This window comes from Pseudomonas sp. S2_E02 (assembly GCF_054668355.1).
Genome location: NZ_CP162761.1, coordinates 400,903 through 514,196 on the forward strand (window position 1 = coordinate 400,903; position 113,294 = coordinate 514,196).

Below are 113,294 nucleotides of genomic sequence, written 5' to 3' on the forward strand. Positions count from 1 at the left end.
CGCGCCGATGTCGGGTACGGTTAAATCCCCCCGACGCGAAACAAGGATCGCTTCATGACGTGCTCATTTTCTCGCTCCCTGCTGGCCGCTAGCCTCGGCCTGTCTCTCGCCTTCTCGGCTGCCTACGCCTTTGCCGAACCGCACAAACAAGTGCTCGCTGATGCCGAGCAATACCAGCCAGAAGCGCTGAAATTGCTGGAACGGCTGGTCAATATCGACTCCGGTTCCGGTTACGAGCCAGGCCTCAAGCAAGTCAGCGACATCGCCATCGATGAGTTGAAAAAACTCGGCGCGACCATCGAACTGGTGCCGAACACGCCGGAAAAATCCAACCATGTACTGGCGACGCTGAAAGGCACCGGCAAGGCGAAAATCCTCCTGATGGCGCACATGGACACGGTGTTCAAGGAAGGTTCGGCGGCCGAGCGGCCGTTCCACATCAAGGACGGCCGCGCTTACGGGCCAGGGGTGATGGATGACAAGGGCGGCATCGTCGCTGGGATCTATGCGCTGAAAGTCTTGAAAAGCCTCGACTTCAAGGACTACGCGCAAATCACCTTTCTGCTCGACGCCAGTGAAGAAACCGGTTCGGACGTCGCCACCGATCTGATCAAGAAAACCGCTAAACAGCACGACGTGACCCTCAACCTTGAGCCGGGGCGCCCGGCTGATGGCTTGGTGGTGTGGCGCAAGGGCAGCGCGACGGCGCTGGTCGAGGTCAAGGGCAAAGCCGCGCACGCCGGCGTCGCGCCGGAGCTGGGGCGCAACGCCGCGATGGAGGCCGCGTACCAGATTCTGCAACTGGGCAAACTTGGCGATGAGGCGAAGAAAACCACCATCAACTTCACCGTGCTCAAGGCCGGTGACCGCACCAATGTGATTCCCGATCAAGCCACCGCCAAGGCCGACGTGCGCGCGGCGGTGCCGGAGGAGTTTGACCGGATCGAAAAGGATCTGGCGCGGGTGTCGCAGGACAAGTTGATTGCTGAGACGGAAGTGAAGACTTCATTGCAACGCGGCTTGCCCCCGATGCCGCAAACGCCTGAGTCGGATCGCCTGATGGCGATGGCTCAAGGGATTTATGGCGAGATTGGTCGCAAGTTGACCGAGGAGGGCAGTGGCGGCGCGGCGGATGCGAGTTTGTCTGCCGGGGTTGGCACGCCGACGCTGGATGGTTTCGGGATTGTCGGCGGCAATATCCACACGCCGGAGGAATACGCCGAAGTAGCGAGCGTGGCGCCGCGGATTTATCTGTTGTCGCGGATGATTATGGAGTTGGCCAAACCGCGGTGAGTGGGTTTGTGGTGTGACTGATGCGGGTGGGGTGTCAGGTGCATTTGCCCTGACCCTAACCCTCTCCCAGAGGGAGAGGGGACTGACCACGTTGTTTGTGATTAACACGGCGACCTGAAAGATTAACTTTGAATTCAAAATCGGATTCAGCGCGGTATCACAAGTCGGCGTAGCTCCCAAGCATCCCCCAATCAGTTCCCTCTCCCTCTGGGAGAGGGCTAGGGTGAGGGGCTTTTGTGGGAAAAGTGGAAGTCGCGAACGGCGTACAAAAAATACCGAAAAGTCCGACAGAAGCGCTCATTGCGGCCGTTGAGCGCGGCTCTTATAGTCTCGGCTCGCAGAAAAATCTGCGACGATCTTGGCCGGTCGAATACAGCACCTGACCCCTATTTGGAGTGAACTCTATGACCGACCAAGTAATGCCCCGCTTCCTCCCCATCGACACCTACGACGCCGAATCCCCGGTGCTCTTCCTTAACACCCACTCAGAACTCAGCGACATGGCCGCCTGTGCGATGCACCGGTTTGTGGTCGTGCGCGATCTGGCCGACACCTTTGCCAGTCTCAACCTCAAGGGCATTTCCGATTGTGATCTGACGCGGGTGACCAGCGCGGTGCATCTGTTGATGCGCGAGGGCTGTGCGATTCTGAATGTGATTCAGGCGCGGGCGGTGCAGCGGGAAGAGGCTTACAAGACGCCGGTTTAGCGGTGTAGCGGCGGACGCCTTCGCGAGCAGGCTCGCTCCCACATTTGATCGGTGTCGAACACGAATGTTGTGTTCAACCAAGATCCACTGTGGGAGCGAGCCTGCTCGCGAAAGGGCCGGTGAAGCGTGCGCATCACTCCTTGACGCTCATGTATTCCTTGGCCCAGAGAATGTATTCCTCCGGCTGTGTATAGGTGTGCGTCAACTCGGTCGCGCTCAGGTCGGAGGCCTGGGTGAAGATCTGCCGCTGTTCACGCAAGCTGTCATACGTCGCTTTGATCGCCGCAAAGTAAGCGCCATGGCCATCGATGGTCACGCGTACACCGAGTTCGGCCAGACGTTTGTCGTCGCGCAGCGCCGGGTTGCCGTAGGTCACCAGCATCAGCGGTACGGTCAGGTGTTCGGCGATTTGCTCAAGCTGATCGAAATCCTGAATCCCGACCATGCAGATGCCGTCAGCCCCGGCCGCCTGGTACTGGCGAGTGCGGCTGATGATTTCCTGGTTCGGCAGAATGCCGGCGTTGGTACGGGCGATGATCGCCATTTCCGTATCAACCCGGGCTTCCAGCGCCGCGCGGATCTTGCCGACGCCTTCGGCAACGGTGATCAGGTCGGTGGATTTGCGCCCGAATTGCGCCGGGAGCAAGGTGTCTTCGATAGTCAGGGCGGCGACGCCGGCGCGCTCCAGCTCGACGATGGTGCGCATCACGTTGAGGGCGTTGCCGTAGCCGTGGTCGGCGTCGGCGATCACCGGCAATTGGGCGACGCGGCCGATGCGGGTGGCCTGTTCGGCGAACTCGCTGAGGGTGATCAAGGCAAAGTCCGGGGCACCGAGCACCTGCAACGAGGCCACGGAACCACCGAGAATCCCCACTTCAAAACCGAGGTCAGCGGCAATCCGTGCGGACATCGGATCGAACACCGAAGCCGTGTGATAGCAGGTGTCGGAAGCCAGCAGTTGACGGAAGTTACAGCGCAAATCTTGATGGGAAAGCCTGGTCATACGAGTTCCACCAATACAAAGGAATGGAAGGGCTTGAACAAAGGTGTCAACGCCGAAGAATGAAAAGGCTATCACGCGAATGGGTCAAGGATCATGACGAATTTGCAAGGGACAGGTTGTCGCGGACTCTTTTGCTGAAAGGATTTACCTTTTTGCGGTGGTGACCGTCAGGCCGCCACCGCCTGTTGCTGTTGATTGGGCAGCATCACCGCGCGTACCGAATTGCCCGGTTGCAGTTGCAGGCGCTTGGCGGTGAGGCGGTCGATCACCAGGCTGCTGCCGACCCGGCGGGCGCGAGCGACGGTGATGCGGCAGTTCTCCAGACGGCGGTTGTGAATCAGCCACAGCGGCGCCTGTTCGTCGGGGCTGCCGAGGCTCAGGGCCAGCTCGACGCTCTCGCGCACGGTGCGGATATTGCGCACGGGCGCTTCGATCACCGGGCCGCCGTCGAAGATGTCGATGTAGCCTTTGTGGGTAAACCCTTCGGCCTGGAGGATCTTCAGCGCCGGTTCGGTATTCGGGTGTGCCTGGCCGATCGCCGCCTGGGCCTGTTCGGTGAGCAGGCAGGTGTACAGCGGCTGGCGCGGCATCAGTTCGGCGATGAACGATTTGTTGCCGAGCCCGGACAAGTGGTCGGCATGGCTGAAGTCCATCTGAAAGAAATGCCGACCCAGGCTGTCCCAGAACGGCGAACAACCGTGTTCATCGGCACTGCCGCGCAGTTCGGCAATCATCTTCTCGCCGAACAGGTGCGGGAACTCGGCAACGAACAGCAATCGCCCCAGCGACAACAAGCGGCCATTGCTGCCGTGGCGCTGGTCGTGGCCGAGAAACAGCGAGCACAGCTCCGATTGGCCGGTGAGTTCGTTGTTGAGAAACAGTGTCGGGATCTGCCGTTGAATGCCCAGATCCGGCGCCGAACTGACGGTCAACCCGACCCGATAGTTGTACCACGGCTCACGCAGGCCGACCGCCCCGGCCAGAGCGCTGACGCCGACCACGCGCATGTCGTCGTCTTCGAGCACAAACAGATAGTCTGCGTCGGCTCGTTCCACTTGTTCGGCGAACGCCCGTTGCGCCCAACGGACCCGGTGGGACAGGCGATCTTCGTTGGCCGGCAGGGTGGTGAACCCCGGGCCGGCCTGTTGTACCAGCGCGAGCAAGGCAGGCAGGTCGCTGACTTTGACCGGACGGACAATCATGCTGTAACTCCTTCTGCGCGCCTGTTCGGGCACTGTCGTTGACTGCGCAACCGGGCGGGTTTCACAGGGCAATCAGCCGGATCGGGCTGCCATCGGTCACGTTCAGCGCCGCACACATTGCAGGGGTGAGGGACAGCGGTTGATCGGTCTGGTAATCGAGTTCGGCCATGATCGACCGGAAGCCGTGCAGCGCGTCGTTGCTCAGCAGATAACGACCGCGGGCATCGATTTGGGGTTTTTGCTGCACCGTTGCCGTCTGGCTGCGGGCGATCGAACGAATGTTGCTGGTGCGCGCATACAGGGTCGGGCCGGCGTCGAACAAGTCGATGTAGCTGTTGGTTTCGAAGCCTTCACGCTCGAGGATGTCGAACGCTTCCTGGCCATCCGGGTGGATGCGCCCGATGCAGTCCTGCGCGGCTTGCGGCAGCATCGGCACGTAGATCGGATATTGCGGCATCAGTTCGGCGAGAAACGTGCGGCTCTGCAGCCCGCACAGGCGTTCGGCTTCCGCGTAGGGCAGGTCGAAGAAGTGTTTGCCCAGCGCATCCCAGAACGGCGAATGGCCTTGCTCGTCGCTGTAGCCGACCAGTTCAGTAATCACCGCTTCGGCAAAGCGCCGCGTGTGAGCGGCGATGAACAACAGGCGCGCCCGTGACAACAATTCGGAAAACGGCGTACGCACCAGTTCGGCATTAATGTGAAAACCACGCAGCAATGTGTGGCCGCTGAGGTCATGGCACAGCGACAGCGCCGGCACGCCGTGTTCAATGTTCAGTTCGCGGGATGCACTGGTGAAATGGCGATTGCGCAGGCTGTAGAACGGCTCGTCGAAGCCCGCCGTCGCGAGAATCTCCGAGCAGCCAACCAGACGCTGGTCGTCCAGGTCTTCCAGCACAAAGAAGTAATTCTCCGGGCCGTGGGCCGCCGCTGCGCTAGCGAACGATGCACATGACGCGGCGATTTTTGCGCGCAGGCGTTCGCTGTCGTCCGGCAGGGAAGTGACGCCCACCAGACTGTCGCGGGCCAATTGTTGTAGCTGGGGCAGGTCAGTCTGTTCGACTGGGCGTAAGACCAGCATGGATGTACTCCTGTATCAAAAGGTTCGGCGATGTCGCCAAACCTGACTATCACTGTCGGTGTCCACGCGATAAATCGGCGGTCGCCTGATTTGTTGTCAGACGCCGCTCTTTTTCTTGTCAGCCGTTGCTCGGGTCAGGCAGCGCAGTACTGGCGCCGAGTTTATTCAGGAAGAACAGATACACCAGGCCCAGGGCAATCCAGATCAGGCCGAGCTTCTGCGCATCGACGCCCATGTTGTACATGATGGCCGCGACGATGATGAAGCCGATGACCGGGCAGATCAGGTGACGCACCACCTGGCCGGACTTCTGCCGACGCCAGTAGTAGTTGATCACTGTCAGGTGCAGCAGCATGAAGCCACTGAGCGCGCCGAAGTTGACCAGCGAGGTCAGGGTGTCGACCGAGTTGATGAACAGGTAGCAGATCACCAGCGACAGCACCGCCACCAGATAAATGCTCAGGTACGGCGTGTTGTGTTTCGGGTGCACCTTGGCCAGCACTTTCGGCAACTTGCCGTCGCGGGCCATGCCGAACAGCAGACGCGAGACAGCGGCTTGCGAGGTGATCGCTACAGCCACGCCCCAGGCCAGCGCCGTCGCTACAGCGGTCAGGGTCGCCAGCCAGCTGCCGGCAGCGATTTCGGCGATTTCATAGAACGCAGTGTCAGCGGATTTGAAGCCCATGCCTGCCGCCAGGTCGGTGGCGATCCAGGTTTGTGCAACGAAAATCACCCCCATGACTACCAGCGTGATCAGCGCCGCTTTGCCGACGCTCTTGCCCGGATCGCCCTTGATTTCTTCAGCGAGTGTCGAGATCGCATCGAAGCCAAGGAACGACAGCACCGCAATCGACACCGCTTGCATCAGCAGGGCGAAGTTAAAGGTTTCCGCGTGATACAGCGGCGCCAGGGTCAGCTCGCCGTTACCGCCACCGTTGTGCAGGGCATTCCAGGCGTAGAACAGGAAGATCCCCAGCACCACCAGTTGCGCGAGCAGGAAGATGATGTTCATCCGTGCGGTGAAGGTGATGCCGCGCAGGTTGACGAAGGTCGCGCTGACCAGAAACGCCAGAATAAAGCCGACTTTCGGAATGTCCGGGTACAAATGGTTGAGGGCCATCGCCGCGTAGACATAGAGCAGCGGCGGGATCAGCAGGTAATCGAGCAGCATCAGCCAGCCGGCGATAAAGCCAACGTGTTGATTGAGGCCACGCTGCGCGTAGGAATAGACCGAACCGGCAATCGGAAAAGCCTTGGCCATGCTGCCGTAACTCAGCGCGGTGAACAGCATCGCCACCATGCCGATGATGTACGCCAGCGGCACCATCCCCGGTGCCTCGGCGTTGACGTAGCCATACACACCGAACGGGGCGATGGGGATCATGAAGATCATCCCGTATACCACCAGGTCGGTCAGCGTCAGGCTACGTTTCAACTCTTGCTTGTAGCCGAATTCTTCAATTTCCATGAAGCGCAACTCCTTGTCAGCCAGTCGGTCGTTTTAGTTGTTATCGATCCATCGTTTACAGCGTCAGCAGTCTTTCATTCATTACAGCAAAGGCGCGAGGTATCCGGCCCAGCGCGATACGGCTTCGGGGCTGCGCAGCAAATCGTTGCGCACCTCGATCAGCACCGAGTCGAGGCCACGGGCATCGCCGTGCACCGGCACGGTCATGTCGCCCAGCGGATCGATCTTGTACGGCTGATTACCGGCCACTTTCAGCGGATGCTCGCCGAGGCCGTCGAGCAGGCGTTGCGCGTAGGCCTTGGCCTGACCGAACAGCACGCCGGCCTCCAGCGGTCGCGGTTGGCCGTAAAACACCGGGGTGAAACTGTGAATCCCCACCACACGCACCGCTTGGCCCTGAGCAACACGTTCGTCGATCAACGTTTGCAAGCGCGTGTGAAACGGTTTGAACAAGGTCTGGCGGCGGTATTCGCGGGTGGCTTCGTCCAGCTCGCGGTTACCCGGCACCTGATAGATTTCGCTCTGCGCCGGAATACTGTCCGGGGCGTGGCGTGGCCGGTTCAGATCGATCAGCAGGCGTGAATAATTGGCGCTCAACAGGGTTGCGCCGAGCCTTTCCGATAACTGTTCGGCGAGTTGCAGCGCACCAATGTCCCAGGCGATGTGTTCAGCGGCGGCGGCCTCGTCCAGGCCCAGATTGTTCAGGGCCTCGGGGATGTAGCGGCTGGCGTGCTCGCACACCAGAATCAACGGGTGCGTCGAGTCGGCGCGGCTCAGGTTGTAGGCCGGTCGGGTGTACAACCCCAGCTCGGCGGATTCAGTACAGGCGTGCATAGTGCTCACACAAGTCAGCGGGCGAGAGCTGTTCCGTCAGCGCCAGTTCCTCGGTTTTCAGGGCGTAGTAAGTGTCGAGCAGCGGCTTGGGCAGCCATTCGGTGAAGGCGCCACTGTTGCGCAGGCAATCCAGCGCCTGGGCCAGCGAGGCGGGCAGGGCGACGATGCCCCGGGCCTTGCGTTGCTCGTCGTTGAGTGAATCGGGAATTTCGTTGGTGATGGCGTTCAGCGCCAGACGCTGTTCGATGCCCAGACGTCCGGCGATCAGCAGCGCGGCCATGGCCAGATGCGGCGAGGCGGTGGCGTCCATGGCGCGGAATTCGAGGTTGAACTGCTGGGCCACGGATTTGCCACCGAGGCTCACGGTCGGGCAGATGCGCAGCGCCGCTTCGCGGTTCTGTTGGCCCAGACAGGCGTAGGACGCGCTCCAGTGATGTGGCTGCAAGCGCTCGTACGACACCGGCGTCGGCGCGGTGAAGGCACAGAGGGCCGGCAAGTAATGCAGGATCCCCGCCGCCCAATGCTGGCCGAGACTCGACAGACCGTTGCTGGTGCCGGCGTCGTAAAGCATCGGTTGACCGGCCAGATCGAGCAGGCTGACGTGCAGGTGCACGCCGTTGCACACCGCATCGGCGGCAGTTTTTGGCGCGAAGCTCAGGTCGAGGCCCATTTGCCGGGCGATCTCGCGGGTAATCTCGCGCACATTGACGGCGCGATCGGCCGCCGCTACGCCGAGCGTCGGGCGGCAAGTAATTTCGTATTGGTGCTTGCCGTATTCGGGCAGAAACATTTCCGGCTCGACACCGCCGGCGCGCAGGGCGCTGAGCAGCCAGCCACCGAACTCGGCGCCCTGACGCTGGGCTTCGAGGGAAAACGCCAGATGCTCGGCGAAACCGGCGTGCAGGTTGAATTCGTGTTCGAACGCGGCGTTGACCTGCAAGCCTAGTTCATCGCGATAACGCTCGATTTCATCACGCAACAACGTGCGCGGGCAGGCGCCCCACGGGCGGCCATCGGTTTCGCGGATATCGCCGTGGATGAAATCCAGCGCCGGTGCGTCGACGTCCGGACCGTTGCCGACGGTGACGCGGCTGCTCAGATCGGGAATCAACCGCAGATCGCCATATGCACCCCACGGATTGGTCGAGGCAATGATGTCCTGCGGCGTCAACGCGCTGTTGGCCGGCACCCAGCCACACCCGGCGGCTTGATAATGCTCCAGTTCATCAGTGGGAAACGAGCGGCCACGGGTGATGCCGATCAGGTCGGTGGTGACCAGCGTGGTCATCGGCAGTGGCGTCAGGCGCGCGCTCATGGCCGCATCTCCTGCAAGCGAGCGAGCACGGTGTCGGTGTCGGTGATCCAGCAGTAACCCTTGATCGCATTCAGGCAGGCGTGATGGCGTTCGGCGCTGTAGGTGGCGCAGGCGTCTTCGACCAGGGTGACCAGATAACCGCGATCGGCGGCGTCGCGCACGGCCATGTCCACGCACTGGTCGGTGACGATGCCGGCGATGATCAAGTGACGGGTTCCGAGGTTGCGCAGCACGTAGTCGATGTTGGTCGAGTTGAAGACGCCGGACGAGGTCTTCGGCAGGACGATTTCGTTTTCCACCGGGCTCAGGTCTTCAATGATCCGCGCCTGCGCGCTGCCTTTGGGCAGGTGCATGTCCGAGAGTTTGTGGTCGAGCGAGCGGTCACGGCCATCAGCCGTAAGGCTTTCGATAATGGTGTGCAGTACATTCTGCCGCGCTTCGCGAAAGGCACTGAGCAAGCGACGTTGGTTGGGCACCACCTGCATGTGTGCACGGGTCAGGAAATACTCGGCGTCAGGCCCGTTGAGGTGCGCGTCGAACTGCGGTTCGAGCCAGGCACGCTGCATGTCCACCAGCAACAGTGCGGTGTGATCGGTGACAAACGGCAAGTCCCGCGGCGAGCGGTGGGGAAGGCTGAACATCCTTATTTATCCTCCAGCAGGTGGGTGTTGAAGTCATTGCGCAGGGCATCGATGCCTTCCAGGCGATCGGCGAGGTTTTCGGTGCGCAAGGTCAGGCAGGCGATCAGTGCTTCGACCTGAGCCAGCGCTGGCACCATGGTGTCGAACGGCGAAGCCGATTCCACCGGCGCGCTGATGATCAGATCGGCCAGTTCACGCAGCGGCGAGGCATAGATGTCGGTGAACAACACCACGCGCGCGTTGTTGTTTTTTGCCGCGCTGGCGACTCGCAAGGCCTGGGTCTGGTAGCGGCGATAGTCGAACAGCAACACCACATCCTGGCGTTGCAGATCGAACAGGCGATCGGGCAGTTGCGCGTTATCTTCCAGGGCAAAGCAACCGGGGCGCAGCAGGCGCAGGTGATTGAGCAGGTAGGTGGCCATCAGACTGCTGAAGCGCCCGCCGAAGCAATACACCTGATGACGGGCATCGAGCAGCCAGTCGGTGAGAATGCGCACGTCTTCGGGTTGGGTCAGCGATTGGGTTTCGACCAGCAGGCGATGACTGTCGCCCAGATAGTGGCTCCAGGCGTCGTCCCTGTGTTGATGGGCGCGCGGTTGCAACAGCGTGCGCGGCGAGCGCAGGCGGTGATCCATGTCACTGAGCAGGGCATCCTGGAATTCGGCGTAACCACCGAAGCCGAGTTTTTTCACCAGCCGCACAATGGTCGGATCGCTGACGCCGGCATGTTCGGCCAGACGCGCCATCGGCCCCAGACCGTTGCGGGGATACTGATCAAGCAAGGCGCGAACGACTTTGCGCTCCGACGGCGTAAGATCCAGGCCGGGATCGGTGATCAGGTCTCTAAGAGGGGGCATCCGGGCTCCTGCTGGATGAGGGGGTGTTGAATTCGCTTCATAATCCGTCAAAACAGTATTTATGTAACTGACGTTACATGTCTAGTGAATTTTTCAGCGTGTTGAAAAGGCCCCGAAATGGGGCGAGACGCCTGTATAACAAGGGCCACACGGACTTCTACAGGGCTTGTAGTCCATCGCCCACGATAGTGTCAGAGATTGCCGTATTTTTTGCTTTTGTCCGCACTTGCCGGGGCGATGCAACAACCCGGCAGCCCTCGGTTTACGGCACAATTGCCGACAGAACGGCTTTGCGCCGCTGTTTTTCATGAAGGCCCACCGGAGCGATCCCTGTGCAGACCACTCGTTTGACATTGATTTGCCATGCGCGAACCGTCGCACAGAAATTGGCGTGTTTTCCTACGAATGAACCTGTTGAAAATAGCCAGCTGGCATCGTGCGAATTGGCCGAGCGTTTCGACGCCGCGCGACGCTTGATTTGCGCGCCGGAGTTGCGCACGCGCCAGACAGCGGCTTGGTTTGGCACCGACGCGCAGATTGATGAGGCGCTGCGCGATTGTGACTGGGGACGTTGGCATGGCCAGTCGATCAAAGCCCTGCAAGCCTCGGAAGACGCCGCGCTGCAGGCCTGGCTGGACGATCCCCACGCCACTCCGCATGACGGTGAGTCAACGGCGCAGTTGTGCCAGCGCGTGGCGACTTGGCTAGCTAACCTGCAAGGCACGTCGGGACATGTCGTGGCGGTGACGCATCCGTTTGTCATCCGCGCCGCGCTGATCCACGTGCTGCGCGGTTCGGCGTTGCATGACATCGATGTCGAACCGTTGTCGCTGCTCGAACTGCGCTTCACCGGGCGCTGGCGCCTGTGTCTTAAAGGAGCTTTGTGATGAAACAACTGCTGGTGATCGGCATCGGTGCCGGCAATCCCGACTACATCACGATGCAGGCGGTGAAGGCGTTGAATCGGGTCGACGTGTTCTTTCTGATGGATAAAGGCCAGAGCAAGGACAAGCTGATCGACCTGCGCCGCGAGATTTGTGAGCGCTACATCGACAACCCTGACTATCGCTTCGTCGAGGCCCACAGTCCGGAGCGCGAACGCGGCGATGTCGACTACGCCGCCAGTGTTGATGAGCTGAACCGCGCCAAGCAGCAGACCTTCGAACGCCTGATCAATGACCAATTGTCTGACGGTCAGTGCGGCGGTTTCCTGGTGTGGGGCGATCCGGCGCTGTACGACAGCACCGTGCGCATCCTCCAGGCGATTCTGGCCTCGGGCGCGTGCGCCTTCGAGTTTGAGGTGATCCCCGGGATCACTAGCGTTCAGGCGTTGGCGGCGCAGCACAAGGTGCCGTTGAACACCATCGGTCGTTCCATCGAAATCACCACCGGGCGGCGTTTGGCGGCAGGGCAGGTGAGTGATGCGGACAGTCTGGTGGTGATGCTCGATGCCGAGGATTCGTATCAGCGGGTGGCCGATCAGCAGACCCGGATTTATTGGGGCGCCTACTTGGGCACGCCGGATGAGATTCTGATCAGTGGCAGGCTGTCGGATGTTGCGGATGAGATCGAGCGGGTGCGCAAGGCGGCGCGGGCCGAGCATGGGTGGATCATGGATACGTATTTGTTGCGCAAGCCTTAGATTTTCACTGGCCGGTAAGGCCCCTTCGCGAGCAAGCTCGCTCCCACAGGGGAACGCATTTCAAAATGTGGGAGCGAGCTTGCTCGCGAAGGCGCCGGAACATTCAACGCACATTTCGAACAGGCAAAAAAACACCCGGTGCAACGCAAGTTGCACCGGGTTTTTTGTTGCCAGCAAGCGGCGGATGTCGTGGATCCGCCATTCACTGTTGAACTCTGGTTATACGCGTTCCAGCGCCAGCGCCACGCCTTGGCCGCCGCCGATGCACAGGGTCGCCAGACCCTTTTTCGCATCACGCTTGATCATTTCATGCAGCAGGGTCACCAGCACGCGGCAACCCGATGCACCGATCGGATGGCCCAACGCGATGGCGCCGCCGTTGACGTTGACCTTGTCCAGATCCCATTGCAGGTCCTTGGCCACCGCCAGCGATTGCGCAGCGAAGGCTTCGTTGGCCTCGATCAGGTCGAGTTGACCGAGGTTCCAGCCAGCCTTGTCGAGGCAGCGGCGAGTCGCCGAAACCGGGCCGATGCCCATGATTGCAGGATCAACACCTGCGTTGGCGTAGGCAGCTATTTTCGCCAGAACCGGCAGACCGAGGGCTTTGGCTTTCTCGGCGCTCATCAAGATGACCGCAGCGGCGCCGTCATTCAGCGACGAAGCGTTGCCGGCCGTGACGCTGCCGTCCTTTTTAAATGCCGGGCGCAGTTTCGCCAGGGATTCGGCAGTGGTGTCGCCACGCGGCTGTTCATCAACCTTGAAGGCAACCGGATCGCCTTTGCGCTGCGGGATCAGGATCGGGGTGATCTCATCGACAAAGCGACCGGCCTCAATCGCGGCGGCGGCTTTCTGCTGCGAGGCTGCGGCGAAGGCGTCCTGCTGTTCGCGGCTGATCTCGTATTTGTCGACGAGGTTCTCGGCAGTGATGCCCATGTGGTAGTCGTTGAACGCATCCCACAGGCCATCGCTGATCATGGTGTCGACGATTTGCGCGTGGCCCATACGCAGACCGGTGCGTGCGCCCGGCATGACGTAGTTGGACAGGCTCATGTTTTCCTGGCCGCCGGCGATGATTACGTCAGCGTCGCCGCAACGGATCGCTTGCGCACCCAGATGCAGGGCTTTGAGGCCCGAACCGCAAACCTTGTTCAGGGTCATTGCTGGCACGGCATGGGGCAAGCCGGCCTTGATCGCTGCCTGACGCGCCGGGTTCTGGCCGGCGCCAGCGGTCAGCACCTGGCCCATGATCACTTCATCGACCTGCGCACCGTCCAGACCGGTTTGTTCGAGCAACTGGCGGATCACCGCCGCGCCCAGATCAACCGCGGACACGCTGGCCAGGGAGCCCTGGAAACTGCCGATCGCGGTGCGCGTGGCGGCAACAATTACGACGTCTTGCATTTTCGAATTCCTCACTGGGCAGCGAACTGCATTTCCGGTACGTGATCCGGGACGATCAGTTTACCAGCGGTTTTGGCGACGATTTCCTCGACGCTGACGCCAGGTGCGCGTTCCTTGAGGACAAAAGCGCCATTTTCGATCTCCAGGTAGGCGAGGTCGGTCAGCACACGCTTGATGCACCCGGCGCCGGTCAGCGGCAGGCTGCACTTGGATAGCAGTTTCGACTCACCATCCTTGGACGCGTGGGTCATGATCACGATGATGTTGTCGGCGCCGGCCACCAGATCCATCGCACCGCCCATGCCCTTGACCAGTTTGCCGGGGATCATCCACGAGGCGATGTTGCCTTCGACGTCCACTTCGAACGCGCCGAGCACGGTCAGGTCGACATGACCGCCACGGATCATCGCGAATGATTCGGCGGAGTTGAAGATCGACGCGCCGATGCGTGCGGTCACGGTCTGTTTGCCGGCGTTGATCATGTCGGCATCGATGGTGTCTTCAGTCGGAAACGGACCCATGCCGAGCAGGCCGTTTTCCGACTGCAGCATGACTTCCATGCCTTCGGGAATGTAGTTGGCGACCAGGGTCGGAATACCGATGCCGAGGTTCACATAAAAGCCGTCCTGCATTTCGCGGGCGACGCGCTGAGCCATTTGTTCGCGGGTAAGTGCCATGGTTTTATTCTCCGTCAGCCTGAATTATTTGCGGATGGTGCGCTGTTCGATGCGTTTTTCGAACGTGCCGCAAATGACCCGATCGACGTAGATGCCCGGGGTGTGGATCTGCGAGGGGTCGAGTTCGCCGGGTTCGACGATTTCTTCGACTTCAACCACGGTGATCTTGCCGGCGGTAGCCGCCAGCGGGTTGAAGTTCTGCGCGGTGTGACGGTAGATGACGTTACCGAAATGGTCGGCTTTCCAGCCTTTGACAATGGCGAAGTCGCCGGTGATGGATTCTTCCATCAGGTACTTACGACCTTTGAATTCGCGTACTTCCTTGCCTTCGGCGACCGGGGTGCCGACGCCGGTGGCGGTGAAGAAGGCCGGAATGCCGGCGCCGCCTGCGCGCATCTTCTCGGCGAGGGTGCCTTGCGGGGTCAGGATGACTTCGATGTCGCCTTTGAGCAGTTGTTCTTCGAACAGCTTGTTTTCGCCGACGTAGGAGGCGATGACTTTGCTGATCTGACGATCGATGAGCAGCACACCGAGGCCGAAACCGTCGACGCCGCAGTTGTTGGAAACGACGGTGAGGTCGCGGGTGCCTTTGCGTTTGATCTCGGCGATCAGGTTTTCCGGAATGCCGCACAGACCGAAGCCGCCGGCGATAACGGTCATGCCGTCCTCAAGCCCGGCCAGGGCTTCCTCGTAGGAACTCACGCGCTTGTCGAAACCTGCCATATGCACCTCTTTTATTATTTGCGGGCGGCTGGCTAGCCGAATGGTTGGAGTGTCTCGCTGGAGGATATATTTGTTAAGTTTATTTTTAAGGTTGATTGATAGATAAAACTCAATAATCGCGTTATGGCGTGCTGCTTTGATCGTTCCCACGCTCCGCGTGGTAATGCCTCTAGGGACGCTCCGCGTCCAGTGACGCGGAGCGTCACGGGCTGCGTTCCCACGCAGGAGCGTGGGAACGATCATCATGGCTCGCCGCTTAACGCTTGTAGCTTACAACTGGAGCGAAGCGAGTATGACCATCAAACAGATCCGCGCCTTCCTCGCCGTGGCACAGAGCCTGAGCTTCGCCGTGGCCTGCGAGCGTCTGCACCTGTCGCAATCGGCGTTGAGCCTGACCATCAAAGCCTTGGAAGAGGGCCTGGGCGGGCGCCTGTTCAGCCGTAACACACGCAATGTCGCGCTGACTGCGGAAGGTGAATCCTTGCTGCCGCTGGCGCGGCGGCTGATCGCCGACTGGGATAACGCCGAAGACGAAATGCGCCAACGCTTCAGTTTGCAGCGCGGGCGGGTGACGCTGGCGGCGATGCCGTCGTTTGCCGGCAACCTGCTGCCGCCGATCCTCAAGACGTTTCGTGCGCGCTACCCGAACGTCAACGTCACGGTCAATGACGTGATCAATGAGCAAGTGCTGGAAATGGTCCGTGACCGTCAGGTGGAACTGGGCGTGGCGTTCGAGCCGATGCAAAACACTTCGATGACGTTTACGCCGTTGTACGTGGATCGCTTCGTCGCGGTGGTATCGAAGGATTCGCCGCTGGCGCAGCGCGACGAGATCGATTGGCAGACGTTGTTGCAGGAGCCGTTCATCACCTTGCAGCGGCCTTCGACGGTGCGAGTGATGCTCGAAGAGCACCTGCAGGCGCGAGGCATGAAGTTGCCGGTGGAATTTGAAAGCCATCAACTGGCCACGGTCGGGCGGATGGTCGCCAGCGGTCTGGGCGTCAGTGCCGTGCCGGCGTTGTGCGCCGAGCAGATGCAGGAGCTCGGCGCCCACTGCCTGACCCTGGATGACTCGGTGCAGCGGGCCATCGGCGTGCTGACTGAGCCTGGCAATGAACTGTCGGCGGCGGCCCAGGCGTTGTTCGATATTCTCAAGGCTGAAGATCTCGGGCGACTGTGAGATCTACCCCCTCACCCCAACCCTCTCCCCCAGAGGGGGCGAGGGGGAAGGGAGCTGATCGGGGGCATTTCAAAAAATGGGTTCGGCTCGAAATTTTCAGGTCGCAGTATTAAGTCCTGACAACTCGGTCAGTTCCCTCTCCGCTGGCAGAGGGCTAGGGCTAGGGCTAGGGCGAGGGGGAAGGGAGCTGATCGGGGGCATTTCAAAAAATGGGTTCGGCTCGAAATTTTCAGGTCGCAGTATTAAGTCCTGACAACTCGGTCAGTTCCCTCCCCCTGGCAGAGGGCTAGGGCGAGGTGGAAAGGGAGCTGATCGTGGGGTATTCAGCTTGTGGGCTCGACTCAGCATTTTCAGGTCGCCGTATCCAGGCCTGACAACTCGGTCAGTTCCCTCTCCCTTGGGAGAGGGCTAGGGTGAGGGGCTTGGGTCCGGAGTCGAGCACAAAGTGCAGCAACTCACCGATCCAGCACTTCAACCAACAACGGCAAAAGCTGTTCACACGACGCTTCAATCTTCAAATCCAGCAAATCATCCGCGCGGGTCTTGCCCAGATTGATCGCAATCAACGGCTTGCCACGATCGGCAATCACCCGGCACAGGCGAAACGCCGAGTACGCCATCAACGACGAACCCACCACCAACATCCCCGCTGCATTCTCTGCCGCCGCCATCGCCCTTGCCGCCGTGGGCTGCGCGACGTTCTCGCCGAAAAACACCACGTCCGGTTTCATCCGCTCGCCAGCGCAATGCGGGCAGCGCGGCACCTGAAAGCGCGCTTCGAAGGCCGGGTCGAGCAGGGTGTCGCCATCCGGCGCCTGGACGGCATCGATCCCGGCCAGATACGGGTTGTGCATTTCCATCAATTGTTGAATCGAATCGCGCTCACTGCGCTGGCCGCAGTCCAGGCAGAGGACGCGATGCAGGCTGCCGTGCAGTTCGATCACATCGTGACTGCCGGCTTGATCGTGCAGGGTATCGACGTTCTGGGTGATCAAGGCGTGGATCAGCCCATGGCGCTGCAATCCGGCCAACGCTTGGTGCGCGGCATTCGGCTGCGCCTGACGCACCCTCGGCCAACCCAGCATGGCCCGCGCCCAGTAGCGGCGGCGCGACTCGGGGGCGGCGAGGAACTCCTGGTACATCATCGGCTGCCGGCCACGGCGCACACCGTCGCTGTCGCGGTAATCCGGAATGCCCGACGGCGTGCTGATGCCGGCTCCGGTCAGGACGAGGAAGTCGCCATCGGCCATCACCTCTTGCAAGGTGTCGAGGTGTTCGCGGGTCGGGCTGTCGAGCATGGTCAGCGCTCCGAAATGGGCAGTGCCAGCAGGTTAGCACGCGACCCGCGCGGGTTACTTGCGTGCCTCCAGAATCAGGTTGAACGGCGTTTGCGTGGCCCGGCGGAACTGCTTGAAACCGGCCTCGGTAAACACCTTGCGCAAACGCATTTCCCCTGCTTGCGCGCCCAAGCCCAAGCCGACTTCCTGCGACAGCGAGTTTGGTGTGCAGATAAACGTCGAAGCCGCATAGAACAGCCGCCCGACCGGGTTGATGTTGTCGTCCAGCGTGTCGTTGGCGAACGGCTCGACCAGCAACACCGTGCCATCGTCTTTCAGCGAGTCATAGGCGTGACGGGCGGCACCGACCGGATCGCCCATATCGTGCAGGCAGTCGAAATAGCAGATCAGGTCGTAGTCGTCGCCGGGGTAGCTTTTCGCCGAACCCTGAAAGAACTTCGCCCGGCTGCTGACGCCACCTTCCTCGGCGCGCTGGGTAGCGACGGTGATCGAGGGGGCGTGATAGTCATAGCCGACGAAACGCGAGTTGGGAAACGCCTGGGCCATGATCACGGTCGAGGCGCCATGACCGCAGCCGATATCGGCGACTTTCGCGCCTTGCTCAAGCTTGGCTACCACGCCGTCCAGCGCCGGCAGCCATTCGGCGATCAGGTGGCCCTTGTAGCCGGGCCGGAAGAACCGCTCGGTGCCGGTGAACATGCACGGGTGGTGATCGCCCCAGGGCAGGGCACCGTTGCCGCGCATGGCTTTGACCAGTTTGTCCTTGTCGTGGAAAAACGATGCCACCACCCCGAGGCCACCAGCGACATACACCGGGGAATCTTCAACGGCCAGGGCCAGTGCCTGTTCTTCAGGTAAACGGAACTGACCGTCGTGGTGCTCCATGTAGCCGGACGCCGCATGAGCGCTGAGCCATTCGCGCACCAGACGCGGGTTGCAGGTGGTTTTGGCAGCGAGGGCATCGGCACTGATCGGCTGACTGTCGGCCATTGCCCGGTACAGCCCGAGCTCTTCGCCGACGATGACATTGGCCAGCATCGCCGCGCCGCCCATGTCGTTGACCAGTTTGCCCATGAATTGGTTGAGCTTCGCCTCATCCATCATGTGTGCTCCTGAAACAGGATCACGGTCCGGCGGCGTCGAGGGTCGAGGCGTGCGCCACCGGGCGGTGGTCACGGAGTTGGGCAGGGCACGGCTGACGTCCTGCGTCCCCCTCGACTGGGTAATAAAGGAGTCTAGCCCCGGTCCGGGCGTGTCGCTGGATTTGTGAGCAACGAAAACCTGTGGGAGCGAGCCTGCTCGCTCCCACAATATTGATCGGCAGAGAATCTGTATCACTGTGTATCGCCGTGATGGTGGGACACACAGGGCTGCAAATGCCCGGTCATCTGCACACAACCGCAATACATCCGGCGGCTCAAATGTGGCAAACCCACTGCTGAGGTACATCCCATGCATACGCCGCCCTCATCAATGCCACTCAGTGTCGGCCTCGGCCTGCGCCGTGGTCTGCTGAAAGACCTGCAGGCTGCCCGTAGCGGCGCCTTCGACTTTCTCGAAGTCGCCCCGGAAAACTGGATCGGAGTCGGCGGCGCGCACGGTGCGGCGTTACGTGAACTGGCCGAGCGCTATCCGTTGTCCTGTCACGGCTTGTCGCTGTCGCTGGGCGGGCCGGCGCCGCTGGATGTCGGATTCTTGCAGGAGGTCCGGGTGTTTCTCGACCATTACAACGTGCCGCTGTACAGCGAGCACCTGAGTTACTGCAGCGATGACGGGCATCTGTATGACTTGCTGCCGTTGCCGTTCACCGGAGAAGCGGTGCAGCACGTTGCCGCGCGGATCCGTCAGGCTCAGGACATTCTCGGCCGGCGCCTGGCCGTGGAAAACGTCTCCTACTATGCCGCCCCGCGTCAGGACATGGACGAGGTGAGCTTCACCAATGCCGTGTTGCGCGAGGCCGATTGCGACCTGCTGCTGGACGTAAACAATGTCTATGTCAACGCGATCAACCACGGCTTCGATCCGCAAACCTTCCTCGCCGGTATCGAGCCGGACCGGGTGGTCGGGATGCATGTGGCGGGGCATTTCGATGAGTCCGACACGCTGAAAATCGACACCCATGGTGCCTCAGTCAAACCGGTCGTGTGGTCTCTGCTGGCGGAGGCTTATAGGCGGTTTGGCGCGCAGCCGACGTTGCTTGAGCGGGACTTCAATTTCCCGGCATTTTCCGAACTGGTCGCCGAGTTGCAGACCATTCGCCATTTGCAAGCCGGAGGTCGCCCTCGTGGATAACCTGGTACTGCAACAACAGGCACTGACCCGGTATTTGCGCGATCCCGAACATCAATCGCCACCGGCCGACATGAACGTGGCGCGGGTCAACGTTTATCGCGATCTGGTGTTCAACAACGTTTCGCTATTGTTGAGCGGCACGTTTCCGGTGTTGATCCGGATCATCGGGGAACAACGCTGGGGCCTGCTGGTACGAGGCTTTTTGCGCGAGTGGCGGGCGCAGACCCCAAAGTTTGGCGAGATTGCCGAAACGTTTCTCAACTATCTCGCGTCGCCACCGCAGGTGTTGCGCGAGGGCGAGTGGCCGGCGTTTCTGCTGGAGCTGGCGCATTACGAGTGGGTCGAGATGATCTTGCAGCAGTCCGATGCTCAGGCGCTGCCGCCAAGCGATCCGGCGCTGTTGCTGGAGCGTCCGCTGCAGATCTCGGCACTGGCCTGGCCATTGGCGTATGTGTGGCCGGTGCATGCACTTGATCCGAACCATCAGCCCGCCACGCCGCCGGCGCATCCGACCCTGTTGCTGGTGCGGCGCACGGCAGACTGGAATGTGCAGTTTTCCGAGCTGAGCCCGCTGGCCTGGCGCCTGTTACAGCGCATTGAAGCGTTTCCTGACCTTGATGGCCGCCAGCAATTGCAAGATCTGGCAGTAGAAGCAGGGGTGGCCGACACCGAAACGTTCATGGACAGCGGATCGGCGTTGTTGCGGCAGTTTCACCAGGAGGGCGTACTCGCCGGCGTCCTGTAAGTCATGCGGCAGGCAGCCACGACGGCGGGCAGGGATGCAGACGATAGAAGTCGCGCAGGTGCGCCACATCGCGTGCGAATCCTGCGTTCAGCCATTGGCGATATTGCGCCTGCGCCGCTGTTTGCAAGGCCGGTTGACGCAAACCATCCGCTACGGCTTGCGCGGCTTGCATACCGCTCATCAACGCTTTGAGCACGCCGTGGGAGGACGCCGGGTCGAGCCGGCTGGCGGCATCGCCCACCAGAAAATAACCAGCACCGGTGACGGCCGGGGTGATGCGCCAGGTTACATCGGCGCCGCGTATCCGCCCTACGGCTGGCAATGCTTGCAGGGCCTCGGGAAGCCTCGTCGAGCGCCTGTTGTTCTCGAACGTCAGGTGCGTCCAGTGCAGCAACTGCGGCTCGACCTGGGCGATCCAGGTCCATCCGTCAGGATCGGCCAGCAAGTGCGCGGTTGTTGCATAGGTTGCGCTGTGACCTTGCAAGTAGCCGTAACGCGCCACCAGCGGCGGTGAACAGTGGCGAACCGGCAGACCGAGTTGGCGAGCGAGCCAGTCGCAAGCGCCACTGGCATCGATCAGGCAGGTCGCGTAAAGGCGTGCGCTGTCGGTCTCCACGCCGATCACCCGATTGGCCTGAGTCAGCACTCGCCGTGCCCGGCAGGGCTGACTGATCTCCACCCCTAACGTGGCCGCTTGCGCCAGTAACGCCGCGTCCAGTTGCGCCCGCTCCAGATGAAAACCCTGCCAGGCGCCGCGATCATCGGCGCCAAAGACATTGAAGCGCGGCGCACCGTTCCAGTGCACCCAGTGGCCGTCAAAGCGCCGGGCCCCGCGGCCACACAGCTGCTCGGCGACCCCCAGTTGTCGGAGCAGCGGTTCGATGCCCGGATGCAGGCTTTCGCCGGGGCGAAACCGGGGGAACGCCTGCCGTTCGATCAAGGCCACGCGCAGCCCGTGACGGGCGCAACTGATTGCCGTTGCGCAGCCCGCAGGGCCGGCGCCGACGACCACAACATCAAAATGTTTCATGGGCGACCCGCCATGGCAGGGTGTCGCGTTTGATCAGGATTGCATCGGCGCTGAGCAGCAAGATCACCAGCTCTTCGACTTCGACGTGGCGCAACCTGAAATCACTTGCAGGGATCTGCACGGCACCGCGCTTGTACAGCAAAAAGCGCTGCACCCAGCCGTCGAGGAGCTGCCCGGCTTGCGCCTGCGCGCTGTCCAGTTCCGCGTTCGGCCGCTGCACGTCAACGAACGACAACAGTGGCCAGGCATTGCGCAGGGATTTATCGCTGGCGGCGCCGAGCGCACGGTACACGCGATACATCGAACGCACGCGCTGCTGATAGATGGTTTGCGCAGTGTGGCCGGTCGTGCTCAGGGAGAACTGGCCATCGAGGGCCACCTGTGTGTAATCGGCATGGGCGTACGCGTGGTACTGGACGATCAGCCGATCGTCTTGAGTGATCAGTTGCGGGCCGCGCTGATTATCCCAGGCCACGCCGCCCATGCCGATTTCCTCATCGGTCAGGGGAATGATGCTGTGCAGCGTCGAGCGCGGCTCAAAGACCCGTGCCGAATCCGGTGCCACGCCAGGCCAGAAAGAACCTAGCGCTGCGCAGATCTTCGCATCCTCGGGAAACGGGCTGGCCATCTGATAGCCGGCGAGGACGTTGATCCATTCGTCGTCTGCCGTGCGCTGGCGAACCCAGCCGACCTCCCAGCCAGGCCCGAACACCCCGGCGGCGCCGTCGGGCAGCGAGGTCGGCCGCGATGACGGTGGTAGCGGGGCAGTGGATTGCACCGTGTCGGTTTGATCGGCGAGGGCAACGATGGCGCTCACCCCTCGGTCAGTCGGGGAGAACAGTTGATCCTGCAGATCGAGGTTGGCGCAGTAGCGTACGTTGGAGAGCGCTTCAAGTCGGGCGTGCCAGAGACCGGAACTTGGTAACGCTGGTTCGTCGCTGACCCAGTGCAACAGCTTGCGTTGACTGCATAACGGATAGAAGTCCGGAGGGCCGATCAGCGAATAGGCGGCGACGGCCGGCAAATGGTTTTCCAGCATCGGGCAGCGTGGCAACACCCAGCCATCGGCAGTGCCGTCCTGATAATGCAAGGCGCGATAACCGCCCTGACGTACCAACGCCTCGACACCTTCATGCTCGTTCAGGTCTTCGATGCTGCCATCCGCTTCGACCCGGTGACGTCCGTGCACCATGCCGCCGGTATTGGCCGGCAGCACAAAGGACAAGGGCTGCCCCTGATATTCGACGGGCGCCACCAGCCGGGCTCTGGCTTCAGGCACCAGCAGACCGGGGCCGAGATCTACAGTCGAGGCCCAATGCGCAAGATTTTCCGTGACGACGAAGGGTGGCTGGCTGATCTGCGGTTCCTGCCAACCGGTACCGCTGTGGCGCAAATGGACATGCCGCAGTTTTTCGTTGATCTGGTGGTTGCCCAGCGTCACCGTCAGGTTCAGACCCTCCAGGCACTGCGAACCATTGAACAGCTTGTGCACGGGCACCCAGAAATCCAGTCCGGGGTCGAGGTCCACCTGAAAATCCATCGGCCCGAAGCGCTCGGCATCGCCCTTGAGTTGCACGGCAATGTAGGCGCTGTAGCGCACTGGCATCACCCGGATGCCGTGCGGGTCATCGTCGACGAAGGGCAGGAAACTGCGCAGCGTTGCGTCATAGCACGGGGGGCGGTGCCGACACGGGCGATACCGGTACGCGAGAAGCACAGGTCGGCATGCCGGCCATGCACGGTGTCGGCGGCGCAGCGATATTCACTGGCAAACGCGACCACCGCTAACGGCGCGCCCCGGGCTTTGTCGCGCAGGCTGTCGAGCGTGGGCGGACTGACGCTGTAGACATAGTCGAGCACGGTCTCGATCTCGGCGGCAGTGGGGAACAGCTGTAATGTCTGGCCGTTTTCATCGCTGAGCACGTTTGGCGAGGCCAGCGCGTGATACAGGAGGCTGTGCGCCGGTGCGCCAGCCTCGATCGCCCGGCTGCCGGTCGTTGCGAAATCGGTAAATCCGGGTATTGACCGGTCGATTTTCAGGGGCTTGTGCAGTTCCGCCGCCAGCGGTTCAGCCAGCAAGTCCAGGCCGTGGGCGAGCATCAGCGAATGCCAGCCGCCGGGCGCCAGGCGCGTACACACGTGGGTAACGGATTCGAGCAGAGTCATGTTGCGCCTCGACAGGTTGGGCCAATTGTCATGGAACCGTAGCCCGGCGCTGACTTGCTACTGTCAGATCTGACAGTGGCGACCAATGGTGAACAGTGCGAAACGGGCAACACAACCATAAGCGCATCAGCCAAGGCGCACAGTCAGTGGATTCTGATGAAGTTGTAGGCATTGGCGCGGCGGTGTGCAGGCTACCGACCGGTATCGGTCGGTAGCGTTTAAACAGGCGCCGTTAAAGCGTTTATGGATGCAGCGGCAGCTTCAGTTCAGCGCACAGCCCGCCACCCTGGCGATTGCTCAACGTCAGCGAACCACCGAGCGCCATGGCCAGTTGCTGGGCAATCGCCAGTCCCAGCCCGGTGCCGCCGGTATCGCGATTACGCGAGTTTTCCACGCGGTAGAACGGTTGCAGCACCTGCGCCAGTTCGGCGTCGGCGATGCCCGGGCCGCGGTCCATAACGGTGATCGCCAGGTTGCCTTTGTTGGCTTCGACCCAGACTTCGGCGGCGCCGGCGAATTTCAGCGCGTTGTCGGTCAGGTTCACCAGAACCCGGCGCAACGCATGAGGGCGGGTGTCGATGACCGCCGCACTCTTGCCGACCAGTTGCACCTGCTTGCCCATGTCCTGATAGTCGAACACCAGGCTTTCGAGGAAGGAATCCATGTTGGTGCGGCGGCTTTCTTCGGTCGAACCATGGATGCTGCGCGCATACGCCACGCCTTCGCGAACCAGGTGTTCCATCTCGTTGAGGTCATTCCACAGTTTGTCTTTCTCGGCGCAATCGTCCATGAGTTCGGCGCGCAGTTTCATCCGCGTGATCGGCGTTTGCAGGTCATGGGAAATCGCTGCCAGCAGTTGCATGCGTTCCTTGAGATAAGCGGCAATGCGCGCCTGCATCGTGTTGAACGCCCGTGCTGCGTAGACCACTTCGTTCGGGCCGCTTTCGTCGAGGTTGATCGGGTGGGCGTTGGGGTCGAGGGTTTCCACGGCGTTGGCCAGGCGGGTCAGCGGACGGATCGCGATACGCACGGCCAGCCAGGTGCAGGCGATCATCAAGGCCAGTTGGCCGAGCAGAACCGCCGGCAACCAGGGCGATAGCGGGACCATGGCGGGACGCACGTCGATGGTCACCGGGCTGCCGTCGCTCAGGCGCAAATGGCCCTGAAAGTGTTTCTTCGGCCCGGGAATATCGGTGAAGGTCAGCGGATAACGTTCACCGATGGCTTCGGTGATCGAGGTGACCGCCACCGGCACATCACTGGCCTCGATCGGTGTGCCCGGTTCGCCTTCGCTCAACAGGTAGCCATAATTTTTTCGCGCCAGACGCTCGAGCCAGGCAGGGCGCTCTTCGGCAGGCAAGCGATCAAGGATCGCAATCGAGGTCGAGACGTCGGTTTCCAGATTGCCGAGCATGGTGTTCTTGGCGCTTTGGTAACGCTCGTAATACTGCGCACCGAACGACAGCGCCTGAGCGAGCAACAGGCCGATCAGGAAAATCAGCGACAGGCGCGAGGCGAGGGTGCGCGGCCAGTGCAGATTGACGCTCATGCCGGGGCCCCGAGAATCTCGACCGGCAGCGAGAACACGTAACCTTCGCTGCGCACGGTCTTGATGTAGGCCGGCTCGCGCGCATCATCCAGCAGGCGCTGACGCAAACGGCTGACCAGCAAGTCGATCGAGCGGTCAAACAGATCGGCGTCGCGGCCCTGGGTCAGATTGAGCAGTTGGTCGCGGCTGAGCACCCGTTGCGGGTGATCGAGAAAGACCCGCAGCAAGCGATATTCGGCACCGCTGAGGGCGACCATGGTGCCGTCCTTGTCCAGCAGGTGACGGGCCGAGGTGTCCAGTTGCCACCGGCCGAAAGCCAGCAAGCGCCCGGCCTCGGTGACCACCAGATTCGGCGGCAGCATGCGCGTGCGGCGCAGCACAGCGTTGATCCGTGCGAGCAATTCGCGGGCGGCGAACGGTTTGGTCAGGTAATCATCGGCGCCCATTTCAAGGCCGATGATGCGGTCGGTTTCATCGTTGCGCGCGGTCAGCATCAGGACCGGCGTGGCCTTGTGTTTGCCCACCCGCAATTCGCGGCACAACTGCAGGCCATCGTCGCCGGGCATCATGATGTCGAGCACGATCAGGTCGACAGTGTTGGCTTCGAGAAAGCTGCGCATCTGCCGGCCATCGGCGACCACCGTGGTGCGCAGGCCGTTTTTCTTCAGGTAGTTGCCCACCAGTTCACGGATCTCGCGGTCGTCGTCGACGATGAGAATGTGATCGACATGATCCATCGGTGCAAACCTCTATCAAAAGGGACTGCCGTGCAGTGTATCGAGCCTGCGGTGGGCCGCCTGCCTGCCTTTGTATTGCAGTGTATCTGCCGTCACAACGGATACACGGGGACGCAAAAACGCGATTTTTTCAGGGTTTTGTATCGCTGTGTATCCCCCGATGGCAAGGATACACAGCGATTGAAACGCGCCTGTTCCTGACACAGAGGCGATACCTCGCGAGCCTCAAATAGGCTCCATCGAGGCCCACACAGATCGCCTCGGCTCAAACCCCACTGAAGCCTTGAGGAAACGCCATGAACAACAAATCCGTAGTCGCCGCCTGCCTGTTTGCCGCGCTGAACATCTGCACGCTCTCAGCCCGGGCCGAAACCGCTGTTACCGCGCAAACCTACACCTACGGCACCCACCTGGATATCCAGAAAGTCATCTCGCTGAAACAGGACGACTCGGTGTCCTGCGGCATCGTCGAGGCGCGCATGATCTACCTCGATTCTGCCGGCAAAACCCGCGTACTCGATTACAGCAAATTTGCCGACGGCTGCAACAACGACAACTGAGTCACCAACGGGAACCAAGCCATCAACGGCAACCAGGCCAACAAAGGCCACCAAGCCAACTCTTCATAGAAGGAACAACACCATGAACAACGTCGCGCGCTTTTTCACCGCCATTGCTTTCTCCCTGGCCGGCGTCGCCGCCCATGCCAACGCTGCGGTTGAACAGCATAGCTGCCACAGCAGCACCTGCTTCCAACTGACGCCGGTGGCCCAGCAGGGCAGCGCCGGCCTGATTGCAGCGGACGGCTCCAGCCGCACGCCACAAGGGCAGATGTTTGCCGAGAACGGCGCCAGCCGTACGCCGCAGAGCCAATGGCTGGAAAGCCAGAGCGTCTGAACGGCTTGTCACAATCATTGATCAAGGGTGACTCACTATGTACCTCATCGCATTTCTCGGCGGTCTGCTGACCGTGCTCAGCCCCTGCATTCTGCCGGTGGTGCCGTTTCTGTTTGCCGGCGCTCAACGCAGTCGCGCTTCGATACTGTTGACCCTCGGCGGCATGGCCCTGACCTTCGCGCTGATCTCCAGCCTCGCCGTGGTCAGCAGCGAATGGGTGATCCAGGCCAGCAACAGTGGCCGTTACGTCGCGCTGATCGTGATGAGCGTGTTCGCCCTTTCGCTGATCTCGGCGCGCATCGGCGACTGGCTGACACGCCCCTTGGTGATGCTCGGCAATCGTCTGGACCCGGACACCCGGAAAAAGGCCGGGCCGATGGGTTCGATCATGCTCGGCGTGGCCACCGGACTGCTGTGGGCACCGTGCGCGGGACCGATTCTCGGGGTGATTCTTACCGGTGCCATGCTGCAAGGCGCCAACGCGCAGACCAGCCTGTTGCTGCTGGCCTACGGCGCCGGCAGTGCGTTGTCGCTGGGCACGTTGATCTTCACCGGGCGCGGGCTGGTCAACCGTTTGAAACCGTCGATCCCGTTCACCGGTTGGTTGCGTCGTGGTGCCGGGGTTGCGGTACTGGCGACGGCAGCGGTGATTGCCACCGGCGTCGATAAAACCTTGTTGGCCAACACCTCCTCCGAAGGCGTCGCCAGTGTCGAAAAACGCGTGTTGGAAAACGTGCCGAAAGTGGTCGACTACTTCATCAGCAAAGTCCGCGCGGACTCGCCGATGGAGGAGGGCAAAGGCGCGATGCCGTCACTCGCTGGCGCCGTGCAATGGTTGAATTCGCCTGAACTGAACGCAGACGCCCTGCGCGGCAAAGTGGTGCTGGTGGATTTCTGGACCTACGACTGCATCAACTGCCAGCACACCCTGCCGTACGTCAAGGACTGGGCGAAGAAGTACGAGAAGGACGGCCTCGTGGTGATCGGCGTGCACACCCCGGAATACGGCTACGAGCGGATCATCGACAACGTCAAGGACCAGGTGAAAAAGCTCGGCATCACCTACCCGGTGGCCATCGACAACAACTACGCGATCTGGCGTAACTTCGACAACCAGTACTGGCCGGCGCATTACCTGATCGACGCCAAGGGGCAGGTGCGTTACAGCCACTTCGGCGAAGGTCGCTACGAGGCGCAGGAGCAGATGATCCAGCAGTTGCTGGAGGAGGCTAAGGCGCCTGCGGCGTGATCAGCAAACCACTGGCTCAGAGGTCGCGGACCATGAGCCATTGTTCATTGTCCCAGGCGCGAAAACGCTCCAGGACTTGCCAGCCGCGTTTGGCGTAGTAGTCCTGCTTGGTCTGCGTATGCAGATACAAACGCGCAAACCCGCACTCTTTCGCCTCCTGACAAATCCCTTCAACCAAGCGTTCTGCCAGGCCTTGCCCGCGCGCTTCAGGACTGACGAACACGCAGGCCAGCCAAGGACCAAGATCAGGGCGCAGGGCGAGGTCATCGCGTGCCAGCGCCGCGCCGCCGACCAGATGTTCACCGTCCATGGCGATCAGGCAAGACCAGTCGCCATTGCCTTGGCCCTCGGCAAATTCACGCTGCCATTCAGCCAGGGGTTGGTCGATGTATTCGTAGGGGAATTGCTGGTGGATCCATTGAGCATAACGGTCGCTGTGGTGCATGTGATGCGCGAGCCAATCGAGTTTCAGTGACATCGGTAGAGTCCGTTCCAGAAGCGAGCGGGCATCAGAAACCAATCCTCGAACGTTGGCAATCTTCCAGGTGTTCCAGACGCTTTACAGATTTCCACCGCTCATCGGCAAACCCCCGGTTTTACGGGGTTGCCAGACGATTGGCAGGGACGCCGAGCGATCTCGGCGCGATAGTGCCTGAGCAGGGTCACAGCCGGCCTTGCCCCATAACAAGAGCGCGAGGTTGCCATGCCGAAATTCGTGATTGAACGCGAGATTCCAGGGGCCGGGAAGCTGTCCGAAGCCGAACTCAAAAACGTCTCACAAACGTCCTGCCAGGTGTTGCGCGAACTTGGGCCACAGGTGCAGTGGCTACAGAGTTATGTCACTGCCGACAAAATCTATTGCGTGTACATCGCGCCTGACGAAGAGCAGGTACGCGAACACGCCAGGCTTGGAGGATTTCCTGCCAACAGTGTGGCGCGAGTGATGACGGTCATCGATCCGACGACGGCCGAATGATCACCGACCCCACCCGCAGCGGAGTTCACTCTTATGAGTACCCCGATTGATCTGACAGCCCTGAAGGAACGCCAGAAAGTCGCCTGGGCCAGTGGCGACTACGCCTTGATTGGCACGACGTTGCAAATCGTCGGCGAAAACCTTGCCGAAGCCTGTGACCTGCGTTGCGATGAAGAGGTGCTGGATGTCGCTGCCGGCAACGGTAATGCGACGCTGGCGGCGGCGCGCCGTGGCTGCCAGGTCACCTCGACCGACTACATCGCGGCTTTGTTGGAACGCGGCCAGGATCGGGCCCGGGCGGAGCATCTGGACGTGACGTTTCAGGTGGCTGATGCCGAGGCACTGCCGTTCGCCGATGAGAGTTACGACGCGGTGCTGTCGACCTTTGGTGTGATGTTCGCGCCGGATCAGGACACGGCTGCGGCCGAGCTGGGCCGGGTTTGTCGCCGTGGTGGGCGGATAGGTCTGGCCAACTGGACGCCGGAAGGTTTTGTTGGGCAGATGTTCAAGGTTCTGGGCCGGCATCTGCCACCGCCGGCTGGTGCCCAGCCCCCCTCGAATTGGGGCTCCGACGCCTGGCTGCACAAACATTTCGATGACCGTGATTTTCTGCTGCGGGTGACACGGCGCGATTTCAATTTCCGCTATCGTTCGGCGGCGCATTTCATCGACATCTTTCGCCATTGGTATGGGCCGGTGCACAAGGCCTTTGCGGCATTACCGCCGGAGAGCGGGCAGGCGCTGGAGAGTGATCTGGCGGATCTGCTCAATCGGTTGAATCGGGCGGGAGAGGGTTCGCTGGTGGTGCCGAGCGAGTATCTGGAGGTGGTGATTACTAAGCGCTGATTTACCCCCGACTTTCGAATCTATTGCGATCCCTGTAGGAGTGAGCCTGCTCGCGATAGCGGTCTTTCAGTAAAAAAATATTCAGCTGACAGACCGCTATCGCGAGCAGGCTCACTCCTACAATGGATTTGTGTTGGGTTCTGGAGCCTATTTCACCTGCGGCCGATCAAACCACTCCAGCGCCGTGCGCCAGATGCAGATCCCCAGAAAGTACGCCGACATCAGCAACCACAACCCCATCACCAACGGGTTGATTACCGGATGGTTGAGCACCAGCGACAGACTGCATAGCAGCCAGATCGCCGTCACCGCAATGTTGATCGGCATGAACCGGCGTACCCGAAACGGGTGCAGGAACTTCATTCGCGTCACCGTCAGCAACGCCAGGCCGATCACGGTCAGGAAGGTGATCCACGGCCCCGGTCCAATGATGTAAAGGCACAGTGCGACCACATTCCACGCCGCCGGAAAGCCGACAAAGTAGTTGTCCTTGCTCTTCATGTTGACGTTGCAGAAACAGAACAGCGACGACACCAGAATCAGCGACACGGTCAGCAGCAGGGTGTAGTCGGGCAAAGGAATGTAGCGATAGATGAACAGCGCCGGGATGAACACGTATGTCAGGTAATCGATCACCAGATCGAGGATCGAGCCGTCGAAGCTCGGCAGCACCGATTGCACGTTGACCTTGCGCGCCAGTGCGCCGTCGAGGCCGTCGACAATCAGCGCCACGCCCAGCCACATCAGGCAATGGGTCGGCTGGTTTTCCAGCAGGGCGAGGGTGGCCAGGAAGGCTGTGACCACGCCAGTCGCGGTAAAACCATGGGCGCCCCATGCTTTGAGCCTGGCGATGTGTACGGTCGATATCACGGGGGCGTTCTCCAGAAAGTGAAGCAAGCCGGGTATCACCCTTGAGTAGCAGGGCGCCGGCAAACCGGGTCGGGGTTGCAGCTATCGACCGGTCTGGCCGGGATAAGGTTCACCACTGATCAATCTTAGCTGGCCGGCGAAAAAATACGCGGGCGAAATCCGCCGCAGCTTCGAGTCTCAGCCAAACGGTGCTGGCGCAATGGCTGTCGGGGTCTATCGTTGCCAGACGCAGTCACTGCCCTTGCCTGAGGATGACGTCATGAACACCAGCGATTTGCTCGAAAAACTGCTGCAAGGCCAAGCCTCGGCGGGACAACAATCTTCAGCCTCCGCCGGTGATGGTTTGGGCGGCCTCGGTGGCTTACTGGGTGGTCTGCTCGGTGGCGGCTCGGGCGCGGCCAGCGGCGGCGGATCTGCCGGTGGACTTGGCGGCTTGGGTGGCTTGCTCGGTGGTTTGCTCGGCGGCAGTGGTGGACTTGGCGGCGCTTTGGGTGGGGCGCTGGGCGGCGGGGGCAGCACGCAAAATCGTTCCGGCGGGACCAATTATGCGGCGCTCGCGTCGCTGGGCATGATGGCGTTCCAGGCGTATCAGGCGTGGCAACGCAGCCAGGCGAGTTCGGCACCGCAACAAATCCCGCAGACGGCCAATCTGCTTGCCGGCCCGGAAGTCGAGGAGCACAGCCACGCTGTGTTGCGCGCTTTGATTGCGGCGGCCAAGGCTGACGGTGAGATCGACGACCGGGAACAACAGATGATCAGTGGGGAAATCAGCAAACACACCGACGACCCACAATTGCAGCAATGGTTTGAGGACGAAGTCTCGAAACCGCTGGACGCCAACGAAGTCGCGCAGGCGGCCAAAGGCGATCCGGCCATGGCCGCTGAAATGTATCTGGTCAGCGTGATCCTGGTAGATGACCAGCAGGACGCCGAGCGGCGTTATCTGGATGAACTGGTAGCAGCATTGCAGATCGACCCGGGTTTGCAGGTGCATCTGGAACAGCGGGCCAAAGGCCAGGCCTGAAGTAACGGCAAAAAATCATAACCACCCGCAGCTCCGTCAAGGAGCTGCTTCGCCGTCCGTCCGGGCAATTTTCACGTCGATTGAATTTTTCGCAGGCGCCGCCTCTCTGCTGCTGTAGAGGCGTGTGGAACAGCGCCCTGCCAACCGACCGAGAATTTTGCCATGACTGTCCTGACACCTCTGCAAGCCGCGCCTGCCCAACCGCACCTGATGAACGCCGCCGGGAACATGCGGCAGGTCTATGAAGCGTTGTTGCGCGATGACGATTCCCAAGACCTTGCGCAGGCGTTTTTGCAGGAGCAACTGCAACACGCCGCGCAACTTAGCGATTCGTTGCCTGAAGACCCGGCAACGTGGCACGCCTGGGTGGCCGAACATTGCGCCGATGTCGCCCGGCAATACGCCGACTATCTGCAGCAGCGCAAGGCCGGCGGGCCTCGGAAATTCTTCCGTGGCAAGGCGCAGGCGCTGTATTTCCTGCAAGCGGTGGCACCGACCAAACTGGTCGACGGCGCTTGGCTCTATGGTCTGTTGCCGCGCTGGCAGGACCCACGTTTCCAGGGCCTGCTGCGAACCTTTCTGGAAGAGCTGGGCGAAGGCAATCCGGCGCAGAACCACGTGGTGATTTACCAGAAATTGCTCGCCGAGCACGATCTGCAGGACAGCAGCGCCATCGACGATGAACGCTACCTGCAAGGCGCGATACAGCTGGCCCTCGGTGTCTGTGGTGCTGATTATTTGCCCGAGGTGATCGGCTACAACCTCGGCTATGAGCAACTGCCGTTGCACCTGTTGATCAGCAGTTACGAACTCAGTGAGCTAGGCATCGATCCGTACTATTTCACCCTGCACGTGACCATCGACAACGCCAGCACCGGCCATGCGCAAAAAGCCGTGCAGGCGGCGCTTGACCTGCTGCCGCTCGAGGCCGATCGCGCCGAATTTCTGCGTCGGGTAGCGTTGGGTTATCGGCTCAACGATCTGGGGCAGGGCAGCCGCGCAATCATTGAAGGCTTCGACCTTGAGCAGCAATTGCTGGCGATGCTCGAGCGCAAGTGCCCATTCGCCCAACACATGCATTCTGATTACTGCCGTTTCGAAGGGCAGACCGTCAATCAGTGGCTGGCTGCACCCGAGCAATTACCCGGTTTCCTCCAAGCGTTGCAGAACAAGGGCTGGATCAAGCGCCACGAAGACCCGCAGGCCAGCCGTTTTTGGCAACTGATCGCAGGCGACGGTGCGGCGATGTTTGGCGTGTTCAATGCCTACGAAAAACAACTGGTGCACGACTGGATCGCCGGTGACTGGACGCCGTCGGATAAAACGAAACCCGTTCGGCGGCACAGTCAGACCGCAGCGCCCATCGAAGGGCTTGAACAGGACCCCGACGTACAGGCGCTCAACACCGCGCTGCAAGGTCAGGATGCCTCGGCGCAAATGGCGATTCTGATCCCCTGGCTCGCCCCGGCCCGCCATGCACACCCGGCCGGGCTGCTCGCCACCCGGCGTTTTATCGAACTTAAATCCCGCTTGCCTTAAGGACACCGCCGATGAATCAGGAAGAACAACTCTGCCCCAACGACCTCGTGCTGCTGCAATTGGGCCGGCGCTTGTTGGCAGACGGATATCGGTTCACCACGCCGACGCCGTTGACCCATCAACGGGTCAACCAGCGTGACGAGGGCCAGATGGCCGACTCTTTGCGCGATGTGTTCGGCTGGTCGCGTCCTTTCACGCCGGGGTTGTTGTCAGCCGATGAACAGCGGCAACTGCAAGACGCACAGATCATTGATCACTACGAAGGTGAGCTGAAGAGTCGGGTGCGCTGGTCGAGCCTGGATGATTTGCTGTTCGTCCATTCGGCATTTCCCACCGAGGCCGCTGACGCGGTGTTTTTCGGCCCCGACACCTACCGTTTTGCGCAACTGATCCACGCCCACCTGCAGCAGAACTTCGCGCCGATCCATCGCGCGGTGGACATCGGCTGCGGCGCTGGCGTCGGTGCGATTCTGATCGGCCGGGCCCGTCGCGAGGCAGAGGTGCTGGCGCTGGACATCAACCCTGCGGCGTTGCGTCTGACCGCGATCAACGCGGCACTGGCGGAAGTCGCTAACGTCGACGTGCGCGCCAGTGATCTGTTGCAGGGCGTCGACGGCGAGTTCGACCTGATCGTCGCCAACCCGCCGTACATGGCCGACCCGGCGGAACGCGCCTATCGCCACGGTGGCGGGACGCTGGGGGCAGGGCTTTCGCTGCGCATCGTCGAGCAGGCCTTGAATCGATTGGCGCCTGGTGGCTCGCTGCTGCTCTACACCGGTGTGGCGATGGTCGATGGTCGTGATCCGTTTCTCGACACCGTGCTGCCACGCCTCGATGAAAAACGTTTCGGCTGGACGTACCGCGAACTCGACCCGGATGTTTTTGGCGAAGAACTGCTCAACCCCGGCTATCAACGGGTCGACCGCATCGCAGTGGTGGCGCTGACCGTGACCCGAATGGGCTGAAACAAGGCAGGTGCACGATGAACAGGAACCTCGACGACTACAACCGCATGCGCGATTTTTCGGCGACCTCGGAACCGGCTGCCGTCAAGCGCTCGGGACGTAAAACCGCTGCCGAGCATGCTTTGCAGTTTTGCATCCAGAAGCACGACGCTTCACACCTGCATTACGACTTTCGCCTGGAACTCGATGGCGCACTGAAGAGCTGGGCGGTGCCAAAAGGGCCGTCACTCGACCCCAAGGTCAAGCGGCTGGCGGTGCATGTCGAGGATCATCCGCTGGATTACGCAACGTTCGAGGGCAACATTCCCGAAGGACATTACGGCGCCGGTGATGTGATTGTCTGGGATCGTGGCGTGTGGATACCGCTGGAAGATCCGCACAAGGCCTACGCCAAGGGCAAGCTCAAGTTCGAGCTGCAAGGCGAGAAGCTCGGCGGTATCTGGAACCTGGTGCGCACGCACATGCCGGGCAAAAAAGAACAATGGTTTTTGATCAAGCATCAGGACAGCGCCGCGCGGCCGCAGGATGATTACGACGTGTTGGTGGCCGAACCGGACAGTGTGCTGAGCGAACGCACGTTAGTGGGCAAACCCAAACTGGCCGCCGAGCAAAGCAAACCGCTGAAAAAGCCCGCGGCGAAGACACGCAAAGCTGCGACCGGCAAGCTCAACGGTGCGCAAAAAGCCAAACTGCCGGCACAACTGAAACCGGAACTGGCCACGCTGGTCGACAGCGCGCCGGAAGGGCAATGGAGTTACGAGATCAAATTCGATGGCTACCGGATCATGGCGCGCATCGATCATGATCAGGTGCAACTGTTCACTCGCAACGGTCATGACTGGACGCACAAGTTGCCGCAACAGGCCGCCGCCCTGGCCGCGCTGGGATTGGAATCGGCGTGGCTCGACGGCGAAATGATCGTCGCCAACGAACACGGCGTACCGGACTTTCAGGCCCTGCAAAATGCTTTTGAAGCTGGAAGCAGCGGCAACATTCTCTACTACCTGTTCGATCTGCCGTATCTCAACGGTGTCGACCTGCGTGAAGTGCCGGTCGAGGAACGTCGCGCTGCGCTGGCCACGGTGCTCGGCAGTCATGAGCAACCGTTGTTGCGCTTCTCCGAAGCCTTCGACGAAACCCCGGATGCGCTGCTCAATAGCGCCTGCCAGATGCAGATGGAAGGCCTGATCGGCAAACGCCTCGGCTCGCCCTATGTATCGCGGCGCAGCAGTGACTGGATCAAGCTCAAGTGCAAACATCGCCAGGAATTCGTCATCGTCGGCTACACCGATCCGAAAGGTTCGCGCAGTGCTTTCGGCGCGTTGCTGCTGGGGCTGCATGATCGTGACAGCGGCGAGTTGCGCTACGCCGGCAAAGTCGGCACCGGTTTCAACGAGTCGACGTTGAAAAGCATTCTGGCTCAACTCAAACCGTTGCAGGTGAAGAAGGCGGCGGTGGTCAATCCACCCAGCGGCTTCGAGGTCAAAGGCGTGCACTGGCTCAAGCCGAAACTGCTGGCGGAAGTCGCATTCGCCGAAATGACCAAGGACGGTTCAGTGCGCCACGCCGTGTTCCATGGCTTGCGCGATGACAAACCGGCCAAGGGCATCACTGAGGAGCGAGCAAAACCGGTGAAGACTGCAGCGAAGAAATCAGCCACGAAGAAAGCGCCGAAAAAAGCCCCGGCGAGCAGCGCAGAAACCGCGCCGTCGCAGCTCGGACTGGCCAACGGCAAGGTGCGCATCACTCACCCGGATCGCGTGATCGACGCGGTCAGCGGCACCACCAAGATGCAACTGGCCGAGTATTACACCAGCGTTGCCGGATGGATTCTGCCGCAGCTCAAGGATCGTCCGGTGGCATTGGTGCGCGCGCCGGACGGCATCGCCGGTGAGTTGTTTTTCCAGAAGAACGCCGAACGCCTGGCGATCCCCGGCATTACCACGCTGGACAAAGACGTCACCGGGCAACCGGTGATGCTGATCAACAATGCCGAGGCGCTGATCGGCGCGGTACAGATGAGCACCGTCGAACTGCACACCTGGAACGCGACCACGGTCGATCTGGACAAGCCCGATCGCTTCGTTCTTGACCTCGATCCGGATCCGGCACTGCCATGGAAAAGCATGGTCGAAGCGACGGCACTGACATTGACCGTACTTGATGAACTGGGCCTCAAGGCGTTTCTCAAAACCAGCGGCGGCAAGGGTATTCACCTGGTGGTGCCGCTGACCCGCAAACTCGGTTGGGACGAGGTCAAGGACTTCAGCCACGCCATCGTCAGTCATATCGCCAAGCTGTTGCCGGAGCGCTTTTCTGCGGTGTCCGGGCCGAAAAACCGCGTCGGGCGGATCTTTATCGATTACCTGCGCAACGGTCTGGGCGCCACCACTATCTGCGCTTACGCCGCGCGCACCCGCGAAGGCTTGCCGGTGTCGGTGCCGCTGTTTCGCGAAGAGGTCGCCGAGCTCAAGGGCGGCAATCAGTGGAACGTGCACAACGTTCATGAGCGGTTGGCTGAGGTCGGTGACGAGCCGTGGGCCGACATGAAGAAAACCCGCCAGAGCATCACCGCCGAAATGCGCAAACGCCTGGGGCTGAAAAAGTGATCAGGTGTCGCGTAGCAAGTCGTGAGCGTTGAGCAATTCGAAGGCGATTTCCGGGTGGTTTTCCAGTCCGCGGCGAATGGCGGCCGGGATCGCTGCACGTGTCTTGCGGCACAGGCCCGGTAACTCGTCGATTTGAATAGCGATCCCGCGCATGGTGCGCACTTCGTTGAAACCGGGAGCGACGTCGACGCGAATCCCCAATTGCTCGAACATGCGCTGTTGCAGATGTTTGAGGTCATTCAGGTCTTTGAGCATTTCGAGGCGAGCGAGCAGGCGTTTTTCTTCCTCTCGGGTCAGCCGCAGGATGCGCAAATCCGCGCCGGGCGTCTCCAGCAACGGATCGCGCCCGCAAATGCAGGCGCCGGGCGGGCAGGGGGAGCGCAAGGGCACAGAAGTCGTCATGGCCTCCATCATAGAGGCCGTCGGACAGTTTTGCCTATGCGCCTTCAGCAGCCATCCATCGGCTGCGTTTTCCGTGACGGCTACTGATTCAGGCCTTCGTAATGCACCAGAATCGCGTTGGCCAGATCTTCATCACTGGCATTGAGTCCAGGATTTTCCTGGCGAGCCTGTTGCAGCACCGATTCAAGATAAACCCCACGAATGGCCCCGCCACTGGCGACAAATGCAGACAAGTCGTCACGGGCCGGAATCACCATTTTGTGATCCTTGAAGGTCGAGTACAGCGACGCGGAGACACCCGCCGAGGTGGCGACATCACCCGCATCAACGCGGGCCAACGCCGAACCGACCGGCAGGCATAAGAGTAAAGAAGAAACGAGCACTAACTTGCGCATGACGGTGTTCCTCCACAAGCGCGAAGCAAAAAGGGAAGGATTACATAATGTGAGAGGGGCGCGCGCGGCGGGAGTTCCGTGGTGCAGCAAAGTCTGCGTTATTGCAAAACAGACGCGGGCAACGCCATGGCGGGTTGCCCGCTTTCACGCTGGAATGAGTCAGATCACCCCGCAGGCCATGCGATCACCGCCACCGCCCAGTGGCTTGGGCATGTCGGCGTGGTTGTCGCCGCCGGCGTGGATCATCAGGGCGTGACCTTTGATCTCGGATATCTTCTTCAGGCGCGGCGCCAGTACCGGATAGTTGGCGATGCCGTCCGCCGTCACATAAATCGCCGGAAGGTCACCCAAATGGCCGTCGGCGTAAGGGCCGAGGTGCTTGGCGGTTTTTTGCGGATCGAAATGCCCGCCCGCAGCCAGTGCGGCGCCTTTCACGCCATCCTTCATGCCGGCCTCGCAGCTGCCGTTTTCATGCACGTGGAAACCGTGCACGCCGGCCGGCAGCGATTTCAAGTCAGGCGTGAACAACAGGCCATACGCCGTTTCACTGATGGTGACCGAGCCGATCGCCTGCGGCGCGCCGTCAGCGCTGACCAGATTGATCGCGATTTTTTCCGTCGCCGCTTGTGCGGTGCCGATGGCGAAGGTGCCGAGCAGACCCAACCACAATGCGCGTTTCATAGGCGTTTCCTTTGCTGTACGAATATTCAGAGCGACGGACTCAATAGCCTGCCGGCATTAACCGGTGATGAAGGCCGTTTCCGCTGCGTTGCAAAGTGAGACTTGCCGCGCAATCCGAAAGTTTTGCTGCCTTTGGCGAGCACGCCGACACCTGCTGACACGCTCTGGCGCGGCAGACCTGCGCAAATAGGCTTAACTGAAGGCTGACAAGCGTTTACGGGCGTGATGAGTGAGGAAAATCCGGTGTCGATCAAACTGCGTTTAGTGTTGCTGATTGTGACAAGTCTGCTGACAGCCTTGATCGTGAGTCTGGTCAGTTACGTCGGCAATCAGCGGATGGCCTCGGCGGTCAGCGATAACGCGGTCAGCATGAGCGCGCTGCGCAACCACATGGAAGCCGACATGATGCACGACGCCCTGCGCGCCGATGTCTACTCGGCGATGCTGGTCGGGCTGGGCAAAAGCACCAGCACGGCAAGCGAGGTGCGCGATTCGATCAACGAGCATGCCGGGCATTTTCGTGAGGTGCTCGAGGAAAACCTCAAGTTACCGATCAATCCGGCATTGCGCACGGCGCTGGAGCAGATCAAACCGAGCCTCGATACCTACATCAACGCGGGCGAACGGATTGTCGGGCTGGCGCTGGACAACCCTGATGCGGCTCAACAGGAACTGGGCACCTTCAACACGGCGTTTGGCCAGCTTGAAGAACAAATGGCCGCGTTGAGCGAGTTGATCGAGTCCAATACGCGGCAGACCAGCGCTGCAACCGAATCAGCCATCCACAGCGCCAACGTTGCGCTCGGTGTGGTGTTGATCGCCAGTCTTGTGCTGCTGTTGATTCAGGGACGCTGGGTGATTCTGAGCATCATGGGGCCGTTGAAGACCGCCAGTCGCATCGCCGAAAGCATCGCCCACGGCAACCTCAGCGAGCCGATCACCGAGCCGTCCGGCAAGGACGAAGCCAGTGTCTTGATTCGTACGCTGGCGACCATGCAGCGCGACTTGCGCAACATGATCGATGTGGTGCGGCGCAATGCTCACGGTGTCAGTGGCATGAGCGAACAACTCAGTCAGGGTTGCCATCAGGTCGCCGACAGCAGCCAGCAACAAAGCGTCGCCGCCGGCACCATGGCCGCCGCCGCCAGCCAGATGACCGCGAGCATCGAGGAAATCACCCGCCACGCCGAACGTGCCCTGAGCATGGCCAATCAAGCCGAAACTTTGGCAAAAGAGGGCGGCGGAGTTATTCATCAAGTGGTCAGCGACATGGACGATATCGCCCGATCAGCACAACAGTCGGCCCAGGTGATCCGCACGCTGGATCAGGAATCCGAAGCCATTTTCAACATCATTCAGGTGATCAAGAGCATCGCCGACCAGACCAATCTTCTGGCGCTCAACGCCGCCATTGAAGCGGCCCGGGCCGGCGAGCAGGGTCGGGGTTTTGCCGTGGTCGCGGACGAAGTGCGCAGTCTCGCTGCGCGCACCAGCGCTTCCACCCAGGAAATCGCAGCGATGGTCGCGCGCATTCAGCACAGCACCCGGGAGGCAGTCAGCAGCATGGAGGCGGGTGTCGCGCAGGTCGACAAGGGCATGGCGGTGACGGCGGATGTCGAGCGGGCCATCCGCGAAATTCTCGATGCGACGTTGAGCACTACGCAACTGGTCAACGACATCACTCGCACGATTGGCGAGCAAAGCCAGGCCAGTAACGAGATCGCCCATCAGGTGGAAATGATTGCCGGGATGTCCGAAGGCAACAGCCGGGTGATCGGGCAGACGGCGAATACCACGGATGAATTGTCGAGTCTGGCGGGGCAGTTGGCGCAGTCGGTGGATCGGTTTCGGTTGTAGTGGTGAAATCCATCGTATTTGTGTTGGCCGGGCTAGCGCTTTCGCGAGCAAGCTCGCTCCCACAGGTTTCGTGGTGTAAATGCAATATTCGCTGCGCCACCGAACACAGTGGGAGCGAGCTTGCTCGCGAAGAGGTCAATTCAGCCAACACTAATGCTGGATAAATTCACCACAATCAGAACTTGAACGCCTGCCGCCCCACCAGCAACCACTTGCCATGCTGCTTCTGCCAGATCTGAAAGTTCTCGATCTCCGTCGGCACCACCTCGGTCCCCTTCAACGCCTGTGCGGAAAAGTGGTGGCGGACCAGCGCGGTGTCGCCGGACAGGGTGATGGTCTGGTGCTGCATTTCCAGGGTCTTGAACGCGCTCTTGCCGGTTTCGATGTCGGCGATGAACTCCTTCTTATCCTGGATCTTGCCGCTGGAATGGCCATAAGTCAGGTTGGGTGCGGTGAGCGCGTTCAGTTCGGCAATGTCCTTGTGCAGCATCGCCTGGGTCAGATGATCCACCGCTTGGGCAACGTCTTTTTCCGCCGGGGCAGAGGCGGCCATGGCGTAACCGTTGAAGGCACAGAGAAAGCCGATCAGGAGTCGGGTCTTGGTCATTGAGGTTGTTTCCTTGTTGTTATGGGGTTGACGACTGATTTGTCAGTCGTCGTACAACGTAGCAGATAATGCTTGAGCAAGGCACTGCCCAAAAGTGCTCAATGTCTGGGCAACTACACTTGAATGCAGGAAGGTTTGCGTCGACGCACTCATCAGAGGGTCATGTTCAGCGACTGGCGGCCGATAAGTCCCTGAGCGGAAAAAGACTCTCAAGTCGGGAACAGACGCGCGGGTTTGCCCTGACGTGATATTCTTCGCGCCAACTTGGTTTGACCTAATTCAGTTTGCTTGCCTTCGGGCGGGCTGACGGAATCCCTGTCGCTCAAGTAGCTGAAGCCAATAATGATAAGAAGTCAGTTCAGAAGGGACATTAACTGAGGTCGATGCAGCATGTCGGCCTTGTGTGCCCACCCGTCAAAATTGAAGTGTGCCGGAATCTGCGACGCGAGCCTGAGCGTCATCAAAGCGGATCGCATACAGATAACAGCGGCGGGCGGAAGGCGTTTTATCATAGGTGCAACAGATGTTTAAGAAAGTGAACACAGCCCTGCTGGGTCTGGCTTTGGCGATGGGGATGACATCCGCCAATGCTGACGAAGCAAAGAAAGTCGACGTCCTGCTGATCGGCGGCGGCATCATGAGCACCACCCTCGGTGTGTGGATCAATGAGCTGGAGCCAAGCTGGTCGATGGAAATGGTCGAGCGCCTCGACGGCGTCGCCCTGGAAAGCTCCAACGGCTGGAACAACGCCGGTACCGGTCACTCGGCGCTCGCTGAGCTGAACTACACCCCGGAAGACGACAAAGGCAACGTGACGATCCCGAAAGCCGTCGAGATCAACGAAGCGTTCCAGGTCTCCCGTCAGTTCTGGGCCTGGCAGGTTCAGCAAGGCGTTCTGAAGAACCCTCGCTCGTTCATCAACACCACGCCGCACATGAGCTTCGTGTGGGGCGATGACAACATCAAGTTCCTGAAAAAGCGCTACGAAGCCCTGCAAGCGAGCCCGCTGTTCGCCGGCATGCAGTACTCCGAAGACCCGGCTGTGATCAAGAAGTGGGTCCCGCTGATGATGGAAGGGCGTGACCCGAACCAGAAAATCGCGGCCACCTGGAGCCCGGTGGGTACCGACATGAACTTCGGCGAAATCACCCGCCAGTTCGCTGCGTACCTGCAAACCAAGCCTAACTTCGATCTGAAACTGTCGAGCGAAGTCCAGGACATCACCAAGAATGCCGATGGCACTTGGCGCGTCAGCTACAAAAACCTGAAAGACGGCACTAAAACCGAAACCGATGCCAAGTTCGTCTTCATCGGCGCTGGCGGCGGTGCACTGCACCTGCTGCAGAAGTCGGGCATTCCTGAAGCCAAGGAATACGCTGGCTTCCCGGTTGGCGGTTCGTTCCTGGTGACCGATAACCCGGCCATCGCTGAACAGCACCTGGCCAAGGCCTACGGTAAAGCGTCGGTTGGCGCACCACCGATGTCCGTTCCGCACCTGGACACCCGTGTTCTGGACGGCAAGCGCGTCATCCTGTTTGGCCCATTCGCGACCTTCAGCACCAAGTTCCTGAAAGAAGGCTCGTACCTGGATCTGCTGACCAGCACCACCACCCACAACATCTGGCCTATGACCAAGGTCGGCATCAAGGAATACCCGCTGGTCGAGTACCTGGCTGGCCAACTGATGCTGTCGGATGAAGACCGTCTGAACGCGCTGAAGGAATACTTCCCGAACGCCAAAGCCGAAGACTGGCGCCTGTGGCAAGCCGGCCAACGCGTGCAAATCATCAAGCGTGATGAAGCCGCTGGCGGCGTGCTGAAACTGGGCACCGAAATCGTTGCTGCACAAGACGGTTCCATCGCCGGCCTGCTAGGCGCATCGCCAGGCGCGTCGACCGCTGCACCGATCATGCTGAGCGTGCTGCAGAAAGTCTTCAAAGACAAAGTCGCGACCCCAGAGTGGCAAGCCAAGCTGCACCAGATCGTTCCAAGCTACGGCACTCAGCTGAACAACGATCCAGCCAAAGTGGCTGCAGAGTGGGCTTACACCGCCAAGATCCTCGAACTGCCGACACCTCCAGTGATCGGTCAGGCTGCTGCCCCGGCCGCACCTGCAGCTGAAAAGGCTGAAGCTCCGAAGGAAAACGCTGCACGTGACATGGCGCTGTAACTAAACGCCTGACACACAAAGCCCACTGAACCGGCGACGGTCAGTGGGCTTTTTTATGGCAAATAGTTTTGTAGGAGCTGTCGAGTGAAACGAGGCTGCGATCTTTTGATCTTGATCTTGCTTTTGAAAGATCAAGATCAACAGATCGCAGCCTGCGGCAGCTCCTACAGGGCTTTGGCGGACGCCAGATAAGCGCCGAGTCGCCGTCCCATCTCCTCACCCAACGCCTGCAATCCGCTCAACGGGCGAACCATCACCTCGAACTCGACAATCTTCCCGCCCTCATCAAAGCGAATCATATCGATGCCTTTCAGCTCCTTCGAACCCACCTTGGCGCTGAACTCCAGAATCACATTCAAGCCATCGGCAGTCGCCAGCTCACGGTGATAGGTGAAGTCTTCAAACACCTCGAAAACGGTATTGAGGATCATCGATACCACCGGCGCGCCCGGATAAGGCGTGTGGGCCATCGGCGAGCGGAACACGGCTTGCGGGTCGAGCAGGCCGGGCAAGGCGCGGAGGTCGCCGGTGCGGATCATTTCGTGCCATTTGCCCAGCGATGCGGCGACGTTGGGTTGCAGGTTCAGGTCGGTCATGTTCACTCCAGGATTTTTCTTGTTGTTGTCGCGACGGCAATGACTCTAGATCAACCATGCCGAAATTGAATCCTTGTGCCGCGATCTGAATATCAGTCCATGGCCCATGCGGATCAGATGCGCATCTGATCCGTATTTTTTCGCCGGATCTGCCTCTGTTACCAGTTCAGTCATCCGCTCAAAATAGCCCCACGGTTCGGCACTCGCGGTAGTCCTTCATCCCGAAGCGCCCAGTGCACCGCAAGCTCAGCATTGAGGAGAGCAACATGAACAAGATGGCGTTTTTTCTGGGTGGCTTTCTGACACTGACCATTCTGATCGGCCTGCTCGCAACGATTTCTCCGGTCTGAAGCGACCCTTTTCCAGTGACGTCCACGGGTGTGTCGCGCAAAGCATGTTTAAATGCCGCGCCCCCACACCTGTAAATGGACTTCAGTCATGGCCGAACACCGCATTCGCGCGCTCGCACTTTGCGTTTTTCATCACAACGGCAAAATTCTGGTTAACGAATTTCGCGACCCGGGCAGCCAGCAAACCTGCTTTCGGCCTATTGGCGGCGGTATTGAATTTGGCGAGACCAGCGCCGAAGCAATCGTGCGCGAAGTGCAGGAGGAGTTGGGCCTGTCCATGAGTGACGTGCGTCTGCTCGGCACACTCGAAAGCCTCTTCGTCTACAACGGCGAACCGGGTCACGAAATTGTCCAGGTATACGACGCGACGTTCGTCGATCAGGGCGTCTACGACAACGCACAGATCGATGGCCATGAAAGCGACGGCGCGCCCTTCACTGCACGCTGGCATGACAGCTCAAGCTTCAGCGAGCAGGCGCCTTTGGTGCCGAATGGCTTGCAGGAGCTGCTGAAAAGCGCCGGATTGCTCGGATGAATTCACTCACGCTTCCCCCGACCAATACCAAAGCGTATCGCCCCAATTCGAGCCACTGAACCCAGGCATGGTTTCCCCCAAGTCGAAGTAACGTCGGGAGTTTGCCTGTGCAGGGCTGAACCAATAACCCGCGGCGCTACAAGGCTGACCGGCCTCTATTCGTGCTGGAGTTTTCGAATGCGCATCGTCTTGGTCGAATCGCGCGTACCAGCGCGCGGTACTGTCTTGTTCGAAGCAGTTACCGTAGGGTGAATAAGTGTGCAGTTGATCGGGTTTTGGATTACGAAGCTGTTTCAAAACACGGTTCACCGCTACATAGGTGACGGGTAGAGGTTCATGGATAGCGCCCAGTTCGGGTAAAGCGCCGGCGCGAATGATCACTCCGCCCTGATAATCCAGCATCTCGACGTCGCCACGTCCGCTGAAGGCGTGGCGTAATCCGTCTTTGCCTCCCAGTTGCTCGGTAAATCGAGTGCCAACAATGGTGTACCAGTTGACACCTTTGATGTGATCAAGCAGTTCTCGTTTGAAGTTGTGCACCATTGAGTCAACTTCCAGACCGACATATTGCTGCGCCAGTTGAAATTCCATGGGCATGTAACGATCGAAGTCGTAGGGCAGTATGCTCGAAAGTCCGCCGTAGCCATGTTCGGCTTCAACCTGATCGCACAAGTAAACCAGCCATTCTTGAAAGCGCGCGACGCCATCGGGCTCTTTCAGGAAACTCCAGGGCAATGTCATCTTCAGGTATGAGCGTTTTTGATCGCCATGCACCTCGAACGAGTTCAGTGCGGACAGGCTGTACGCAGCAGCTTCGTTCGCGGTTGCGGCGCTGCTGATGTGCCATTCGTATTGTTCGTTCGGCCCTGACTCGCGGATTTTTTCCTGGGTTTTGCTGAATCCGGAATCTGTCAGTTTCTTGTAGCGGTCGTCGAACTGTCCCTTCAGATGCTGGCCGAACTCTTCCTTGAATCGGGTGAAGCACTGCATGACATTGCGCTTGCTTTGCAGCGAGTAGCCTTCCTTGAAGTAGAGGGTTGCGATCAACCCGAGTCGTACAACGGGGGTGTTATCGGGTAGCTCAAACGTCAGGTCTGGAGCTTGTTCGCTCAGTTTTTCCAATGTATTCATAAAGCTCTCTTTTATCAGGCTGTCGCCGCAGCAGTGATAGCAGCGCCGCCCAAAATGGTGACCAGCACGGCCCATGAAAGCTGAGCCAGTCGAACGATAACCAAAATTGCTGCGACGATAGCAGCAGGCACACCGGCAGCAACCAGTGCCGCTCCAATAGCAAAAGCCACCACAACGGTGGCAACGACTGTTCCTACGTCAATCAATACTTGCATCCAGTCGATTTCCTTGAGCTTTTCCAAGGTCAGGTCGGTGAAATGCTGAATTTCCTTCCACGCAGCCCTGAGTTGCTCATCCGTCCAGCGAACGATCTTCGCACCTGTTTCACTGACCCATTCCCAGGCTTTTTGAGACTCACGTCTAATCCATTGACCCTTGATTCCGAGCCACGTAGCGGCGTCTTCGAGGTGTTGTTGCATTTCTTGCGATAGCCTTCGAATGCCCTGAGCACCTTGCTCCAAGAGCCCTTCAACGGCCTCTTGAAGTTGCGTCCAGCTTTCGACCCGCGCCGGTCTGGGTGTCGCTGTTGGGCCGTACGCGGGAACAGGTACCGGAGCGGGTCTTGGGGCTTGCCCCGGGCCTCCGGCCGGGGGCAGCAAAACAGGCCATTGCTGTGGGTTGAACTCACCAGTCGGCTTATGTTGTCTGTTGTATTCGCGGTCGCGTTCACGCTCGCCGTCATCTCGACAATCATTGATTTCGAGTACAGAAAAACGGTTTGGGCCACCTGCTATATCCAGATAAGCCTCTCGCTGTGCCATACCGAGGACGTCCCCGGGAAACTTCACTTCCACTAGCCTCTCCAGATTATCCGGGTGCGCAACACCTTGATGATCCGTTCCAGCTTGTCCCGGCCAACGTAAGCTGCGTGTCTTGACGATGATAACGTCGGGACGCCGTAATAATCCTTTGACTGAACCTTTAGGGAATGGAAAGAGTGAATGGCGTCGCGTGGGATCTGGCTTCACGTCATCGCCCAGCCATGAGGAACTCAGGAATGGTTTGGGGGGAGGGACGACATGTCGAAGCAGACTTCAGCTTTGTAATCCCATTTGAAATCCCAGCGGTATTCATCTGCCCGAATCAATCCACTCATTACCAGCTGTTTAAGCTCCATGCCGGTGAAGTCACCATCTTTGGCTTTTTTTATCGTTAATCTGGGAAACCGCGATGCGTAATTGGCTTTTTCCATCAGATAAGGTTTGTTATCAGGATTGGGCAGCGGTGCTTGTTTGACCGTACCTTCGATACTGGTGTTCGTGCAGCCTTGTGGCGTTTGAGGTGGTTGCATGACCGGCATGATTCAGCCCTCCGAGTTGGCGTTTTTGAAGTCCAGGGTCATTTCCTTGGGTGCGCTTTCCCCGGCCCTGATCAACGGTTCTTCAGGCTCGGGTTTGCGAACAGGTGTCAGCAGTTCGACCTCTGCCGGGCTGCTGCTGAGTGCCTGAAAGGTTTTTCCTTCTTCGTTGGTATAACCGGCAATTCGGGTGCCATCAGCGAGCTTCAACGTATATGGGGTGCCCACCAGAGGTTCACCGGTTTTCTCATCCAGCAACAGGTAGCGCGCCTTGTGACTGCGCGGCGCGCTGTCAGGCAATTGGCCGAATTTATCGGTGTCAACTGCGCCGGGAGTCAACGGCACCAAAATCCCGATGCCGCTGCCCACCCCAGGCGAGCCGCCAGTGTTGACCTTCACCTCGGCGCCGCTGATGGTTACGCCACCAGCGTCGACTTTCACGAAATTGCCGCCAGCCTTGGCCGTGAGCTCCATTGCGCCTTCGACCACAACCTTCTGGCCGGCGTAGTAATGGATTTCTGACCCAGCCTCAACAAACTGCGCAGTCCCCACCTTCAGATGCTGCGTCACACCCACCGTCAGGTGATCATCCGCACGCATTTCGCTAACCCGATCCAGATGCGTAATCCGGTGTTCTTCAACTTTGAACTCACTCAGCGTGTTGGCTTCAACGGTGTCGTGCCGTTCGTTACCGACGCGAATCTTCTGATCGTGCTCGATGTTCTCATCCCAGTCGCGCTGGGCGTGGATGTAGATCTGCTCGACGCCTTTCTTGTCTTCGATGCGGAATTCGTTGTAGCCCTTGCCGCCCGGTGAACTCAGGGTCTTGAAGGTGCTGCGGGTCTTGTTGGCCGGCAGGTCGTAGGGGACGACGTTTTCCTTGTGGTACAGGCAACCGGTGACCAATGGCTGGTCGGGATCGCCTTCGAGGAAGGTGACGAGGACTTCCATGCCAATGCGCGGGATGGCGATGCCGCCGTACGCGGCGCCGGCCCAGCCGCTGGCGACGCGCATCCAGCAGGTGGTTTTGTCGTTGGACTGGCCGTCGCGGTCCCAGTGGAATTGCACTTTGATGCGGCCGTATTGGTCGCAGTGGATTTCTTCGCCTGCCGGGCCGGTGACGACGGCGGTCTGGCTGCCGAGGACTTTCGGTTTCGGGTGCTCGAGGGCAGGGCGGTAGTGCGCGTCCCACGGGGTGGCGAGGAAGCTGTTGCGGTAGCCCTGGTGGAAATCGCTTTTGTGGTCGGTGACGTCGCTGGTGACGTTTTCGCCGAGTACTTGCGGTTGTTTGCCTTCGTGGAAGACTTCCAGCAGCAGCCACAGGTCGTTCCATTCGGCGCGCGGGTGTTCGGCGAGGGTGAGGAAGTGGCCGCTGGTGAGGGTTGGTTCGTCACCTTTGCCTTCGGCGAGTTTGTAGTCGCTGCGATGGCGTTCCAGCGCGCGGGTGGAAAGGAATTTGCCGCGCTCGCGGGTGGTGAAGCGGCCGGGGTAGTCGTAGTCCTCAAGGTCCGGGGCGAACTCGGTTTTGACCGCGCCTTCGGGGAGGATCTTCGGTTTCTCGAAGTCGTAATCGCGGCGGCTGACGCGGGTGGTGCGGGTTTCCAGGCGCAGGTTGAAGCGTTTGATCACCGGTTTGTCGGCGGCCATGCCGGAGTCTTGCTGGTAGCTCACGGCTTTGAGTTTGCGGAACACGGTCTGGTCGTCGCCGAACACCAGTTTGTGGCCGCTGCTGCTGTGCTGGAAGTGGAAGTGAATGCCTTCTTCTTCGCACAGGCGCTGGATGAAATGCAGGTCGGATTCGTCGTACTGCACGCAGTAGTCGCGTTCCGGGTATTCGGCGCCGAGCTGGAAGCTGTAGGCGTCGGCAAGAATGCCGCGATCTTCCAGCACCTGAGCGATGATCTTCGGCACGGTCAGTTGCTGGAAAATCTGCTGATCGTGGTTATGCCGCAGGTAGGCCAGTTGTGGCACCAGGCTGAGGCTGTAACGGGTCAGGGTTTTGCCGGAGTCGCCTTGCTCGATGCGATAGACCAGACCGTGGATCTTGCCTTCGCCGGTCGGACCGAAAGTCAGGACGCCGGGCTTGTGCAGCAGCTCTTCGAGATTGAGGTCGGGGCGGGCGCTGACGAGTTCGAGGTCGAAACGGAACGGTTGGTTGAGGGCTTCGCTACCGGTGAAGCTGAGGACTTGCAGGTCGGCGTTGGCGCCTTCGACAGTGAAGGTAATGTGGCTAGCGTTTGCATCCAGCATGCTCGACTCCATCCATTGGAAAAGCTGTGCCGATGTTGCAACAACTGAAACAGCCGATCAAGCGTCCAAACGCGCCATAATCAGCGATCAGACTCAGCTCACGATTCAGCCACCGAGGGACGGACGAGCCATGGATTCGCTGATCAACGCCGCCGGCCGCGCGCTGTCTGCTGGTGACCCGCTAGGCGCGTTGAACTACGTCGCTCTGCGTGAGCGATCCGCCGGCGCTGGCCCTGCGCGCAATTGCCATGGCTCAGCTCGGTGATCTGCCCCGCGCCAAGGCGTTGTTGCAACGGGCGATAAAGGCGTTCGGCAGCAATGAACCGCTGTCACGGGCGCGTTGTGTGGTCGCCGAGGCCGAGGTGGCGCTGGCAGCGCGGGATCTGGGCTGGCCGGTGAAGGCGCTGGAGGCGGCGCGGCGGGTCTTGCAGGAGCACGGTGACGGCGTGAACGCGGCGCACGCGCGCTATTTGCAGATTCGCCGGTTGCTGTTGATCGGCGAACTGGATGAGGCCGAAACGTTGCTGGGTGAAACTGACCCGGCGCCGTTGCCGCCGGCGCTGCGTACTGCTCATGAGTTGATCGCCGCCGGAATCGCCGTGCGTCGGGTCCAGGCACACAAGGCCAGCGCGGCGCTGGCTCGAGCGCAGGCTGCGGCGCAACAGGCCGGGATCGCCGCACTGAGCGCCGAGGTCGATCACGCCTGTCACATGCTCGCTGCGCCGGCAGCGCGGTTGATCGTTGCCGGTCAGGCGCAACGGGTGAATCTGGCGCAGGTTGAAGCTTTGTTCAACTCGTCGACACTGATCGTCGATGCCTGCCGCTATAGCGTGCGCGGTGCCGGCATGACGGTGGCGCTGGCCACGCGGCCGGTGCTGTTCAATCTCGCACGATTACTCGCGCAAGCCTGGCCGGACGATGTGGCGCGCGAAACGCTGTTCGCCAAGGCTTTTCGTTTGCCCCTCACGGATGAATCGCACCGTGCTCGCCTGCGGGTCGAAATTGGCCGCTTGCGTGCGGCACTGAAGCCGCTGGCGAATATCGCCGCAACACCAAGGGGCTTTGCGCTGGTGGCTGAGGACGTTGCGTTGCTGACGTTGCCGGTTGAAGACAAATACGCGGCGTTGCTGGCCTTGCTTGCCGACGGCGAGGCTTGGTCGAGTTCGGCGTTGGCACTGGCCTTGGGCAATAGTCAGCGCCAGGTGCAGCGGGCATTGGAGGCATTGGCGCAGGCGGACAAGGTGCAGGCCTTCGGCGTGGGCCGGGCGCGGCGCTGGATGACGCCGCCGCTGCCGGGTTTCGCGACGATCTTGTTACTCCCGGTGTCGCTGGGCAATGGCTAGGCTGGACCCACACATCCACGAGGAAGTTGCCATGAAACAAGCAAACGCAGAAATCCTTCGCGAGTACGGTCCTTTTGATGGCATCAAAGGCATTCACGGCGTGACATTCGATGGCCAGCAGGTCTGGTTTGCCAGCGATGGCCAGCTCAATGCACTGGATCCGGCCAGTGGCGAAACCGTGCGCACGATCAAGGTTGGCGCCGACGGCGGCACCGCTTTTGACGGCCAGCACCTGTACCAGATTGCCGACCGCCGCATCCACAAGATCGATCCGGCCACGGGGCGCGTGCTCCACACCATCCCGGCCCCGGGGAATGGCGGCGACTCAGGCATGGCCTGGGCGGATGGCTCGTTATGGGTCGGGCAGTATCGCGAGCGCAAGATTCATCAGATTGATCCGCAGACTGGCGAGATCCTGCGTACGTTGGAGTCGAACCGGTTTGTCACCGGGGTGACCTGGGTGGATGGCGGGTTGTGGCATGGCACTTGGGAGGCGGATGAGAGTGAGCTGCGGCGGATCGATCCGCAGGACGGTGAGGTCATCGAGTCGCTGAAGATGCCCGAGGGACAAGGTGTCTCCGGGCTGGAGGCGGACGGTGCGGATCGATTCTATTGCGGTGGCGGCGACAGTGGGCGGGTGAGGGCGGTGCGTCGGCCTCAATGATCAAGGTATCTGCACCGGCCTCTTCGCGAGCAGGCTCGCTCCCACAGTGATTGCGGATGAACACAAATTTTGTGAGCAACCCTAAACCCTGTGGGAGCGAGCCTGCTCGCGAAAGCGCAGTGTCAGGCACCGCTGTTTCGACGACGTTCAATACCCTCCGGGCCGCCGATGTCCAGCAACCTTCTTTCCACCAGAACATTCTCAAGTGCCTGACGCTCGACCGGCGCCATTTGGTGTTCACGCTTTTTCAGCTCCAGCAGAATCGGGCTGGACCAGGTGCGATAGGTCTGTTCGATGTTGCGACGCGACGTCATCAGTCTCTCCTTGAAAAAGAGCCCTGTATTGCGGGCAGGGGCTCTGTCCGATGAGGTAATAACGTTAGTCGAGAAAGCCGAAAGTCGCGAATGCGACGGCTTTATGTGGGAGCGAGCCTGCTCGCGAAAGCGTTGGATCAGTCAATGTTGCAGTGGCTGACAATATGCCTTCGCGAGCAGGCTCGCTCCCACATTGAAGTTGTGGTGGATTGGAATCAGTCGTCGACGTTCATCAGTTGCTGCACACCTTCCCATGCTTCGGCGCGCATGCGTTCGATGTCCAGGCCCGGAATCACGCCGTTCTCCACGACCACGCGGCCGCCGACCAAACTGTATTTCACCGTAATCGGTTCACCCGCTACCACGGGCGCGACAGCGCTGTCGTGGAAGCCATAGAAGCGTGGATGGTCGAGGCTGTAGATCACCAGATCCGCCGCCTGACCGACTTCAAGTGTGCCAACGGCGCCGAGGCCCAGCACTTGCGCGCCGCCCGCCGTGCCCCAGTGAATGACATCTTCCACCGTGGTCGCCGAGGCGCCTTGTTCTGCGCGGTGGATCAGCCATGCAGTGTTGGCTTCGCCAACCATGCTTCCGGACTCGTTCGAGGCTACGCCATCCACTCCCAGGGAAATCGGCACGCCGGCCTCATACATCTGCGGCACAGGCGCCACGCCGCTGCCCAGCCGAGCGTTACTCACCGGGCAGTGGGAGACGCCGGTGCCGGTCTGCGCGAGCATGCGGATTTCACCGGGTTGTAGATGCACGGCATGGGCGAACCAGACGTCCGGGCCGAGCCATTCGTGCTCGGCGACGAATTCCACCGGCAGGCAATTGTATTTTTCGCGGCAGAAATTCACGTAGTTCTGTGTCTCCGACAAGTGTGTGTGCAGGCGTAAGCCAAGGCCGCGCGCGGTGTGCGCGAGTTCGCGCAACAGGGTTGGCGGCAGCGAGAACGTTGGCGTGGTCGGGGCGACCACCACGCGGCGCATCGCGTCCGGGGTGTCCTGGTGGTACCGCGATTTCAACCGTTCGATATCGCCGACCATTTGCTCAAGGCTTTCCGGTTGCAGCGCGGTTTTCGAGAAGCCCGGATGGGCGCTCGCCGATTCCAGCGCGCCGCCACGGCACAGGACAAAGCGCAGGCCAAACTCATCCGCCAGATCGAACAGCAGATCACCGGTCTCGGTGCTGCCGTGGGCGTGATAGAGGTAATGGTGATCGGCGCAGGTGGTGACGCCGGACAGCAGCAATTCGACCATGCCCAACCGCGCGGCAGTCCGCGCCAGTTGCGGGGTAAAGCGGTTAAGGCGCGGGTAGGGCACGCTGGCCAGCCAGCCTTGCAGGTCTTGATTCAAACCTTCGGGCACGGCTTTGAGCAGGTTCTGGAACAGGTGGTGGTGGGTGTTGATCCAGCCCGGATAGACCACGCAGTTGCGCGCGTCGATCACCCGTTCGCCGGGTTGTGGCTCAAGGTTCGCGGCCATTTCGGCGATGCGCCCGTTGACCACGCGGATGTCCACGGCGCCGGCCCGCGCGCGGGGGCCGCGCAGGCCGGTCATCACCGCAACCGGGTTCTTGATCAGGATGTTCTGAAGTCGAGTCATGGGCAGCTCCAAACTAAAGGATGTGCGAGGCGGATTTGCTGGCGGTGGTTTCCGCCACGCTGACGCCATTCAGCGCGGCGTTGAGCAGCACCGACACCAGGCAGGCGATGACCACGCTGCTGTGCAGGAACGGCTGCGACCACTCGGGGAGTTGTTTGAACAGGGTTGGCGCGAGCACCGGTACCAGCGCGGCGGCGATGGTGAAACCGACGATCAGCACGTTGTAGCGATTGCGCTCGTAGTCGACTTTGGCGAGGGTCTGAATGCCCGCCGCCGCGACCACGCCGAACATCGCAATGCCGGCGCCACCGAGGGCAGCGGTCGGCATCGAAGCGATGATTGCGCCGGCCTTCGGCACCAGGGCAATCGAGCACATCAGCAGGCCGCTGACTGCGACCACCCAACGGCTGCGCACGCCGGTCAGAATCACCAGGCCGACGTTTTCCATGAAGGCGATAAACGGAAACGCGGCGAACATCCCGGCGATGGTGCTGGCCAGGCCGTTGGCGCGCAGGCCATTGATGACCTGTTTGTCCTCGACCGGCTTTTCAACGATGTCGCCGATGGCCACGAACAGCCCCATCGACTCGACCATCTGCACGATCATCACCACCACCATGGTCGCGATGGGGATCAGGCTGAAAGTCGGCAGACCGAAATAGAACGGGTAGGGTACGGTCAGCCACGGCGCTTCTTCGACGCTGTGAAAACTGCCCATGCCGAGGCCATACGCGAGGCCTGCACCGATCAGCATGCCGATCAACACCGCCATGTTGCGCAGTAGCGGGCTGCCGTAGCGGTTGACCAGTAGAATCGTCAGCAACACCACCACCGCCACGCCGAGAAACGCCGGGGCGCCGAAGTTGCTCGCGTTGCGCCCGCCGCCGACCCATTCATAGGCAATCGGAAACAGCTGCAAGCCGATCACGGTGACGATGCAACCGGTCACCACCGGCGGAAAAAATCGCCGTAATCGACCCACGAACGGCGCCATCAGCATGGTGAACAACCCGGCTCCGATCACCGCCCCGCAGACTCCGGCAAAGCCCACCTCCGGGTTGCTGCCGATGGCGATCACCGGGCCGACGCTACTGAACGCCACGCCTTGCAGAATTGGCAGGCGCACGCCGAATTTCCAGAAACCAACGGTTTGCAACAGGGTGGCGATGCCCGAGCAGAACAGCGTGGTGCTGATCAGCACCACCGTGTCGGCATGAGACATTTTCAGGGCACTGGCGACAATCAACGGCACGGCGATGGCGCCGATGTACGACACGGCCATGTGTTGCAGGCCGAGGGTAAGCATCTGTCGCACCGGTAAAATGCGGTCGACGGGATGCACGGTGGCGGCGGATTGCGTTGGAGATGGGGCTGACGACATGGGGAAACACCTCTGGCTGTTTTTATGCGGTAGAGAGGGGTATTCGTCTGATGCTGATCAGCTCAAGGACACAGTGGAACCCTGTGGGAGCGAGCTTGCTCGCGAAGGCGATATGTCAGTCAACTGAGAGGTTGAATGTGACGGCCTCTTCGCGAGCAAGCTCGCTCCCACAGGGACTTGTGCAGCCCCAAGTGGCGAACATCAGTCATTCGTGCTGCGAAGCCGCCATCCACCGGCTCCGATGCCTTGTTTCAGCCTGCCAGGCAGGCGGCGAAGCCCTGGTTCAGCGCCGCGCGGTCGAGGTCGCGGCCGATGAATACGATCTTGCTCGAGCGGGGCTCCGTGCCCCACGCGGTCGAGGCGCGGAATTCCACCAGGCTGTGCACGCCTTGCAGCACGTAGCGCTGGTCCTCGTTGGCCACCGCCAGCACGCCTTTCATGCGGTACAGATTGTCGGCCTGAGAGGAACGTAGTTCGCTGATCCAGCGGTGGAAGGCCATCAGGTTGACCGCGCCGTCCACGGCGATGCCCACCGATGACACGCTTGGATCGTGTTCGTGATCGGGCGCATCGTGATGATGAGCGTGGTGGTCGTGGTGCTCAGGTTCAGCACCGATTTCCATGAGCTTCTGCGTGCATTCGAAAGCGCCGATGCCGAGGATTTTTGTCAGGTCGATTTGCGCATGGGTCGAGGTCACCAGATCCGCTGTGGCGTTCAAGCCACGGATCTTGCCGCGCAGGGTTTCCACTTCCTCAGTGCTGACCAGATCGACCTTGTTGATGACGATCCGGTCGGCGCAGACAATCTGGTCCACCGCCTGATTGTCGACGCCATCGAGTTGCAGATCCTCCAGATGCTGAGCGATGTGTTTGGCGTCGACCATGGTTACGATCGCGTCGAGTTCTACTTCTTCGGCGATCGGGTCATTGATGAAGAAGCTCTGCGCCACTGGATACGGATCGGCCAGGCCACTGGTTTCGATGAGGATGTGATCGAGGCGCACCGGCCGCGCCACCAGTTCGCGGACGATGCGCACCAGGTCCTCGCGAACCTCGGCAGTGCAGCACACGCAGCCGTTGACCATCTCGTAGATTTCTTCGGTCTCGGAACTGAGGACGAGGTCGCCGTCGATACCGACTTCGCCGAACTCGTTTTCGATCACGGCGATTTTGCGGCCGTGGTTTTCCTTGAGGATGTAATTGAGCAGGGTGGTTTTACCCGCGCCGAGGAAGCCGGTGAGGATGGTCACTGGAATTTTGGTGTTGCGGGTTGGGGCGTTGAATGGGGTGTTCATGGTGAAGCTCCTTTGATTGACCGGTGCACACTGAATTCGGGTGATGCTGCTTCATTGTGGGAGCGAGCTTGCTCGCGAATGCGGTGTGTCATTCAGCAGTGATGGCGACTGTTCCAACGCTTTCGCGAGCAAGCTCGCTCCCACAGGATCCCTGGTGTTCTCGCCATCGTTGTGCGGTGCCAGAGTCGAGACCAAACAGATCGAGCACGCGACCGAGGCTGTGGTCGACCATTTGCGCCAGGTTCTCCGGGCGGGCATAGAAGGCGGGCACCGGCGGGGCGATGATCCCGCCCATCTCGGTAACGGCAGTCATGTTGCGCAGGTGGGCGAGGGTCAGCGGCGTTTCGCGGGCCATCAACACCAGCGTGCGACGTTCCTTGAGCGTGACGTCGGCGGCGCGGCCGATCAGTCCTGATGACGTGCCGGTGGCGATTTCCGCCAAGGTACGCATCGAACACGGCGCGACGACCATGCCCAGGCAACGAAACGAGCCACTGGCAATTCCGGCAGCGACGTCATCGGCGCGGTGATAATGGCTGGCCAGCGCGGTCACGTCGGCCAATTTGTAGTCGGTTTCGTGGGCCATGGTCAGCAGCGCGGCACGGCTGATGATCAGGTGGCTTTCGATGTTCAGCTCGGCGAGCAGTTGCAGGAGTCGCACGCCATAGATGAAGCCGGACGCGCCGCTGATACCGACCACCATCCGCTGGCGGTTCATGATTCAAGTCCTTTGAGCAGAACCCGCGCGCGTTCGAGTACCTCTTGATCGAGCTGCGCCTTGATTCCGTCAAACCCGGAGCCGCGAGTTGCATCGAGGCCCATCCGCGAGGTGGTGCCATTCACTGAGGACGATGGATCGAGCGGACTGCCCGGCAAGCCATCAATGGTAAAAATATCCAGATGCGGCTGGAAATGCGTGGCCAGCGCCCACAGCACCTGGCTGTCGTCGCAGATGTCGATGTCGCTGTCCACCGCGATCACGGTTTTCAGGTACGGATCCCAGCCGAGCAGCGCCAGCATGATCTGCCGCGCCTCGCCGTCGCGACTCTGATCCAGCGCCACGTAGCAGTGAAAGTGCGTGCCGGAATTGGGGTAATGCACGGCGGTGACGGCGGGGAAACGCGCTTTCAGTTTCTCGCTCATTTCCGCTTCGCGCGGCAGGCGGGCGAGGGTCAGGTGCTCGGCGTAGCGGCCGCCCATGACGTCGACCAGCCAGGCGTCTTTGCGCTTTAACAGCGTATCCACGCGCAGCACGTTGTTGGTCGAACGATCCGAGGAATATCCACTGAACTCACCGAACGGGCCTTCCTCGGCGTATGCCGCCGGGTCGATCGCACCTTCCAGCACGAACTCGGCATACGCCGGCACACCGATGCCGTAGCGTGGGGTTTTCACCAGCTCCAGCGGCGCGCCGAACAGCCCGCCAGCCACAGCGCGTTCATCGCTGCCGTAGGGCAAACGTGCAGCGGCGGCGAGCATGAACAACGGATGCGCACCGACGACCATCGCCACGCGCAGTTCTTCGCCACGCTCGCGAGCGGTCTGCAACATCCGCCACAAGTGCCCACGGGAATGCAGGCTGGTCGCAAGTGCTTGCCGGGCGTGGCGCATCGAGCGGTGATAGCTCATGTTGGCGATGCCGGTCAGCGGGTCTTCGGCGATGATGATTGCGTTGGTGATGTATGGGCCGCGATCGCTGGCGAAATGCTTGAGCATCGGCAGCAGCGCCAGGTCCAGCGCTTCGCCTTCGAAGACCTCATCGAGGATCGGACCGCTCTCCACATAGCGTGGTGCGATGGGCTGGTTGGCGCGGGTCTGGAAGGTTTCGTGCAGTTGCGCCGCAGTGACGCCGAACAGCCTGGCAATGCGGGTTCGGGAGGCAAACAGATTGGTCGCCACCGGCACACCGAGGTTGCCGACGTGTTCGCAGATCAGCAGTGGATCGCGACCTTGGGCGGCGAGGGCATCGACCAGGGCGGTGACGTCCTGATCGGCGGAAATCGCTGGGGTGACAGTCAGCACATCGTCCGGGTACTCACGGCGATAGGCGTCGATGAACACGTGAAAGTCCTGAGAATCGCCGAGCGTCGAACGGGTCATGGTGTCACCTCGTAAAAAGCAGGCACGCAGGGTTGAGAGGGCGATCGCGCGGCCAGCCGTTGGCCTGCCGGTCGAGCGAACGCCGGGTCATCTTCGTGCCTGTAAAGTCGCTGTGCTTTTAAATTCTGGCAACGAACCCTGTGGGAGCGAGCTTGCTCGCGAAGGCATTGATTCAGTCACCATCGTTGTTGAATGACACACCGCATTCGCGAGCAAGCTCGCTCCCACAGGTTTTGTGTATGGCTACAGATAGGTGGTGGTCAGGCGTATGTCGGCCTCGACCAGATCCTTGGGCGGTGGCGTCGGTTCGATCCCGCACAACCGGGCGATGTTGTTGCCCAGGTAGTCTTCGAGATGATCCTCATCGATGCCCAGGCCTTGCGGCGCCGGTGAGCACAACACCTCAAGTTCGCGCAGCCACATGCCCGGTTCGTTCGGCGGCGAATCGGTGCCGAACACGATCTTGTTGCGCGGCAGCTCCTTGGCGAATTCGACGATCCGCGACTGGAAGCACCAGCCCGATTCGCAGTACACGTTTGGCGTGTCCATGGCCATCCAGAACGCTTCGAATGAGTAGTTGCCGCCGGTCTGGATACCGAAGTGGCCGATGATGAAATTGACCATCGGAAACTCGCGGATGATCGGGTAGAACATCGTCGGAATCGTGTACGGGCCGTCGCCGGTGTGGATCAGCACGACGATGTTGTACTTGGCGCAGACCTTCATCGCCGGGCGCAACCAGTCGAGTGCGCGATCCGGGCGATAGCCGTGCATGTTGGCGTGCAGCTTGAGCATCTTGAAGCCGTATTCCTTGATGTGGAATTCCAGCTCCGCCGCACCGTTTTCCGGTCCCCAGCGCGGGTTGAAGTTGAAGTTGCCGATGAAGCGGTCCGGGTACTTCACACAGAGTTCGGCGACGTAGGACATGTAGTCGCGCACGCCCTCGCGGCCCCGGCGGTTGCCGTCGCGATAACCGGTGTTGCCCGGTGGCGGCTGGATGAAACCCATGTCGATGCGGCGCGGTTTGCCGTTGATCATGTACGGGCCGTCCATCAACTTGAGCATGCGCTCACCGGTGAACGGTTCGCCGGTGTGGCGCCAGGCCTCGTCGACCAGGTTGGTAGGGTGCAGATGGGTGTCGATGATCATCGGTTCAGCTCCTGGCCAGTTGAGTGGTGACGGGACGCTTGAGTTGCGCCTCTGCTTCGGAAACGGAACGGGGTGGCGGGGTCGGTTCGAGGCCGATCATCCGCGCGGTGTTGTTGCCCAAGTACTCTTCGAGGGTGTCCTCGTCGAGGTTCAGGCCTTGCGGCGGCTCGTGGCAAAGCACTTCGAGCAGGCGCAGCCACATGCCCGGTTCGTTCGGCGGCGTGTCGGTGCCGAAGAGGATCTTGTGCGTCGGCAAGACCTTGGCGAATTCGACGATCCGCGATTGCAGGCACCAGCCGGATTCGCAGTAGACGTTGGGCAATTCCATCGCCCATTGCATCGGTTCGAACACATAGACGCCGCCGGTCTGCACGCCGAAGTGGGCCATGATGAAATTGACGTTGGGAAACTCCTTGATCATCGGCACCCATTCCGACGGGATGCTGTAAGGCCCATCGCCGGTGTGCAGCTTGACCGGAATGCCCAGCTCGGCGCATTTCTCGAAGCATGGGCGCACCCAGTCAAGTGCACGGTCAGGCCGGTAGGCATGCATGTTGGCCTGCATCTGCACCATGCCGAAACCGTGTTCCTTGACGTAGCGCTCGATCGCCTCGACGCCGTTTTCCACACCGCAGCGCGGGTTGTAGACGAAGCAGCCGATGAAGCGGTCCGGGTAGGTCTGGACCATTTTCAGGGTGTAGGCCATGTAGGCGTCGATGGATTCGCGGCCGCTGAGGTCGCCGTCGGTCCAGGTGTAAATCGTGTTGCCCTGCGGCGGCTGGATGAAGGCTTTGTCGATACGGCGCGGCTTGCCGTTGACCATGTACGGGCCATCCATCATCTCCAGCAGACGCTCGCCGGTGAACGGGTCACCGTCATGCCTCCAGGCGAGGTCCACGAGATCCGTGGGATAGCAGCTGATATCGATGATCATTGCAGTCGATCTCCTGATAGCGGGGAAGGGAGCCTTGCGGCTCTCGGCATCCACGTCCCGGGCAATCGGCCGTTGCTATGCGCAAGACATGCGCATTCCCTCGCCTGTTCGCATCCGGCCCGGGTGGGTGGTTGCTGAGGGCGAGTATTGGAAGGCGGGGTTGGGTTCGTACAATATTAATTGGGCGCGGTGGTGATACTTGTTCGATATGGGCAGGTCAAAAGCGACCCTCACCCCAGCCCTCTCCCGGAGGGAGAGGGGGCCGACCGAGGTGTCTTTCGCGATGCATCGACCTGAGAAACCGAGGCGATTATGGATTCGGCGAGGCTGGTTCAGGTCGACGATTTTCTGAAGCATTCCCCTGTCAGATGGAATCGATTATGGATTCACAGCAGGAGGTGCACGTCGGTGTCATTCGCCAATATTCCCCGATCGGTCCTCTCTACCTCTGGGCGGTCCGACGTTTCGGGAGGGTTAGGGTGAGGGCTGGATTTCAAGCGTACGCAAAGCCAACTGCCTGATCGCTTCAACCACCGGCGCCACACGCTCCGCCTGCCCATGCGGCCACACCGCATACAGGTTGTAATGCGCCGCAATCTGCGCCTCGTTCAACGCCACCAATCGCCCACAGCGCAATGCATCAGCCGCCAGTAATCCACGCACCAACCCTGCGCCAACGCCGGCCTCAGCCGCCGCAATCAGATTCGCCGCATTATCAAAAATCACCCGCGCTGACGGTTCGTTTGGTGTCATCCCGGCCGCATCCAGCCATGGAATCCACGACCGCCGCGTATACCCCAATAGCGGCAACTGCAGGATCTGCGCCGGGCTAAGCGGCACTTGCAAACCATAGCGTTCAAGCAACTCTGGCGAAGCCACCGCCAATACCCGATCGCCACAAATCTGCGTCATCTCGCAGTCGTCCCAATCGCCATAGCCATAACGCAACGCCAGATCGACCCGCTCAAACGTACTGCGATCACTGCGCGGCATCGACAGCAGCGTCACTTCGTAATCCGGCAGCTCATCGAGCAGCTGCGGCAGGCGCGGATTGAGCCAGCTCTGCGCCAGTTCACTGTCGACGTCGAGGGTCAGGCGTTGCGCCACGCTGCGGTTTTTCACCGAGGACAAGGCGCGATCAATCTGCGCCAGACCGTCCGACAGCACACTGGCAAACAACTGCCCGGCGTCGGTCAGATTGCTGCCGCCACCCTCACGCACGAACAGCGGCTGGCCGATGAAATCTTCCAGCGCGCGGATCTGCTGACTGATCGCACTGTGCGTGAGGTCGAGCTTACGCGCAGCACTGGAGAAACTGCCGCTGCGCGCCGCGTGGATAAACGCGCTCATGGACTGCACCGACGGGTATCGCTTGTACATGTTGTTAGTCCTGCTTACAGCGGTTGGCAGAAATCGTCGCTGGCCGCGTTTTGCCCGGGGTTCCAATAATCGGTGACCAGGCCCGCACAAAGACGGGCCGCTCTTTTGGAGCCTGACAATGATTGCATTCACGGTTAACGGCGAACGACGCGAGCTGGATGAAGCGTCCTCCTCCATGCCCTTGTTATGGGTACTGCGTGATCAACTGAAACTCACCGGCACCAAGTTCGGTTGCGGCATGGGCCTGTGCGGTGCCTGCACCGTGCACCTGGACGGCGTCGCGGTACGTTCCTGCCAATTGCCGGCGGCCGCCGTCGCGGGCCACCGCATCACCACCATCGAAGGTTTGTCACCGACGCAAAACCACCCGTTGCAACTGGCCTGGATCGCCGAAGATGTGCCGCAATGCGGTTACTGTCAATCCGGGCAGATCATGTCCGCCGCCGCGTTGCTCAACACCGGTGCGGCGGTGACCGACGATTCGATCCGCAACGCGATGTCCGGGAATATCTGCCGCTGCGGCACTTACGGGCGCATCAACAAAGCGATCAAACGCGCGGCGAATGCGCCGAAGGAGGCGTGATGAGCCTTATCGACGTCAGCCGTATAGAATTGCCGCGGCGAGTGTTTCTCAAGCAAGCGGCGACGGTTGCTTCGGGCCTGGCGATTGCCCTTTATCTGCCGGGTGGCATGGCGGCGACTGACCCAAAAGCGCCAGCACCGGCGAGTGAATTCGAGCCGAATGCCTGGGTGCGCATCTTTCCCGACGGCACGGTGAAACTGGTGGTGCACAAGCACGACTCCGGCACCGGCACGCAAACAGCGCTGGCCGCGTGCGTGGCGGAAGAACTGGACGTCAACCCGATGACCGTGCAGGTCATCACCCCAGAAGATCCGTTTTTCGAGACCTACATTCATCCGGTCTGGAAGGTCTTTTCCACTGGCGGCAGCACCAGTGTTTCCCTGGAATACGAGCGCCTGCGCATGGCCGGAGCCATGGCGCGGGCACTACTGATCACGGCAGCCGCCAAGCAGTGGAAAGTCAGCCCTGACAGTTGCACCACCGAAGAAGGTCGGGTCGTTCACATTGCGAACAAACGCAGCCTCGGTTACGGCGAACTGGTCGGCGTCGCGGCGAATCTGCCAGCCCCGACAAACGTCAAGCTGAAGGATCCGGCGCAGTTCAAATACATTGGCAAACTGCGCCACAAACGTGATGCGGCAGCCAAGGTCTGCGGGCAATTCAAGTACAGCATCGACGTGCAACTACCGGACATGCTGGTCGCTGTGATTCAGCGCGCGCCGGTGGTTGGATCGACAGTGCTCAGCGTCGACTCAGCGGCCGCGTTGCAGGTGCCGGGCGTGCGCAAAGTGCTGGCGATTGCGGGGCGCCCTGATGTGCTCGGCGGCAATCAGGAAGGTGTCGCTGTGTTGGCGGATACGTTCTGGGCCGCACAGCAGGGGCGCAATCTGCTGGCGATCAAATGGAGCGATTCGCCCTTGGCCGGGTTCGACAGCGAGCAACTCTCCAGCGCGCAGGTCAAGGCCATCGGCGATCCGCAAGCACAAACCGTCAAAGCCATGGCCCAGGGTGATGTCGCCGGGCAATGGTCAGGCGCGGCGAAGCTGATCGAAGCCGATTACACCATGCCCTACAAGGTGCAAAACCCGCTGGAACCGATCTGCATCACCGCACACGTCAAGGACAAAGCGATCACTTACTGGGGCGGTGTGCAGGTGCCGTCCTCGGCACTGGAAGCGGCGCAAACCGTGTGTGGCATCGACAAGGCCAACGTGACCATTCATGAATTGGTCTCCGGCGGCAGCTTCGGCGCGCGGGAGGCTAAATACTGGTTGTTCGAAGTCGCGTATCTGGCGCAGAAAACCGGCGTGCCGGTGAAACTGCTCAACAGTCGCGAGGACGAAATGCACGCGCTGTTCAATCACCCCGCGACCTTGCATCGAGTCAAAGGCGCGCTCGACGCCCAGGGCAAACTCACCGCGCTGCAACTGCACGCGGTGTCGCCGGCCTCGCCGGAGCAGTGGGAGCCGGGTTACTTCGAACGGCCGGACCATATGGATTACAGTACCACCGAGGCGATCACCGCGTGGGACTTCGCCTATCGACCACCGCACCTGGAACTGAACTGGGTCAAGCATGAAAGCCACGTGCCCAGCGGTTGGTATCGCTCGGTGAGCTTCATCCCCAACGTGTTCGCCGTGGAAAGCTTCATGGATGAGCTGGCCCACGCCGCTGGCGAAGATCCATTGGCGTTCCGGCTGGCCAATATGCAGGAGCGGCCACGACATGTGGCCGTGCTCAAGCAGGCTGCCGAGCGCGCCGGTTGGGGCAAACCGTTGCCGCCGGGCACGGCGCTGGGGATCGCGACCAATCAGGGTTACACCAGTTTTATTGCGGTGGTTGCGCGAGTGGCAACGGTTGATGGCAAGGCGCAGGTCGAGAAACTCACCTGTGTGGTCGATTGCGGTCTGGCGGTTTCGCCGGGCGGTGTCGAGGAACAGATCTACGGCGGTCTGATGTGGGGACTTGGCCATGCGTTGTTCGATCGGCTCGACATCAAACAGGGCCGGGTGGTGCAGAGCAATTTCCACGATTACCGGGTGATGCGCATGTCCGACATGCCGGCCACCGACATCGTCGTGTTGAATGGCGAGCCGAGTAAGCCCGGTGGCGTCGGCGAGTTGGGCAGCCCTTCGGTAGTGCCGGCCATCGCCAATGCCTTGTTCGCGCTGACCGGCGTACGCCAGCGTTCGACGCCGCTGAGTCTGGGGTAAGCCGTCATGGATCTGCGTCTGCTGCGGTACTTCATGGCGTTGGCCGATGAGCTGCACTTCGGTCGCGCCGCCGAGCGCCTGCATATCTGCCAGCCGCCGCTGAGCCAGCAGATTCGTTTGCTGGAGGAAGAACTCGGCACGCCGTTGTTCGAGCGCAGCCATCATCGGGTCGAACTCACGGCGGCGGGGCAGATGCTTAAGGAGCAGGCGCCGCTGCTGTTCGAACAGCTTGAGCGGGCGTTGGACCTGACGCGGCAGACCGGGCGCGGACAACTCGGTGAGATGGAAATCGGCATGATCAGTTCGGTGATGGTCGGCGTGCTGCCCAAGGCCTTGCACCTGTTTCGCCAGCGTTATCCGCAGGTCAACTGGCGTTTGCATGAAATGACCCCGGCGGCGCAGGTCAAGGCGTTGAAGGAGAAACGCATCGACGCTTGTGTGTTTCGCGTCGGCTATGACGATCCGCAGTTGCGCAATGAACTGCTGATCTACGAGCCGATCAACGTGGTGATGCCGGCGGATCATCCGCTGGCTGGCCGCGCGGTGCTGGCGCCGGCGGATCTGGCACAGGAGCCGTTTGTGGCGCTGGAATTGAAGCAGTCGCGGTTCGCCCATTTTCTGTTTCAATGCTGCATTCAGGCCGGGTTCACGCCGCAGATTCGTCAACAAGTGATCGAGGTGCAGACCTTGCTGAGTCTGGTGCGCGCCGGGTTTGGCGTGGCGCTGTTGCCGGCGTCCATTGAGCAACTGGCCCCGGCGGGGTTGGTGTTCCGGCGCCTGACCCCGGCGTTGCCGGAGGTGCCGCTGTATGCCACTTATCGGGCGGACGATGCTTCGCCGGTGCTCAAGCTGTTTCTCGATACGCTGCGCGAGTTGGTCGAAACCTCAAGCCAACACTGAATCCTGTGGGAGCGAGCTTGCTCGCGAAGGCATAGTGACAGTCGAAAAATGTTTTGAATGAAGTACCGCATTCGCGAGCAAGCTCGCTCCCACAGGGGATTTGCGTTGTTGCAAGAATTTAACGCTGGCACGATCGCAAGCGCGTGCGGTCGTACTCTTCACATGGCCGTATCACTTGTGGAGATCCAATGAGCCAGGAAGTCCTGACCACCGAAACCAACCGCCGCCAGTTGCAGCAGATCATCGCCGGGCTGTCCGACGGGGTGATCCTGTTGGAGCTGGATCAGAGCATTCTCTGGGCCAACGAAGCTGCGCTGGCCATGCACGGTGTCAAACGGATCACCGATCTGGGCCACAATGCCGACGAATACGCCAAGAAATTCAACCTGCGCTATCGCAATAATCACTCGATCACCGCCGAAAACTACCCGATCAGCCGGGTAGCGCGCTGTGAGAGTTTCAATGACGTGCTGATCGAAGTGTCGCCGAGCGACGACCCGGAGCGAATCTGGGTGCACAGCGTACGCAGCATGATTCTCACGGACCGCGAAGGGCAGCCCGAGTCGCTGGTGCTGATCATGAGCGATGTCACCGATTGGGCCAATGCCGAGCAGCGCTTCGAAAGGACGTTTAACGCCAACCCGGCACCGGCAGTGATCTGCCGGCTCAGTGATCTGCGTTACATCAAGGTCAATCCGGGGTTTCTGGAAATGACCGGGTACACCCGCGAGCAGGTGATTGGCACGTCCTCTTATGAAATCGACATTTTCGAGCAGGCCGAACACCGGGACCTGGCTATTCAGCGCCTGCGCGACGTCGCGACCATCCCGCAGATGCAAGCCGAGCTGCGCCTGCCCGATGGCAGCAGCAAGCAGGTGATCGTGGCCGGCCAGCCGCTGACGCTCAACGATGAGGATTGCATGCTGTTCTCCTTTGTCGACATGGAGCTGCGACATAAGGCCGAGGTGGCGCTGCGTCAGAGTGAGGAGCGTTTTGCCAAGGCGTTTCGCCTGACGCCGGTGCCGATCCTGATTTGCAGTGCCGACGAACAGCAGGTGATCGACGTCAATCAGGCGTTCCTCGAAACCCTGGCCTATGACAGCGACGACGTGCTCGGCAAAACCGTGCCGCAGCTGGATTTTATCGATGACAGCGGCGCGCGCACGCGATTGCTGGCGGCGCTGGCGAAAAACGGGCGGGTGGATCGGGTGGATGTGCGGGTGCGCAAGAAGGATGCGGATCTGCTCGAGTGCGCGCTGTCCGCCGACACTGTGAATATTCAGGACACACCGTGCTATTTGCTGGTGCTGATGGACATTACCGAGCGCAAGCGTACCGAGCTTGAGTTGGTGGCGGCGATTGAGGAGGTGATGAAAGACGCTTCCTGGTTTAGCCGTACGTTGATCGAGAAACTGGCCAATGTGAAAAAGGTCAACTCGCCGCAACTGCCTAGCGTTTCGTTCACCGATCTGACGGCGCGTGAGCGCGATGTGCTGGGGTTGATCTGTGAAGGGCTGGCGGACAAGGAGATCGCGGCGCGGCTGAAACTGGCACCGAACACGGTGCGTAATCATGTCGCCACGGTGTATTCCAAGCTCGATGTGCACAGTCGCAGTGAGGCGATTGTCTGGGCGCGCGAGCGTGGATTGTTTTCCGGGGAGTGGGGCGCCAAGGGCCAGCGCTGAGGTGCAAATGCACTAGTTCATCAGGTGCATATTGAGGTGTTGGCGGTCGACGGCTGTTCTTAGTCTGGCGGGGTGCGATACGAGTTTTTTCTGGCTCGGGATCGCGGCCCTTCGCAGTCGTTATAGGAACAGTCTGATGATGAATCTTGCGCAGTTGCGCACGCAGCTTGAACACAGTTTTTCGCCGCTGGCGTGTGAGTGTCTGGTGGATGGGGATCATTCGCTGACGGTGAAGCTTTATCACCCGGTGTCGGGGCAGGTGGATCTGGTGATCAGTGGGTTGAAGCTTGATGCGCTGCGGACGCGGGAGTCGGTTGAGGCTTTGATTGAAGAATTGCGGTATGAGTTGGAGAGCAACACTTTGCGTTCTTTTCGGGATCCTGATTTGGCTTAGGGCTTTTAGGCTTGGCGGCCTTTGGGCCGACCATGCTCTTGGGGGGTGGGTGTATATCCGTTTCTTTGGGTGCTGCGGCTGGCGGTTTCGCTCTTACAGCGACTCACTTTTCCAGACGCCGAAAAGTAAGCAAAAGGCTGGGCCCCGGCGTTCGGCCCGCTCGCTGGGGCTCGGGGTTCCTTCGCTCCGGGATCGATCCGGGCGCAGCGCCTACGGTTTGCTTCGCTGCACCTCCTCTCGCTGTGTTTGGCTTCGCCAAACGGTCGCTGCGCTCCCACCCCGGATCAATCCCTCCACTCAGCCTGCCGAAGGGGCCAGCACGGCAAGATCAAGAGCTGCAGCCGAGCTAACGCTCATCCTGTTGAGTGGTGAGAAGCACAAGCGATGCGCGATTTGTGCTGTTTTGCTTTGGCTGTTCTGTGGGAGCGAGCTTGCTCGCGAAGGCGGCCTGACAGCCGACCAATTTCTGCCAGATGTACTCGTTCCAACTGTGGGAGCGAGCTTGCTCGCGAAGGCGGCCTGACAGCCGACCAATCTCTGCCAGATGTACTCTGTTCAATTGTAGGAGTGAGCCTGCTCGCGAAGGCGGCCTGACAGCCGACCAATCTCTGCCAGATGTACTCTGTTCAACTGTGGGAGCGAGCCTGCTCGCGAAGGCGGCCAGCCAGCCGACTAATCTCTGCCAGATGTACTCTTTTCAACTGTGGGAGCGAGCTTGCTCGCGAAGGCGGCCTGACAGCCGACCAATTTCTGCCAGGTGTACTCTTTTCAACTGTGGGAGCGAGCCTGCTCGCGAAGGCGGCCTGACAGCCGACCAATCTCTGCCAGATGTACTCTGTTCAACTGTGGGAGCGAGCCTGCTCGCGAAGGCGGCCAGCCAGCCGACTAATCTCTGCCAGATGTACTCTGTTCAATTGTAGGAGTGAGCCTGCTCGCGATGAGGCTCTATCAGGCAAAGCACATTTCAATTTGCCAATCCTCTCGAATCCGAACGCAAAATCGACAGCCACTTCCTCCCGATCCGGCCGATTCACTGGCGCTTGCGGGGGGCTCGGCTATAAAGAATGAGTGGTCAGGTCTTCCGTGGTCGGTTCGGTCGCGGGAGTTGCTCTTCCATTTGTCGCGGGTCGTCCTATGAACAATCTTGGGAAACGCGTGTTGCCGTTGGCTTTCTTTACAGTGTTGTTGGCGGGTTGCGCCAGTCCTCCACCCCCTCCACCGGCAGCGCCGCCGCCACCGCCGGAGCGCACGTGTCAGGTGCTCGAAAACACTGAGGTCGCCGGTGACGTGTACGCCGACGGGCAGGTTACTCGACACATCACGACCACCCGTTGCGTCACGCAATAGCGCCGGCGGGGCGGCAGTCCCGGGTTGAGCGGATTGTGCTGGTGGCCGACCTGGCCGGCACTGCGGTGTTTGCCGTGGAAGGCGCTATTGCGGCGATGCGCAGTCAGCTCGACTTGCTCGGTGTGATGGTGATTGCGTTTATCGTCGCCCTCGGTGGCGGGGTGACTCGTGATTTGTTGATCGGTGCGACGCCACCCAATGCCGTGGCCGATTGGCGCTACCCGGCGCTGGCGTTTTTCATGGGCGGGCTGGCGTTTGCCTTTCATGAGCAGGTGCTGGGCTGGTCCGGTTCAACCCTGATTGTGCTGGATGCAGCAGGCTTGGCGCTGTTTGCCGTGGCCGGTGCGCAGAAAGCGTTGAATTTCGGGATCACGCCGTTTGTGGCGATGCTGATGGGCACCATCACCGGCGTCGGTGGCGGGGTGATACGCGACATTGTGCTGGCGCGGATACCGGTGGTGTTGCAGGCGGATTTGTATGCGAGTTCGGCGTTTGTCGGTGCGGCGGTGTTGATCATCGGCCGCAGGCTGGGCGTTTCGCCGGTAGCGGCGGCGTTGCTGGCGGGGGCGGCGTGTTTGCTGTTGCGTTTGCTGTCGGTGCATTTCGGCTGGCAGTTACCGAAAGTCCTCGATGCCTGATTCAAGCAGTGACCTGTGGGAGCGAGCTTGCTCGCGAATGCGGTGTGTCAACCAGATCATTGTCGATTGACACTACGCCTTCGCGAGCAAGCTCGCTCCCACAGGGTTAATCATTTGCCGTTTAAATCAGGACAGAAACCCACCGTCCACATTCAGCGCAACCCCGGTGGTGTAGCTCGACGCATCGCTCGCCAGGTACAGCACCGCGCCGGCCATTTCGCTCGGATCAGCCACACGCTTGAGCGGGATCTGCGTCAGCGCTTGCTTGAGAATCGCATCATTCTTCACCAGCGCCGAGGCAAATTTGGTGTCGGTCAAACCCGGCAGCAGCGCGTTGCAGCGGATGCCGAACTGCGCGCACTCCTTGGCGAAGACCTTGGTCATGTTGATCACCGCCGCTTTGGTCACCGAGTAGATGCCCTGGAAGATCCCCGGCGAAATGCCGTTGATCGACGCGACGTTGATGATGCTGCCGCCACCGTTTTCGCGCATCAGCTTGCCGGCTTCGACCGACATGAAGAAGTAGCCACGGATGTTCACGTCAACGGTTTTCTGGAACGCACTCAGATCGGTGTCCAGCACATTGCAGAATTGCGGGTTGGTCGCGGCGTTGTTGACCAGAATATCGAGGCGGCCGAACTGTTCCTTGATCCCGGCGAACACCTGGCTGATCTGTTCCATTTCACCGATGTGGCAGGCCACGGCCGTGGCTTTGCCGCCGGCGGCGATGATCGCGTCGGCGACATGCTGGCAGCCGTCGAGCTTGCGGCTCGATACGATCACATGGGCGCCTTGCTGGGCCAGCAGTTTGGCGATGGCTTCACCGATGCCACGGCTGGCGCCGGAAACGAAAGCAATTTTACCGTCGAGGTCGAACAACTGAGTCTTGGACATAAGGGTTCCTGGGTGTGGGCCGTCAGAGGCTCGATTTCGCAATGACCTGCAAGCTCATCTGCTCCAGCAGTTTGTTCATGTGAATGAACTGCGCGAAGCGTTTGTCCTGGGTCTGGCCGTGGTAGAAGCGGTAGTAGATCTGCTGCACGATGCCGGCCAGACGGAACAGGCCGTAGGTGTAGTAAAAGTCGAAATTGTCGATCTGGATGCCCGAACGTTCGGCGTAGTAATCGACGAACTCGCGGCGGGTGAGCATGCCCGGCGCGTGGCTTGGCTGGCGGCGCATCAGTTGCACCGGCGCCGGATCGTCCGCCTGAATCCAATAGGCGAGGGTGTTGCCCAGATCCATTAACGGGTCGCCGAGGGTGGTCAGTTCCCAGTCGAGTACGCCGATGATCTGCATCGGGTTGTGCGGGTCGAGGATGACGTTGTCGAAGCGGTAGTCGTTGTGGACGATACTTGAGGTCGGGTGGTCGGCCGGCATCTTGTCGTTGAGCCAGGCTTTCACTGCTTCCCAATGCGGCGCATCCGGGGTCAGGGCTTTTTCGTAGCGCTCGCTCCAGCCTTTGATCTGACGGGCGACGTAGCCTTCCGGTTTGCCCAGATCGCCCAGGCCGCAGGCGTTGTAGTCGACGCGGTGCAGTTCGACGAAGCGGTCGATAAAGCTTTTGCACAGGGCTTCGGTCTTTGCCGAATCAAGGCCCAGCTCCGGCGGCAGCTCCGAGCGCAGGATGATCCCTTTGACCCGCTCCATGACGTAGAACTCGGCGCCGATCACCGATTCGTCGGTGCAGTGCACGTAGGCCTTCGGGCAATACGGAAAACCGTCGCGCAATTGATTGAGGATGCGGAATTCACGGCCCATGTCGTGGGCGGACTTGGCCTTGTGGCCGAACGGCGGACGGCGCAGGACGAATTCCTGTTCCGGGTATTCCAGCAGGTAGGTCAGGTTCGACGCACCGCCAGGAAACTGGCTGATCGCAGGTGTGCCGCTCAGGCCTGGAATGTGCGCCTTGAGGTACGGATCGATCAGGCTGGCATCGAGTTCTTCGCCAGAGCGGATACGGGTGGACTGGTCAGTAAGCGCCATGCTTATCCCTTCTGCTTATTTTGGAGGCCAGACATCATTGGCTAATCTAATGGCGCGCTCGGGGCGCCACAAGCGCGAGTCGGTCTTATAGGCTAGCGTGTTGCCCGATAATCACCTTTGGGAATGTGCGCGAAAAGTCGCGTTGAACCAGGGTTTTGCGGATATGCCATGGCCGAAAAGGAGGGCTGGGACGAGCGCTCGACACGTCGTCCGGCGTGCTTCAGTGCACGCGCTGATTGTTGAGTTTCGGAGGCAAGGCAATGGGCGTCAGTACCGGTTCGCCCGAAAAAAACGCCACGAGATTTTTGCCCACCAACTCCACCGTGCCTTGAGTGGCTTCCGGTGACAGACCGGCGACGTGTGGCGTCAGTAGCACGTTGCTCAGGGTTTTCAGCGCATCCGGCACTTGCGGCTCGTGGTCGAACACATCCAGTGCGGCGCCGGCAATTTTGCGTTGCTCAAGCGCCGTGATCAGATCCGCCGTGGCGATCACACTGGCGCGGGCGATATTGACGACAAAGCCTTTCGGCCCCAGCGCATCGAGCACCGGGCGAGTCACCAGATGCTGTGTACCGATGCCGCCAGGCGTGGCGATGATCAGGAAATCCGAGGCCCGTGCCAGTTCGGTCGGCGTCGAGCAGAACGTGTAAGGCACATCGCTGCGCACCTGGCGGCTGTGATAGCTGATCTCCATGTCGAAGCCAAAGTGGGCGCGTTTGGCTATCGCCATGCCCACGGCGCCCAGCCCGAGAATCCCCAGGCGTTTGCCGGCCAGCGACGGGCGCATGATCTTCGGCCATTCACCGCGGCGTACCGCAGCGTCGCAACGAGGGATATCCCGGACCAGCGCCAGCAGCATCGCCATCGCATGGTCGGCCACCGACGAGGCATTGACCCCGGCGCCGTTGGTGACGGTAATGCCACGGTTACTGGCGGCTTGCAGGTCGACCTGCTCGTAACCGGCGCCGATCACCGTGATGATTTTCAGTGCGGGCAGGGCGGTGATTTCATCGGCGGTCAGGCCCAGCGGCCCGCGAGTCAGCACCGCGTCGATGCGGCTGCCGTGAGTGGCGATGGCTTGCGCACGCTCGGCCGGCGTGGGGGCGAGGATCAGGTGAAAACCCTGATGTTCGAGGATCGGCAAATAGTCATTGATGGTTTCAACCAGTACCAGAACGGTTGCGGGCATTGCGCGGCTCCTGTGAACGTCGGCGGGTCGGTCGCGAAAGTCGTTTCAGAGTGCTGAATCCGCAGCGGCTTGGCAATCGTTGTCATTCACGCAGTGGTGCTTTGATTCTGGACGGCTTCGGGCAAGAAGCAAGGGTAGGCAGCACACCGGTGATCCGGTGTGCTGTCGGCATCATTGGGCTGCTTGGGCTTTGGTTTGTTCTGCGAGGGCAATCGGCTTGAAATCATAGGTTGGATAAAACTCGGTTCGGTAACTGCCCCATGCGGTGTTTTCCAGGGCGAGGTTCACTTCTGCCAGCCGTGAGGCGGGGAAGCGTACGGTCACCACTTGGCCAATGCCCATCATGATGTTCCAGCTCACCACTTCGACCCCGGCGGGGGGAAGGTCTTGTAGAAGCCTTGTTGTGTGAGCTGGGCCTTGAGTTCGCTCAGCGGGCGGGTCTGATCATGTTTCAGAAACACGGTCAGCATCATTGCATTGTCGGCGGTGGCAACAGTATTTGTGGCGGGTTGGGTGGCAGCTTGCGCACTGACTCCGGCGCAATACACCGAGGAGGCCAGCAACGTCGACATCAGCAGGGTTTTGACTGTCTTTTGCATGTTGAACTCCTGGTTTTATTGTTTGATGGCGGATTTGGTTTCTACGGTGCCGGTATACGGCGCGTGAACGACATGAATACGTACAAGTGGATTGTTGTCGATCATGTCGCGGGGGACTTCCCGAGAGTAAGTGAATTCACTGTTGTTCAGTGTTTCCAGGCGCCTGACAATTGTTTTGGTCGGACCGATATCGGGTACCAGAATGTGCTGTTTCTGGTTGCCGGTGACAAAGAAATAACCGCCTCCGCCTTTGTTGTACTTTGACTCGCCTGTGTCGGTGTAAAAGAACTCGTATCGATTACTCTCGGGATCCCAGGTCGATATACCTACGACGCCGGGATACTTCGCCTTGACGTCTGTTTCAGGAGCGCCATCGATGTAGACCTTGGTAGTCAGCCATCGCGGCGAAGAAGCCAGCTCGCGGACATCAGCGCTGGCAAGCGGGGTGAAAAGCAGTCCGGTCAACAGCAGGCCGGTGGTCGTGCGCTTTTGCATGCTTTTTCCTCTTTATCAAACTTCGAAGGTCGTTTGCGATTGGTCTTTCGTCATTCAGGGCGTGAAAAATATAGGCCTGAAAAAGAGGGTTGTTCAATGGCTGCGTAGTTGCTTGTAACAAATGACTGTTATTCGGATTTCGGTAATATTTCGTCGTGGTTTTATTAGGTGTTTTTGGTTGTAGGAGTATTCTGAAGTATCGATAAGCGAAGGGCTTTTTATTGGTGCTTTCTGTAATTCATAGCGCAGATGACATTAGAGAAGTACACGCAGTTGTAGGACGGAGGATAAGGTTACAAATTCGTGATTGACGCAACCGCAGCCAGCGAAGTTGCCTCAATTCCAAGGAGCGTTTCTTTTAAAACCTGACATCCGCACTGTCGATTACTCGTGCGAAGGCAGCGCCGAGGGTTGCTTTGTGATGTTTGATGATCGCTTCGGCCGCTAGCTGGCTAGGGGTCAGGTGACGTACTGGGCAATGCCATTGCCGAATGACCAGTTCTCTTTTTTCACCTCGACCAGATTGATGAACACGTCTTCCAGGCGCACCGCCAACTGCGCGTGCAGGCGCTCGGCGATGGTTTTGAACAGCAACTGTTTTTTCTCCACTGTGCGCCCTTCGCTGATGGTGATCTGAATGAATACCACGCCGTCGCTGCGCTGGATCCCCAGATATTGCGGATCGTAGACCAGGTGCTGGCCATCGTGCTCGGTCAGGATCTGAAAGTTGTCGTGCTCGGGCACATCTATACAACTGCGCAGGGCGGCGTAGATCTGCTCGCCGATGCGTTTGGCGAAGTTGGGGTCGGGGTTTTGTCTGATGTCGACGCGAACCAATGGCATGGGAAGGCTCCGCAGGGCAGGGGGACTCATTTCACGCTAGATCATGTGGGCCAAATTGAAAGGCACGGGTACTTGATCGCGAGGTGTTTTCTGAAAGGTCTCTGTATGAGGCTGCCTACCTGAATCGCGGATTTTGCCTACGAAAACGCCGGATTCATCCGCTATCTGGCGCGAGATGATTTAGGAAATCATGAGGGCACAAAGCAGTCCCGCCAGTCACTGCCAATAGCCAAGGAAGGCGCATGCTTCAGGACGATCGCGAAAACCTGGAGCTCCAAAGGCTCCTGAATGAAACACGGAAACTCGTGGCGGAAAGACAAAAGCTTCTGGCTGAAGCAAAAAAGCTAAAGAGAGAGACGAGTTTTTATCCACTCGCGGTATTGGCTGGAGTGGTGACCGCAATCACTGCAGTAGTAGGCGTTTTTTTCAAGGTTTGAGTGTTCACGCTTCACAACAATCAGACCCATGACCCAAAAGGAAATCAAGATGAGCACATTTGACCGCAAGGCTATGATTGAACTAGCGGATCGTGAGTACGATGAGTCGGTCGAAAGAATGCGTATCAAGGACAAGGACGATATGTATCCAATCTGGGGGATGCTGGCGTTCGGCATTTTTTGTATGTCGCTCGGATTCATCCTGGCACGATCAATCTGATCGATTCCTCGCGACTGCATCAAACGTTGGAGCTTGCCAGAAAACGACACGGCGCCTACCTGAAGACGACAGTTATTTTCTCAAAAACGACACACCTCTAAACTGCTCCGCATAACCATTCCTCAGCTAAGTCTTTGCTTCTGCTCATTTATCGCGGAGAATCGCGCCCCTGTTTCGGCCGGAGCATGTCTGTCGGTTTTTTCCGACGCGTCTGACCGAGTGGCAAGTGACCGGAATGCGGAGATCCGACCGGATGAATGATCAGGCCAATAGCGTCGAAGAGCGCTTTGATGCAGCAGCACCTGCTGAACTTTCGAGCTGGAATCGCCAGGACACCACCTGGATGTTGGGACTGTTTGGGACGGCCATCGGCGCCGGTACCCTGTTTTTGCCGATCAACGCAGGACTGGGTGGCTTCTGGCCGCTGGTGGTCCTTGCGCTGCTGGCCTTCCCGATGACGTTCTACGCGCACCGTGGCCTGACCCGCTTTGTGCTTTCTGGTCGTGAAGGCGCCGACATCACTGAAGTGGTCGAGCAGCATTTCGGCATCAAGGCCGGCGCGCTGATCACCTTGCTGTACTTCTTCGCGATCTTCCCGATTCTGCTGATCTACAGCGTCGGTCTGACCAACACGGTCGCCAGTTTCCTTGAGCATCAACTGCACATCACGCCGCCACCGCGCGCTCTGCTGTCGTTGGTGCTGATCCTCGGTCTGCTGGCCGTGGTGCGTTGCGGTGAGCAGGCGATCGTCAAGGCGATGAGCCTGATGGTGTATCCGTTTATCGTCGCGCTGCTGTTCCTCGCCGTTTACCTGATTCCACACTGGAACGGCGGCATTCTCGCCACGGCTTCGCACGTGCCGGCACCGTCTGCGTTGCTGCACACGCTGTGGCTGGCGATTCCGGTGATGGTGTTCTCCTTTAACCATTCGCCGATCATCTCGGCGTTTGCGGTCGATCAAAAGCGTCGTTACGGTGTCCACGCTGAAGAGCGCAGCTCGCAGATCCTGTCCCGCGCGCACCTGTTGATGGTGGCGATGGTGCTGTTCTTCGTCTTCAGTTGCGTGTTGACCCTTTCGCCGGAGCAACTGGCCGAGGCCAAGGCGCAGAATCTGTCGATCCTGTCGTACCTGGCCAACCACTTCAGCAATCCGACCATCGCTTTCGCAGCGCCGTTGATTGCGTTTGTGGCGATCTCCAAATCGTTCCTCGGTCACTACATCGGTGCCAGCGAAGGTCTCAAAGGCCTGATTATCAAGAGCGGCAAGCGCCCGGGCGCCAAGGCGCTGGATCGCATCGTGGCGGCCTTCATGCTGGTGGTGTGCTGGATCGTGGCAACCCTGAACCCGAGCATTCTGGGCATGATCGAAACCATCGGCGGCCCGGTGATCGCGGCGATTCTGTTCCTGATGCCGATGTACGCAATCCGTAAAGTGCCAGCGATGGCCCGCTATCGCGGCCAGGCGTCGAACGTGTTTGTAACGGCTGTCGGCCTGGTAGCGATTTCGGCGTTGATTTATTCGCTGACCGCGTAAGCTACAACTCCAGATACTCAGCTACAGTGGCCGCTGCATACGACGTATGCAGCGGCTTTTTTTCGTCTGGAGACAGTGGATTGTCGAGCGCCCCGCAACCTGTAGAACAACCCAATCGCTGGCGGGATGTACTCGCCGGTCTATCGATAGCCGGTCTCTTGCTGCCCGAAGCGGTGGCGTATTCGACCATTGCCGCGCTGGCGCCACAGGCCGGGGTGATCGCCCTGTTTGCCGGGTTGCTGTGTTATGGGGTGTTCGGTACCAGTCGTTTTGCGATTGTGTCGGCAACGTCCTCGTCGGCCGCAGTGCTGGCGGCCGCGACGGCGACGCTGGCCAATGGTGATCCGCAATTGCGCTCGACCCTGGCAGTCGGCCTGGTGTTGGTCACGGGCGGGTTGTTTCTATTGGCTGGGCTCTTTCGTCTGGGCAGTGTTACCTCTTTCATCGCCAAACCGGTTTTGCGCGGATTCGCCTTCGGCCTGGCGCTGACCATCATTCTCAAACAGGTCGCCAGCGTGGTCGGCGTGCATCTGACCGACGCCAATCTGGTGCGCTTCGCCCCGCAATTACTTGAACAGCTGCCGCAATGGAACTGGCCGGCCGCGGCTGTTGCGGCCCTCGCACTGGTATTGCTCGGAGTATTTTCACGATTCCCGCGGGTGCCCGGTGGCTTGCTGGTAGTAGTGATCGGCATCGCCGCCGGGCAATGGTTGAATCTGTCGGCGTACGGCGTGCAGATGATCGGCATTATCGACCTGAGCCTGGAAGTTCCCAACCTGCCGGTGCTGCCATTCGCCGACTGGCTACGGCTGGGGGAGGTGGGTTTTGCGCTGGTGATGATTCTGTATGCGGAGTCTTACGGGTCGATCAGTGCGTATGCGCTCAAGCATGGCGACCGCGTCACCTCAAACCGTGATCTGTTGGCGCTAGGCGCATCGAATCTGCTCTCCGGGTTGTTTCATGGTATGCCGGCCGGGGCAGGGTACTCGGCGACCTCGGCGAATGAAGCAGCAGGTGCGACGTCACGCTGGGCCGGCGGTGTGGCGGCGTTGGTGGTGTTAATCATCGTGCTGACGGTGTTGCCGTGGATTGCCCTGACCCCGGAGCCGATCCTCGCCGCGATTGTCATGCATGCGCTGGGTCGCGGTTTGAGTCTGCAGCCACTGGGCCGCTACTTCATTTGGCGCCGGGATCGTGTGCTGGTGATCTGCGCGGTTTCGGCCGTGTTGGTATTGGGCGTGCTGGACGGTCTGCTGGTTTCGGTGGCGATCAGTGTGCTGCTGATGCTCAAGCAGATGTCGGCCGCGGACATTCAAGTGCTCGGGCGGATTGATGGCGGGCACGATTTTGTCGATGTGCAGCGTCATCCCGTTGCGCAAACGGAGCCTGGCGTACTGATCATTCGGCCCAGTGAGGCGTTGTTCTTTGCCAACGTTGAGCGGATTCTGGGCGCAGCGTTACGGCTGATCCGCCATGCAGATATGCCGGTGCATACAGTGATTCTGAGTCTCGAGGAGACGCCGGACCTGGATGGCACCAGCATTGAGGCGATGCAGGAGTTCTTTGTGCGGGTGCATCAGGAAGGCAAGCGTTTGATTCTGGCGCGGCTCAAGCATGAGGCGCTGGCGGTGCTGGAGGCGTTGCCTGAAGTGCAGGCCAACGCTGTGATCCTCAGCGGTTTGAGCGTTGATGGCGCCGTGCAGAAAGCCCTCACACTAAACCCGTAACCCTATCGGGGAAATGCAGGTCTCTTGTCTGGTAAGAATCAAATGTGGGAGCGAGCCTGCTCGCGAAAGCGATTCATCATCCAGTAGTTACATCGACTGACACACCGCTTTCGCGAGCAGGCTCGCTCCCACAGGGTCTATGTGTGAGGCATAAAAAAACGCCGCTCATCTCACGATGGGCGGCGTTTTTCAGTGCGTTGTAACGTTAGGCTTGAACGACCGGGATGTTGGCGTTCGCAGCAGCTTCACGGAACTCGGCGATCTGGTCGAAGGACAGGTAGCGGTAGATATCAGCCGCCATGCTGTCGATCTTGCCAGCGTATTCCATGTACTCCTCGACGGTCGGCAGGCGACCCAGGATCGAAGCCACGGACGCCAGCTCGGCCGAAGCCAGGTAGACGTTCGCGCCGTCGCCCAGACGGTTCGGGAAGTTACGGGTCGAAGTCGAGACCACGGTGCTGTTCGGCTCAACGCGTGCCTGGTTACCCATGCACAGCGAGCAGCCTGGCATTTCCATGCGTGCGCCAGCCTTGCCGTAGATGCCGTAGTAGCCTTCTTCGGTCAGTTGGTGAGCGTCCATTTTGGTCGGCGGCGACAGCCACAGACGGGTTGGCAGCTGACCCTTGACCTGATCCAGCAGTTTACCGGCAGCGCGGAAGTGACCGATGTTGGTCATGCACGAACCGATGAACACTTCGTCGATCTTCTCGCCAGCAACGCTGGACAGCAGACGGGCGTCGTCCGGATCGTTCGGCGCGCACAGTACCGGCTCGCTGATGTCGGCCAGATCGATTTCGATGACTTCGGCGTATTCGGCGTCGGCATCGGCTTCCATCAGTTCCGGGTTGGCAACCCAGGCTTCCATCGCTTGGGCGCGACGTTCCAGGGTACGCGCATCGCCGTAGCCTTCGCCGATCATCCAGCGCAGCAGGGTGATGTTGGAGTTCAGGTACTCGGTGATCGACTCTTTCGACAGCTTGATGGTGCAACCGGCAGCCGAACGTTCGGCCGAGGCGTCGGACAGTTCGAACGCCTGCTCCAGGGTCAGACCCTCCAGACCTTCGATTTCCAGGATGCGGCCGGAGAAGGCGTTTTTCTTGCCTTTCTTCTCGACGGTCAGCAGACCGTTCTGGATGGCGAAGTAAGGAATGGCATGAACCAGGTCACGCAGGGTGATGCCAGGTTTCATTTTGCCTTTGAAGCGCACCAGGATCGATTCCGGCATGTCCAGCGGCATAACGCCGGTGGCTGCGGCAAACGCAACCAGACCGGAACCGGCCGGGAACGAGATGCCCATCGGGAAACGGGTGTGCGAGTCACCACCGGTACCCACGGTGTCTGGCAGCAGCATGCGGTTCAGCCACGAGTGGATGATGCCGTCGCCCGGACGCAGGGAAACGCCGCCGCGGGTCATGATGAAGTCAGGCAGGGTGTGGTGGGTGGTCACGTCGATCGGCTTCGGATAAGCCGCGGTGTGGCAGAAGGACTGCATCACCAGGTCAGCGGAGAAGCCCAGGCACGCCAGGTCTTTCAGTTCGTCACGGGTCATTGGACCGGTGGTGTCCTGAGAACCCACGGTGGTCATCTTCGGTTCGCAGTAGGTGCCAGGACGAACGCCTTGGCCTTCTGCCAGACCGCAAGCCTTGCCGACCATCTTCTGCGCCAGGGTGAAACCCTTGGTGCTTTCAGCTGGGGCTTCCGGCTTCTTGAACAGATCGAACGGTGGCAGACCCAGTTCGGCGCGAGCCTTCTCGGTCAGGCCACGGCCGATGATCAGCGGGATACGGCCGCCGGCACGGACTTCGTCCAACAGCACCGGAGTCTTCATTTCGAAGGTGGTCAGGACTTCGTCGGTGCCGTGTTTGCAGACTTTGCCAGCATGCGGGTACAGGTCGATCACGTCGCCCATGTTCATGTTGGAAACGTCGAACTCGATTGGCAGTGCGCCGGCATCTTCCATGGTGTTGTAGAAGATCGGAGCGATTTTGCTGCCGAAGCAGAAACCGCCAGCACGCTTGTTCGGCACGTAAGGAACGTCGTCGCCGAAGAACCACAGCACCGAGTTGGTGGCCGATTTACGCGACGAACCGGTACCGACCACGTCACCGACGTAGGCGATCGGGAAGCCTTGACCGCGCATTTCTTCGATCTGCTTCATCGGGCCAATGGCGCCCTGCTGATCAGGAACGATGCCGTCGCGGGCCATTTTCAGCATGGCCAGGGCGTGCAGCGGGATGTCTGGACGCGACCAGGCATCAGGAGCAGGGGAGAGGTCGTCGGTGTTGGTTTCGCCGGTTACCTTGAACACGCGCAGGCTGATCTTGTCGGCCAGGGTCGGACGGTTTTTGAACCACTCGCCGTCAGCCCAGGATTGCAGCACGGCTTTAGCGTGAGCGTTACCGTTCTTGGCTTTTTCCGCGACGTCGTGGAACGCATCGAACATCAGCAGGGTGTGCTTGAGCTGCGCGGCAGCGACTGGCGCCAGCTCGGCGTCGTCCAGCAGGTCAACCAGAGTGACGATGTTGTAGCCGCCCTGCATGGTGCCGAGCAGTTCTACAGCGCGTTTTTTGTCCAGCAGAGGGGAGGAAACTTCGCCCTTGGCCAGTGCAGACAGGAAGCCGGCTTTGACATAGGCCGCTTCGTCCACGCCTGGTGGAATGCGATTGGTGATCAGGTCAACGAGAAATTCTTCTTCGCCAGCCGGAGGGTTTTTCAGCAGCTCGACCAGGCCTGCTGTTTGTTCGGCGTTAAGCGGCTGGGGAACGATACCCAGGGCTGCACGCTCTTCGATATGTTTGCGGTAGGCTTCAAGCACAGTTATTACCCTCATCAGTGGTCCCAAATGGGTGTCCGGGACGCTCATCCCGAAATTGCCGTACTCATGCTCCTCACGACGTTGTGGGTCGTTCGGCCAGAATTACCGGCAATTCCTTACAGAAGCTGCTTTCAAAGTTTTACGCCTGCAGAACGGGGAGCTGATGAGGGTTGGCGCTGGATTTTTCCCCGCTGGAAAAATCCCTCGCCAACACCGCTCTGAAGGAACGACTGTGCTCGTGACGCTTTGAAAACAGCTTCTAACGGACATTGGCGCCTTAAAAGGCTGGCTGATTCTACGGCAAAAAAAATTTAAAGGTAAGTCGGGCTCTATTGGACTTTCGTGGCAATGCGCGTGGCCAGGGCAAACGCCGCGCGTGGCTGTGACCCTGAAGTTTGAGGGGTGATCAATGCCCGACAAAGGGCTAACATGCCGACCTGTTCCGCGTTTCAGTGTTTTACCTACCTTATGCCCAATCAGACCATCAAGACCCCCTGCGTCGGCCTCTGCTCCACTGTTTACGGTGATCTGGTGTGCCGTGGCTGCAAGCGTTTCCACCACGAAGTGATCCACTGGAATGGCTACAACGAGGAAGAAAAACGTGCGGTGTGGTTGCGTCTGGAGCAATTGCTGTCACAAGTGATGGCGGCGAAGGTCGAGATTTTCGATTCGGCGCGCCTGCGCGAGCAACTGGAACAGCGCAAGATCCGCTTCGTGCCGCATCAGTCGGAATATTGCTGGGCGTATCAGCTGATTGCCCGTGGGGCGCGGGTGATCATTAATCTGGAAGCCTACGGGATGGTGTTGCTGCCGGAGTTTCGCGACTGGAACCTGCCGGAATTGCGCGATGCCATTGATCGGGAATTCTTCCTGCTGTCGGAAGCGCATTATCAGCGCTACATCGCCCCCGGATTCCTCAAAGACGCCTTTGGCGCCTGAAAGCTTCGCGAGCAAGCTCGCTCCCACACTTGGAATGCGTTTTTCTGTAGGAGTGAGCCTGCTTGCGATAGCGGTCTGTCAGTCAACACTGTTGTCGTATGACACACCGCCATCGCGAGCAGGCTCACTCCTACAGGGATCGCATTTCAATTTGAGCTGTTTAGTGCTTCACCGCCAACTCCACCAGGTGATCCTCAACCTCCTGCGGCTTGAGCACCAGCACATCACTCTCCAGTTCATCCAAAACCACTTCAGCCGTATTGCCAATCAGCGCCCCTGACAACCCGGTCCGCGCCACCGTGCCAATCACGGTCACCGCCGCTTGCAGCTTGTGCGCCATGAACGGAATCAACACGTCCGCCGGGCCTTCCTCGATGTGCAGATGCTCATCATCGACATCGAATTCCGCCTGAAACGCTCGACATTGCTCGCGGTAACGCGCCTCGATGGTTTCGCTCAGTTGCAGCGTCGGGTCTGCAGCCGACAGCATCGGTGATGGATGAGCAGCGATCACATGCAGATGCGCCTTGGCCAGGCTGGCGATGTCGTAGCCATGATCAATGATCGTCGTGTGCAAATGCCGATGTTCACCATCGGCATTGCCCACGTCCACGGCTGCCAGAATCACCTTGTCCTTCCACGAACCGGCGGTTTTCACCAGCAGCACCGGGGTAGGGCAGTGGCGCAGGAGCTTCCAGTCCGCCGGGGTCAGCAGGGCCTTTTTCAGTGAGCTGTCGGGGAAATGCTGCTTGATCACCAAACCGCAGCCCTCGGCCTGCTGCACCTCGATGATGGTTTCATGCAGGCTCTCGTTCCAAGCCTGTTCGGTGGTCACGCTGTAGCCGTCGGCGATCAGCGCGGCTTTGAGTACGCCAAGCATGCCGGCGTGGTCGTGCTTCTTGTCGCACACCAGCAGGTGCAGATGGGCCTGGGTCACGCCGGCGATCAATTTGGCGCGCTTGAGCGCCAGGCTTTCCGAATGTTCGGGTTCGATGACCACCAGAATGCTGCGAATGGCTTGCATGAGCGGAGTCTCCAGCAAAGAAAAGGCACGGCGTTGCACAACTATAGTTGCTGTCCGATCGTGCGCGACTTGATGCATATCAACGCCAGCCGCTGGTGGTCTGCGGACAGGCCGGTATAATCGGCGCCCTTCGCTCGAACACCTTTTACCGTGAGCCCCATGATCCTTCCCGAAATCCACGAATTCCTTGGCTGCCGCACTCCCGACGCCTGGGTTCAGGCAGCACTGGCCGATCAGGAAACCCTGCTGATCGACCACAAGAACTGTGAGTTCAAGGCTGCCAGCACCGCCCTGAGCCTGATTGCCAAGTACCATTCCCACGTCGACCTGATCAATATGATGTCGCGTCTGGCCCGGGAAGAACTGGTGCACCACGAGCAGGTCATGCGCATCATGAAACGGCGCAAGATCGAACTGCGCCAGCTCCACGCCGGTCGTTACGCCTCGGGCTTGCGCAAGGTGGTGCGCAGCCACGAGCCGGTGAAACTGGTGGATACGCTGGTGGTCGGCGCGTTTATCGAAGCACGCAGTTGCGAGCGTTTCGAAGCACTGGTGCCGCATCTGGACGAAGAACTCGGCAAGTTCTACTTTGGCCTGCTGAAAAGTGAGGCGCGGCATTTTCAGGGTTATCTGAAACTGGCCTATCAGTACGGCGATGCGAAGGATATTGCTCAGGTCATCGACAAGGTCCGCGCCGCCGAGCAGGAACTGATCGAGTCGCCGGACGAAGAATTCCGCTTCCACAGCGGTGTGCCTGCACAAGATTGTTAAAAACTCTTAAGAGTATGAAACATCACTGAAAACCGGCCCCAGCGGCCGGTTTTTGCTGCCTGAAGCAAACGCCTTCATCGCGATTGCCGCCATAATGCCGACCACTTCACACATGGGCGGCAGACGGTCGTTATGGATAACCTGGGTTTTGGCAAACTCCTGCTGGTGGAAGACGATGAGCGCCTCGCCGCGCTGATCGCCCACTTTCTCGAACAACACGGCTACGAGGTGCGCACGGTGCATCGCGGTGATCTGGCCGTGGCTGCCTTTCTCGAATTCAAACCGAAAGTCGTGGTGCTCGACCTGATGTTGCCGGGGCAGAGCGGTCTGCACGTGTGCCGGGAGATTCGCAGCGTGTCGGACACACCGATCGTGATTCTGACGGCCAAGGAAGATGACCTCGACCATATCCTCGGTCTGGAGTCCGGCGCCGATGACTACGTGATCAAACCGATCAAGCCACCGGTATTGCTGGCCCGGCTGCGAGCGCTGCAGCGGCGGCAGGTGCCGGACAGCAATGTGGTGAGTTTTATGGAGTTCGGTCAGTTGAGCGTCGACCGCAGTTGCCGTGAGGTGCGGCTGGCGGGCGAGGTCATCGAAATGACCACCATGGAATTCGAGCTGCTGTGGTTGCTGGCCAGCGCGGCCGGCAAAGTGCTGTCGCGGGATGACATTCTCAATCGCATGCGCGGGATTGCCTTCGACGGGCTCAATCGCAGCGTCGATGTGTACATCAGCAAATTGCGCAACAAGCTCAAAGACAATCCCCGCGAGCCGATGTGTATCAAGACCGTGTGGGGCAAGGGTTATCTGTTCAATCCGTTCGCGTGGGAGCTGTAGATGCTGCGGTTATTTCTCGGGCTGTTTCTGGTCATGACGTTGGGTCTGGTGCTGGCCTTGCAGACGGTCGAGCGCACTTTTGATGCCTTGCTCGATTATCAGATGCAGGACTACAACCGTGAGGCCGTGCGCGGCCAAGCCTGGACGTTGGGCCAGCAGTTGCGCGACCTCGACGGCCCGGCCCGGGAACAACAGCTGGAAACGATCCGCCCGCATTACGGTTTGGGGCTGACGCTGGTCGACGCCTCTGAACTGGCCCTGAGCGACGAGGAAAAAGCCGAGCTGGCCAAAGGGCTGTTGGTGATCCGCGACAAGTACACCCAGTACATTTCTGCGATTGACGAGGGGCCGCAGTTGCTCAGCATCCGCTTGCCGGCCGAGCCGAGCCTGATGCCGTTCTACATCGCCGCTGCCTACCTGATGATCGCCGTGCTGATCGGCATCGTGCTGTTTTTCTGGGTACGTCCGCACTGGCGTGATCTGGAGAAACTGCGCCTGGCCGCCGAGCGTTTCGGCGATAACGACCTGTCGGTGCGCATTCAATTGTCGAAACGCTCGAACATTCGCGATCTGGCCGAACACTTCAATCTGATGGCGGCGCGCATCGAAGGGCTGATCGCCAATCAGCGTGAGCTGACCAATGCCGTGTCTCACGAACTGCGCACGCCGATCGCACGGCTGTCGTTTGAACTCGACCAGCTCAAGCAACAGCCGGACGCCAGTCAGAACCGCGAGCTGATCGCCGACATGTACGCCGACCTTGGTGAACTGGAGGAGATGGTGTCCGAGCTGCTGACCTACGCCAGCCTTGAGCGCGGCGCAACGGTGATCAAGCGCGAAAACATCCAGGCTGCCAATTGGCTTGATAGCGTGGTTGGCAGCGTGGCGCTGGAGGCCGAAGCGGCGGGGGTGCAGTTGCTGATCGCGGATTGCCGGATCGACACGGTGCGCATCGAACCGCGATTCATGGCGCGGGCGGTGATCAATCTGCTGCGCAACGCGATTCGTTATGCCGAGCAGCGCGTGGAGGTGACGCTGGAACGCACGGGCGATTATTACCAGGTGCGGGTCAACGACGACGGGCCGGGGGTGCCGGTGCACGGACGGGAGAAGATCTTTGAGCCGTTTTCGCGGCTGGATGCCAGTCGCGATCGCCGTACCGGCGGATTTGGTTTGGGCCTGGCGCTGGTGCGGCGGGTCTCGCAGTCCCATGGCGGACAGGTTGAGGTGGGTGATTCGCCTTGGGGTGGGGCGTCGTTCCGGATGACCTGGGCGCATCTGGATTAAATGCGCTGCCCTGTGCCGGCCCCTTCGCGAGCAGGCTCGCTCCCACATTGGATTTGTGAACGCCAGAGATCATTGTGGGAGCGAGCTTGCTCGCGAAGGGGTCAGTCCAATCGGCATTTTTGCTACTGCCCCACCGCTATCGCGAGCAGGCTCACTCCTACAGGGGGGAGCCTGGAGTTACGCGTTCAGCGGGTCAAACCGAGGCGTTCATGCCACTGGGCAATGGATTCTTCGGGGTAGACGTCGAACTGTTTGTCTTTCGCTTTAACGTCGATTTCCACCCACGGTGCTTTCGAGCCGAGCATCAAATGCGTGTGCTCCGGCGGCACCGGCAACGGCGTGTCGATGGCCGAGGCAAACGGGTGGATCAGTTGCGGCCATTCAGGGCTGAACAGCCATAGGCCGCTACCGCACAATGAACAGAAATGCCGCTCGGCCGTGCTGCGATGGGCGCGCTTGGCGCCTTCGTCTTTGATCTTCGCGTGGTAAATGCTGATGTGTTTGCGCCCGCGCACCTTGAGGCTGGTCGCGTCGCCGCCAAGGTTGATCGCATAACCGCCACCGCCCTGAGTCTTGCGACAGATCGAGCAATAGCAGCGTTGATAAGGGTAGGGATGGGTGCTGGTGAGGCTGAATGTGACCTCGCCACAATGGCAGGAGCCTTCGAGTTGCATGGTTGCTCTCCCGTTTTTGGATGTGCGGTTGAGCCTAGAACATTCACCACGATGGCGGCCGGTGTGATTCGACGGGCGGGCGCAGCGTCTAGCCCCAGTGTCCCCGCAATCCCATGGGGCGAGACTTCGGAACCCGGCATGCAAGCGCTGTTGAACGAGATTCTTGACGCTGTCCGCCCGTTGATCGGGCAGGGCAAGGTGGCTGACTACATTCCTGCCCTCGGCACCGTGCCGGCCAATCAGCTGGGCATCGCCGTGTACGGCAACGACGGCGAGATGTATTGCGCCGGTGACGCCGAGACGCCGTTCTCGGTGCAGAGCATTTCCAAGGTGTTCAGCCTGGTGCAGGCGATCGATCATTCCGGCGAAGCGATCTGGGAACGCCTCGGTCACGAGCCGTCCGGGCAGCCGTTCAACTCGCTGGTGCAGCTGGAATTCGAGCGCGGCCGGCCGCGCAATCCGTTCATCAATGCCGGTGCGCTGGTGATCTGCGACATCAACCAGTCACGCTTTGCCGCACCGACCCTGTCGATGCGTGACTTCGTCCGGCGCCTGTCAGGCAATCCGCAGATCATGATCGACGGCAAAGTCGCCGACTCCGAATATCAACACCGCGCGCGCAATGCGGCGATGGCGTACCTGATGCAGTCGTTCGGCAACTTTCACAATGACGTCGAAGCGGTGCTGCGCAGCTATTTCAGCCACTGCGCCTTGCGCATGAACTGCATTGATCTGGCGCGGGCGTTCTGCTTTCTGGCCAACGACGGTTTCTGCAAACACAGCGGCGAACAGATTCTCACGCGTCGGCAAACCCAACAGGTCAACTCGATCATGGCCACTAGCGGGCTGTATGACGAGGCGGGCAACTTTGCTTATCGCGTTGGCTTGCCGGGCAAGAGTGGCGTCGGCGGCGGGATTGTTGCGGTGGTGCCGGGGCAGTTCACGGTGTGCGTGTGGTCGCCGGAGTTGAATGCCGCCGGGAACTCGCTGGCGGGCATGGCGGCGTTGGAGATGCTTAGCGCGCGGATTGGCTGGTCAGTCTTCTGACCCGATCACACAAACACCACAAAACCCTGTGGGAGCGAACTTGCTCGCGAAGGCGTCAGGTCAGCCAACATTGATGTATCAGATCCACCGCTTTCGCGAGCAGGTTCGCTCCCACAGGGTTAGCGGTTGCTTTGGAGGATTGTGTTCCTATACATTTTCCGGCCGCTCCCTGCATGGTGAATCCGCTTCATGTCTCTCGCGCTCGAACGTCTAGTCGCTGGCACGCCGATCCCTTTCGCTGGTAACCGCGTCACCGTGGTCAGCCCCGAACTGGCCGCGCGCTTTCAGCCCGGAGACCATCTGCTGGTGGAGCAGGTCAGTGGCGAGTTGCTGTTGATTCCCGTGGCGGATCAGCAAGCTGCGTCGGTAGCGATCGAGCGCGCGGCAGCGGCATTCACGGCGTTGTCGGCGGTGTCCGATGAGGCCATCAGCCAGTTTTTCGACCTGTTTGCGCAACGTCTGGAAACCCCTGCGTGCTGGGCTCACATCGAAACCGCCAACCGCGCGGACATCGAACGGGCCAAGGCGCGCGGTCGTTCCACCACCCGATTGCTCGCCGATGAGCGCATGCGTGGCGACATGATCGCCGGCCTGCGCGCCTGGCGGGATGCCGCAGCCACGCGCGGCAAAGTCATCAGCAGCGTTGAACACGACGGCTGGAAGGTCGAGCAAGTGGTTTCGCCGTTGGGCATCGTCGCGTTTGTCTTTGAAGGCCGGCCGAACGTGTTCGCCGACGCGGCCGGTGTCTTGCGCACTGGCAACACCGCCGTTTTGCGCATTGGCAGCGATGCGTTGGGCACCGCGCAGGCCATCGTCACTCATGCGTTGAACCCGGCGCTGGCCGATGCTGGTCTGCCGGCCGGTGCGGTGTCGTTGGTGGAAAGCGTCAATCATGCCGCCGGTTGGGCGATGTTCGCTGACCGGCGTTTGTCGCTGGCGGTGGCTCGCGGTTCGGGTCGTGCGGTCAGTCAGTTGGGCAGTATCGCCCAGCAGGCTGGCACCGCTGTCAGCCTGCACGGCACGGGGGGCGCGTGGTTGATTGCCGATCGTGATGCGGATGCCCAACGTTTCGCCGCCGTGGTGCGCAACTCGCTGGACCGCAAAGTCTGCAACACCCTCAACGTGTGCCTGATCCAGCGTGATCGCGCGGCGGAATTGGTACCGTTGTTTCTCGACGCGCTGCAACAGGCCGGTACTGCGCGTGGCCAGGGCTGCAAATTGCACATCGTCGAAGGCAGCGAAGGTTGCTTGCCGAGTGAGTGGCAGAACGCGACGGTCGAGGTCTACCGCGCCGAGGGCTATCAGACCGAGGCACTGGCAGAACCCTTGGCAGAGTCCGAGTTGGGCCGCGAGTGGGAATGGGAAGAAACCCCGGAAGTCAGCCTGATGATCGTTGACGATGTGGATCAGGCGATTGCGCTGTTCAACCGCTACAGCCCGCAGTTCACTGTGTCGTTGATCAGTGAGGATGCGCAGGTTCAGGAGCGTTTTTACAACGCGGTGAATGCGCCGTTCGTGGGCAACGGCATTACCCGTTGGGTCGATGGGCAGTACGCGCTCAACAAACCAGAGTTGGGGCTTTCGAACTGGGAGAGTGGGCGCTTGTTTGCGCGCAGTGCGATTCTTTCGGGGGATGGCGTGTTCACCGTGCGTAGCCGCATGACCCAGATCGATCTCACGGTAAAACGTTGATCTGGCGGACAATGATCGTTCCCACGCTCCAGCGTGGGAGCGATCAGTTGCTCAGGCGGCGTGGGTGGTTTGTGCATGGATCGCGCAAGTCGCTGGTTGCTCGGCCAGCGGCACAAACGTGCGGCGGTCGGCGGACAGCGCATCGATCGAGCCGGTCTCGATGTCATACACCCAGCCATGCAGATTCAGCAGCCCTTTCTCCTGAGCCAGACGCACACTTGGGTGGGTCTGGATATTCGCCAGTTGCGCGATCACGTTTTCGCGCACCATCGAACTCAATTTCGCCGCGTCATTGGCATGCGGTCGTGATTCGTTAACCACTTTCGCCGACTCGGCATGCTGCAGCCAGCCGCTGACGGCGGGCAGGTGATCCATGCATTTGCACTGGGCGATCGCCGTCATCGCACCGCAGTCCGAATGGCCGCAGATCACAATGTCGGTCACGCCGAGCACCGCCACCGCGTATTCCACCGTCGCCGAAACCCCGCCCGGATGCGGGCTGTAGGACGGCACAATATTGCCGGCATTACGGATGACGAACAGCTCGCCGGGCTCTTGTTGGGTCAGCAGTTCCGGCACGACACGGCTGTCGGAACAGGTGATGAACAACGTGCCGGGCTGTTGCGTGGTCGCCAGGTGTTTGAACAGTTCGGTACGTTGCGGAAACGCTTCGTTCTGGAATTTCAGGAAGCCATCAATCAGGTTTTTCATGGTGTTGTCCTCTCAGTTCGAGCAACCGCTGCCGAATTCGCTGTATTGAAGAATGTGCTTGCCGCCGTGGCTGTCCAGATACGTCATCTCGACCGGCACCACGCCACACACATCGGCGACCGGAGTAATGCTCAGCACTTGGGCGATATCCAGTTGCATGCCGTAGCGATAGGCGACGGCTTCGTCAGCGGCAGATGCCTGGACGGAAAAGCCGCCGAGCAGGGCCAGGATCAGTAGAATTTTTTGCATGGGGCAGCCTCCAGACGCAGTGGTGACGGGTAACCATTTGGGGTGGGTTGGCCCGCACGCAGGGTGCGGGCCGGTGCGGATCAGAACGGACGCAGGGGCAGGAACTTGCCGTCGAGGGTGACCACCGCGCGGGAGCCGCCTTCCGGGTCTTCGACTTTCTTGATGTCGAGCTTGAAGTTGATCGCGCTGATGATGCCGTCGCCGAACTGCTCGTGAACCAGGGCTTTGAGGGTGGTGCCGTAGATCTGGATCATTTCGTGGAAGCGGTAGATGGTCGGGTCGGTCGGCACACCGCTGAGGCTGCCACGCAGCGGGATGATCTGCATCGCCGCGACGTCTTCAGCGCTCAGTTCCAGCTTGTCACCGACCACTTGGGCGGCGTTTTCCGGCAGCGGGTGCTGACCGAGCAGGGCAGCGGTGACGTACGCCAGGCTCAGGCCGGTGTCATCGGCGAGATCCTGCCACGACAGATCTTTGCGTGCCTTGGCGTCGAGAATGCGGGTGGTCAGGGCCAGGCTGGTGTCGTTGTAGGCGTGGGACTGTTGCATGGTGTCACTCCTTTCAGGGGTTGGCTTGCTGTGTGGGATTGATCTTCTGCCGATTCATCCATAGCGTCCAAGACCGATATACAATGCTTCGCATAAGTCCTGCCTATAGATGGTGTTGCCATGCTGCTGCGACATTTGCGTTACCTGCTGGCCGTTGCCGATCACGGCGGCTTTACCCGTGCCGCCGAGGCGTTGCATGTTTCACAGCCGACCCTGTCGCAGCAGATTCGCCAACTGGAAGAGACACTGGGGGTCAATCTGTTTGATCGCACCTCGCGGACGGTGAAACCCACCGATGCTGGCGAGGCCTACATCGAATGCGCGCGACGGGTGCTGGTGGAGCTGGAGGCGGGTAAGCGCGCGTTGCATGACGTGAAGGATTTGTCTCGCGGGACCTTGCGCCTGGCGATGACGCCGACGTTCATGGCGTACCTGGTCGGGCCGTTGGTGCGCGATTTTGCTGCGCGCTATCCGGGGATTCATTTACAGATTTTCGAGCTGTCGATGGACGACATCGAGGCGGGGCTGGCAGATGACTCGCTGGATATTGCGATTGCGTTTACGCCGGTGCGCAATGCTGATATCGAATGCATTCCGGCGTTTACCGAAACGCTGGGGATTATGGTGGGGCGTGAGCATCCTTTGTATGACAGCCACGCAGTACTGACGCCGGAAGATATTGCTTCACTGGATTTCGCCTTGTTGGCGCCGGACTTCATCACGCGGTTATCGGTGGATGAGTATTTTCGTCAGCATGGGATTACGCCGCAGGTGCGGATCGAGGTGAATTCGGTGAGTACGTTGCTGGAAGTGGTGCGTCATTCGCCGCTGGCGACGATGTTGCCGCAGGCGATTGCGACGGAGGATCGGGCATTGCGCCGGTTGCGCGTGGAGAGCGAGGCGCCGCAGCGTGGAGCGGCGTTGTTGCGGCGGCGCAATAATTATCACAGTGCGGCGGCGGTGGCGTTTGCTGAAATGGTGTTGGGCTGGGGGATGCCCTCACCCTAACCCTCTCCCAAGGGGAGAGGGGACTGACCGAGAGATGTTGGAGTAATACGCCGACCTGAAAGTGTTTTGCTGAATCCATAATCAACTCAGTGTGTCCGGTTGGCGGATGATTTTATACAACTCGATCGGCTCCCTCTCCCTCGGGAGAGGGCTGGGGTGAGGGGCCACAATTCCAGTCACGCCATATCAATGCGAGCGAACAAAAAAAGGCCTGCTTCCTTTAAAGAAGCAGGCCTTTCAATTATTTAATGACTAGCTCAGCAGAACCGATCAATCACCCGAACTTCGTTGTGGTTCTGCATCGAATCCCACGCCTGTTTCAGCGTTTGCAGAACATTCCCGATGAAGTCCTTGTCGGCCGCGGCTTTCTTGCCAACATAACCGTGGCCGCGGCGGTACATCTTCAGGCGGGCCAGCAGGTTCTGATGGTTGCGGTCGAACTCGTCTTCGTCAGCATGGGTCGCCAGGCAGTCGATATGCACCTGACCCGACTTGCTGATCCAGAGAATATGGCTGTCATGGCTGTCTTTCTGCGCAGCGAACATACGAGCCAGTTCTTCGATAGTAGGTTGATTGTTCAGATTCATGATATTGCCCCTTGACCAGTCTGGTGATCTTTCAAAGTTGATTCGCTAATACAGGTAGCCCATCGGTTAGTTGATCCCTGGCACCGAAACCAGGACGTCAGCGCTCGCCCGTGTGAAGTACGGGGTCGTGCATCTGTTGCATGTAGTCGTGTTGAATAACTGCTACGCAATAGCGTCACAACGAGGAGAAGCAGCGAAAACCGGGAGGCTCCTTGACGACATTTACCGTGTCAGCCACAAGCGTCTTGAGAATTTTCGCCAGCGCTTCTCGTCCTTGTACTGGACGTTCAGGCCAGGTCAGCTTCTTCAATCTGCCTTGTGGGCAGCATGTATCCGGAAAAAACAACTCGGCGGTCAGACGAGTTTGCTCAAGCGTGTTACCGATGTTCCCGATCGGGGAACGTCTTCATCATGCAAAAGCAAAACGACGCCGTCAACGGTTTTGTAGTGATTATTTTTGTTCACTACATATTGTCGGACAAAGCTGTTTTGGAATGAGAAAGAATCCGTTCAGGCAACGGAAAAAGGCGTACGCAGCAGGTAGAAGGTGCACGGATAGCCGTCCACTTCACGCTGCTGCAGGGTGAAGTGGCCGCCGGTAAATACAGGAATCAGACCGGCCCAGAAGCGCTGTGCCGGCAGGTTGGCGTCGATATGGAAAATCTGCCATTGACCGGGGATGCGGCTCAAGAGGGCAGAGACGACAAACTGCGCGACGCCTTGGCCACGAAAGCGTCGGGCGATGAAGAAATAGCCGATGTTGTGTTCGGCCCCGGCGATGTGGATTTCGTTATCGACGGTCACGAAACCGGCGAGTTCGCCATCGACGCGAATCAGGAACGGTTGGGTGGCCGGATGGCGCCAGTAGTCGATTTTCGGCTGGATCGAGAAAAAGCCGTGCTCGGCGAGCTTCAGCGGCAGCCATTCGCTGAAGTCGTACATGTAGAACTGCATGAGGTTTTCGATGATATCCAGCTCATCGCGCTGGGCGGGGTGCAGTTCGATATTGGCCATGCGCCGGGTTCCTGAAAGTACTGAGCCTTGCAGAAACACTAGCGGGTTTTATTTGCCTGACGGTTTCGCTGTGCGTTTTGTCGTACCCGTGGTTTTGCTACGGGTCGATTTGCGTTTTTTCTTCCACGGGGCCGCCGCTTTGCCGGCTGGTGGCGGGCCGCTGATGGTCAGGCTGAGACTGGAACAGCGCGTCACCTGTTTGCTCATCCACGCCGCCTGTTTGGTGACGAACTCTTCCAGACTCATTTCGCCACTTTGCACCATGTCCAGCGCCTGCTCCCAGATGGCTGTGGTGCCGGGGTCGGCAATTGCGCGGGGCACCGCGTCGATCAGGCTGAACGCCGCCGGGGTAGCGGCGAGGGCCTTGCCGTTTTTCACCAGATAACCACGGTCAAGCAAGCCCTGAATGATCGAGGCGCGGGTCGCTTCAGTGCCGATCCCGGTGGTGTCCTTGAGCTTCTGTTTGAGCAGCGGATCTTCCACCAGTTTGGCGACGTTTTTCATCGCCTTGATCAGATCGCCTTCGGTGTAGGGTTTGGGCGGTTGCGTCCACAGATCCTTGAACTTGACGTCAGCCACCGCGCACTCAACGCCTTGCGTCAGTGCCGGCAAGGTTTGCGGTACCGGTGCCTCGCGACCCTTGGCCGCTGCCAGCGCCTCGGGCAGTGCGCGTTTCCAGCCCGGTTCGATGATCTGCTTGCCGACCGCACGCAAGGCTTCACCAGCGCAATCGAAATCGGCCTGGGTGCGATCGTATTCGTGATTGGGCAGGAACTGCGCCAGATAACGTGCGCGGATCAGCGTGTAGACCGCGCGGTGTTTGCCGGTCAGGCGCTCTAGATTCTTCGCTGCAGCGGTGGGAATGATGCCGTGGTGCGCGCTGACCTTGGCGTCGTTCCACGCGCGGGATTTGCGTTGCGGCTCCAGAAACCCGTTGAGCGCCTCAAGGCCCGGATCGGCCTGACGTAGCGCGGCGAGAATCCCCGGCGCCTCACTGTGCTGGCTCAGCGGCAAATAACCGCAATCACTGCGCGGATAGGTGATGACTTTGTAGGTTTCGTAGAGCGCCTGGGCGATGTCGAGGGTTTCCTGCGCGCCGAGGCCAAGTTTCTTCGAGCAGACTTCCTGCAAGGTGCCGAGATCGAAGGGCAGGGGCGCCACTTCACGCATGCGCTCGGTTCTCAGCTTGACCACCCGGGCACTGGCAGCGCTGCCGATCGCAGCCGCCGCTTGCTGGGCCAACGCCTGATTCAGGCAGCGATCCTGATCGTCACAGGCATCCGACGGCGCACGCCACTGCGCAGTAAACGGTATGCCGTTGTGCAGCAGATCAACATCGATCGCCCAGAATGGCACTGGCACGAAATCGGCGATGCTGCGGTCGCGATCCACCACCAGGCGCAAGGTCGGCGTCTGCACCCGGCCCACCGGCAACACGCCCTGATAACCCGATTGCCGACCCAGCAGCGTGAACAGCCGGCTCATGTTCATGCCGATCAGCCAGTCTGCCCGCGAGCGGCCCAGCGCCGAGTGATACAGGCTGAAGGTTTCGGCCCCCGGCTTCAGTGCAGCCAGGGCTTTGCGGATCGAAGCTTCGTCCAGCGCCGACAGCCACAAACGCCGGATCGGCCCGCGATAGCGACAGTGCTCGACCAGTTCCCGGGCGATCATCTCGCCCTCACGGTCGGCGTCGGTGGCGATGATCAGCTCGCTGGCCTCGCCGAGCAGGCGTTTGACCGCTTTGTACTGGCTGGCGGTGCGCGGCTTGACGGTCATTTTCCACTTGTCCGGAATGATCGGCAGATCGGCCAGGACCCAGCGCTTGTAACGGGCGTCGTAGGCGTCCGGCGGGGCTGTTTCGAGCAAATGGCCGATGCACCAGGTCACCGTGACGTCTGTTCCCAACCAGCAACCGTCGCCCCGACGCCTGGCGCCGAGCACGGCCGCAATGTCTTTGGCCTGAGAAGGTTTTTCACAGAGGTACAACCGCATAACCACCCACGTCGATCAAGGTCCGCACAGGTGCACAGAATGGCCGGACTTGGCGTCAGCGGCAACTTTTATCTGTATGGATATACAGATAAAAAGCATTGCAGCACATGACGGGTAATACAGGGACGCAGCCCGGGCTATCGAGAAATTGATTAGCGCCCGGTTTGCGCCTGTGTCAGGTTTTTCGCCGATTCAAACACGCGAGTGACAGGACGATCTCGCCAGAAGATCGCCGTGGTCTGTCGACACTGACTATTCAGAAACAAGGAAGTCCACCATGGCTCAAGCCAAATCCAAAACCACCAGCGCTTTCGACCAGGTCGATGCTTTCAGCCACTTGTATGACCGTGGCGTTGGGCTGGTCAACGGCAAACCCTCATTTACCGCTGACCAGGCCGCTGATGAAATCCTGCGCAAAGGCCTGTCGTGGGGCGACAAGAATGCTGATGGCAAGATCGACCTCAGCTACAGCTTTCTGACCGACAAACCGGCGAATTACAACGTCAATCTGGGCAACTTCAGCGAGTTCAGCGCCCAGCAAAAAGCCCAGGCCGTGCTGGCCATGCAATCCTGGGCCGACGTCGCCAACGTCACCTTTAGCGAAGGCAAGGGCGGCGATGGCCACATGACGTTTGGCAACTACGACGTCAGCACCGGTGGTGCGGCTTTCGCTTACCTGCCCAGCGGCGGTGGCTATGACGGCCAGTCGTGGTACTTGATCAACAATCAGTATCAGGTCAACAAAACCCCGGACACCAACAACTACGGGCGCCAGACCCTGACCCACGAGATCGGCCATACCCTCGGCCTGTCGCATCCGGGCGCCTACAACGCTGGCAACGGCAACCCGACCTATAACGACGCCAAGTACGCCGAAGACACCCGTGGCTACAGCCTGATGAGCTACTGGAGCGAAGCCAACACCGATCAGAATTTCAGCAAGGACGGCAGCGGCGCGTACGCCTCGGCACCGTTGCTCGACGATATTGTCGCGGTGCAAAAACTGTATGGAGCCAACTACGCGACCCGTGCCGATGACACCACGTACGGTTTCAATTCCACTGCCGAGCGCGATTTTTACAGCGCTACTTCGGCGTCCTCCAAAGTGGTGTTCTCGGTGTGGGACGGCGGCGGCAACGATACGCTGGACTTCTCCGGCTTCAGTCAGAACCAGAAGATCAACCTCAATGAAGGTTCGTTCTCCGATGTGGGTGGCTTGGTCGGCAACGTTTCCGTTGCTTACGGTGTGACCGTGGAGAATGCGCTGGGCGGTTCGGGCAATGACCTGCTGATGGGTAATGCGGCCGCCAACGATCTGGTCGGCGGTGCCGGCAACGACATCCTCTATGGTGGTGGCGGTGGGGACACCTTATGGGGTGGCGAGGGGGCAGACACCTTCGTGTTCGGCGCTGCCAGCGATTCGACCATGACTGCGCCGGACTGGATCATGGATTTCACCAGCGGTCTGGACAAGATCGACCTGTCGGGCATCGCCGGTTTCGCCACGGGCGCGGCATCGCTGAATTTTGTCAGTGGCTTCACCGGGCATGCGGGCGACGCGATTCTGACTTACTTCGCGCAGACCAATCAGACCAGCTTGATGGTTGACCTGACGGGGCAGGGTTCGGTGGACTTTGCTGTGGGTGTGGTGGGGCAAGCGGTGGCGACTGATATTGTTGCGTGATGCCTGAAGAGCGGCCCTCACCCTAACCCTCTCCCAGGGGGAGAGGGGACTGATTGGGGGATATTGGCGAAACTCACCGACTTGAACGATTGGCTTTGAATCCATAATCGAAACCGCACGTTCAGGTCGATGTAGAACTAAAGACACCTAGGTAGGCTCCCTCTCCCTCGGGGAGAGGGCTGGGGTGAGGGGCTTTTGAAGTTGATGGGGCCGTTCAGCTGTAAACCCACCCCAACCAGAACCAATGAGCTATACCTGAACCGGTCTCTTCGCCGTATTCAGGAGAACCCCATGAAAAGCTCCGGCCCTAGTCCCGTCATTGCCCTCGAACAACTTCCCGGCTGCCTGATAGTGAAATTCCACGGCATCCAGGTCGCCGCCTCGTCCCACGTACTGATCCTCAACGAAGCCAACTACCCGCCGGTCTATTACATCCCCCGCGAAGACATCGACGAAAAGTACTTCGCCCGCACCGATCACACCAGTTATTGCCCGTACAAGGGCGACGCCAATTACTTCAGTCTGCAAGTGCCGGGGCATGAAGGGGCGAACGCGGTGTGGACTTATGAGAAGCCGAAAATCTCGGTCGGGCCGATCAAGGACTACGTGGCGTTTTATCCGGATCAGGTGAAGTTTGAGGTGATCAAGGCTGATGCCTGAGCAAAAAAACGGCGAGGGTCAAAGTCCTCGCCGATTGAGTTGCCTGGTTGAGTTTCAGTTCTTGTCGAGATCGATATTCTTCGTCTCACGCAAACAGATCATCCCCACCACCAGGCTCACCCCGGTAATCAACACCGGATACCACAGCCCATAAAAAATGTCCCCGGTGTACACCACCAGCGCGAACGACACCGTTGGCAGAAATCCACCAAACCAGCCGTTGCCAATGTGGTACGGCAGCGACATCGAGGTGTAGCGAATACGCGTCGGGAACAGTTCGACCATCAGCGCCGCGAGCGGGCCGTAGCACATCGCCGAGATGATGATCAGCGCCACGATCAGGGCGACGATCATTGGCTTGTTGATCTGCTGCAGATCGGCCTGTTGCGGGTAGCCGGCGAGGGTGATCGCGCCGCGCAGTGCGGCCTCGTCGAAACCATCGAGCTTGACGTCGCCGACGCTCACTTGCACGGCGCTGCCGGCCGGGGCGGCGGCGCTGGAGTAGGGCAGGCCCTGTTTGACCAGAAAGGTTTTGACCTTGTCGCACGGGCTGTCGAATTTGGCTTTGCCCACCGGATCGAACTGGAAGGTGCAGGTCGCCGGATCCGCCAGCACGGTGATCGGTGCCTGACGGCTGGCCTGATCGATCGCCGGGTTGGCGTAGTGCGCGAGGGATTTGAAGATCGGGAAATACAGCGCCGTGGCCAGCAGCAAGCCGAGCATCAGCACCGGTTTACGGCCGACCTTGTCCGACAGCCAGCCGAAAAAGATGAAGAACGGCGCGCCGATGACCACGCTGATGATCAGCAAGGTGTTGGCCACCGCCGGGTCCATTTTCAGGAACTGGGTGAGGAAGAACAGCACGTAAAACTGCGCCGCGTAGAAGGTCACCGCTTGCCCGGCGTTAATGCTGAACAGGGCGATCAACACGACCTTGAGGTTTTCCCATTTGCCGAAAGATTCGCGGATCGGCGCTTTCGAGGTTTTGCCTTCCTCTTTCATTTTCAGGTACGCCGGCGACTCGTGCAGGCTCAGGCGGATCCAGGTGGAAATGCCCAGCAGCACGATCGACAGCAGGAACGGAATCCGCCAGCCCCAGACTTCAAACTGATCGCCGGTGAAGTAGCGGCAACCGAGCACCACCAGCAGCGACAGCAACAGGCCGAGGGTCGCGGTGGACTGAATCCAACTGGTGTGGAAACCGCGTTTGCCAATCGGCGCGTGCTCGGCCACGTAGGTCGCAGCGCCGCCGTATTCACCTCCGAGCGCTAGGCCCTGCAGCATGCGCAGCACCACCAGAATGATCGGCGCGGCGATGCCGATGCTGGCGTAGGTCGGCAGCAGACCGACGCAGAACGTTGCGACGCCCATCAGAATGATTGTCGCGAGAAAGGTGTATTTGCGCCCGATCATGTCCCCCAACCGACCGAACACCAGCGCCCCGAACGGCCGCACGATAAAGCCGGCGGCGAAGGCCATCAGCGCAAAGATGAACGCCGTGGTGTCGTTGACCCCGGCGAAAAACTGTTTGCTGATCACCGCCGCGAGGGCGCCGTAGAGGAAAAAGTCATACCACTCGAACACCGTCCCCAGTGAGGAAGCGAAGATGACTTTGCGTGTATCCGGGCTGGTCTCCGCGCTGCGCACGGCGTCCAGCGGCTGAACGTGTTCTGACATATCGGTATCCCTCACAGTGATTGTTTTTGTTGTTCCACTGGTGTTGCGTGTCCGGGTGATGCGCGATGCCTTGAATGGGATGCAAATCCTTGTGGGAGCGAGCTTGCTCGCGAAGGCGTCCTGTCAGTCAACCTCTATGTTGAATGATCTAGCGCTTTCGCGAGCAAGCTCGCTCCCACAGGTACGGTGTTTGTAGCTTTGGAATTGCGGATCAGTTGAGCAGCCTTTTCCGCAATCATCAGCGTAGGCGAACAGGTGTTGCCCGAGGTGATGCGCGGCATGATCGAAGCATCAGCGATGCGCAAACCGGGCACACCGTGCACGCGCAGCTGCGCGTCGACCACCGCATCGCCGTCATTGCCCATGCGGCAGGTGCCGACCGGGTGGAAAATCGTCGTGCCGATCTTCGCCGCCGCTTGCTGCAATTCTTCGTCACTTTGCAGGCTGGCGCCGGGCAGATATTCCACCGGTTTGAATGCGCGCAGGGCCGGGGCACTGACGATGCGGCGGGTCAGGCGGATGGCATCTGCTGCCACGCGCAGGTCTTCGGGATGGCTTAGATAATTGGGTTGAATCAGCGGCGCTTCCTGTGGATCCGCCGATCGGATTTCGATGCGCCCACGACTCTGCGGACGCAGATCGCACACCGAAGCGGTAAACGCCGGAAAGCTGTGCAACGGCTCGCCAAAACGCTCCAGCGACAGTGGCTGCACATGGTATTCAAGATTCGCCGAAGTCTGCTCCGGCCCCGAACGCGCAAACGCGCCCAACTGACTCGGCGCCATCGACAGCGGCCCACTGCGGTCATACAGATAGCGCAGGCCCATGCCCATCTTGCCCCAGACGCTGCCGGCGATCTGGTTCAGCGTTCGCGCGTTTTCCAGTTTGTAGATCAGGCGCAGTTGCAGGTGATCCTGCAGGTTGCCGCCAACGCCCGGCAGCTCATGAATCACGCCGATGCCCAAGCGTTCGAGCAGCGGCCGAGGACCAATCCCGGAGCGTTGCAGAATGCTCGGCGATCCAACGGCACCGGCGCACAAGATGATCTCTTTGCGTGCCTTGAACTGTTTGATTTGACCTTCGTGACGCGCGCTGACCTTCGAGGCGCGTCCGTCCTCCAGCAGTACCCGATCCACCTCAACCCCGGTCAGCACCGTCAGATTCGTCCGTTCGCGTACTGGTTTCAAAAACGCCTTCGCCGCGTTCCAGCGTACGCCGGATTTCTGATTGACCTGGAAGTAGCCGCAACCCTCGTTGTCGCCCTGATTGAAGTCGTCGATGCTGGCGATGCCGCTTTGCTCAGCCGCACTGCGAAACGCATCCAGAATCGGCCACGACAGGCGCTGTTGTTCGACCCGCCATTCACCCTTGGCACCGTGGAATTCAGCCGCACCGGCAAAGTGGTTTTCGCTCTGTTTGAACAGCGGTAACACGTCATTCCAGGCCCAGCCCGGATTGCCCTCGGCCGCCCAGCCATCGTAGTCGTTGGCCTGGCCGCGCATGTAGATCATGCCGTTGATGGACGAGCAACCGCCCAGCACTTTGCCGCGCGGATAGCTCAGCGCGCGGCCGTTGAGGCCCGGTTGTTGTTCAGTCTTGAAGCACCAGTCGGTGCGCGGGTTACCGATGCAGAACAGGTAACCGACAGGAATGTGAATCCACGCATAGTTGTCGCGCCCGCCGGCTTCGAGCAACAGCACGCGCTGCTGCGGATCCGCCGACAGTCGATTGGCCAGCAAACATCCGGCAGGGCCGGCGCCGACCACAATGAAGTCGTATTCATCAAGGGAAGTCTGCATTCCCTGACCTCGCTTTTTGTTTTTATTGTCGGACACTCTAGTTGTTAGCTTTCGTTAAAAGAATGTTAGTTTTTGCGCAGCCGCTGTGCGTTTTTAAACAGCCTGCATTGACCATAGCCGACAAGGACACGCCATGTTCGACTGGAACGACCTGCGGTTTTTTCTCGAGCTGCAACGCAGCGGCCGCCTGCTCACCGCCGCCCGCCGCCTCAACACCACCCACGCCACTGTTGCCCGCCATATCGAAGCCATCGAAAAAAGCCTCGGCACCGCGCTGTTCGTCCAGCACGCCCAAGGCTACGAAATGACCCCGGCAGGGGAGGCGCTGCTTAAGCATGCTGAGGCGATGGAAAACGTGGCGTTGCTGGCGCAGGAAGAGATCACCCAATCCACTGCGCCACTGGGCAAGATTCGTGTCGGCGTCACCGAAGGGCTGGGCATCAAGTTTCTCGCCAGCCGCATGATCGGCTTGTTCGAGCGTTATCCGGGGCTGGAAGTGGAACTGGTCGCGGTGCCGCGCTTCGTCAGCATCCTCAACCGTGAGGCGGAAATCAGCATCCATCTGGAGCGCCCGGCGGCGGACATGCTGGTCACGCGCAAACTCACCGACTATCGACTCGCGTTGTACGCCAGCCAACGCTATCTCGATAAAGCCCCGCCACTGCAAAGCCGCGAAGACCTTGGGCGGCATGCGTGGATTGGTTATGTCGATGATTTGCTGTTCAGCCAGGAATTGATGTTTCTCAACAGCTTCTGCCGCAGCCCTCGGGTTGTGTTTCACAGCACCAGCGTCATCGCGCAGCAGGAGGCGGCGCGGTCGGGATTGGGCATTGCGGTGTTGCCTTGCTACATGGCCGAATCGGATCCCGATCTGGTGCCGTTGCTGCCGGATGAAAGCATCGAGCGCAGCTACTGGATCAGCACCCGGCGCGAGTTGCACAAGTCGGTGCGGCTGCGAGTGGTCTGGGATTATGTGGTGGGGTTGTGTGAGGCGGAGCAGGGCTTGTTACGCGGACAGTCCCGCCAACCGTAGATCCTTTGTAGGAGTGAGCCTGCTCGCGATAGCGGTGTGCCAGTCGACATCTGACTCACAGACATACCGCTATCGCGAGCAGGCTCACTCCTACAGGGAGGGCTACAAATTCAAAGTTGATTTATATATGGATATCCGTATATTCGATTTTCCGTATGTATTGAGCCCGTCCCATGATCACCCCCACCGAAGTCTTCAAGAGCCTCGCCGACGAAACCCGCGTCCGCGCCATGCTGCTCATCGCCGATCAAGGTGAACTCTGCGTCTGCGAACTGATGTGCGCACTCGGCGACAGCCAGCCAAAAATCAGCCGCCACCTCGCGCAACTGCGCAGCAATGGTTTGCTGCTCGATCGCCGTCAGGGGCAATGGGTCTATTACCGCCTCAACCCTGATCTTCATGCGTGGGTTCGCGAAATCCTGCAAGTGACGTCCAAAGCCAACGCCGATTGGCTCAAGGACAACGCCGCCCGCCTGCAGAACATGGACGGGCGTCCGGTTCGCGAAGCTGCCTGCTGCTGAGGAAAGAGAAAACATGCGAGTCCTGTTTATGTGCACGGCCAACAGCTGCCGCAGCATCCTGTCCGAAGCCATGTTCAATCATCTGGCGCGCCCCGGATTCGAGGCCGTGAGTTCCGGAAGTTTCCCCAAAGGCCAAGTGTTGCCACGCAGCCTGTCGACGCTGCAAAAGGCTGGCATTGCCATCGATGGTTTATCCAGCAAGGGCAATGACGCGTTCGAAGACAATCCGCCAGACATTGTCATCACCGTCTGTGACAAGGCCGCAGGTGAGAGCTGCCCGGTGTACTTCGGCCCCGCGCTCAAAGCCCATTGGGGCCTGGCAGATCCCTCGGATGTGATCGGCGACGATGTCGCCGTGGACGCGGCGTTTGCTGCCACGCTGGCGATCATCGAACGGCGCTGCGCGACCTTTCTCGGCCTGCCATTTAAAGCACTCAGCCGCGCTGATCTCCAGCGTGAGCTGGATCGTATCGGCTCTCTCTGAGCTGGAGGACATATGTCAGAACACCTGCCCCATCTTGATCATTCGCTGTTCGAAGGAGCGTCCCCTTTGGGCGAACACAAACCGCGCATCCTTCTGCTCTACGGCTCGACCCGCGAACGCTCGTTCAGCCGTCTGCTGGTCGAGGAGGCCGCGCGCCTGCTTGAACACTTCGGTGCCGAAACGCGGATCTTCAATCCGTCCGGCCTGCCGCTGCCCGACGACGCTCCGGTCGACCATCCCAAGGTGCAGGAACTGCGCGAGCTGGTGCTGTGGTCGGAAGGTCAGGTCTGGTGTTCGCCAGAGCGGCACGGCGCGATGTCCGCCGTGTTCAAGGCGCAGATCGACTGGATCCCGCTGGAACTCGGCGCCGTGCGCCCGACTCAGGGCAAAACCCTGGCGGTGATGCAGGTCTGCGGCGGTTCGCAGTCGTTCAACGTGGTCAACCAGTTGCGCGTGTTGGGCCGCTGGATGCGCATGTTCACCATCCCCAACCAATCCTCGGTGCCGAAGGCCTACATGGAGTTCGACGACGCCGGGCGGATGAAGGCGTCGCCGTTCTACGATCGTGTGGTCGATGTGATGGAAGAACTGGTGAAGTTCACCGTGCTGCTGCGCGATCAACAGGCGCATCTGGTTGACCGTTATTCCGAGCGCAAGGAAAGCGCCGAGCAACTGATGGCACGGGTCAACCAGCGTTCGATCTGAGGCCGTCCCGCAACGAGGGTCTGCTGCGTTCACGTGCGGCAACGGCGGGCGCCTCGCTCCGCACCTTTGGCGGGTACGGGGCGCAGGAATGGCGCTACAGACTCAGGCGATGAATGACCTGGTGGGCATCGTCAGGATCGCTGTGGGTTTCAAAGCCCAGTGATCGGGCGAGGTCGCGCATGTCCGTGTTGCTGGCCGAATCCACCGAATACAGATGCTTGAAACCGTTGTGCCGGGCGGTCTTGATCAGGTGTTCCATCAGCAGCGTGGCCAGGCCCAGATGCATCCACTCATCGGCGACCGTCACCGCGCACTCGCAATCCTGTTCGCCCGTGGCGGCGTAGCGGCTGATACCGATCTCGATCAATTGACCATTTTCGTGAGCCAGTGCAATGAAGGCCGCGCGTTGCTTGCAGTCGACGTCCATCAACTGATCGAGCAACGCGGTGCCGGGCTCACTGATCTGCGCGAGAAAGCGCAGGTGTCGGGACTCGGGCGACAAGCGTTTGATGAACGCGTATTCGCGTTCGCGATCCTTGGCGGCCAGTGCGCGGATCAAGACGTGGCGACCATCCTTGAGCGACTCAATCCAGTATTCACCGGGGGGCGCGGCATAGGCCGGCGCCGCGCGGTCATTGTGGTCTTTGACAGTGAGCATGAGCTGAGCCTCCATCGGGGCTGAACGAGCAACGCGCAGGGGAGTGCGCTAACTCTGTTCTACGCCGATGTTTGCCCCGGGAACTGATCTGGATCAGATTACGACGTGCGGCCACTGTTTTTACCGGGTGATGGCGCTCCTGGCGTCGCAATCAGACTCAAATCTGCGGCGGCTCGCGAGTGCTGCGTTGCCCAACGGTGCGCGGTTGCCCGTCGGGGATCGACAACGTTGCGCGCAGGCCACCTTCGGCACGATTGACCAGAGTGATTCGCCCGCTCAATCGCGTGGCGATGGTGTTGACGATGGTCAGCCCCAGCCCCGCACCCTGGGCATTGCCGCGACTGTAGAAACGCTCGAACAAGCGCGCCCGGTCCGCTTCATCAATGCCCGGCCCCTGATCTTCAACGCTCAAGTGATAAAACCCATCGGCCTGGCTGAGCAGCACGGTAATCACGCCGTGTTCGGGGGAGAAGTTCGCAGCGTTGGTGATCAGGTTGTTCAGGGCAATGTCGATCGTGCCGGGGCTGGCCATGATGTTGAACGGCTGGGCGCTGTCTTCAAAGGCTAGCTCCAGGTGTTTGCTCAGCAACCATGGCGTCAGTTGCACCAGGCTGTTGCGCACGGTTTCGCTGAGGTCGATGGATTGCAGCGGCGGCGGGTTGGGTTTCGGTTCCAGGCGCGCCATGGTCAGCAACTGGTTGACCAGGCGACTGGTGCGGTCGACCCCGGCGATCAGAAACGCCAGCGATTCGCGGCGCTCCTGTTCGGTGCCAGCCTCCTGCAGGTTCTGCGCATGCACCCGCAGCACCGCCAGCGGCGTGCGCATTTCGTGGGCGGCATCGGCGATAAAGCGCCGTTCTCGGCCAAGCACTTCCTGAATTTGCGCGAGCATACGGTTGAGCGCCGCCTGCATCGGTTCCAGCTCACTGGGCAGCGGCGCCAGTTGCAACGGTTCCAGCGAACCGCTGTGACGGGCGCGCAGGGTCTCGGCCATGTTCGCCAACGGCTTGAGGCCCCAGCCGATGGCCAGCCAGACCATCGCTGCCAGCAGCAGGCTGCCGATCACGTTCGGCCACAGGGTGTGGCGGACGATGCGGTCGACCAGGTCGGCGCGCACATCGTCGCGCTCACCGACCCAGATGCGCAGGTTGTTTTGCGTGTCTTCGAGGAGAAAGGCGCGCCAGTGACGATTGTTCAGGTCCACTACATCGCTGAAGCCGGGCTGCGTCGGTGGGGCCTTGAAGGACGGTGCGCTGGCGGTGTGCACCAACACATCACCGGCAGGATTCCATACCTGAAAGGCGATTTTGCGTTCATAAGGATGACCGTCGCCGCGCGGCACCGCTTCGCCCAGCGCCGAGTTGAACGCCTGGTACAGTTCGGCGTGCTGTTTGCTGGCCAGGGGCATGCGCATCACGCCTTGCAGCAGGCGCGCGTTCTGCGCCAATTGCGCGTCGTAGACCTCGGCGATTTCGTGATTGCTGTCGTGCAGGTTGAAGGTGCTGAGGACTGCGAGGCCGGCCAGCAACAGGCCGATAATCAGAGTCAGCGTGCGGCGGCGGATCGAGGTCATCGACGCTCCTCCACCAGATAACCCACACCGCGAATGGTGCGGATCAGGTCGGTGGAAAACTTCTTGCGCAGGTGGTGGATGTGCACTTCGAGGGTGTTGCTTTCGGCTTCTTCATTCCAGCCGTAAAGCAGTTGCATCAATTGATCGCGGGTCATCACCCGGCCCGGTGGCGACAGCAGTTCGTGCAGCAACTGATATTCCTTGGGCGTCAGGGCCACAGGCTGGCCCTGATAGCTGACTTGCTGGGTACCGGGGTTAAGGCTGATGCCGGCATGCTCGATCAACGCCTGGGCGCGCCCGGCACTGCGCCGCAACAAGGCGCGCAAGCGTGCCTTAAGTTCATCCAGGTCGAACGGTTTGATCAGGTAGTCGTCGGCCCCGGCGTCGAGCCCGGCGATGCGGTCTTCAGTAGCGTCGCGGGCAGTCAGAATCAGCACCGGCAGATTCGAACCGCTGTCGCGCAGGCGGCGCAGCACTTGCAGACCGTCCATGCGCGGCAGACCGAGATCGAGCACAGCGACATCGAAGGTTTCGCTGAGCAGCGCATGCAACGCACTGCTGCCATCCTTGAGCCAGTCGACGGTGTAACCCTCGCGGCCCAGCGCCTGATGAATGCCTTCACCCAGCGCCACATCATCCTCAACCAGTAATAAACGCACGCGGACTCCTGTCAGTCGAGTTTCTTGTTCACGTCCACCAGAAGGGCGGCGATCTCTTTGCGACGCCCGGCGTCGGCACTTTCCCGGCCCGGGCGCGGCGCCGCTTGCTGGGCTTTGAGCAGCGCGGCTTTGGCTTCAGCGTAGCGCTTCTGACGGTAGAGGTGATCGCCCCAGAAGTACAGACTGTCGATGCCGTTGGGGTTGAGTTGCAAGGCTTGCTTGAGCAGTTGCTCGGCCTTGTCGCTGTCGCCGAAACCGATGGGCCAGCCCGGCACGCGGTCATACAGCGCGGCGAGGCTGGTGTAGGCCGAGCCTTGCAGGGCTTTGGGGTCGAGGGTCAGGGATTTTTCCAGATCGGCCTTGGCGTCCTTGGCTTTGCCCAAGGCACCGAGGCCGCCCTCGGCACCGGCCCAACTGCTGGTGACGATGCCTTTCCAGATCCACGCTTCGGCAACCGCCGGGCGCTGCGTGGTGAACGCGTTGGCCTCGCTGGCCAATTGCTCGAACGCGGCGGCGCGCTGTTTTTCCGCCACTTCATATTGGATGTGCGCCCAGCTCTGCTGGATGCCCTCGAGACGTTGCTGGTCGGCCGGTTCCAGCGCCCAGACGCTTTGACTCAGGGCAGCGAGCAACAGGCATGCGGATAGTTTTTTCATGGCTTTGGCGACTCGTTGTCAGGTTTTTCACTGAGGCGGCGGATCAGCGGCAACTGCTTGCGCAGGCCTCGATCCACCAGATGCGGGAGCAGATTGTTCAGGCGGACGAAGAAGCGTTCCGGCCAGCCCAGGTAGAGATCGCGACGATCACCGGCAATCGCATGGATCACCGCCGAGGCCACGGTTTGCGGATCGTCGACGTTGGCCTTTAGCGCGTCGTTCAACGCTTGCGCGGCGGCGCTGTTCATCGAGGTGCGCGTGGCGCGGGGCGCGACGTACAGCACGCTGACGCGGGTGTCGGCGAGCTCCCGGCGCAGCGCCTCGGAAAACCCGCGCAAAGCGAATTTGGTCGCGCAATAACTGGCGTAACCCGGGTAGCCGATCGAGCCATAGGTCGAACCGACGTTGACAACCATCGCGCTGTCGGCCTGCTTGAGCAGCGGCAACAGCAGTTTGGTCAGGCACATCGGCGCACTGATGTTCACCGCTAGCATCGCATTGATGTCGCTGTCATCCAGCTGTTCGAGCATGGCGAAGTGATTGACCCCGGCGGCGTTGATCAGCAGGTTGATGCCGCCGATGGCTTCGGCGGCGACCAGCACTTTGCGCCGATCGCTGAGGAAGGTCAGGTCAGCCGCGACCCAGCACAACGACTCGGGGTAGCGCTTGAGCAGCGGCGCCAGTGCCTCTTGATGCCGCGCCACCGCCAGCACGTGGGCACCGGCAGCGCACAAGGTTTCGGCGATGGCCAGGCCGATGCCGCCACTGGCACCGGTCAACACCACCCGCGCCTCACGCAGCTGCATGTTGAGCCTCCGCGTCACGCGGCAAGCCACGGAACATGTCGGTGTACAAGCGATAGACGACTTTCGAGGCATGGATCACGGCGGCTTGATCGGCAGGGTCTTCCAACTGATTCATCAGGCGCCGATAGGTTTGCATGTGCTCGATATCGAGCGAACCGTGGGAACTCAAGTAACTGAACGCCGTTTCCGGCAACGCCAGACGCTCGCGAATGCTGCCCGCCGCGTGGGTGGCCAGGGCGATGCTGGTGCCTTCGAGCACGTTGACCATGCCGAACAGACCGACCGGATTGCCCCGGGCGATCAGGTCGTAAAGGAAGCTGACCATCAGCTCGATCGACAACGACGGCTGACCGTCGCGCACCGCATCACGATCACCGCCACACGCGGCGATGTCGTTGAGCACCCACTGTTCGTGGCCGTATTCATCCTCGATGTACTCGCACACCGCTTTGCGCAGCCATTCCAGACGCGTCGGCAGGCGCGCGCCGCAAGCCATCATCAGCGGTACGGTGTGGCGCACGTGGTAATACGCCTGCGCGAGAAACGCCCGATAACTGTCGAGGCTGACCTTGCCTTGCAGGGCATCGACGATGATCGGCAGGTTGAACAGTTCGTGGCGTTCCTGTTGCGTGGCTTCTTGCAGGGTGTCAAAAAAACTCATGATGCGGACTCCTCGGAAACAGCGGATTCGGTCAATTGGGCGTGGTACTGCGCGACAATGGCGTCGCGGCGCGGGCGGCCATTGGCGGTGAGCAAACCATTGGCGGCGGTGAAGGGTTGCGACAGGCGCGTCCACTGATGCACCTGGGCGTAATCGGGCAAAGCCTCGTTGGCTTCGGCGACGGCAGCGGCCAGTTCGGCATCGGTGCAGTCCGGACGATGTGGCCAGAGCAGTGCGTGATTGCGCGGCAAGGCCTCGCCGTAAACGAACGCCTGGGCAATGTGGCGACGCTGGGTCAGCTCGGACTCGACCCATTCCGGGTTGACGTTGCGCCCGAAACTGGTGACGAACTGGTGCTTCTTGCGGCCCTTGAGATAGAGAAAACCTTCCGGGTCGAACTCGCCCAGATCACCGCTCGGCCACCATTCCTCGGCGTACGGCGCGTCGCCCAGATAACCGAGCAGCGTCGTGCCCTTGATCAGCACTTCGCCGTCCTCGGCCAGCCGCACTTCGACATGCGGCAACGGTCGGCCGACGCTGCCGGGGCGGCGTGCGCCGGGGCGATTGAGGCACACCACCGAAGCGCATTCGGACAAGCCGTAACCTTCATAAACCGGCAGCCCGACCCGTTGCGCGCGGTGCAGCAGATCCTCCGAGACCCGCGCACCACCGACAGCGGCAAAGCGCAGTGTTTGCGGGGCGAAGGCTTTCTGCTCGGCGGCGCTGACCAGCAACAGCAGCAACTGCGGCACCAGGATCAGACTCTCCGGTGCACGGCTGGCCAGATAACCGAGCAGACGCGGTATCTCGACGCCGCTAGCGCCCTGAATGCCGAGGGTGTTCTGGCTCGGCAAACTCAACATGGCGCCGGCATACAGCGCGGCGTAACAGCCAAGGTTCTCCAGCAGGATCGCCAACGGCAACAGCGCCAGATGATGCTGCGGGCCGGTCGCTTCGCTGGCCTGATCCAGCTCCCGTGCCACCCGCAGCAGGCTCTCGGCGCTCAGGCACACGCCTTTCGGCGTGCCGGTGGTGCCGGACGTGAAGGTGAGTTTCGCGGTGCCGGCCGGCATGCGACTGGGGCCACTGAACGCGCGGCACCAGAACTCGCCACGTTGTTCATAGCCAGCCGCGAGCAGTTCGGCTTCCAGTTCAGGCTCGGCGATCACCCGTTCGGCCTGGCTCTGCTGCAGACAATGAGCGCGTTGCGCCGCACTGAAAAACGGCGGCAGCGTCACGCAGGTCAAGCCTTCGAACAGCACGGCCAGATCCCAGAGCATCGCGTCGACGCCGTTGTCCAACGCCAGCGCAATCACCCGCGCTTGCTCATCGCGCAGGCGCTCCTGGCGATAGAGCACCTCGGCGTACAGCGTGGCGTAATCGAGTTTCAACGTGTCGCCCCACAGGGCTGTCGCGTTGTCATTGCGCCGGGCATGGTCGCGCAGGGTTTCCTGGAAGCGTTGCAGTTCAAGCGACATGACAGGCTCCTTCAATCGAACTCGGCAAACCCAGGCGGGTAAACAGGCCGATATTGCGCAAATGGATGAACCCGGCGCGGATATTGCCGACGTGCACCCAAGGTTTACTTTCGTAATAACTGCCCCAGTGTTGACGCTCGTCACCCAATCGTTCCGGGTCAGCGGCGCACAATGTCACTGGCTTCAAACCTAAACGATGGAAACTGTTGACCAGGCCGATGTTGCCGGTGAACGTCACCCATTCCAGACCGCCCATGGCCAGCAGGTAGGTGATGGCGATGATGCTCAGGCGCGCACTGCCGGTGTCGTTGGCGGCGAGGTTGCCGACTTCGACGATGGCGCTGCGCTCGACCGGGCGATCTGCCGCCGCGCTGATCAACGGCTCGATCGGCTCATCCAGATAGCGCTCGAGAAACAGTGGTTCGAGATGCGCACGTCGCACCCCGGCCACGGCGCACAACTCACCGTCGCCGTTGTGCATGCCGAACAGCTCGGGCATGAAATGACGGATGTCGGCGCCATGGGCCTTGCGAAAACGTTGCTGGATAAAGGCTTCGAACGGCTCTCGCAGGGCATCGTCGGGCCGGGCACCGGTCAACGTCATCTGCGGCGTTTCGGCTTGACCGAAGCGCAGGGGCAGGGGGATGTTCCAGTCAAATTCGGGCATGGGCAGAACGCCTCCCTCAATGGTTTGAGGCGAGTATCGGAGGCATTTCTTAACGAAGTCTGAAGGTGAAAAAAGGTTAACCTGACGCTCTGTCTTCAGACTCTCTTAAGACTGGGCGGGCAGGGTAACGCCGTCGGTTCGCCCGGCAACCGGATCGATACGGTCGAACGAATCGACTGTCATTCACGACAATCACGAGGCGCAGCTTATGACCCGCGACATCGCCGTAACCCGTTATGGAAAACTCTCAATCACCCTGCACTGGCTGATGCTGGCGCTGTTCGTCGGCGTCTACGCATGCGTCGAAATCAAGGGCTACATGCCCAAGGGCAGCGAAGCGCGCGGCTTGCTGATGGGCTTCCACGGCCTGTTCGGCGCGAGCATCTTCGCCCTCGTGTGGATCCGCCTGCTCGGCCGCCTCAGCCCACGCCCGCCGATCACCCCAAAACCACCGGCGTGGCAGACCGGCATTTCGCACCTGATGCACTTGGCGCTGTACGGCCTGATGATCGCCACGCCGATCCTCGCCTGGCTGATGCTCGCTGCCGCTGACAAACCGTTTCCGTATTTCGGCTTCCACGTCCCCGCGCCAGTGGCCATCGACCCGGACTTCGGCAAACAACTGAAGTACTGGCATGAACTGATTGGCAGCACCGGTTACTGGCTGATCGGGCTGCACGCAGCGGCGGGGTTGTTTCATCATTATTGGGTGCGGGATAACACCCTGGTGCGGATGCTGCCGGGCCGCACCGAATAACCCTGATCCACTACAACCCCTGTGGGAGCGAGCCTGCTCGCGAAAGCGGTGTGTCAGCCTACGATGATTTTGGCTGACCCGGCCCCTTCGCGAGCAGGCTCGCTCCCACAGGTTTTTCTGGTGTTTTCGAGTAACCGACACTTCAGGTTTTGCGCCTGCCTGCCGATGAAATCTGCACGATTTCAACGGATGCCATTCATGAACAAGGTTGTTGCTGTACTGGCGCTTAGTGCCCTCGTTGCGGGCTGCAAATCCCACCATCGCACCAATCTTGCGGACGATGAGTTCCCCAGCTTTCGTTGTGCGGCGTACTTCAAGCAAGCGTCGATCAGTGAGCAGCAGTTTGACGAAATCCGCTATCTCAGCACCCAGAACGCCAACTGCAAGGTGATCCTCGGTGAGATGTACGAGCAGGGACATGGCGTGCCGAAAAACATCGAGAAGGCCAAAGACATCTATGAGTCGGTGGCCCGACGTGCGCCGAATGTCTACAGCCGACTGGGCGATATGGCGGCAGCCGGTGTCGGCGGGCCGGTCGATCTGGTGGCTGCCCGGGACTTTTATGAGCGCTCTATCGCGGAACCCGGCAATACCGCAATGGAGCTCAAAGTCGCCGAGTATCTGGAGAACGGCAAAGGCGGCCCGCAAGACCTTCAGGGGGCGCTGAAGCTGTATTTCAAAGCCGACTCATGGGACAACCTCCAACGCCTGCACACCAAGGGCGTGGTGATGACGATCGAACAACAACAGCAGTACAACAAGGTTTATCTCAATAGGATGCAGTACGGCATCAGGGAGAAGATTGAAGGTATCGAGAAAGCCCTGGCGCAAGAAAAGCTGTCGACCCCCGTGCGCAAGTCGGTGCAACTGGAACTGACTTACACCCCCGGCTCGTTGGTGCCAGTGATTGCCTTGCGGCAAAGTTGCGGTAACAGTGCCATCGACCAAAAAGTCATGCAGGGCTTTAGCGATTACCGATACCCCGGCGAACCGATCCTTTCGCCGCAGCAGAAAAACCACACGACTGTCGCCAGCGTCAGGACCGATGGGCTGACCGATAGAGAGCTACTCAGAGCGCTATCGAAAAAATAAGGGGTGCCGTTTGGCCCGAACTGATCGGCGGGCTACTTGCCGGAATAGACTCTCGCGTCCACTCTATGACCTGCCGACAAGGAGCGTCCGCCGACCCTCCGTCGTGATCACAGGGAGCTTGCAACATGAGCGAAGACAACAAGGTAAAAGGCCCGGCGTCGTACTTCCCATCCATCGAGAAAAAATACGGCCAGCCCATCGATCACTGGCTGAGCCTGCTCGCCGACATCAGCGACAAGAAACACATGGAACTGGTGGCGTGGCTCAAGGACGAACACGGCATGGGCCACGGTCATGCCAACGCATTGGTTGCGCATCATCTGGCGAGTAAAAAGTGAGGGCAGGGCAGCGATGAATTTCTCCCACCGGCCAGTGACGGCCGACGACGTCAACACCCTCTGCAGCTTTCCCCAAGGCGAACAAGAGCTGTTTTTCATGTTCCCAAAAGCCAACTTCCCGCTGACGGAAGAACAGATGCACGGCGCAATCA

108 protein-coding genes and 4 pseudogenes (1 of these 112 running past the window's edge) are annotated in these 113,294 nt (G+C 60.3%); 49 read left to right on the top strand and 63 right to left on the bottom strand.

The annotated features are described in order from the left end of the window. Positions 1–54: 54 nt before the first annotated feature. Together AB4O01_RS01675 and AB4O01_RS01680 are read left to right on the top strand one after the other, a co-directional pair. Positions 55–1,293: a M20/M25/M40 family metallo-hydrolase gene (locus AB4O01_RS01675; protein WP_460090459.1), complete on the top strand. Its 1,239-nt coding sequence runs from the start codon at positions 55–57 to the stop codon at positions 1,291–1,293. A gap of 404 nt (positions 1,294–1,697) precedes the next feature. Continuing rightward, on the top strand, positions 1,698–2,000 hold the full coding sequence (locus AB4O01_RS01680; RefSeq protein ID WP_034152534.1) for a hypothetical protein: 303 nt from the start codon (positions 1,698–1,700) through the stop codon (positions 1,998–2,000). 133 nt (positions 2,001–2,133) lie between these two features. On the opposite strand, the gene AB4O01_RS01685 is transcribed toward AB4O01_RS01680, so the two are convergent. From AB4O01_RS01685 to AB4O01_RS01720, 8 genes are all read right to left on the bottom strand, one after another. After that, positions 2,134–3,003: an isocitrate lyase/PEP mutase family protein gene (locus tag AB4O01_RS01685; RefSeq protein WP_460090460.1), complete on the bottom strand. Its 870-nt coding sequence runs from the start codon at positions 3,001–3,003 to the stop codon at positions 2,134–2,136. A gap of 167 nt (positions 3,004–3,170) precedes the next feature. Next, complete coding sequence (gene astA / locus AB4O01_RS01690; protein WP_093439043.1) at positions 3,171–4,205, bottom strand: arginine N-succinyltransferase; 1,035 nt, start codon at positions 4,203–4,205, stop codon at positions 3,171–3,173. Positions 4,206–4,266: 61 nt separating this feature from the next. Beyond that, positions 4,267–5,283 (bottom strand): arginine N-succinyltransferase, encoded by a 1,017-nt coding sequence (locus tag AB4O01_RS01695; protein ID WP_093439039.1) that lies wholly within the window; start codon positions 5,281–5,283, stop codon positions 4,267–4,269. Positions 5,284–5,401: 118 nt separating this feature from the next. Continuing rightward, entirely contained in the window at positions 5,402–6,751 is a 1,350-nt protein-coding gene (locus AB4O01_RS01700; protein ID WP_077572161.1) for an APC family permease, read from the bottom strand. An 81-nt stretch (positions 6,752–6,832) separates the two neighbouring features. Beyond that, positions 6,833–7,585 (bottom strand): N-formylglutamate amidohydrolase, encoded by a 753-nt coding sequence (locus AB4O01_RS01705; RefSeq protein ID WP_460090462.1) that lies wholly within the window; start codon positions 7,583–7,585, stop codon positions 6,833–6,835. Further along, positions 7,569–8,900 (bottom strand): type I glutamate--ammonia ligase, encoded by a 1,332-nt coding sequence (locus AB4O01_RS01710; RefSeq protein WP_460090465.1) that lies wholly within the window; start codon positions 8,898–8,900, stop codon positions 7,569–7,571. The genes AB4O01_RS01705 and AB4O01_RS01710 overlap by 17 nt, the downstream gene beginning before the upstream one ends. Then, positions 8,897–9,541 (bottom strand): cysteine hydrolase family protein, encoded by a 645-nt coding sequence (locus AB4O01_RS01715; protein WP_460090466.1) that lies wholly within the window; start codon positions 9,539–9,541, stop codon positions 8,897–8,899. The genes AB4O01_RS01710 and AB4O01_RS01715 overlap by 4 nt, the downstream gene beginning before the upstream one ends. 2 nt (positions 9,542–9,543) lie before the next feature. Then, positions 9,544–10,398: a MurR/RpiR family transcriptional regulator gene (locus AB4O01_RS01720; RefSeq protein WP_093439023.1), complete on the bottom strand. Its 855-nt coding sequence runs from the start codon at positions 10,396–10,398 to the stop codon at positions 9,544–9,546. 332 nt (positions 10,399–10,730) lie between these two features. Here AB4O01_RS01720 and AB4O01_RS01725 point away from each other — a divergent pair, with 332 nt between their 5' ends. Both AB4O01_RS01725 and cobF read left to right on the top strand, forming a co-directional pair. Then, positions 10,731–11,285 carry a histidine phosphatase family protein gene (locus tag AB4O01_RS01725; RefSeq protein WP_460090467.1) on the top strand — a complete coding sequence of 185 codons (555 nt, stop codon included), beginning with the start codon at positions 10,731–10,733 and terminating at the stop codon, positions 11,283–11,285. Next, positions 11,285–12,040 (top strand): precorrin-6A synthase (deacetylating), encoded by a 756-nt coding sequence (gene cobF, locus AB4O01_RS01730; protein WP_460090470.1) that lies wholly within the window; start codon positions 11,285–11,287, stop codon positions 12,038–12,040. The genes AB4O01_RS01725 and cobF overlap by 1 nt, the downstream gene beginning before the upstream one ends. Positions 12,041–12,259: 219 nt before the next feature. Here the strand turns inward: cobF and AB4O01_RS01735 are convergent, their stop codons facing one another. From AB4O01_RS01735 to AB4O01_RS01745, 3 genes are read right to left on the bottom strand one after another with little or no spacing between them, the layout of a single operon-like run. Further along, a complete protein-coding gene (locus AB4O01_RS01735; RefSeq protein ID WP_186624840.1) occupies positions 12,260–13,441 on the bottom strand; it encodes an acetyl-CoA C-acetyltransferase in 1,182 nt (393 codons plus the stop codon). A gap of 11 nt (positions 13,442–13,452) precedes the next feature. Continuing rightward, positions 13,453–14,118: a CoA transferase subunit B gene (locus AB4O01_RS01740; protein WP_093439005.1), complete on the bottom strand. Its 666-nt coding sequence runs from the start codon at positions 14,116–14,118 to the stop codon at positions 13,453–13,455. A gap of 24 nt (positions 14,119–14,142) precedes the next feature. After that, positions 14,143–14,841, bottom strand: coding sequence for a CoA transferase subunit A (locus tag AB4O01_RS01745; protein WP_460090473.1), 699 nt, complete (start codon positions 14,839–14,841; stop codon positions 14,143–14,145). Between the two features lie 292 nt (positions 14,842–15,133). On the opposite strand from AB4O01_RS01745, the gene AB4O01_RS01750 reads away from it, so the two are divergent. After that, positions 15,134–16,021 carry a LysR family transcriptional regulator gene (locus AB4O01_RS01750; RefSeq protein WP_099758637.1) on the top strand — a complete coding sequence of 296 codons (888 nt, stop codon included), beginning with the start codon at positions 15,134–15,136 and terminating at the stop codon, positions 16,019–16,021. Between the two features lie 455 nt (positions 16,022–16,476). Here AB4O01_RS01750 and AB4O01_RS01755 read toward each other — a convergent pair whose 3' ends face one another. After that, the gene (locus AB4O01_RS01755) at positions 16,477–17,319 is read right to left on the bottom strand and encodes an NAD-dependent protein deacetylase (RefSeq protein WP_460090476.1); all 843 of its coding nucleotides are present in this window, start codon (positions 17,317–17,319) and stop codon (positions 16,477–16,479) included. 54 nt (positions 17,320–17,373) lie between these two features. After that, positions 17,374–18,420: a class I SAM-dependent methyltransferase gene (locus tag AB4O01_RS01760; protein WP_093439469.1), complete on the bottom strand. Its 1,047-nt coding sequence runs from the start codon at positions 18,418–18,420 to the stop codon at positions 17,374–17,376. Positions 18,421–18,771: 351 nt separating this feature from the next. Between AB4O01_RS01760 and AB4O01_RS01765 the strand changes: the two genes are divergently transcribed. Next, complete coding sequence (locus AB4O01_RS01765) at positions 18,772–19,611, top strand: HvfB family MNIO-type RiPP peptide maturase (protein WP_460090477.1); 840 nt, start codon at positions 18,772–18,774, stop codon at positions 19,609–19,611. Continuing rightward, the gene (locus AB4O01_RS01770) at positions 19,604–20,356 is read left to right on the top strand and encodes an HvfC family RiPP maturation protein (RefSeq protein ID WP_460090480.1); all 753 of its coding nucleotides are present in this window, start codon (positions 19,604–19,606) and stop codon (positions 20,354–20,356) included. The genes AB4O01_RS01765 and AB4O01_RS01770 overlap by 8 nt, the downstream gene beginning before the upstream one ends. A 1-nt stretch (position 20,357) precedes the next feature. Here the strand turns inward: AB4O01_RS01770 and AB4O01_RS01775 are convergent, their stop codons facing one another. The 5 genes from AB4O01_RS01775 to AB4O01_RS01795 all read right to left on the bottom strand — a co-directional run bounded on the left by AB4O01_RS01775 (position 20,358) and on the right by AB4O01_RS01795 (position 25,838). Then, entirely contained in the window at positions 20,358–21,386 is a 1,029-nt protein-coding gene (locus AB4O01_RS01775) for an NAD(P)/FAD-dependent oxidoreductase (protein WP_427119225.1), read from the bottom strand. Beyond that, on the bottom strand, positions 21,373–22,992 hold the full coding sequence (locus AB4O01_RS01780; RefSeq protein WP_460090481.1) for a hypothetical protein: 1,620 nt from the start codon (positions 22,990–22,992) through the stop codon (positions 21,373–21,375). The genes AB4O01_RS01775 and AB4O01_RS01780 overlap by 14 nt, the downstream gene beginning before the upstream one ends. Then, positions 22,992–23,552: a hypothetical protein gene (locus AB4O01_RS01785; protein ID WP_460090482.1), complete on the bottom strand. Its 561-nt coding sequence runs from the start codon at positions 23,550–23,552 to the stop codon at positions 22,992–22,994. The genes AB4O01_RS01780 and AB4O01_RS01785 overlap by 1 nt, the downstream gene beginning before the upstream one ends. A 241-nt stretch (positions 23,553–23,793) precedes the next feature. Then, positions 23,794–25,101 carry a sensor histidine kinase gene (locus AB4O01_RS01790; RefSeq protein WP_099758642.1) on the bottom strand — a complete coding sequence of 436 codons (1,308 nt, stop codon included), beginning with the start codon at positions 25,099–25,101 and terminating at the stop codon, positions 23,794–23,796. After that, positions 25,098–25,838 (bottom strand): response regulator, encoded by a 741-nt coding sequence (locus AB4O01_RS01795; protein WP_007919579.1) that lies wholly within the window; start codon positions 25,836–25,838, stop codon positions 25,098–25,100. The genes AB4O01_RS01790 and AB4O01_RS01795 overlap by 4 nt, the downstream gene beginning before the upstream one ends. 296 nt (positions 25,839–26,134) lie before the next feature. Here AB4O01_RS01795 and AB4O01_RS01800 point away from each other — a divergent pair, with 296 nt between their 5' ends. The 3 genes from AB4O01_RS01800 (at position 26,135) to AB4O01_RS01810 (ending at position 27,984) form a co-directional block, all read left to right on the top strand. Continuing rightward, complete coding sequence (locus AB4O01_RS01800; RefSeq protein ID WP_460090483.1) at positions 26,135–26,398, top strand: DUF2790 domain-containing protein; 264 nt, start codon at positions 26,135–26,137, stop codon at positions 26,396–26,398. Positions 26,399–26,480: 82 nt separating this feature from the next. Then, positions 26,481–26,735, top strand: coding sequence for a hypothetical protein (locus AB4O01_RS01805; RefSeq protein ID WP_186624848.1), 255 nt, complete (start codon positions 26,481–26,483; stop codon positions 26,733–26,735). Positions 26,736–26,772: 37 nt separating this feature from the next. Further along, entirely contained in the window at positions 26,773–27,984 is a 1,212-nt protein-coding gene (locus tag AB4O01_RS01810; RefSeq protein WP_460090485.1) for a cytochrome c biogenesis protein DipZ, read from the top strand. A gap of 16 nt (positions 27,985–28,000) precedes the next feature. Here the strand turns inward: AB4O01_RS01810 and AB4O01_RS01815 are convergent, their stop codons facing one another. Then, on the bottom strand, positions 28,001–28,462 hold the full coding sequence (locus AB4O01_RS01815; protein WP_460090486.1) for a GNAT family N-acetyltransferase: 462 nt from the start codon (positions 28,460–28,462) through the stop codon (positions 28,001–28,003). 225 nt (positions 28,463–28,687) lie between these two features. On the opposite strand from AB4O01_RS01815, the gene AB4O01_RS01820 reads away from it, so the two are divergent. Both AB4O01_RS01820 and AB4O01_RS01825 read left to right on the top strand, forming a co-directional pair. Further along, positions 28,688–28,960 (top strand): DUF4242 domain-containing protein, encoded by a 273-nt coding sequence (locus tag AB4O01_RS01820; protein WP_093438958.1) that lies wholly within the window; start codon positions 28,688–28,690, stop codon positions 28,958–28,960. Positions 28,961–28,993: 33 nt separating this feature from the next. After that, positions 28,994–29,806, top strand: coding sequence for a class I SAM-dependent methyltransferase (locus AB4O01_RS01825; RefSeq protein ID WP_186624851.1), 813 nt, complete (start codon positions 28,994–28,996; stop codon positions 29,804–29,806). A 147-nt stretch (positions 29,807–29,953) separates the two neighbouring features. Here the strand turns inward: AB4O01_RS01825 and pcsA are convergent, their stop codons facing one another. Then, positions 29,954–30,676 carry a phosphatidylcholine synthase gene (pcsA, locus tag AB4O01_RS01830; RefSeq protein ID WP_007919592.1) on the bottom strand — a complete coding sequence of 241 codons (723 nt, stop codon included), beginning with the start codon at positions 30,674–30,676 and terminating at the stop codon, positions 29,954–29,956. A 259-nt stretch (positions 30,677–30,935) separates the two neighbouring features. On the opposite strand from pcsA, the gene AB4O01_RS01835 reads away from it, so the two are divergent. From AB4O01_RS01835 to ligD, 4 genes are all read left to right on the top strand, one after another. After that, a complete protein-coding gene (locus tag AB4O01_RS01835) occupies positions 30,936–31,700 on the top strand; it encodes a tellurite resistance TerB family protein (protein WP_460090490.1) in 765 nt (254 codons plus the stop codon). A 162-nt stretch (positions 31,701–31,862) separates the two neighbouring features. Further along, positions 31,863–33,239, top strand: coding sequence for an iron-containing redox enzyme family protein (locus AB4O01_RS01840; protein WP_460090492.1), 1,377 nt, complete (start codon positions 31,863–31,865; stop codon positions 33,237–33,239). A gap of 11 nt (positions 33,240–33,250) precedes the next feature. Beyond that, positions 33,251–34,204, top strand: coding sequence for a methyltransferase (locus AB4O01_RS01845; protein WP_116255375.1), 954 nt, complete (start codon positions 33,251–33,253; stop codon positions 34,202–34,204). Positions 34,205–34,221: 17 nt separating this feature from the next. Continuing rightward, positions 34,222–36,813: a DNA ligase D gene (gene ligD / locus AB4O01_RS01850; RefSeq protein WP_460090494.1), complete on the top strand. Its 2,592-nt coding sequence runs from the start codon at positions 34,222–34,224 to the stop codon at positions 36,811–36,813. Here ligD and AB4O01_RS01855 read toward each other — a convergent pair whose 3' ends face one another. The 3 genes from AB4O01_RS01855 to sodC form a co-directional block, all read right to left on the bottom strand. After that, on the bottom strand, positions 36,814–37,215 hold the full coding sequence (locus AB4O01_RS01855; RefSeq protein ID WP_175559657.1) for a hypothetical protein: 402 nt from the start codon (positions 37,213–37,215) through the stop codon (positions 36,814–36,816). Between the two features lie 80 nt (positions 37,216–37,295). Further along, positions 37,296–37,610 (bottom strand): DUF2388 domain-containing protein, encoded by a 315-nt coding sequence (locus AB4O01_RS01860; protein ID WP_093438930.1) that lies wholly within the window; start codon positions 37,608–37,610, stop codon positions 37,296–37,298. A 159-nt stretch (positions 37,611–37,769) separates the two neighbouring features. After that, positions 37,770–38,291, bottom strand: coding sequence for a superoxide dismutase [Cu-Zn] SodC (gene sodC, locus AB4O01_RS01865; RefSeq protein ID WP_460090496.1), 522 nt, complete (start codon positions 38,289–38,291; stop codon positions 37,770–37,772). 225 nt (positions 38,292–38,516) lie between these two features. Between sodC and AB4O01_RS01870 the strand changes: the two are divergent. Both AB4O01_RS01870 and AB4O01_RS01875 read left to right on the top strand, forming a co-directional pair. Then, positions 38,517–39,242 (top strand): annotated as a pseudogene (locus AB4O01_RS01870) (MCP four helix bundle domain-containing protein); the annotation flags it as partial. A gap of 312 nt (positions 39,243–39,554) precedes the next feature. Continuing rightward, positions 39,555–40,148: pseudogene (locus AB4O01_RS01875) on the top strand (methyl-accepting chemotaxis protein); the annotation flags it as partial. Between the two features lie 175 nt (positions 40,149–40,323). Here AB4O01_RS01875 and AB4O01_RS01880 read toward each other — a convergent pair. Beyond that, positions 40,324–40,755: a nuclear transport factor 2 family protein gene (locus tag AB4O01_RS01880; RefSeq protein WP_093438922.1), complete on the bottom strand. Its 432-nt coding sequence runs from the start codon at positions 40,753–40,755 to the stop codon at positions 40,324–40,326. 523 nt (positions 40,756–41,278) lie between these two features. Here AB4O01_RS01880 and mqo point away from each other — a divergent pair. Next, on the top strand, positions 41,279–42,925 hold the full coding sequence (gene mqo / locus AB4O01_RS01885) for a malate dehydrogenase (quinone) (protein ID WP_460090497.1): 1,647 nt from the start codon (positions 41,279–41,281) through the stop codon (positions 42,923–42,925). Positions 42,926–43,089: 164 nt separating this feature from the next. Here mqo and AB4O01_RS01890 read toward each other — a convergent pair whose 3' ends face one another. Further along, entirely contained in the window at positions 43,090–43,521 is a 432-nt protein-coding gene (locus AB4O01_RS01890) for a nuclear transport factor 2 family protein (RefSeq protein WP_460090499.1), read from the bottom strand. Between the two features lie 438 nt (positions 43,522–43,959). Here AB4O01_RS01890 and AB4O01_RS01895 point away from each other — a divergent pair, with 438 nt between their 5' ends. Next, a complete protein-coding gene (locus AB4O01_RS01895; protein ID WP_099758652.1) occupies positions 43,960–44,406 on the top strand; it encodes an NUDIX hydrolase in 447 nt (148 codons plus the stop codon). Positions 44,407–44,412: 6 nt separating this feature from the next. Here AB4O01_RS01895 and AB4O01_RS01900 read toward each other — a convergent pair whose 3' ends face one another. The 4 genes from AB4O01_RS01900 to AB4O01_RS01915 are packed head-to-tail and all read right to left on the bottom strand — an operon-like array spanning position 44,413 to position 49,084. After that, positions 44,413–45,537 carry a DUF3396 domain-containing protein gene (locus AB4O01_RS01900; RefSeq protein ID WP_099758653.1) on the bottom strand — a complete coding sequence of 375 codons (1,125 nt, stop codon included), beginning with the start codon at positions 45,535–45,537 and terminating at the stop codon, positions 44,413–44,415. A gap of 14 nt (positions 45,538–45,551) precedes the next feature. Further along, positions 45,552–46,505: a VRR-NUC domain-containing protein gene (locus AB4O01_RS01905; protein ID WP_460090501.1), complete on the bottom strand. Its 954-nt coding sequence runs from the start codon at positions 46,503–46,505 to the stop codon at positions 45,552–45,554. A 23-nt stretch (positions 46,506–46,528) separates the two neighbouring features. Beyond that, positions 46,529–46,837 carry a hypothetical protein gene (locus AB4O01_RS01910; RefSeq protein ID WP_460090503.1) on the bottom strand — a complete coding sequence of 103 codons (309 nt, stop codon included), beginning with the start codon at positions 46,835–46,837 and terminating at the stop codon, positions 46,529–46,531. A 3-nt stretch (positions 46,838–46,840) separates the two neighbouring features. Then, on the bottom strand, positions 46,841–49,084 hold the full coding sequence (locus AB4O01_RS01915; RefSeq protein WP_460090505.1) for a type VI secretion system Vgr family protein: 2,244 nt from the start codon (positions 49,082–49,084) through the stop codon (positions 46,841–46,843). A 130-nt stretch (positions 49,085–49,214) separates the two neighbouring features. Here AB4O01_RS01915 and AB4O01_RS01920 point away from each other — a divergent pair. Together AB4O01_RS01920 and AB4O01_RS01925 are read left to right on the top strand one after the other, a co-directional pair. Next, a pseudogene (locus tag AB4O01_RS01920) lies at positions 49,215–50,427 on the top strand (helix-turn-helix domain-containing protein). Positions 50,428–50,458: 31 nt separating this feature from the next. Next, positions 50,459–51,091: a Vgb family protein gene (locus tag AB4O01_RS01925; protein ID WP_460090506.1), complete on the top strand. Its 633-nt coding sequence runs from the start codon at positions 50,459–50,461 to the stop codon at positions 51,089–51,091. A gap of 122 nt (positions 51,092–51,213) precedes the next feature. On the opposite strand, the gene AB4O01_RS01930 is transcribed toward AB4O01_RS01925, so the two are convergent. From AB4O01_RS01930 to AB4O01_RS01970, 9 genes are all read right to left on the bottom strand, one after another. Continuing rightward, positions 51,214–51,405: a hypothetical protein gene (locus tag AB4O01_RS01930; RefSeq protein ID WP_099758657.1), complete on the bottom strand. Its 192-nt coding sequence runs from the start codon at positions 51,403–51,405 to the stop codon at positions 51,214–51,216. Positions 51,406–51,620: 215 nt separating this feature from the next. Next, a complete protein-coding gene (locus AB4O01_RS01935) occupies positions 51,621–53,009 on the bottom strand; it encodes an amidohydrolase family protein (protein WP_460090508.1) in 1,389 nt (462 codons plus the stop codon). Positions 53,010–53,022: 13 nt separating this feature from the next. Further along, positions 53,023–54,390, bottom strand: a complete 1,368-nt coding sequence (locus AB4O01_RS01940) for a nucleobase:cation symporter-2 family protein (protein ID WP_093438891.1) — start codon at positions 54,388–54,390, stop codon at positions 53,023–53,025. A 251-nt stretch (positions 54,391–54,641) separates the two neighbouring features. After that, on the bottom strand, positions 54,642–55,685 hold the full coding sequence (locus AB4O01_RS01945) for a CobW family GTP-binding protein (RefSeq protein ID WP_414927448.1): 1,044 nt from the start codon (positions 55,683–55,685) through the stop codon (positions 54,642–54,644). Positions 55,686–55,773: 88 nt separating this feature from the next. Then, positions 55,774–56,403 carry a UbiX family flavin prenyltransferase gene (locus AB4O01_RS01950; RefSeq protein ID WP_460090509.1) on the bottom strand — a complete coding sequence of 210 codons (630 nt, stop codon included), beginning with the start codon at positions 56,401–56,403 and terminating at the stop codon, positions 55,774–55,776. Further along, a complete protein-coding gene (locus tag AB4O01_RS01955) occupies positions 56,400–57,785 on the bottom strand; it encodes a UbiD family decarboxylase (protein WP_460090510.1) in 1,386 nt (461 codons plus the stop codon). The genes AB4O01_RS01950 and AB4O01_RS01955 overlap by 4 nt, the downstream gene beginning before the upstream one ends. 243 nt (positions 57,786–58,028) lie before the next feature. Further along, positions 58,029–58,934, bottom strand: a complete 906-nt coding sequence (locus tag AB4O01_RS01960) for an amidohydrolase family protein (RefSeq protein ID WP_003224037.1) — start codon at positions 58,932–58,934, stop codon at positions 58,029–58,031. 4 nt (positions 58,935–58,938) lie between these two features. After that, positions 58,939–59,868 carry an amidohydrolase family protein gene (locus AB4O01_RS01965; RefSeq protein WP_077572225.1) on the bottom strand — a complete coding sequence of 310 codons (930 nt, stop codon included), beginning with the start codon at positions 59,866–59,868 and terminating at the stop codon, positions 58,939–58,941. Positions 59,869–60,342: 474 nt separating this feature from the next. After that, a complete protein-coding gene (locus tag AB4O01_RS01970) occupies positions 60,343–61,248 on the bottom strand; it encodes a LysR substrate-binding domain-containing protein (protein WP_460090511.1) in 906 nt (301 codons plus the stop codon). A gap of 118 nt (positions 61,249–61,366) precedes the next feature. On the opposite strand from AB4O01_RS01970, the gene AB4O01_RS01975 reads away from it, so the two are divergent. The 6 genes from AB4O01_RS01975 to AB4O01_RS02000 all read left to right on the top strand — a co-directional run bounded on the left by AB4O01_RS01975 (position 61,367) and on the right by AB4O01_RS02000 (position 69,008). Beyond that, complete coding sequence (locus tag AB4O01_RS01975; RefSeq protein WP_095047473.1) at positions 61,367–61,831, top strand: (2Fe-2S)-binding protein; 465 nt, start codon at positions 61,367–61,369, stop codon at positions 61,829–61,831. Then, the gene (locus tag AB4O01_RS01980) at positions 61,831–64,044 is read left to right on the top strand and encodes a xanthine dehydrogenase family protein molybdopterin-binding subunit (RefSeq protein WP_460090512.1); all 2,214 of its coding nucleotides are present in this window, start codon (positions 61,831–61,833) and stop codon (positions 64,042–64,044) included. Before AB4O01_RS01975 ends, AB4O01_RS01980 begins: the two co-directional genes overlap by 1 nt. Before the next feature lie 6 nt (positions 64,045–64,050). Beyond that, positions 64,051–64,944, top strand: coding sequence for a LysR substrate-binding domain-containing protein (locus tag AB4O01_RS01985; RefSeq protein WP_460090513.1), 894 nt, complete (start codon positions 64,051–64,053; stop codon positions 64,942–64,944). Between the two features lie 188 nt (positions 64,945–65,132). Beyond that, the gene (locus AB4O01_RS01990; RefSeq protein ID WP_093438852.1) at positions 65,133–66,629 is read left to right on the top strand and encodes a helix-turn-helix transcriptional regulator; all 1,497 of its coding nucleotides are present in this window, start codon (positions 65,133–65,135) and stop codon (positions 66,627–66,629) included. 136 nt (positions 66,630–66,765) lie between these two features. Next, the gene (locus AB4O01_RS01995; RefSeq protein ID WP_460090514.1) at positions 66,766–67,023 is read left to right on the top strand and encodes a DUF1652 domain-containing protein; all 258 of its coding nucleotides are present in this window, start codon (positions 66,766–66,768) and stop codon (positions 67,021–67,023) included. 1,331 nt (positions 67,024–68,354) lie between these two features. Next, complete coding sequence (locus AB4O01_RS02000) at positions 68,355–69,008, top strand: trimeric intracellular cation channel family protein (RefSeq protein WP_257358207.1); 654 nt, start codon at positions 68,355–68,357, stop codon at positions 69,006–69,008. A gap of 126 nt (positions 69,009–69,134) precedes the next feature. On the opposite strand, the gene AB4O01_RS02005 is transcribed toward AB4O01_RS02000, so the two are convergent. The 6 genes and pseudogenes from AB4O01_RS02005 to AB4O01_RS02030 all read right to left on the bottom strand — a co-directional run bounded on the left by AB4O01_RS02005 (position 69,135) and on the right by AB4O01_RS02030 (position 74,118). After that, positions 69,135–69,902 carry an SDR family oxidoreductase gene (locus AB4O01_RS02005; RefSeq protein WP_034152479.1) on the bottom strand — a complete coding sequence of 256 codons (768 nt, stop codon included), beginning with the start codon at positions 69,900–69,902 and terminating at the stop codon, positions 69,135–69,137. Positions 69,903–69,924: 22 nt separating this feature from the next. Further along, positions 69,925–70,992, bottom strand: a complete 1,068-nt coding sequence (locus tag AB4O01_RS02010) for a phosphotransferase family protein (RefSeq protein WP_093437060.1) — start codon at positions 70,990–70,992, stop codon at positions 69,925–69,927. A gap of 220 nt (positions 70,993–71,212) precedes the next feature. Next, a complete protein-coding gene (locus AB4O01_RS02015; protein ID WP_093437063.1) occupies positions 71,213–72,181 on the bottom strand; it encodes a 2-hydroxyacid dehydrogenase in 969 nt (322 codons plus the stop codon). A 171-nt stretch (positions 72,182–72,352) separates the two neighbouring features. Beyond that, positions 72,353–72,780, bottom strand: a pseudogene (locus AB4O01_RS02020) (hypothetical protein). Positions 72,781–72,795: 15 nt separating this feature from the next. Continuing rightward, on the bottom strand, positions 72,796–73,275 hold the full coding sequence (locus tag AB4O01_RS02025) for a DUF4822 domain-containing protein (protein WP_460090515.1): 480 nt from the start codon (positions 73,273–73,275) through the stop codon (positions 72,796–72,798). 459 nt (positions 73,276–73,734) lie between these two features. Then, positions 73,735–74,118 (bottom strand): tautomerase family protein, encoded by a 384-nt coding sequence (locus tag AB4O01_RS02030; RefSeq protein ID WP_095047464.1) that lies wholly within the window; start codon positions 74,116–74,118, stop codon positions 73,735–73,737. Positions 74,119–74,360: 242 nt separating this feature from the next. Between AB4O01_RS02030 and AB4O01_RS02035 the strand changes: the two genes are divergently transcribed. The 4 genes from AB4O01_RS02035 to AB4O01_RS02050 all read left to right on the top strand — a co-directional run bounded on the left by AB4O01_RS02035 (position 74,361) and on the right by AB4O01_RS02050 (position 78,036). Then, entirely contained in the window at positions 74,361–74,555 is a 195-nt protein-coding gene (locus AB4O01_RS02035; protein WP_016982943.1) for a hypothetical protein, read from the top strand. 49 nt (positions 74,556–74,604) lie between these two features. Then, positions 74,605–74,775, top strand: coding sequence for a hypothetical protein (locus tag AB4O01_RS02040; protein ID WP_177413099.1), 171 nt, complete (start codon positions 74,605–74,607; stop codon positions 74,773–74,775). A gap of 253 nt (positions 74,776–75,028) precedes the next feature. Continuing rightward, the gene (locus tag AB4O01_RS02045) at positions 75,029–76,309 is read left to right on the top strand and encodes a serine/threonine transporter (RefSeq protein ID WP_116255391.1); all 1,281 of its coding nucleotides are present in this window, start codon (positions 75,029–75,031) and stop codon (positions 76,307–76,309) included. 80 nt (positions 76,310–76,389) lie between these two features. Beyond that, positions 76,390–78,036, top strand: a complete 1,647-nt coding sequence (locus AB4O01_RS02050; RefSeq protein ID WP_257358208.1) for a SulP family inorganic anion transporter — start codon at positions 76,390–76,392, stop codon at positions 78,034–78,036. 205 nt (positions 78,037–78,241) lie between these two features. On the opposite strand, the gene acnB is transcribed toward AB4O01_RS02050, so the two are convergent. After that, entirely contained in the window at positions 78,242–80,851 is a 2,610-nt protein-coding gene (gene acnB / locus AB4O01_RS02055) for a bifunctional aconitate hydratase 2/2-methylisocitrate dehydratase (RefSeq protein ID WP_042704862.1), read from the bottom strand. Positions 80,852–81,319: 468 nt separating this feature from the next. Here acnB and AB4O01_RS02060 point away from each other — a divergent pair, with 468 nt between their 5' ends. Further along, positions 81,320–81,790: a DUF1289 domain-containing protein gene (locus AB4O01_RS02060; protein ID WP_064117650.1), complete on the top strand. Its 471-nt coding sequence runs from the start codon at positions 81,320–81,322 to the stop codon at positions 81,788–81,790. 160 nt (positions 81,791–81,950) lie between these two features. Here the strand turns inward: AB4O01_RS02060 and AB4O01_RS02065 are convergent, their stop codons facing one another. Then, positions 81,951–82,814, bottom strand: a complete 864-nt coding sequence (locus AB4O01_RS02065) for a universal stress protein (protein ID WP_093437084.1) — start codon at positions 82,812–82,814, stop codon at positions 81,951–81,953. Positions 82,815–82,973: 159 nt separating this feature from the next. Between AB4O01_RS02065 and AB4O01_RS02070 the strand changes: the two genes are divergently transcribed. The 3 genes from AB4O01_RS02070 (at position 82,974) to AB4O01_RS02080 (ending at position 85,712) form a co-directional block, all read left to right on the top strand. Then, a complete protein-coding gene (locus AB4O01_RS02070; RefSeq protein ID WP_093437087.1) occupies positions 82,974–83,585 on the top strand; it encodes a MiaE family protein in 612 nt (203 codons plus the stop codon). Positions 83,586–83,717: 132 nt separating this feature from the next. Then, entirely contained in the window at positions 83,718–84,425 is a 708-nt protein-coding gene (locus AB4O01_RS02075; RefSeq protein WP_093437091.1) for a winged helix-turn-helix domain-containing protein, read from the top strand. Continuing rightward, positions 84,426–85,712 (top strand): ATP-binding protein, encoded by a 1,287-nt coding sequence (locus tag AB4O01_RS02080; protein WP_460090519.1) that lies wholly within the window; start codon positions 84,426–84,428, stop codon positions 85,710–85,712. A gap of 185 nt (positions 85,713–85,897) precedes the next feature. Here AB4O01_RS02080 and AB4O01_RS02085 read toward each other — a convergent pair whose 3' ends face one another. After that, positions 85,898–86,386, bottom strand: coding sequence for a GFA family protein (locus AB4O01_RS02085; protein WP_460090521.1), 489 nt, complete (start codon positions 86,384–86,386; stop codon positions 85,898–85,900). A gap of 138 nt (positions 86,387–86,524) precedes the next feature. Between AB4O01_RS02085 and glsB the strand changes: the two genes are divergently transcribed. Continuing rightward, positions 86,525–87,433 (top strand): glutaminase B, encoded by a 909-nt coding sequence (glsB, locus tag AB4O01_RS02090; RefSeq protein ID WP_007911001.1) that lies wholly within the window; start codon positions 86,525–86,527, stop codon positions 87,431–87,433. A gap of 189 nt (positions 87,434–87,622) precedes the next feature. After that, entirely contained in the window at positions 87,623–89,125 is a 1,503-nt protein-coding gene (locus AB4O01_RS02095) for an aldehyde dehydrogenase family protein (protein ID WP_460090522.1), read from the top strand. A 51-nt stretch (positions 89,126–89,176) separates the two neighbouring features. Here AB4O01_RS02095 and AB4O01_RS02100 read toward each other — a convergent pair whose 3' ends face one another. From AB4O01_RS02100 to cynS, 3 genes are all read right to left on the bottom strand, one after another. Continuing rightward, positions 89,177–89,836, bottom strand: a complete 660-nt coding sequence (locus tag AB4O01_RS02100; RefSeq protein ID WP_257358211.1) for a carbonic anhydrase — start codon at positions 89,834–89,836, stop codon at positions 89,177–89,179. A gap of 12 nt (positions 89,837–89,848) precedes the next feature. Next, positions 89,849–90,085: a DUF2790 domain-containing protein gene (locus tag AB4O01_RS02105; RefSeq protein ID WP_116255396.1), complete on the bottom strand. Its 237-nt coding sequence runs from the start codon at positions 90,083–90,085 to the stop codon at positions 89,849–89,851. Positions 90,086–90,165: 80 nt separating this feature from the next. Further along, complete coding sequence (cynS, locus tag AB4O01_RS02110) at positions 90,166–90,633, bottom strand: cyanase (protein ID WP_093437115.1); 468 nt, start codon at positions 90,631–90,633, stop codon at positions 90,166–90,168. Between the two features lie 120 nt (positions 90,634–90,753). Between cynS and cynR the strand changes: the two genes are divergently transcribed. Further along, a complete protein-coding gene (gene cynR / locus AB4O01_RS02115; RefSeq protein ID WP_460090525.1) occupies positions 90,754–91,641 on the top strand; it encodes a transcriptional regulator CynR in 888 nt (295 codons plus the stop codon). Positions 91,642–91,898: 257 nt separating this feature from the next. Here the strand turns inward: cynR and AB4O01_RS02120 are convergent, their stop codons facing one another. The 3 genes from AB4O01_RS02120 to AB4O01_RS02130 all read right to left on the bottom strand — a co-directional run bounded on the left by AB4O01_RS02120 (position 91,899) and on the right by AB4O01_RS02130 (position 95,234). Then, positions 91,899–92,228, bottom strand: coding sequence for a hypothetical protein (locus tag AB4O01_RS02120; RefSeq protein ID WP_160039397.1), 330 nt, complete (start codon positions 92,226–92,228; stop codon positions 91,899–91,901). Positions 92,229–92,738: 510 nt separating this feature from the next. Beyond that, a complete protein-coding gene (locus AB4O01_RS02125; RefSeq protein ID WP_460090527.1) occupies positions 92,739–93,242 on the bottom strand; it encodes a GNAT family N-acetyltransferase in 504 nt (167 codons plus the stop codon). Positions 93,243–93,290: 48 nt separating this feature from the next. After that, positions 93,291–95,234, bottom strand: coding sequence for a DNA topoisomerase III (locus tag AB4O01_RS02130; RefSeq protein ID WP_460090528.1), 1,944 nt, complete (start codon positions 95,232–95,234; stop codon positions 93,291–93,293). A gap of 277 nt (positions 95,235–95,511) precedes the next feature. Here AB4O01_RS02130 and AB4O01_RS02135 point away from each other — a divergent pair, with 277 nt between their 5' ends. Next, positions 95,512–96,918, top strand: a complete 1,407-nt coding sequence (locus tag AB4O01_RS02135; protein WP_460090529.1) for a serralysin family metalloprotease — start codon at positions 95,512–95,514, stop codon at positions 96,916–96,918. A 291-nt stretch (positions 96,919–97,209) separates the two neighbouring features. Continuing rightward, positions 97,210–97,578, top strand: a complete 369-nt coding sequence (locus AB4O01_RS02140; RefSeq protein WP_116255400.1) for a DUF427 domain-containing protein — start codon at positions 97,210–97,212, stop codon at positions 97,576–97,578. 54 nt (positions 97,579–97,632) lie between these two features. Here the strand turns inward: AB4O01_RS02140 and AB4O01_RS02145 are convergent, their stop codons facing one another. Then, entirely contained in the window at positions 97,633–99,255 is a 1,623-nt protein-coding gene (locus tag AB4O01_RS02145) for an MFS transporter (protein ID WP_095047447.1), read from the bottom strand. Positions 99,256–99,389: 134 nt separating this feature from the next. Beyond that, on the bottom strand, positions 99,390–101,054 hold the full coding sequence (locus AB4O01_RS02150) for a GMC family oxidoreductase (protein WP_460090530.1): 1,665 nt from the start codon (positions 101,052–101,054) through the stop codon (positions 99,390–99,392). A gap of 133 nt (positions 101,055–101,187) precedes the next feature. Here AB4O01_RS02150 and AB4O01_RS02155 point away from each other — a divergent pair, with 133 nt between their 5' ends. From AB4O01_RS02155 to arsH, 4 genes are all read left to right on the top strand, one after another. Then, positions 101,188–102,087 carry a LysR family transcriptional regulator gene (locus AB4O01_RS02155; RefSeq protein ID WP_099758677.1) on the top strand — a complete coding sequence of 300 codons (900 nt, stop codon included), beginning with the start codon at positions 101,188–101,190 and terminating at the stop codon, positions 102,085–102,087. A 173-nt stretch (positions 102,088–102,260) separates the two neighbouring features. Beyond that, positions 102,261–102,608: a metalloregulator ArsR/SmtB family transcription factor gene (locus tag AB4O01_RS02160; RefSeq protein WP_460090531.1), complete on the top strand. Its 348-nt coding sequence runs from the start codon at positions 102,261–102,263 to the stop codon at positions 102,606–102,608. 13 nt (positions 102,609–102,621) lie between these two features. Continuing rightward, positions 102,622–103,092: an arsenate reductase ArsC gene (locus AB4O01_RS02165; RefSeq protein WP_093437157.1), complete on the top strand. Its 471-nt coding sequence runs from the start codon at positions 102,622–102,624 to the stop codon at positions 103,090–103,092. 12 nt (positions 103,093–103,104) lie between these two features. Further along, on the top strand, positions 103,105–103,797 hold the full coding sequence (gene arsH, locus AB4O01_RS02170; RefSeq protein ID WP_093437161.1) for an arsenical resistance protein ArsH: 693 nt from the start codon (positions 103,105–103,107) through the stop codon (positions 103,795–103,797). A 94-nt stretch (positions 103,798–103,891) separates the two neighbouring features. On the opposite strand, the gene AB4O01_RS02175 is transcribed toward arsH, so the two are convergent. From AB4O01_RS02175 to AB4O01_RS02210, 8 genes are all read right to left on the bottom strand, one after another. Continuing rightward, positions 103,892–104,455: an N-acetyltransferase family protein gene (locus AB4O01_RS02175; protein ID WP_460090533.1), complete on the bottom strand. Its 564-nt coding sequence runs from the start codon at positions 104,453–104,455 to the stop codon at positions 103,892–103,894. Positions 104,456–104,612: 157 nt separating this feature from the next. Continuing rightward, positions 104,613–106,028: an ATP-binding protein gene (locus AB4O01_RS02180; protein ID WP_427119268.1), complete on the bottom strand. Its 1,416-nt coding sequence runs from the start codon at positions 106,026–106,028 to the stop codon at positions 104,613–104,615. Beyond that, a complete protein-coding gene (locus tag AB4O01_RS02185; RefSeq protein ID WP_007910671.1) occupies positions 106,025–106,687 on the bottom strand; it encodes a response regulator in 663 nt (220 codons plus the stop codon). The genes AB4O01_RS02180 and AB4O01_RS02185 overlap by 4 nt, the downstream gene beginning before the upstream one ends. A gap of 11 nt (positions 106,688–106,698) precedes the next feature. Next, entirely contained in the window at positions 106,699–107,343 is a 645-nt protein-coding gene (locus AB4O01_RS02190) for a tetratricopeptide repeat protein (protein WP_414894042.1), read from the bottom strand. Then, entirely contained in the window at positions 107,340–108,149 is an 810-nt protein-coding gene (locus AB4O01_RS02195) for an SDR family oxidoreductase (protein WP_116255406.1), read from the bottom strand. The genes AB4O01_RS02190 and AB4O01_RS02195 overlap by 4 nt, the downstream gene beginning before the upstream one ends. After that, positions 108,136–108,810, bottom strand: coding sequence for a TenA family transcriptional regulator (locus AB4O01_RS02200; RefSeq protein ID WP_460090535.1), 675 nt, complete (start codon positions 108,808–108,810; stop codon positions 108,136–108,138). The genes AB4O01_RS02195 and AB4O01_RS02200 overlap by 14 nt, the downstream gene beginning before the upstream one ends. Next, on the bottom strand, positions 108,807–110,288 hold the full coding sequence (locus AB4O01_RS02205) for an AMP-binding protein (RefSeq protein ID WP_460090537.1): 1,482 nt from the start codon (positions 110,286–110,288) through the stop codon (positions 108,807–108,809). The genes AB4O01_RS02200 and AB4O01_RS02205 overlap by 4 nt, the downstream gene beginning before the upstream one ends. After that, complete coding sequence (locus AB4O01_RS02210) at positions 110,278–110,955, bottom strand: thermostable hemolysin (RefSeq protein ID WP_460090539.1); 678 nt, start codon at positions 110,953–110,955, stop codon at positions 110,278–110,280. The genes AB4O01_RS02205 and AB4O01_RS02210 overlap by 11 nt, the downstream gene beginning before the upstream one ends. Positions 110,956–111,163: 208 nt before the next feature. Here AB4O01_RS02210 and AB4O01_RS02215 point away from each other — a divergent pair, with 208 nt between their 5' ends. From AB4O01_RS02215 to AB4O01_RS02230, 4 genes are all read left to right on the top strand, one after another. Beyond that, entirely contained in the window at positions 111,164–111,712 is a 549-nt protein-coding gene (locus tag AB4O01_RS02215; protein WP_460090542.1) for a cytochrome b, read from the top strand. Positions 111,713–111,910: 198 nt separating this feature from the next. Continuing rightward, the gene (locus AB4O01_RS02220) at positions 111,911–112,804 is read left to right on the top strand and encodes a tetratricopeptide repeat protein (RefSeq protein ID WP_460090543.1); all 894 of its coding nucleotides are present in this window, start codon (positions 111,911–111,913) and stop codon (positions 112,802–112,804) included. 125 nt (positions 112,805–112,929) lie between these two features. Then, positions 112,930–113,142: a DUF4287 domain-containing protein gene (locus tag AB4O01_RS02225; RefSeq protein WP_186623515.1), complete on the top strand. Its 213-nt coding sequence runs from the start codon at positions 112,930–112,932 to the stop codon at positions 113,140–113,142. Positions 113,143–113,155: 13 nt separating this feature from the next. Further along, positions 113,156–113,294, top strand: partial view of a GNAT family N-acetyltransferase gene (locus tag AB4O01_RS02230; RefSeq protein ID WP_460090544.1) — the start only. 356 nt of this gene lie beyond the right edge of the window; 139 of the gene's 495 nt are visible here — the first part of the coding sequence; its start codon is at positions 113,156–113,158; its stop codon lies off the right edge, out of view.

Coding starts and splice junctions, on each gene's coding strand:
- AB4O01_RS01675 (WP_460090459.1), top strand. CDS start 55: ATGACGTGCTCATTTTCTCGCTCCCTGCTGGCCGCTAGCCTCGGCCTG.
- AB4O01_RS01680 (WP_034152534.1), top strand. CDS start 1,698: ATGACCGACCAAGTAATGCCCCGCTTCCTCCCCATCGACACCTACGAC.
- AB4O01_RS01685 (WP_460090460.1), bottom strand. CDS start 3,003: ATGACCAGGCTTTCCCATCAAGATTTGCGCTGTAACTTCCGTCAACTG.
- astA (WP_093439043.1), bottom strand. CDS start 4,205: ATGATTGTCCGTCCGGTCAAAGTCAGCGACCTGCCTGCCTTGCTCGCG.
- AB4O01_RS01695 (WP_093439039.1), bottom strand. CDS start 5,283: ATGCTGGTCTTACGCCCAGTCGAACAGACTGACCTGCCCCAGCTACAA.
- AB4O01_RS01700 (WP_077572161.1), bottom strand. CDS start 6,751: ATGGAAATTGAAGAATTCGGCTACAAGCAAGAGTTGAAACGTAGCCTG.
- AB4O01_RS01705 (WP_460090462.1), bottom strand. CDS start 7,585: ATGCACGCCTGTACTGAATCCGCCGAGCTGGGGTTGTACACCCGACCG.
- AB4O01_RS01710 (WP_460090465.1), bottom strand. CDS start 8,900: ATGAGCGCGCGCCTGACGCCACTGCCGATGACCACGCTGGTCACCACC.
- AB4O01_RS01715 (WP_460090466.1), bottom strand. CDS start 9,541: ATGTTCAGCCTTCCCCACCGCTCGCCGCGGGACTTGCCGTTTGTCACC.
- AB4O01_RS01720 (WP_093439023.1), bottom strand. CDS start 10,398: ATGCCCCCTCTTAGAGACCTGATCACCGATCCCGGCCTGGATCTTACG.
- cobF (WP_460090470.1), top strand. CDS start 11,285: ATGAAACAACTGCTGGTGATCGGCATCGGTGCCGGCAATCCCGACTAC.
- AB4O01_RS01735 (WP_186624840.1), bottom strand. CDS start 13,441: ATGCAAGACGTCGTAATTGTTGCCGCCACGCGCACCGCGATCGGCAGT.
- AB4O01_RS01740 (WP_093439005.1), bottom strand. CDS start 14,118: ATGGCACTTACCCGCGAACAAATGGCTCAGCGCGTCGCCCGCGAAATG.
- AB4O01_RS01745 (WP_460090473.1), bottom strand. CDS start 14,841: ATGGCAGGTTTCGACAAGCGCGTGAGTTCCTACGAGGAAGCCCTGGCC.
- AB4O01_RS01750 (WP_099758637.1), top strand. CDS start 15,134: ATGACCATCAAACAGATCCGCGCCTTCCTCGCCGTGGCACAGAGCCTG.
- AB4O01_RS01755 (WP_460090476.1), bottom strand. CDS start 17,319: ATGCTCGACAGCCCGACCCGCGAACACCTCGACACCTTGCAAGAGGTG.
- AB4O01_RS01760 (WP_093439469.1), bottom strand. CDS start 18,420: ATGGATGAGGCGAAGCTCAACCAATTCATGGGCAAACTGGTCAACGAC.
- AB4O01_RS01765 (WP_460090477.1), top strand. CDS start 18,772: ATGCATACGCCGCCCTCATCAATGCCACTCAGTGTCGGCCTCGGCCTG.
- AB4O01_RS01775 (WP_427119225.1), bottom strand. CDS start 21,386: ATGAAACATTTTGATGTTGTGGTCGTCGGCGCCGGCCCTGCGGGCTGC.
- AB4O01_RS01780 (WP_460090481.1), bottom strand. CDS start 22,992: ATGCCAGTGCGCTACAGCGCCTACATTGCCGTGCAACTCAAGGGCGAT.
- AB4O01_RS01785 (WP_460090482.1), bottom strand. CDS start 23,552: ATGACTCTGCTCGAATCCGTTACCCACGTGTGTACGCGCCTGGCGCCC.
- AB4O01_RS01790 (WP_099758642.1), bottom strand. CDS start 25,101: ATGAGCGTCAATCTGCACTGGCCGCGCACCCTCGCCTCGCGCCTGTCG.
- AB4O01_RS01795 (WP_007919579.1), bottom strand. CDS start 25,838: ATGGATCATGTCGATCACATTCTCATCGTCGACGACGACCGCGAGATC.
- AB4O01_RS01800 (WP_460090483.1), top strand. CDS start 26,135: ATGAACAACAAATCCGTAGTCGCCGCCTGCCTGTTTGCCGCGCTGAAC.
- AB4O01_RS01805 (WP_186624848.1), top strand. CDS start 26,481: ATGAACAACGTCGCGCGCTTTTTCACCGCCATTGCTTTCTCCCTGGCC.
- AB4O01_RS01810 (WP_460090485.1), top strand. CDS start 26,773: ATGTACCTCATCGCATTTCTCGGCGGTCTGCTGACCGTGCTCAGCCCC.
- AB4O01_RS01815 (WP_460090486.1), bottom strand. CDS start 28,462: ATGTCACTGAAACTCGATTGGCTCGCGCATCACATGCACCACAGCGAC.
- AB4O01_RS01820 (WP_093438958.1), top strand. CDS start 28,688: ATGCCGAAATTCGTGATTGAACGCGAGATTCCAGGGGCCGGGAAGCTG.
- AB4O01_RS01825 (WP_186624851.1), top strand. CDS start 28,994: ATGAGTACCCCGATTGATCTGACAGCCCTGAAGGAACGCCAGAAAGTC.
- AB4O01_RS01835 (WP_460090490.1), top strand. CDS start 30,936: ATGAACACCAGCGATTTGCTCGAAAAACTGCTGCAAGGCCAAGCCTCG.
- AB4O01_RS01840 (WP_460090492.1), top strand. CDS start 31,863: ATGACTGTCCTGACACCTCTGCAAGCCGCGCCTGCCCAACCGCACCTG.
- AB4O01_RS01845 (WP_116255375.1), top strand. CDS start 33,251: ATGAATCAGGAAGAACAACTCTGCCCCAACGACCTCGTGCTGCTGCAA.
- ligD (WP_460090494.1), top strand. CDS start 34,222: ATGAACAGGAACCTCGACGACTACAACCGCATGCGCGATTTTTCGGCG.
- AB4O01_RS01855 (WP_175559657.1), bottom strand. CDS start 37,215: ATGACGACTTCTGTGCCCTTGCGCTCCCCCTGCCCGCCCGGCGCCTGC.
- AB4O01_RS01860 (WP_093438930.1), bottom strand. CDS start 37,610: ATGCGCAAGTTAGTGCTCGTTTCTTCTTTACTCTTATGCCTGCCGGTC.
- sodC (WP_460090496.1), bottom strand. CDS start 38,291: ATGAAACGCGCATTGTGGTTGGGTCTGCTCGGCACCTTCGCCATCGGC.
- AB4O01_RS01880 (WP_093438922.1), bottom strand. CDS start 40,755: ATGACCAAGACCCGACTCCTGATCGGCTTTCTCTGTGCCTTCAACGGT.
- mqo (WP_460090497.1), top strand. CDS start 41,279: ATGTTTAAGAAAGTGAACACAGCCCTGCTGGGTCTGGCTTTGGCGATG.
- AB4O01_RS01890 (WP_460090499.1), bottom strand. CDS start 43,521: ATGACCGACCTGAACCTGCAACCCAACGTCGCCGCATCGCTGGGCAAA.
- AB4O01_RS01895 (WP_099758652.1), top strand. CDS start 43,960: ATGGCCGAACACCGCATTCGCGCGCTCGCACTTTGCGTTTTTCATCAC.
- AB4O01_RS01900 (WP_099758653.1), bottom strand. CDS start 45,537: ATGAATACATTGGAAAAACTGAGCGAACAAGCTCCAGACCTGACGTTT.
- AB4O01_RS01910 (WP_460090503.1), bottom strand. CDS start 46,837: ATGCCGGTCATGCAACCACCTCAAACGCCACAAGGCTGCACGAACACC.
- AB4O01_RS01915 (WP_460090505.1), bottom strand. CDS start 49,084: ATGCTGGATGCAAACGCTAGCCACATTACCTTCACTGTCGAAGGCGCC.
- AB4O01_RS01925 (WP_460090506.1), top strand. CDS start 50,459: ATGAAACAAGCAAACGCAGAAATCCTTCGCGAGTACGGTCCTTTTGAT.
- AB4O01_RS01930 (WP_099758657.1), bottom strand. CDS start 51,405: ATGACGTCGCGTCGCAACATCGAACAGACCTATCGCACCTGGTCCAGC.
- AB4O01_RS01935 (WP_460090508.1), bottom strand. CDS start 53,009: ATGACTCGACTTCAGAACATCCTGATCAAGAACCCGGTTGCGGTGATG.
- AB4O01_RS01940 (WP_093438891.1), bottom strand. CDS start 54,390: ATGTCGTCAGCCCCATCTCCAACGCAATCCGCCGCCACCGTGCATCCC.
- AB4O01_RS01945 (WP_414927448.1), bottom strand. CDS start 55,685: ATGAACACCCCATTCAACGCCCCAACCCGCAACACCAAAATTCCAGTG.
- AB4O01_RS01950 (WP_460090509.1), bottom strand. CDS start 56,403: ATGAACCGCCAGCGGATGGTGGTCGGTATCAGCGGCGCGTCCGGCTTC.
- AB4O01_RS01955 (WP_460090510.1), bottom strand. CDS start 57,785: ATGACCCGTTCGACGCTCGGCGATTCTCAGGACTTTCACGTGTTCATC.
- AB4O01_RS01960 (WP_003224037.1), bottom strand. CDS start 58,934: ATGATCATCGACACCCATCTGCACCCTACCAACCTGGTCGACGAGGCC.
- AB4O01_RS01965 (WP_077572225.1), bottom strand. CDS start 59,868: ATGATCATCGATATCAGCTGCTATCCCACGGATCTCGTGGACCTCGCC.
- AB4O01_RS01970 (WP_460090511.1), bottom strand. CDS start 61,248: ATGTACAAGCGATACCCGTCGGTGCAGTCCATGAGCGCGTTTATCCAC.
- AB4O01_RS01975 (WP_095047473.1), top strand. CDS start 61,367: ATGATTGCATTCACGGTTAACGGCGAACGACGCGAGCTGGATGAAGCG.
- AB4O01_RS01980 (WP_460090512.1), top strand. CDS start 61,831: ATGAGCCTTATCGACGTCAGCCGTATAGAATTGCCGCGGCGAGTGTTT.
- AB4O01_RS01985 (WP_460090513.1), top strand. CDS start 64,051: ATGGATCTGCGTCTGCTGCGGTACTTCATGGCGTTGGCCGATGAGCTG.
- AB4O01_RS01990 (WP_093438852.1), top strand. CDS start 65,133: ATGAGCCAGGAAGTCCTGACCACCGAAACCAACCGCCGCCAGTTGCAG.
- AB4O01_RS01995 (WP_460090514.1), top strand. CDS start 66,766: ATGATGAATCTTGCGCAGTTGCGCACGCAGCTTGAACACAGTTTTTCG.
- AB4O01_RS02005 (WP_034152479.1), bottom strand. CDS start 69,902: ATGTCCAAGACTCAGTTGTTCGACCTCGACGGTAAAATTGCTTTCGTT.
- AB4O01_RS02010 (WP_093437060.1), bottom strand. CDS start 70,992: ATGGCGCTTACTGACCAGTCCACCCGTATCCGCTCTGGCGAAGAACTC.
- AB4O01_RS02015 (WP_093437063.1), bottom strand. CDS start 72,181: ATGCCCGCAACCGTTCTGGTACTGGTTGAAACCATCAATGACTATTTG.
- AB4O01_RS02025 (WP_460090515.1), bottom strand. CDS start 73,275: ATGCAAAAGCGCACGACCACCGGCCTGCTGTTGACCGGACTGCTTTTC.
- AB4O01_RS02030 (WP_095047464.1), bottom strand. CDS start 74,118: ATGCCATTGGTTCGCGTCGACATCAGACAAAACCCCGACCCCAACTTC.
- AB4O01_RS02035 (WP_016982943.1), top strand. CDS start 74,361: ATGCTTCAGGACGATCGCGAAAACCTGGAGCTCCAAAGGCTCCTGAAT.
- AB4O01_RS02040 (WP_177413099.1), top strand. CDS start 74,605: ATGAGCACATTTGACCGCAAGGCTATGATTGAACTAGCGGATCGTGAG.
- AB4O01_RS02045 (WP_116255391.1), top strand. CDS start 75,029: ATGAATGATCAGGCCAATAGCGTCGAAGAGCGCTTTGATGCAGCAGCA.
- AB4O01_RS02060 (WP_064117650.1), top strand. CDS start 81,320: ATGCCCAATCAGACCATCAAGACCCCCTGCGTCGGCCTCTGCTCCACT.
- AB4O01_RS02065 (WP_093437084.1), bottom strand. CDS start 82,814: ATGCAAGCCATTCGCAGCATTCTGGTGGTCATCGAACCCGAACATTCG.
- AB4O01_RS02070 (WP_093437087.1), top strand. CDS start 82,974: ATGATCCTTCCCGAAATCCACGAATTCCTTGGCTGCCGCACTCCCGAC.
- AB4O01_RS02075 (WP_093437091.1), top strand. CDS start 83,718: ATGGATAACCTGGGTTTTGGCAAACTCCTGCTGGTGGAAGACGATGAG.
- AB4O01_RS02080 (WP_460090519.1), top strand. CDS start 84,426: ATGCTGCGGTTATTTCTCGGGCTGTTTCTGGTCATGACGTTGGGTCTG.
- AB4O01_RS02085 (WP_460090521.1), bottom strand. CDS start 86,386: ATGCAACTCGAAGGCTCCTGCCATTGTGGCGAGGTCACATTCAGCCTC.
- glsB (WP_007911001.1), top strand. CDS start 86,525: ATGCAAGCGCTGTTGAACGAGATTCTTGACGCTGTCCGCCCGTTGATC.
- AB4O01_RS02095 (WP_460090522.1), top strand. CDS start 87,623: ATGTCTCTCGCGCTCGAACGTCTAGTCGCTGGCACGCCGATCCCTTTC.
- AB4O01_RS02100 (WP_257358211.1), bottom strand. CDS start 89,836: ATGAAAAACCTGATTGATGGCTTCCTGAAATTCCAGAACGAAGCGTTT.
- AB4O01_RS02105 (WP_116255396.1), bottom strand. CDS start 90,085: ATGCAAAAAATTCTACTGATCCTGGCCCTGCTCGGCGGCTTTTCCGTC.
- cynS (WP_093437115.1), bottom strand. CDS start 90,633: ATGCAACAGTCCCACGCCTACAACGACACCAGCCTGGCCCTGACCACC.
- cynR (WP_460090525.1), top strand. CDS start 90,754: ATGCTGCTGCGACATTTGCGTTACCTGCTGGCCGTTGCCGATCACGGC.
- AB4O01_RS02120 (WP_160039397.1), bottom strand. CDS start 92,228: ATGAATCTGAACAATCAACCTACTATCGAAGAACTGGCTCGTATGTTC.
- AB4O01_RS02125 (WP_460090527.1), bottom strand. CDS start 93,242: ATGGCCAATATCGAACTGCACCCCGCCCAGCGCGATGAGCTGGATATC.
- AB4O01_RS02130 (WP_460090528.1), bottom strand. CDS start 95,234: ATGCGGTTGTACCTCTGTGAAAAACCTTCTCAGGCCAAAGACATTGCG.
- AB4O01_RS02135 (WP_460090529.1), top strand. CDS start 95,512: ATGGCTCAAGCCAAATCCAAAACCACCAGCGCTTTCGACCAGGTCGAT.
- AB4O01_RS02140 (WP_116255400.1), top strand. CDS start 97,210: ATGAAAAGCTCCGGCCCTAGTCCCGTCATTGCCCTCGAACAACTTCCC.
- AB4O01_RS02145 (WP_095047447.1), bottom strand. CDS start 99,255: ATGTCAGAACACGTTCAGCCGCTGGACGCCGTGCGCAGCGCGGAGACC.
- AB4O01_RS02150 (WP_460090530.1), bottom strand. CDS start 101,054: ATGCAGACTTCCCTTGATGAATACGACTTCATTGTGGTCGGCGCCGGC.
- AB4O01_RS02155 (WP_099758677.1), top strand. CDS start 101,188: ATGTTCGACTGGAACGACCTGCGGTTTTTTCTCGAGCTGCAACGCAGC.
- AB4O01_RS02160 (WP_460090531.1), top strand. CDS start 102,261: ATGATCACCCCCACCGAAGTCTTCAAGAGCCTCGCCGACGAAACCCGC.
- AB4O01_RS02165 (WP_093437157.1), top strand. CDS start 102,622: ATGCGAGTCCTGTTTATGTGCACGGCCAACAGCTGCCGCAGCATCCTG.
- arsH (WP_093437161.1), top strand. CDS start 103,105: ATGTCAGAACACCTGCCCCATCTTGATCATTCGCTGTTCGAAGGAGCG.
- AB4O01_RS02175 (WP_460090533.1), bottom strand. CDS start 104,455: ATGCTCACTGTCAAAGACCACAATGACCGCGCGGCGCCGGCCTATGCC.
- AB4O01_RS02180 (WP_427119268.1), bottom strand. CDS start 106,028: ATGACCTCGATCCGCCGCCGCACGCTGACTCTGATTATCGGCCTGTTG.
- AB4O01_RS02190 (WP_414894042.1), bottom strand. CDS start 107,343: ATGAAAAAACTATCCGCATGCCTGTTGCTCGCTGCCCTGAGTCAAAGC.
- AB4O01_RS02195 (WP_116255406.1), bottom strand. CDS start 108,149: ATGCAGCTGCGTGAGGCGCGGGTGGTGTTGACCGGTGCCAGTGGCGGC.
- AB4O01_RS02200 (WP_460090535.1), bottom strand. CDS start 108,810: ATGAGTTTTTTTGACACCCTGCAAGAAGCCACGCAACAGGAACGCCAC.
- AB4O01_RS02205 (WP_460090537.1), bottom strand. CDS start 110,288: ATGTCGCTTGAACTGCAACGCTTCCAGGAAACCCTGCGCGACCATGCC.
- AB4O01_RS02210 (WP_460090539.1), bottom strand. CDS start 110,955: ATGCCCGAATTTGACTGGAACATCCCCCTGCCCCTGCGCTTCGGTCAA.
- AB4O01_RS02215 (WP_460090542.1), top strand. CDS start 111,164: ATGACCCGCGACATCGCCGTAACCCGTTATGGAAAACTCTCAATCACC.
- AB4O01_RS02220 (WP_460090543.1), top strand. CDS start 111,911: ATGAACAAGGTTGTTGCTGTACTGGCGCTTAGTGCCCTCGTTGCGGGC.
- AB4O01_RS02225 (WP_186623515.1), top strand. CDS start 112,930: ATGAGCGAAGACAACAAGGTAAAAGGCCCGGCGTCGTACTTCCCATCC.